60 protein-coding genes and 1 riboswitch (1 of these 61 cut by a window edge) are annotated in these 84895 nt (G+C 67.0%); of the genes, 26 read left to right on the top strand and 34 right to left on the bottom strand.

Annotation, left to right across the window (positions count from 1 at the left end; translation table 11 throughout):
• Positions 1-106: 106 nt before the first annotated feature.
• Entirely contained in the window at positions 107-2461 is a 2355-nt protein-coding gene (locus WDB66_RS08725; protein WP_339398162.1) for a S9 family peptidase, read from the top strand.
• 34 nt (positions 2462-2495) lie between these two features.
• On the opposite strand, the gene WDB66_RS08720 is transcribed toward WDB66_RS08725, so the two are convergent.
• Genes WDB66_RS08720 through WDB66_RS08710 form a run of 3 tightly spaced genes read right to left on the bottom strand, consistent with a single transcriptional unit; the run spans position 2496 to position 3776 of the window.
• Positions 2496-2855 carry a J domain-containing protein gene (locus WDB66_RS08720; RefSeq protein ID WP_339398161.1) on the bottom strand — a complete coding sequence of 120 codons (360 nt, stop codon included), beginning with the start codon at positions 2853-2855 and terminating at the stop codon, positions 2496-2498.
• Positions 2852-3181 (bottom strand): c-type cytochrome, encoded by a 330-nt coding sequence (locus WDB66_RS08715; RefSeq protein ID WP_339398160.1) that lies wholly within the window; start codon positions 3179-3181, stop codon positions 2852-2854. Before WDB66_RS08715 ends, WDB66_RS08720 begins: the two co-directional genes overlap by 4 nt.
• Positions 3182-3191: 10 nt before the next feature.
• Entirely contained in the window at positions 3192-3776 is a 585-nt protein-coding gene (locus WDB66_RS08710) for a GNAT family N-acetyltransferase (RefSeq protein WP_339398159.1), read from the bottom strand.
• 109 nt (positions 3777-3885) lie between these two features.
• Between WDB66_RS08710 and WDB66_RS08705 the strand changes: the two genes are divergently transcribed.
• On the top strand, positions 3886-4314 hold the full coding sequence (locus WDB66_RS08705) for a pyrimidine dimer DNA glycosylase/endonuclease V (RefSeq protein WP_339398158.1): 429 nt from the start codon (positions 3886-3888) through the stop codon (positions 4312-4314).
• A gap of 17 nt (positions 4315-4331) precedes the next feature.
• Here the strand turns inward: WDB66_RS08705 and rraA are convergent, their stop codons facing one another.
• From rraA to WDB66_RS08670, 7 genes are all read right to left on the bottom strand, one after another.
• A complete protein-coding gene (rraA, locus tag WDB66_RS08700) occupies positions 4332-4829 on the bottom strand; it encodes a ribonuclease E activity regulator RraA (protein ID WP_339398157.1) in 498 nt (165 codons plus the stop codon).
• 92 nt (positions 4830-4921) lie between these two features.
• Positions 4922-5620, bottom strand: a complete 699-nt coding sequence (rpe, locus tag WDB66_RS08695; RefSeq protein WP_339398156.1) for a ribulose-phosphate 3-epimerase — start codon at positions 5618-5620, stop codon at positions 4922-4924.
• A 13-nt stretch (positions 5621-5633) separates the two neighbouring features.
• Complete coding sequence (locus tag WDB66_RS08690; protein ID WP_339398155.1) at positions 5634-6602, bottom strand: aldo/keto reductase; 969 nt, start codon at positions 6600-6602, stop codon at positions 5634-5636.
• An 88-nt stretch (positions 6603-6690) separates the two neighbouring features.
• The gene (gene pepQ, locus WDB66_RS08685) at positions 6691-8001 is read right to left on the bottom strand and encodes a Xaa-Pro dipeptidase (protein ID WP_339398154.1); all 1311 of its coding nucleotides are present in this window, start codon (positions 7999-8001) and stop codon (positions 6691-6693) included.
• A 164-nt stretch (positions 8002-8165) separates the two neighbouring features.
• Complete coding sequence (locus WDB66_RS08680; RefSeq protein ID WP_339398153.1) at positions 8166-8519, bottom strand: PilZ domain-containing protein; 354 nt, start codon at positions 8517-8519, stop codon at positions 8166-8168.
• Between the two features lie 10 nt (positions 8520-8529).
• A complete protein-coding gene (locus WDB66_RS08675) occupies positions 8530-11157 on the bottom strand; it encodes a DUF1631 domain-containing protein (protein WP_339398152.1) in 2628 nt (875 codons plus the stop codon).
• Between the two features lie 188 nt (positions 11158-11345).
• Positions 11346-13145, bottom strand: a complete 1800-nt coding sequence (locus tag WDB66_RS08670) for a TonB-dependent receptor domain-containing protein (RefSeq protein WP_339398151.1) — start codon at positions 13143-13145, stop codon at positions 11346-11348.
• A 135-nt stretch (positions 13146-13280) separates the two neighbouring features.
• Positions 13281-13469: riboswitch (cobalamin riboswitch) on the bottom strand.
• 134 nt (positions 13470-13603) lie between these two features.
• Here WDB66_RS08670 and WDB66_RS08665 point away from each other — a divergent pair.
• The 3 genes from WDB66_RS08665 to WDB66_RS08655 all read left to right on the top strand — a co-directional run bounded on the left by WDB66_RS08665 (position 13604) and on the right by WDB66_RS08655 (position 20281).
• Positions 13604-15151, top strand: coding sequence for a class I adenylate-forming enzyme family protein (locus tag WDB66_RS08665; RefSeq protein WP_339398150.1), 1548 nt, complete (start codon positions 13604-13606; stop codon positions 15149-15151).
• Positions 15148-16806 carry an isovaleryl-CoA dehydrogenase gene (locus WDB66_RS08660; RefSeq protein WP_339398149.1) on the top strand — a complete coding sequence of 553 codons (1659 nt, stop codon included), beginning with the start codon at positions 15148-15150 and terminating at the stop codon, positions 16804-16806. Before WDB66_RS08665 ends, WDB66_RS08660 begins: the two co-directional genes overlap by 4 nt.
• A 199-nt stretch (positions 16807-17005) precedes the next feature.
• A complete protein-coding gene (locus WDB66_RS08655; protein WP_339398148.1) occupies positions 17006-20281 on the top strand; it encodes a S41 family peptidase in 3276 nt (1091 codons plus the stop codon).
• A 147-nt stretch (positions 20282-20428) separates the two neighbouring features.
• Here WDB66_RS08655 and hemW read toward each other — a convergent pair whose 3' ends face one another.
• Positions 20429-21580 (bottom strand): radical SAM family heme chaperone HemW, encoded by a 1152-nt coding sequence (gene hemW / locus WDB66_RS08650; protein ID WP_339398147.1) that lies wholly within the window; start codon positions 21578-21580, stop codon positions 20429-20431.
• A 209-nt stretch (positions 21581-21789) separates the two neighbouring features.
• Between hemW and aceE the strand changes: the two genes are divergently transcribed.
• From aceE to WDB66_RS08600, 10 genes are all read left to right on the top strand, one after another.
• Complete coding sequence (gene aceE / locus WDB66_RS08645; protein ID WP_339398146.1) at positions 21790-24504, top strand: pyruvate dehydrogenase (acetyl-transferring), homodimeric type; 2715 nt, start codon at positions 21790-21792, stop codon at positions 24502-24504.
• Between the two features lie 125 nt (positions 24505-24629).
• Entirely contained in the window at positions 24630-25370 is a 741-nt protein-coding gene (locus WDB66_RS08640; RefSeq protein ID WP_339398145.1) for a methyltransferase domain-containing protein, read from the top strand.
• A 173-nt stretch (positions 25371-25543) separates the two neighbouring features.
• Complete coding sequence (locus WDB66_RS08635) at positions 25544-26155, top strand: superoxide dismutase family protein (RefSeq protein ID WP_339398144.1); 612 nt, start codon at positions 25544-25546, stop codon at positions 26153-26155.
• A 110-nt stretch (positions 26156-26265) separates the two neighbouring features.
• Positions 26266-29076, top strand: a complete 2811-nt coding sequence (gene glnE / locus WDB66_RS08630) for a bifunctional [glutamate--ammonia ligase]-adenylyl-L-tyrosine phosphorylase/[glutamate--ammonia-ligase] adenylyltransferase (RefSeq protein WP_339398143.1) — start codon at positions 26266-26268, stop codon at positions 29074-29076.
• Entirely contained in the window at positions 29076-30005 is a 930-nt protein-coding gene (locus tag WDB66_RS08625; protein ID WP_339398142.1) for an NAD-dependent epimerase/dehydratase family protein, read from the top strand. The genes glnE and WDB66_RS08625 overlap by 1 nt, the downstream gene beginning before the upstream one ends.
• A gap of 61 nt (positions 30006-30066) precedes the next feature.
• On the top strand, positions 30067-32196 hold the full coding sequence (locus WDB66_RS08620; protein WP_339398141.1) for an Ig-like domain-containing protein: 2130 nt from the start codon (positions 30067-30069) through the stop codon (positions 32194-32196).
• A 28-nt stretch (positions 32197-32224) separates the two neighbouring features.
• A complete protein-coding gene (locus WDB66_RS08615; RefSeq protein ID WP_339398140.1) occupies positions 32225-34138 on the top strand; it encodes a DUF1302 domain-containing protein in 1914 nt (637 codons plus the stop codon).
• A gap of 19 nt (positions 34139-34157) precedes the next feature.
• Positions 34158-35519, top strand: coding sequence for a DUF1329 domain-containing protein (locus WDB66_RS08610; protein ID WP_339398139.1), 1362 nt, complete (start codon positions 34158-34160; stop codon positions 35517-35519).
• 174 nt (positions 35520-35693) lie between these two features.
• Positions 35694-36821: a WD40/YVTN/BNR-like repeat-containing protein gene (locus WDB66_RS08605; RefSeq protein ID WP_339398138.1), complete on the top strand. Its 1128-nt coding sequence runs from the start codon at positions 35694-35696 to the stop codon at positions 36819-36821.
• Between the two features lie 15 nt (positions 36822-36836).
• Positions 36837-39332 carry an efflux RND transporter permease subunit gene (locus tag WDB66_RS08600; RefSeq protein WP_339398137.1) on the top strand — a complete coding sequence of 832 codons (2496 nt, stop codon included), beginning with the start codon at positions 36837-36839 and terminating at the stop codon, positions 39330-39332.
• A gap of 177 nt (positions 39333-39509) precedes the next feature.
• On the opposite strand, the gene WDB66_RS08595 is transcribed toward WDB66_RS08600, so the two are convergent.
• From WDB66_RS08595 to WDB66_RS08575, 5 genes are all read right to left on the bottom strand, one after another.
• Entirely contained in the window at positions 39510-40397 is an 888-nt protein-coding gene (locus WDB66_RS08595) for a DMT family transporter (protein WP_339398136.1), read from the bottom strand.
• 196 nt (positions 40398-40593) lie between these two features.
• The gene (locus tag WDB66_RS08590; protein ID WP_339398135.1) at positions 40594-41490 is read right to left on the bottom strand and encodes a phosphoribosylaminoimidazolesuccinocarboxamide synthase; all 897 of its coding nucleotides are present in this window, start codon (positions 41488-41490) and stop codon (positions 40594-40596) included.
• Between the two features lie 31 nt (positions 41491-41521).
• Entirely contained in the window at positions 41522-42118 is a 597-nt protein-coding gene (gene rdgB, locus WDB66_RS08585; RefSeq protein WP_339398134.1) for an RdgB/HAM1 family non-canonical purine NTP pyrophosphatase, read from the bottom strand.
• On the bottom strand, positions 42115-42849 hold the full coding sequence (rph, locus tag WDB66_RS08580) for a ribonuclease PH (RefSeq protein ID WP_339398133.1): 735 nt from the start codon (positions 42847-42849) through the stop codon (positions 42115-42117). The genes rdgB and rph overlap by 4 nt, the downstream gene beginning before the upstream one ends.
• Positions 42850-42906: 57 nt before the next feature.
• The gene (locus WDB66_RS08575; protein ID WP_339398132.1) at positions 42907-43464 is read right to left on the bottom strand and encodes a DUF2799 domain-containing protein; all 558 of its coding nucleotides are present in this window, start codon (positions 43462-43464) and stop codon (positions 42907-42909) included.
• 148 nt (positions 43465-43612) lie between these two features.
• Here WDB66_RS08575 and WDB66_RS08570 point away from each other — a divergent pair, with 148 nt between their 5' ends.
• Positions 43613-44479 (top strand): YicC/YloC family endoribonuclease, encoded by an 867-nt coding sequence (locus WDB66_RS08570; RefSeq protein ID WP_339398131.1) that lies wholly within the window; start codon positions 43613-43615, stop codon positions 44477-44479.
• Positions 44480-44529: 50 nt separating this feature from the next.
• On the opposite strand, the gene WDB66_RS08565 is transcribed toward WDB66_RS08570, so the two are convergent.
• The 8 genes from WDB66_RS08565 to WDB66_RS08530 form a co-directional block, all read right to left on the bottom strand.
• Complete coding sequence (locus WDB66_RS08565) at positions 44530-45924, bottom strand: DUF3999 family protein (protein WP_339398130.1); 1395 nt, start codon at positions 45922-45924, stop codon at positions 44530-44532.
• Positions 45921-48788: a DUF2339 domain-containing protein gene (locus tag WDB66_RS08560; protein WP_339398129.1), complete on the bottom strand. Its 2868-nt coding sequence runs from the start codon at positions 48786-48788 to the stop codon at positions 45921-45923. The genes WDB66_RS08565 and WDB66_RS08560 overlap by 4 nt, the downstream gene beginning before the upstream one ends.
• 112 nt (positions 48789-48900) lie before the next feature.
• Complete coding sequence (locus WDB66_RS08555) at positions 48901-49164, bottom strand: DksA/TraR family C4-type zinc finger protein (protein WP_339398128.1); 264 nt, start codon at positions 49162-49164, stop codon at positions 48901-48903.
• A 73-nt stretch (positions 49165-49237) separates the two neighbouring features.
• Positions 49238-50872 carry a sulfite reductase subunit alpha gene (locus WDB66_RS08550; RefSeq protein ID WP_339398127.1) on the bottom strand — a complete coding sequence of 545 codons (1635 nt, stop codon included), beginning with the start codon at positions 50870-50872 and terminating at the stop codon, positions 49238-49240.
• Complete coding sequence (locus WDB66_RS08545; RefSeq protein WP_339398126.1) at positions 50869-52104, bottom strand: FAD:protein FMN transferase; 1236 nt, start codon at positions 52102-52104, stop codon at positions 50869-50871. Before WDB66_RS08545 ends, WDB66_RS08550 begins: the two co-directional genes overlap by 4 nt.
• Positions 52105-52131: 27 nt before the next feature.
• Positions 52132-53004: a DUF4198 domain-containing protein gene (locus tag WDB66_RS08540; RefSeq protein ID WP_339398171.1), complete on the bottom strand. Its 873-nt coding sequence runs from the start codon at positions 53002-53004 to the stop codon at positions 52132-52134.
• 40 nt (positions 53005-53044) lie between these two features.
• Entirely contained in the window at positions 53045-53566 is a 522-nt protein-coding gene (locus tag WDB66_RS08535; protein WP_339398125.1) for a DUF2271 domain-containing protein, read from the bottom strand.
• A 40-nt stretch (positions 53567-53606) separates the two neighbouring features.
• A complete protein-coding gene (locus WDB66_RS08530) occupies positions 53607-54248 on the bottom strand; it encodes a PepSY-associated TM helix domain-containing protein (protein WP_339398124.1) in 642 nt (213 codons plus the stop codon).
• 493 nt (positions 54249-54741) lie between these two features.
• On the opposite strand from WDB66_RS08530, the gene WDB66_RS08525 reads away from it, so the two are divergent.
• Positions 54742-57102, top strand: a complete 2361-nt coding sequence (locus tag WDB66_RS08525; RefSeq protein WP_339398123.1) for a TonB-dependent receptor domain-containing protein — start codon at positions 54742-54744, stop codon at positions 57100-57102.
• Positions 57103-57635: 533 nt separating this feature from the next.
• Here the strand turns inward: WDB66_RS08525 and WDB66_RS08520 are convergent.
• A complete protein-coding gene (locus WDB66_RS08520) occupies positions 57636-60398 on the bottom strand; it encodes a DUF349 domain-containing protein (protein ID WP_339398122.1) in 2763 nt (920 codons plus the stop codon).
• A 204-nt stretch (positions 60399-60602) separates the two neighbouring features.
• On the opposite strand from WDB66_RS08520, the gene WDB66_RS08515 reads away from it, so the two are divergent.
• Entirely contained in the window at positions 60603-61613 is a 1011-nt protein-coding gene (locus WDB66_RS08515) for a DUF2333 family protein (protein WP_339398121.1), read from the top strand.
• A gap of 93 nt (positions 61614-61706) precedes the next feature.
• Here the strand turns inward: WDB66_RS08515 and ppa are convergent, their stop codons facing one another.
• From ppa to WDB66_RS08500, 3 genes are all read right to left on the bottom strand, one after another.
• Positions 61707-62264, bottom strand: coding sequence for an inorganic diphosphatase (gene ppa / locus WDB66_RS08510; protein ID WP_339398120.1), 558 nt, complete (start codon positions 62262-62264; stop codon positions 61707-61709).
• 215 nt (positions 62265-62479) lie between these two features.
• Positions 62480-64510 (bottom strand): sodium-translocating pyrophosphatase, encoded by a 2031-nt coding sequence (locus WDB66_RS08505; RefSeq protein ID WP_339398119.1) that lies wholly within the window; start codon positions 64508-64510, stop codon positions 62480-62482.
• A gap of 181 nt (positions 64511-64691) precedes the next feature.
• The gene (locus WDB66_RS08500; protein ID WP_339398118.1) at positions 64692-65579 is read right to left on the bottom strand and encodes a CE1 family esterase; all 888 of its coding nucleotides are present in this window, start codon (positions 65577-65579) and stop codon (positions 64692-64694) included.
• 214 nt (positions 65580-65793) lie between these two features.
• Between WDB66_RS08500 and WDB66_RS08495 the strand changes: the two genes are divergently transcribed.
• From WDB66_RS08495 to WDB66_RS08465, 7 genes are all read left to right on the top strand, one after another.
• Complete coding sequence (locus tag WDB66_RS08495) at positions 65794-66186, top strand: MAPEG family protein (RefSeq protein WP_339398117.1); 393 nt, start codon at positions 65794-65796, stop codon at positions 66184-66186.
• A gap of 91 nt (positions 66187-66277) precedes the next feature.
• Positions 66278-66952, top strand: a complete 675-nt coding sequence (locus WDB66_RS08490) for a hypothetical protein (protein ID WP_339398116.1) — start codon at positions 66278-66280, stop codon at positions 66950-66952.
• A gap of 168 nt (positions 66953-67120) precedes the next feature.
• A complete protein-coding gene (gene putA, locus WDB66_RS08485; protein ID WP_489670843.1) occupies positions 67121-70309 on the top strand; it encodes a bifunctional proline dehydrogenase/L-glutamate gamma-semialdehyde dehydrogenase PutA in 3189 nt (1062 codons plus the stop codon).
• Positions 70310-70642: 333 nt separating this feature from the next.
• A complete protein-coding gene (locus tag WDB66_RS08480; RefSeq protein WP_339398115.1) occupies positions 70643-71275 on the top strand; it encodes a thymidine kinase in 633 nt (210 codons plus the stop codon).
• Between the two features lie 70 nt (positions 71276-71345).
• Positions 71346-73025 carry an AAA family ATPase gene (locus tag WDB66_RS08475; RefSeq protein ID WP_339398114.1) on the top strand — a complete coding sequence of 560 codons (1680 nt, stop codon included), beginning with the start codon at positions 71346-71348 and terminating at the stop codon, positions 73023-73025.
• A gap of 81 nt (positions 73026-73106) precedes the next feature.
• Positions 73107-73928, top strand: coding sequence for a general secretion pathway protein GspB (locus WDB66_RS08470; protein WP_339398113.1), 822 nt, complete (start codon positions 73107-73109; stop codon positions 73926-73928).
• 51 nt (positions 73929-73979) lie between these two features.
• Positions 73980-74663 carry a rhomboid family intramembrane serine protease gene (locus WDB66_RS08465; protein ID WP_339398112.1) on the top strand — a complete coding sequence of 228 codons (684 nt, stop codon included), beginning with the start codon at positions 73980-73982 and terminating at the stop codon, positions 74661-74663.
• Between the two features lie 2 nt (positions 74664-74665).
• Here WDB66_RS08465 and WDB66_RS08460 read toward each other — a convergent pair whose 3' ends face one another.
• The 4 genes from WDB66_RS08460 to icd form a co-directional block, all read right to left on the bottom strand.
• On the bottom strand, positions 74666-76663 hold the full coding sequence (locus WDB66_RS08460; RefSeq protein WP_339398111.1) for an ATP-binding protein: 1998 nt from the start codon (positions 76661-76663) through the stop codon (positions 74666-74668).
• A gap of 140 nt (positions 76664-76803) precedes the next feature.
• Positions 76804-77976, bottom strand: a complete 1173-nt coding sequence (locus WDB66_RS08455; protein ID WP_339398110.1) for a vWA domain-containing protein — start codon at positions 77974-77976, stop codon at positions 76804-76806.
• Positions 77977-77986: 10 nt separating this feature from the next.
• Positions 77987-78832: an AAA family ATPase gene (locus WDB66_RS08450; protein ID WP_339398109.1), complete on the bottom strand. Its 846-nt coding sequence runs from the start codon at positions 78830-78832 to the stop codon at positions 77987-77989.
• Positions 78833-78967: 135 nt separating this feature from the next.
• Positions 78968-80296: an isocitrate dehydrogenase (NADP(+)) gene (icd, locus tag WDB66_RS08445; protein WP_339398108.1), complete on the bottom strand. Its 1329-nt coding sequence runs from the start codon at positions 80294-80296 to the stop codon at positions 78968-78970.
• A 195-nt stretch (positions 80297-80491) separates the two neighbouring features.
• Here icd and WDB66_RS08440 point away from each other — a divergent pair, with 195 nt between their 5' ends.
• Positions 80492-83917, top strand: coding sequence for an SNF2-related protein (locus WDB66_RS08440; RefSeq protein WP_339398107.1), 3426 nt, complete (start codon positions 80492-80494; stop codon positions 83915-83917).
• Positions 83918-83950: 33 nt separating this feature from the next.
• Here the strand turns inward: WDB66_RS08440 and WDB66_RS08435 are convergent, their stop codons facing one another.
• Both WDB66_RS08435 and WDB66_RS08430 read right to left on the bottom strand, forming a co-directional pair.
• Positions 83951-84808, bottom strand: a complete 858-nt coding sequence (locus tag WDB66_RS08435) for a DUF4824 family protein (protein WP_339398105.1) — start codon at positions 84806-84808, stop codon at positions 83951-83953.
• Positions 84805-84895, bottom strand: partial view of a DUF2157 domain-containing protein gene (locus tag WDB66_RS08430; RefSeq protein ID WP_339398104.1) — the 3' end only. The gene runs 977 nt beyond the window's last position; only the last 91 of its 1068 coding nucleotides appear in the window; the start codon falls outside the window, past its right edge; its stop codon occupies positions 84805-84807. Before WDB66_RS08430 ends, WDB66_RS08435 begins: the two co-directional genes overlap by 4 nt.

Here is an 84895-nt window from a genome sequence, read left to right as displayed (position 1 = left end):
GAAACATGGATCAGATGGCAATCTGGTGAGGTTTGCGGGGCACTTTTCTGCGATCTCATGAAATATGCGGGCTAAACTTGGTGTTTTTCCTGAAGGAAATACCGCCTTGTTACGACTGAATTTCCTGGCGCCATTGGCGCTGTTTTTGCCGATGGCCGCACTCGCCGCGCAGCCGTTGACACTGGAACAGATCATGGCCGATCCGGACTGGATCGGGGCGCCGGTCGAATCGCCGTTCTGGGCGCTGGATGGTGGCAGCGTGATCCACGCGCAGAAGCGCGAAGTCAGCCCCTTGCGTGATCTGTACATCACCACGCTGGCCGATGGCGTCACGCGCAAGTTGGAGGACAGCGAGCTGGCCACGCTGGATGCGCGCGCGCCGGTCTACGACCGCGAACGCAGCCGCGCGCTGTTCGTGCGCAATGGCGATCTTTTTCTGCGCGATCTGCGCAATGGCGCGCTGGTGCAGTTGAGCCATGGCGGTGATGCGGTGGGCGCACCGCAGTTTTCCGCCGATGGTGCCAGCGCGCAGTTCCGTCGTGGCAGCGACTGGTTCTCGGTGGATCCGGCATCGCGGCTGGTGTCCCAGGTCGCAGTGCTGAAGGCGGAAAAGGATCCCGCCGCCGAGCCCAAGGCCGATGCGTTGCGCGAGCTGCAACTGGAACTGTTCACCACGCTGGCGCAACAGAAGGCCGACAGGGACAGCCAGCGCGAACGCGATCTGGAACTGCGCAGCCTCGATGCCAGCCGTGCGCCGGCGCCGCTGTATCTGGGCGATGACGTGATCGTGTCGAACTCGGCGCTGAGCCCGGACGGGCGCTGGCTGCTGGCGGTCACGCAACAGAAGAAGCACGAGCGCGGTCAGGGCGGAAAGATGCCGCTGTACGTCACCGAATCCGGCTATGAGGAAGTGGAAGACGTGCGCACCCGCGTCGGGCGCAATCCGCCTGGCGGCCACGCGCTGGTGCTGATCGATCTGGCCAGCCGCAGCCAGACCGCGCTGCCGTTCGACCCGCTGCCCGGCATCGATGCCGATCCGCTGGCCGAACTGCGCAAGGCCGCCGGCAAGGACGCGCTTTCCGGTCAGCGTCTGGTGCGCATCGACGCGATCCGCTTCGCCGCCGACGGTTCGCGTGCGGCGGTGATGCTGCGCGCCACCGACAACAAGGACCGCTGGATCGCCTCGGTCGAGGCCGGCAAGACTGCGCTGAAACCGCTGCATCGCCTGACCGATCCGGGCTGGATCAACTGGAACTTCAACGATTTCGGCTGGCTGCCGGACAACCGCACGCTGTGGCTGCTGTCCGAGGAAAGCGGCCATTCGCATCTGTACACCGTCGCCGCGAACGGCAAAGCCAGGGCGCTGACGAAGGGCGCATGGGAAGCCTCCGAGCCGCAGCTTTCCGCCGATGGCAGCCGTTTCTACTTCCTCTGCAACCGCGCCTGGCCGGGTGATTACGAGGTCTGCGCCAAGGACATCGGCGGCAAGGGCCAGGTGCGCGAGATCACCGCGCTGGATGGCGTCGAAGGCTTCGAGCTTTCGCCTGACGGGCACCAGCTGCTGGTGCGCTGGTCAGGCAGTTATATGCCGACGCAGCTGGCCGTGGTGCCTGCCAATGGCGGCCAGGCGCGTGTGCTGACCGACACCCGCAGTGAGGCCTTCAAGGCAATCGAGTGGCTGCCGCCGCGCTTCGAGCAGGTGCCGTCCTCGCAGGTGGACGCGCCGCTGTGGTCCAAGCTCTATCGTCCGCAGACGCTGGAGCCGGGCAAGAAATATCCGATCGTGCTGTTCGTGCACGGCGCCGGCTACACCCAGAACACGCATGCGCGCCATCCGTACTATTTCCGCGAACAGATGTTCCACAACCTGCTGGTGCAGCAGGGCTATCTGGTGCTGGACATCGACTTCCGCGCTTCCGAAGGCTACGGCCGCGACTGGCGCACCGCGATCTACCGCCATATGGGCGAACCGGAGTTGCAGGATCTGATCGACGGTGTGAACTGGCTGGTCGAACAGCATCAGGGTGATGCGGAAAACGTCGGCCTGTACGGCGGCTCCTATGGCGGCTTCATGACCTTGATGGCGATGTTCAAGGCACCGGACACCTTCCACGCCGGCGCCGCGCTGCGCCCGGTCACGGACTGGACCCAGTACAACCACGGCTACACCGCCAACATCCTCAACACTCCGGACATCGAAGCCGAAGCGTATCGGCGCAGCTCGCCGATCTTTTTCGCCGAGGGGCTGCAAGGCGACCTGCTGATCGCGCACGGCATGATGGACGACAACGTCTTCTACCAGGACTCGGTGCGCCTGGCGCAACGCCTGATCGAGCTGAAAAAGGAAGACTGGGAACTGGCCAGCTACCCGCTGGAACGGCACGGCTATGTGTACGCCGATGCCTGGCTGGACCAGTACCGGCGGATCTTCAAACTGTTTGAGCGGCGGTTGAAGAACTGAACGACTGCTGCTTCAGTGCGCGCCGCAACGGGTTTCATCCGCCGTAGCGGCGCGCATCCAAGATGGTGTCGTAGGCAGAGTTGATGGCGCGGGCGCGCTCTTCGGCCAGTTCGCGGATTTCCTGCGCGGCGCCGGCGACGCGGTCCGGGTGGTATTTGGACATCAGCCGGCGGTAGGCGGCGTCGACGGCTTCGTTGCTGGCGTTGCGCGGCACGTCCAGCACCACATAGGCCTCGTCCAGCGCCGAGCGTCCGCGCGAGCGGCGCAGCCAGCCGGCGTCGAAGGCGTGGCCGATCAGTGCGCCGATCAGCAGCCCGATCGGGTGGCGCAGCAGTACGAAGCCGAGCAGGCCGCCGAGGATTTTTCCGTAGTAACGCTTGCCGATGAAATTCATGGTGCGTCGGCCTCGTCCTGCACGATCGCCGGCCAGGTCTGGCGCGCGTACCAGCGCGACAACGCTTCGATGTCGCGCCGGTTCAGTACGCCGATGACGCTGTTCATCACATCGCCCTCGCGCCGGCCTTCGCGGTACTGGGTCAGCGCCCAGACCAGATAGGCCTCGTTCTGGCCGCCGATATGCGGTGCGGCCGGCATCCGGCTGCGGCCATCGCTGCCGTGGCAGGCCACGCACAGGCCGATCTTGGCCGGTGCCGCTTCGGCGGCGGGAGCCGGTTCCGGTGTGGCGGCGGCAAGCAGAGTGGTGAGCAGGAACGCGAGCATGGCGGCGATTCTATATCCGATGCCCGGAGCGCGGCGCGGCAAGCGGCGCGGCGCAGAGTGAATACAGCAGCGCGCTGACCGGCCCTTCGCGCAGCTGGATGCGTCCTTCCACCTGGCCTTCGAAACGGGCACCAAGTTTTTCCGCGACGCGGCGGCTGGCGTGGTTGCCGGGCGCGACCGCGATCTCGACCCGCGCAAGATCACATTCGCGCAGACCGAAACCGGCCACGCAGGCGGCTGCGGCACTGGCGATACCCTCGCCGTGGAAGGCGCTGCCGATCCAGTAGCCGAGGTTGGCGCTGCATTTCAGGCGGTTGAGCTGGTTCAGGCCAGCGCCGCCGAGCAGACTGCCGCTGGCGGAATTGAACACGCCGAAGGAAAACCCGCTGCGGGTGCGCCAGTCTTGCGCGCCCTGCGCAATGAAGGCGCGGGCTTCGTCCAGCGCATAGCCGGAGTGCGCCCATGGCAGCCACGGCGACAGGTGTTCCAGCGAAGCCTGCACCAGTGCATGCAGCGCCGGCGCATCATCCGGCTGGTACGGGCGCAGCAGCAGGGTGCGTGAGTGCGGCGCGGTGATGGTGGTGGTCAGTTCCATGAGCGTTGCAGCATGCCGGATATGCGCGTGCCGTGCAGTGTCGTCGCGAATGGTGCGCGACCACGTGCGGCTGGCAGAATGCTGCGTTATCCAGGCTGGAAGATTCACGATGCGCGTGTGGTCCCTGCATCCCCGTTATCTCGATCCGCCCGGGCTGGTCGCGCTGTGGCGCGAGACGCTGCTGGCGCGCAAGGTGCTGCACGGGCTCACGCGCGGTTATCGGCATCATCCGCAGTTGCGCAGGTTTCAGGCCCAGCCCGATCCGGCTGCGGCGATTGATGTCTATCTGGCCGCAGTGCATGCCGAGGCGACGGCGCGCGGCTATCGTTTTGACGCGAGCAAGTTCGATCCGGAGGCGCGCAGCGCCACGATCGCGGTGAGCTGCGGCCAGCTCGATTACGAATGGCAGCATCTGCGCGCCAAGCTCGCCGTGCGCAGCCCGCAGGTGCTGGCGCGTTGGGAAGAAGTGACCCAGCCGGAATGCCATCCGCTGTTCGTGCCCGAGCCCGGGCCGGTGGCGGAGTGGGAGAAAGTCTAGGGCTGGATCCGGCCGGCTCAGGCCACTTCGTGCAGCGCGGTGTCGCTGACGATCACGCCATCGGCGTCGGCGTACAGCCACTGGCCCGGTTGCACCGTGATGCCGGCGATTTCCAGCGTGACATCGCGGTGGCCGTCGCCGAGTTTCTCGGTCTTGCGTGGGCAGCGGCCGAGCGCCTTGACCCCCAGATCCAGTTGCGCAATCGCCGCGCTGTCGCGGATCGCGCCATGGATGACGATGCCTTCCCAGCCGTTTTCGACCGCCTTGGCGGCGAGTAGATCGCCGAGCATCGCGCGTGCCAGCGAGCCGCCGCCATCCACCAGCAGCACGCGGCCGTGACCGGCTTCGGCCACGGCTTCGCGCACCCGCGAGTTGTCTTCGAAGGCTTTGATCGTGGTGACCAGGCCGTGGAAGGCGCGGCGTCCGCCCAGATCCAGCCAGGGCAGGGTGATGACGTGGATCGCGTTCTCATGCGCGTCGCACAGATCGGTGGTGGCCAGCGGCGTGGTGTTCATCGGCGGCTCTGGAGTTGGCGTGGATTTCAGGGTTTGCTCCCTCTCCCCCGCCAGCGAGGGAGAGGGAATGTAAAGAAGCAGGTAAAAAAAGATCAGGTGAAATAGCCGTACGCGCGGTTGCGGGCGCGTGTGATTTCCTCGCGCATCGCCGCGATCGTGGCGGAGTAGTCGTCGGCGCCGAAGATCGCCGAGCCGGCGACGAAGGTGTCGGCGCCGGCCAGTGCGATTTCGCCGATGTTGTCGATCTTGACGCCGCCGTCCACCTGCAGATGGATGTCGCGGCCACTGCGGTCGATGCGTTCGCGGATCTGGCGCAGTTTTTCCAGCGCCGAAGGAATGAAGGTCTGGCCGCCGAATCCGGGATTCACCGACATCACCAGCACCAGGTCGATGTCGTCCAGCACCCAGTCCAGCACTTCCAGCGGCGTGGCCGGGTTCAGCACGATGCCCGGCTGGCAGCCCTGTGTGCGGATCAGCTGGATGGTGCGGTGCACGTGCGCGCTGGCTTCGGGGTGGAAGCTGATGGTGTTGGCGCCGGCCTTGGCGAATTCGGGCACCAGCGCATCGACCGGCTGCACCATCAGATGCACGTCGATGGGCGCGGTGATGCCGTGCTTGCGCAGTGCCTGGCAGACCATCGGGCCGATGGTCAGGTTGGGCACATAGTGGTTGTCCATCACGTCGAAGTGGACCCAGTCGGCGCCGGCGGCGAGCACGGCTTCCACTTCCTCGCCGAGGCGGGCGAAGTCGGCCGAGAGGATGGATGGGGCGATGATCGAGCGGGTGGTCATGCGAACTCCGGTGTCAGGCAGAAGGCGGGGTGCTGGCTGCATCCAGGGCGGCCAGATCGTCGGCATCCAGACCCAGATCGGCGGCGCCGGCCAGTTCTTCCAGTTGTGCGGTGCTGGTGGCGCTGGCAATCGGTGCGGTGATGCCCGGCTGGGCCATGATCCAGGCCAGTGCCACCTGCGCCGGGCGGGCGAGGTGACGTGCGGCGATGTCATCCAGAGCCGCCAGCACCGCAGCGCCCTGTGGATTGGCGAGATGCTGGCGCACCGCGTCGCCGCGCGCGCTGTCGCGGGCATCGTCCGGGTGGCGGTATTTGCCGCTGAGGAAGCCGGACGCCAGGCCGTGGTAGGCGATCACGCCCAGTTCCTCGCGCTGGCAGATGCCGCGCAATTCACCCTCAAAACCGGCGCGCGCCATCAGGTTGTACTGCGGTTGCAGCACCTGATAGGCGGGCAGGCCGTAGACCTGCGCCACCTCGATGCTTTCCATCAGCTGCGCCGGGCTGTGGTTGGAACAGCCGATGGCGCGCACCTTGCCCTGTTCGAGCAGGTGCTGGAAGGCGCGCAGCGTTTCCTCCGGCGGCGTGCGCTTGTCGAACCAGTGCGACTGGTACAGATCGATGCAGTCCACGCCGAGGCGGCGCAGCGAATCCTCGACCGAGCGCAGGATGTGTTCGCGCCGCAGGCAGATGTGGCCCAGCCCCATGTCGGAGCCGACCTTGGTGGCGATCAGCACATCGTTGTGGTGGCCGCGCTGGCGGATCCAGTCGCCGATGATGCTTTCCGATTCGCCGCCCTGGTGGCCCGGTGCCCAGCGCGAATAGACATCGGCGCTGTCGATCAGGCCGTTGCCCAGCGCCGCGTAGGCATCGAGTACGGCGAAGGATTCGCGCCGCGCGCAGGTCCAGCCGAACACGTTGCCGCCCAGCACCAGTGGGCCGATGTGAAGGCCGGTCTTGCCCAGCGGACGGAGGTTCTGGCTCATGGCAGGCTCAGGCTCGAAGCGGCGCTGCGGACCGCATTGTGCCCATGATCGCGCAGATGCGGTCCAAGGTCATGCCGCTGCCTGTGCCTCAGACCGCGGCGAAGGCGTCGCGGGTGAGGTTTTCCGGGGCATCGGCGGTGCAGGCCACATCGTCCTCGATCCGCACCCCTCCGAACTGCGAGAGGTATTCGACCGCGTCCCAGTCCACTGCGCCGGCGTGCGGCCCGGCGCGCAGCTCGCGCAGCAGCAGGTCGATGAAGTACAGGCCCGGCTCGATCGTCACCACCATGCCTGGCGCCAGGGTGCGGGTCAGGCGCAGGAAGGGATGGCCGTCCGGGCGCGCGATCATGCCGCCTTCGTCCGAGGCTGCGAAGCCGGCCACATCGTGCACCTGGAGGCCGAGCAGGTGGCCGATGCCGTGAGGGAAGAACACCGCGCTGATGCCGCTTTCCAGCTGTGATTCCGGCGTCATGCGCACCAGCCCGAGTTGTTGCAGCACATCGGCCAGGCGCAGGTGCGCATCGACGTGGATATCGCGGTAGTCGCGGCCGTCGCGGACCTGCTCGACCAGCGCCAGCTGCGCCGCTTCGACTCCGTCGATCAGGGCCTGGAAGCGCGCATCGCCATTGCCCCAGGTGCGGGTGATGTCGCTGGAATAACCGTTGCAGCGTGCCCCGGCATCGATCAGGAACGAGCGCGACTGCGCCGGCGCTTCGATGTCCTGGTACTGGTAATGCAGCACCGCCGCGTGTTCGTTCAGCGCCACGATGTTGCCGTAGGGCACGTTGACATCGTTCTGGCCGGTGGCGCCCAGATAGGCGCGGTTGATCGCGTATTCGGATGCACCTTCGCGGAAGGCGGCGGCGGCGGCCAGGTGCCCGCGCGCGGCGATGCGTGAGGCCTCGCGCAGGCAGTGCAGTTCGTAACCGGTCTTGAAGGCGCGGTGGTAGTGCAGGTAGTCCAGCAGCTTCTGTGGATTATCCGGGGTGTAGCCGTCCAGCGCCGCATCGGCCTCGCCGATGATCGCGATGCGGCCTTGTTTGGGCAGGAAGGCGCTGGCCTGCTTCGGTTCGCGGATCACGTGGATGTCGAAATGTTCGACCCAGAAGCCGTCCGGCGCGCTCGGCGCGACATGCCAGTAATCGGCCGGCTGGTGGTAGACCAGCACCGGGCGGCGACCCGGCGTCAGCACGATCCAGCCGTGGCTGTGCTGCGGCAGCGGTACCCACTGCAGGAAATGCGGATTGATCGCGAACGGGTAATCGCGGTCGTCCAGGAAGTGGTACTTCGGCACGCCGGCCGCGATCAGCAAATGATCGTGGCCGCTGCGCGCCAGCGCAGTTTCCACGCGCTGCTGGAGGGTGGAAAGATGCTGGGCGTAGAGTGCGCCGATGTCCATGGACGATCCTGGAATCAATGACGGAAACCGTCATTGTGCCGCAGCCGGCGTGGCTGCGGGTTGCTGCTGTGCGCGGTCCGGCGCTGTGCGCTGCGGTTCGCTTCCGCTCACCGGCAGGCTATGCCGGGCTGGTGGCCTGGGCGGGAAACATCATGCCGCGTACCTCAGACGTACTGGCCGCCGGGCAGATCGATCCAGACGCGCAGCACCGCCAGATCGTCGGGCGAGATGTCGATGAAGCGGAAGCCGACCCAGAACTGGCCCGGGGAGCTGGCCGGTTCGGACCAGAGCTGGTGTGCGCCGATGCTGATGTCGCGGCGGTTGCCACCGGCATCGGTCAGCGTGAAACGCAGCTGGAACAGCGCGTCGTCGGCCAGATGACGCGTCGTGAACAGCATCATGCCGGTTTCGGAGATGTTGCCGATCAGCCCGATCGGCGTTTCCAGCATGGTGTCGATGACATCGATGCGCTCGGCCACCTGCTTGCGCTTGGCGCGGCGGTATTCCTCGTTGCTCATGCGCGCGTCCTCATTTGGCTGTGGCCGCCTGCGGCGCTTGGGCGCCCTGCCCGGCGAACGAGCGCAGGGTGCGGATGATCGCGCTCCAGGCGCGGTCCACGATCGAGCCGCGCTCCGGTTCCACCAGCTTGACGTTGCCACGCTCCAGTTCGCGTGCCAGCCAGGACAGGGTGTAGTCGCCGGCCCGCTGGCCGCGATGGTTGACGAACAGGCAGTGGTCGGTGACGGTGCTGTACCAGGACATGCGGCGACGCGCCCTGTCGCCCTGCTGGTTGATGGTGAAATCGAACCAGGTGCCGTACGGCATACGCTTGACACGGTCGTGCCAGGTTTTTTCCTCCGGACTCAGCGGCGCAGTCTTGGGAATCGTCTTGACCTCGGCCTGGCGGCCACCCTGGGCGTCCTGGCCGAAGCGGGCGCGGCTGCGCAGCTTGATTGCCAGTTCCGTGCGCGAGGCCGGGTCGGCGTCGGCTTCGTTCTCGCTGGCGCTGGTCGCGGCCGCCAGCATCCGTGCCGACACCTCGCTGGCATCCTCGCTGGCATGGCCGACCTGGGTGAGCGAGGATTCGATCTCCTCGCGCATGCGGCTGGCCTCGGTCGGCTCGATCACCGGCTGACCAGAGGCATGACGCTGCATCGTGGCGTCGACCAGGCGCTTGACCAGCGCTATCTGCTGCTGGAACGCGGGCGAGGATTCACCGCCGCGCAGCAGTGCCAGCGCCAGCACGTCGGTCCAGACCTGCTCCAGCAGGGTGCGCAGGAAGCGCGGCACGTCCTTGCCCTCAAGCACGCCGTCGATGGCTTCTTCGGCCTGGAGACGGGCGATTTCCAGCTTCTCGCGGCCACGTGCGGCCTCGACATGACGGCGCTCGCTGACTTCGGCTTTGCGCTGCTGGGTGGACAGGTGGCTGGTCAGATCCGACATCAGATCGCTGAACAGCGCGTTGTCGCCGGAATACTCCTGCGTCGCGCGCTGCACCAGATGCGACATCTTCTGGATCAGGTTGCGGTCGACCTCGTCGTCGCTGCTCAGATAGGCGCTGGTCTCGGCGATGGCGTTGAGCATCTGCCGCGCCGGATGGTGGTGATCGGTGAAGAAGCCTTCGTCCTGCAGCGCCACGCGCAACAACGGTACCTGCAGGTGGCCCAGCAGCGAACCGGCTGGGCTTTGCGGGCTGACCTCCTGGCCGATGTGGTCGAACAGCATGCCGACCAGATCGACGGTGTCGCCCTGGGTGTCGCTGAGTGTCGGCGCGGGGCCATCCTGGGCGGTGCGTGCCAACTGGTTCAGCAGATGGGTCTTGACCTGGGCGAACGGCAACGGAGCGGCCGGTGCGGTATCACCGGCCAGCTCCTGCTGGATCTGGCTCAGACACTGCTGCACCAGATCCGGGCTGGCGACCTGCTGCGGTGCACTGGCGGCGCCGCCGAGCGGCGATTTGAGCTTGCCCAGCAGGCTGCGGCGCCCGGCCAGCAGGCGGCGCAGGGTATCGAACAGTTCCGCGTCCGGCGCGGCCTGCTGCGCCGGGCCGGACGGGATCAGGTTGTTCCATGGCACGGTGTCCGGTGCGTCCGGCGTAGCATGGGGTGGCAGATTCGGCGCGGCACCGGTGCCGATGCTGCCCGGGGGTGGGAACATGCCCTTGCGCGCTGCGCCTGCCGGCACGGCGCCCATGCCAGCGCCAGAACCTGGCGGGGTGCGCGGCATTGCGTCGGGGCCGGGGCCGGGCAGCGGCGCCGATGGTGCAGATGGCGGGAAAAGATGCGCAGGCGAGGCCGGCATCCGTGCTGCGGGCGTTGCGGCCATGCCGGGCGGCGGGGTCGGGAAGGCACGGCCGCCGCGCGCCGGCATGCTGTTCATGTCCGGCAGGCCGGCCGGAAGTTCGCCGCCGGCATCGGTGTCGGCGGGTGGTGCTGATGGCGCGGGCGCGGAAGGCTGCTGGGCACGCTTGCGCGCGGCGGCCTGCTTGCTGCGCGGCGGCACATAGGTCAGGTTCGGCAGCACCTGTTCACGGATCAGGTAGTTGTTCAATGCCTCGTAGAACGGGGTCAGATGCTGCATCACGCTGCGGTCGAACTGGCGGTAGATCTGGCCGCACTGTTCGGCGTCCAGATCGAAACCGGCGACCACGCTGCGCAGCATCTGACACAGCCGGTGCGGGCCGACTGGCAGGTGTTCGGCATCGAAGGCCGGGCGCCCGGCGACCACGCCCATGCGCTGACCGAGCAGGAACAGCGACAGGCTGTTGCGGATTTCGCCACGGGTGGCAATCTCGCGCAGCGCCACGGTTTCGTCCATGGTGCTGGTGTCCACCAGCGACAGCTCCGAGAACTGCGGCCGGGTCTGGTCTTCGACCTTGGGCGGCGGCGGATCGGATAGCGTCGCCAGCGCGGTTTCCACCTGCGCCAGGAATTGCGGCGTGACCTGGGAGCGGCGTTCGTGGATGCGTTTCTGGGCTTCCAGCAGCGCGCGCTGCACCTCGTTGCTGCGCGCCTGCTCGGCGCTGCGGAACAGTTGCTGCTCAAGCTCGTTGAGCATCTGTTCCAGGCTGCGCGCGAATTCGTCGGAGAAGAAACCGAATATGCCTTCCAGCAACGCCTTCTGGCGGCGGGAGAAATCGCGCTCGGCGATTTTCACCCGCGCCAGCGGCGCGCTTGATTTCGAAAATGATGCGGGCCCCTGCATGCTGGCCGCTCCCCCTGCTCAGGTTGTCCTGTGGATTCTATGACACGGATCACAGATCAACCAGCACGGCGATTCTCACTGAAATTCACCCAAACCTTTGCATTTCATCCGCTTGCGTGATGTGGGGACGGTCTGCGGGTTCAGCGCGCCTGCCAGCGCAGGCCCAGCAGCACGGTCAGGCCGGGCGTGTTGTAGGCATCGACCAGGGTGTAATCGCGGTCCAGCAGGTTGTCGATGCGACCATCGAGACGGAAGCCGCCGCCCAATGGCCATTGGCCGTGCAGCGCCAACAGGCCGTAGCCGGGCAGGCGGGTGCCGAAGTCCGGGCGCTGCGAGGCGGCGTGGCCTTCGATGCCAACCCGCGCGCCGCTGGTGAATATCCGTTCCAGCGACAGGTTGGCCTTGCGCGGCGGACGCCGCAGCAGACGCGCGCCACTGTCGCGGTCGAGCGGATCTTGCCAGGTGGCGTTGGCGCCGATATGCCAATAACCCAGTTGCCGGTCCCATTCGATTTCAACGCCGTCGATGCGGGCGCGGGCGATGTTCAGGGCCTGCGCATTTTCGCCGGCGAAATCGATCAGCCCGTCGATATCGTTGCGGAAGGCGCGCAGGCTGAAGCGCCCGGCAGCTGGCAGATGCCAGTGCAGGCCCAGTTCGGCGCTGTCCGAATGTTCGGCATGCAGCGCCGGATTGCCGGCGTACCAGCCGCCCCAGCCGGGCGAATACAGTTCATTCATTGTCGGTGCGCGGAAGCCCTGACCCCAACTCGCGGTGAAGCGCAGCGTGCGGCCCAGCTCCCAGCCCCAGGCGGCGCCGAAGCTGGATTCGCTGCCGTAGGCGCTGTTGTCGTCGTAGCGTCCAGACAGATCCAACGCATGCGCCCCGGCGCGGCGCTGCCACGCGACGAAGGCCGAGGCGGTGTGGCGCGACTGGGCATAGACATCGCTGCCGGTGAGGCTGTCGTGCTGGCGTCCGCGTTCGTGCAGCCAGGACAGACCCAGTGTCAGCGCGTCGTTGTGGCTGGGGGCCAGATGGTGTTGCCAGTCGGCCTGTTCGCGCTGCGAGTGGTAGCGGGTGAAACTGTCCGGCGTATCGAGCCGGTCGCGGCTGCCGCCCAGGGTCACGCGGTGCTGCCAGTCCGGGCCGAGCGCGCCCTCCAGTGCCAGCGCCAGTACCTGCTGGCGGGTGTTGGATTCACCCTGATCGAACTGGATATCGTTGTCGTTGTGCAGCAGCGTGGCCTGCAATTCCTGATCGCCCAGGCTGTGTCGGGCGTTGGCCGAAACGCTGCGCAGGGTGGCGCCGTCGCGGTCCGGATCAAAACTCCAGTTCGCCGGTGTGGTGGCGTTGGTGCCACGGCTGTCGAGCCAGGCCGCGTGCAGGCCGAAGCCGCCGTTGCCGCGCTGCCTGCCGGTGCCGGCCTCCACGCCATAGGTATCGTGATTGCCGGCATGAAGGGCCCACTGCGTGCCGATGTTGCGCCGGGTGAAAATCTGGATCACGCCGCCGAGCGCATCCGCGCCCCAGAGCGCGGCGCGCGGGCCGCGCACCACTTCGATGCGTTCGATCTGCGCCAGCGGCAATTGCTCCCAGGCGTAGGCGCCGGTGCCCAGCGCCGAAATCCGCACGCCATCGATCAGCACCAGCGCGTGGTTGGCGTTGGTGCCGCGCAGGAATACCGCCGCTTGCTGGCCGATCCCGGCGCCACGCACCACGTCCAGGCCGGGCAGCTGGCGCAGCAGGCCGAGCACATCGAAACCGCCGGCGGCCTCGATCGCGTCGCGGTCCAGCACGCTGACCGCAGCCAGCACATCCGATTGCGCCTGCGACTGGCGCGTGGCGGTGACAACGACGGGTTCGCCGGTGGTCACCGGCTGGGCCAACAGCGGCAAAGCCGCGAACGAAGTGGCGGCAAACAGGCAGGAACGCAGCAGGGTCATCGCGGGACACTCCGGGGCAGGTGGGGCACAACGCTGCGACAGCCCGCGGACAACGCACACGGCCGCGCACGCGCCGGCCCTGCACGTTCGCCCGCGTCGCCCACCGCAACGCCAAGGTCACCGGCGCGCGATTGCGACGCACCGGTGCTTCAGGCCGGTCTCCGGGCTGGCAGGGTGGAATCGGGGAGTCCCGGCGCGTCCGCCTTCCCGGCCACAAGGCCAGTGGTTGTTCGAAGCGAACATGGACACGCCACCTGCTTACCGTTGCGGGGGCAGCGCCGGATTCGCACCGGCTTCCCGAGCACCTGAAGCGGGGCGCAGTCTAGCAGGCCGCCTGCGCTCAGGCCGCGACTTTCCGCACGCGCGGCCGGCATTTTCTTTCTCCATGCGCACTAGTATTGAGCGGCGAAACCCCGGGCGCACCTGGCTGCGATCCGGCACCGTGAGGGAGAGGAAAGATGCGATTGACACTGGGCACGCTGCTGGAGAGCAGCGCACGCCGCTATCCGGACAAGCCCGCACTGCGCGCGGCCGGGATGGAACTGGATTACACGCAACTGCTCGCCGCCGCCCGCCGCGCCGCGCAGGTGCTGGCCGATGCCGGCATCGGGCGCGGTGACCGGGTGGCGCTGATGTGCTTCAACACGCCGGGTTTCGTGATCGCCGCGTTCGGCGCCTGGCGTCTGGGTGCGACCGTGGTGCCGCTGAACCACAAGCTGGCCGCGCCGGAAGTGGACTATGTGCTGCGCCATTGCAAGGCCGATCTGGTGATCTGCGACGGCACCCTGGCGGCACTGGTCGGGCAGGTCGCCACGGTGCCGCTGTGGACCACCGACAGCACGGTCGACGGCCTGCCGGATTTCGATGCGCGCGTCGTCGCCGCTGATGAGTTCGACGCGGATCTGGCGCAGGAGGACGATCTGGCCGAAGTGCTCTACACCTCCGGCACCACCGGCAAGCCCAAGGGCTGCATGCACGATCATCGCGGGTTGAGTCTGGTGGCGGCCTATTCCAGCGCCGTGGTGCCGATGCGGCACGATGACCGCAGCCTGATCGCGATGCCGATCTGGCACGCTTCGCCGCTCAACAACTGGCTGCTCGGCGGCCTGTTCATCGGCGCCACGCTGGTGCTGTTGCGCGAATACCAGCCGCGCGCCTTCCTGCAGACCATCCAGGACGAACGCATCACGCTGTATTTCGGTGCGCCGGTCTCGTTCCTGGCGCCGCTGCAACTGGTCGAGGATTTTTCCGCATTCGACCTGACCTCGATCCGCGCCTTCATCTACGGCGCCGGCCCGATCGGGGAGCAGACCGCGCGCATGCTGCAGAGCGCCTACCGCTGCGATGATTTCTTCCAGGTCTACGGCATGACCGAGACCGGCCCCAGCGGCACCATCCTGTATCCCAAAGAACAGATCGAACGCGCCGGTTCCTGCGGCCGCAGCACGTTGCCGGGCATTGACCGGCGCGTTGTCAAGGCCGATGGCAGCGAAGCCGCTCCGGGCGAGGTCGGCGAAGTCTGGTTCCGCGCGGTGACGATGATGCGTGGCTATCTGGATGACCCTGACGCCACCGCTGCCGCGTTCGAGGGGCAGTGGTACAAGACCGGCGATCTGGTGCGGCTGGACGAGGCCGGGTACGCCACCATCGTGGACCGCATCAGCGACCTGATCATCACCGGCGGCGAGAACGTCCATTCCAAGGAAGTGGAAGACGTGCTGATGACGCACCCGGCGATGGCCGATGTCGCCGTGGTCGGCCAGGCGCATGCCGAATGGGGCGAAACCATCATCGCCTTCGCCACGCTGAAGCCCGGCACCACGCTCGATATCGATGCCCTGCGCGACTGGGCCGGCAGCCGGCTGGCGCGCTACAAGCTGCCGCGCGTGCTGCATCTGCGCGACGCCCTGCCTCGCACGCCCAGCGGCAAGGTCATGAAACACGTGCTGCGCCAGCAACTGGGCGCCACGCCCGCCGCCACACCCGATACCCAGGAATCGCCATGAGCCTCGCCGACCGTTTCCAGACCCATACCGTTGAAAACCAGCCGCTGCCGCTGGCCGATTACGACGCCTTCGCCACCGATCCGGCGCTGTGCGAAGCGCTGGAGCGCGAAGGTGGCGGCTGGGCGCGTGAACAGGTTGCCGCGTTCGGCAAGATCGCCGGTGGCGAGCTGCTGCGGCTGGGCTTTGAAGCGAACGAGCACAAACCGCAGTTCAAGCCCTTCGACCGCTATGGCCACCGCATCGACGAAGTGCAGTTCCACCTCAGCTACCACCGCATCATGCAGCTGGGCGTGGAGCACGGTGTGCCGAATTTCTTCTGGCGCCATGCCGATACTCCCGGCGCCAATGTCGCGCGCGCCGCGCTGGCCTATCTGCACATGCAGCCCGAACAGGGCAACAACTGCCCGCTGACGATGACCTACGCCTGCGTGCCATCGTTGCGTGCGCAGCCGGAACTGGCGCGCGAATGGCTGCCGCGCATCATCGCGCCGCATTACGACGGCCGCTTCGTGCCGGCCGCGCAGAAGGCCGGCAACACCATCGGCATGGGCATGACCGAGAAGCAGGGCGGTTCGGACGTGCGTTCCAACAGCACCCGCGCCACGCCGGTGGCCTCGCCCGGCCCCGGTCAGGCCTATGAACTGGTCGGCCACAAATTCTTCTTCTCCGCGCCGATGTGCGATGCCTTCCTGGTGCTGGCGCAGGCGGCGGGCGGGATTTCCTGCTTCCTGTTGCCGCGTTTTTTGCCGGACGGCCAGCTCAACGCGATTCGCATCCAGCGCCTGAAGGACAAGCTCGGCGACTGGGGCAATGCCAGCTCGGAGGTCGAATTCACCGGTGCGGTCGCATGGCTGGTGGGCGAGGAGGGGCGCGGCGTGGCCACGATCCTGGAAATGGTCGCGCTGACCCGGCAGGACTGCCTGATCGGCTCGGCCGGCATCATGCGCCAGGCGCTGGTGCAGGCCATCCACCACGCCCGTGGCCGGCGTGCGTTTGGCAAACTGCTGATCGACCAGCCGCTGATGAAGAACGTGCTGGCCGATCTGGCGCTGGAATCCGAAGCCGCGATGGCGCTGTCGCTGCGCGTGGCGCGCGCAATCGATGCCAGCGCACGCGACCCGATGGAAGCCGCGTTCGCCCGCATCGGCACCGCCATCGGCAAATACCAAGTCTGCAAACGCTGCCCGCCGATGGTCAACGAGGCGCAGGAATGTCTCGGCGGCGCCGGCTATATCGAAGAATCCATCCTCGCCCGGCTGTACCGCCAGGCACCGTTGAATTCGATCTGGGAAGGCAGCGGCAACATCCAGTGCCTGGACGTGCTGCGCGCGCTGCGGCGCGAACCGGAAACCCGCGATGCACTGGCCGCCGAACTGCGCAGCGTCGCCGGTGAAAATGCACGGCTGGACGCCGAGGCGGTGTGGATCGGACAGGCGCTGGACGATGTCGCCACGCTGGAAGCGCGTTCACGCCTGGTCACCGAACGCATCGCGCTGGCCTTGCAGGCGGTGCAACTGATCCGCACCGCACACCGCGACAGCGCCGACCTGTTCATCGCCACCCGCCTGGACGGTCAGCACGGCCAGCACTTCGGCACCCTGCCGCCGGGAGCTGCGCTGGGTTCAATGATCGAACGGGCGTTCCCACAACGGTAGGCGCTGGCGGGTGGTGCCAGGGCGTGAACGGGCTTGGACCGATCCACCTGGCTGTCCGTGACACTTGCGCCACCCGCTGCGCACTGGTGATGGCGTCAGTCCGGGCCCGGTGGCGTTGGCTAGGCACCAACCAATGGCAGTGGCCCGGCGCACGGGCTCGGGCATACTTGCCGATTCCTTTGTCTGTCGGGGTTTTGTGATGAGGTCATCCCTGTTCGCCGTATTGTGCGGCCTGGTGTTCAGCAGCTGCGTGTTGGCACAAGGGCCCAACAGGATCCTGCGCTTTCCGGATATCGAGGCCGGGCGCATCACCTTCGTGCATGCCGGCGACATCTACATCGTCAGCGCCGAAGGCGGCACCGCGTTTCGTCTGACTTCGCACGAAGGCCAGGAGCTGTATCCGAAGTTCTCGCTCGATGGCAGCCAGATCGCGTTTTCGGCCGAATACAACGGCACCCGTCAGGTCTACGTGATGCCGTCCAGCGGCGGCACCCCGCGCCAGCTCACCTGGTACAACGATGTCGGCCCGATGCCGCCACGCGGCGGTACCGACAACCGCGTGCTGGACTGGACCCCGGACGGCCAGCACGTGGTGGTGCGGATGAACCGTCTGCCGTATGACGAGCGCGCCGGTCAGCCGTATCTGGTGCCAGTGGCCGGTGGCATGGAAACTCCGATGGTGGTGCCGGAAACCGGCGGCGGCATGCTGAGCCCGGATGGCGGCAAGTTCGTGTATACCCCGATCGACCGCGAATTCCGCAGCTGGAAGCGCTATCGCGGCGGCCGCGCCCAGGACGTGTGGATCTACGATCTGGCCGCCAACAGCTCGCTGCAGCTGACCGCCGATCGCGCCACCAACCACCAGCCGATGTGGGTAGGCGACACGGTGTATTTCGTCTCCGACCGCAACGACACCAAGCTCAATCTGTACGCGATTCCGCCCACTGGCGGCGAGCCGCGCAAGCTTACCGATTTCCGCGATTTCGATGTGCTCTGGCCCAGCGCCGGCTCCAACGCGATCGTGTTCGAGAAGGGCGGTGCGATCTGGCATTTCGATCCGGCCACGGGCCAATCTCGGCAGGTGCCGATCCGGATCAGTGGCGATGCGCCGGAGACGCTGCCGCGCTTCGTCAAGGCCGGGGATTTCGTCGAATCCTTCGGTATTTCCCCGGGCGGCGAGCGTGCGCTGTTCGGTGCGCGCGGCGAGATCTTCACGGTGCCGGCAAAGGAAGGCGAGCCGCGCAACATCAGCAATACGCCGGATGCGCGCGAGCACAGCGTGAGCTGGTCGCCGGACGGCAAGTGGATCGCCTACCTGTCCGATGAAACCGGCGAATACGAGATCCACGTGCGTTCGCAGGATGGCAAGGGCGCCGCGCGCCGCGTCACCAGCGACGGTGACATCTGGCGTTTTGCTCCGGTGTGGTCGCCGGATTCACGCTGGCTGGCGTATTCGGACAAGAAGCAGCGGCTGCGCATCGTGGACGTGGGCAGCGGCGCCACGCGTGATGTGGATACCGCCACGCATGCCGATTTCAGTGACTACGTGTTCGCTCCGGACAGCCGCTGGCTGGTCTATCCCAAGCAGCACGCCAACGGCAACAGCGCGCTGTGGCTGTATGCGCTGGACAGCGGTGCCACGCGCCAGCTGACCGGTGCCGAAAGCAGTGCCATGAGCCCGGCGTTTGATCCACAGGGGCGTTATCTGTATTTCCTGTCCAACCGCGATTACAACCTGGGCTTCTCGGCTTACGAGTTCAATTGGCTGTACCGCGACGCGACCCGCATCTACGCCGCCACGCTGGAGGCTTCCGGCCCGGCGCTGTACCGTCCGGCGGTGGACGAAGTCGGCCAGGAGCGTGAAAACGGCAATGGCAACGGCAAGGGCAAGAACGACGGCGGCGAAAAGAGCGCGCCGCAGCGCCTGAATATCGATCTGCCCGGTTTCGACCAGCGCACCGTCGCGCTCAACGCCCCGGCCGGCAATTACCAGCAGCTCTCGGCCAATGCCGATGGCGTGTTCTTCATCAGCATGACCGGCTCGGGCCGTGGCAGCGCCGGACAGCAGTTGCAGTTCCTGTCGCTGAAGGCCGATGGCAAGCCGGAAACCGTGGCCGACGCCCGCAGCTATATGCTCTCGGCCGATGGCAAGAAGCTGCTGGTGCGCAATGGCAACCAGTTCTCGATCGTCGACGCCAAGCCCGAGGCCGATCTGGCCAAGGGCCGGCTGGCGCTGGACCGGATGGAGCTGCGCATCGAGCCGCTGCGCGAGTGGCAGCAGATGTACGTGGACGCCTGGCGCATCCTGCGCGACTGGTTCTACGACCCGGGCCTGCACGGCCAGGACTGGGATGCGATCCGCGCCCAGTATCAGCCGCTGGTGGAGCAGGTGCGCAGCCGCGCCGATCTGGATTACGTGTTCCAGGAACTGGTCGGCGAACTCAATGCCGGCCATGTCTATGTCGAATCCGGCGACCAGACCCGCGCCGAGCGCAAGCCCGGTGGCCTGCTCGGTGCCGAACTGGTGGCCGATGCTTCCGGCTACGCGAAGATCGCGCGCATCTTCCCCGGCGAGAACTGGCAGGCGCGCACCCGCTCGCCGCTGACCGAACCCGGCGTCAACGTGCGTGAAGGCGAATACCTGCTGGCGATCGACAACCTCTCCACGCGCGATGTGGCCAACGTCTACCAGCTGCTGGAGAACAAGGCCGACCGTCTCGTGACGCTGCGGGTCAACCGCCTGCCGCAGGAATCGGGCGCGCGCGACGTGGTGGTGCGCACCATTTCCAGCGAGCAGGAACTGCGTTATCTGGACTGGGTGCAGAGCCGGCGCCGCATGGTCGAACAGCTCTCCGGTGGCCGTATCGGCTACATCCACGTGCCCAATACCGCTGTGGAAGGCAGCCGCGAGCTGTTCAAGGGCATGGTCGCCTACAACGACAAGGAAGCGCTGATCATCGACGACCGCTACAACGGCGGCGGCTTCATCCCCGATCGTCTGGTTGAACTGCTGACCCGCACCCCGCTGAACTACTGGAAGCAGCGCGGACTGGAACCCAACGCCACCCCGTTCCTGCATCACAACGGACCCAAGGCGATGCTGATCAATGGCCTGGCCAGCTCCGGCGGCGATGCGCTGCCGTACTACTTCCGCAAGTTCGGCCTCGGCAAGCTGATCGGCACCCGCACCTGGGGCGGCCTGATCGGCATTTCCGGCAATCCGCGCCTGATGGACAACGGCGCGGTGATCGCCGCCACCTTCAGCTTCATGGACACCGACGGCAACTGGGCGGTGGAAGACGAAGGCGTGGTGCCGGACATCGAAGTGATCGACCGGCCTGAACTGCTTGCCGCCGGACGTGACCCGAGCATCGAGCGCGCGGTGCAGGAACTGCTGGCCGAACTGGAACGCAACCCGGTCAAGCGCATGAGCGCACCGCCGGCGCCGACGCGCTTCCCGAAGGTGCCGTACTGAGGCTTGTGGTGTGAGTGGCCTTTCCCGCGATCCGGATTGTTGGGTCGCGGGAACGGTCATCGTGGCGCAGACCGCACCCACCTGAATGCCCGCGCCGGCTGCATCCCTCCGCAGCCGGCCACGCGGCCCGTCCGGACTGGCTTGGGATCAGTCCAAAAACACGCCCATCACATCGTTGAGAAAGCGCCGGCCCAGTGCGGTCGGTGCCACATGGTCGGCCTGCACCGCGAGCAGGCCCTTGGCGACAAGTTCGTCCAGTTTTCCTGCGATGAGGTCGCGCGAAAGGCCGGTACGGGCTTCGAAATCGCCCAGTGAAAACCCGGCGTGCAGGCGCAGCGCGTTGAGCATGTAGTCGAACGGGCGCTGCGAAAGCGTCAGATGTTCATCGCCGCCGATCCGCGCCGGGCCGTGTGCGGCGTCCATATAGGCCTGCGGATGCTTGAGCTTCCAGCGCCGCAGGATCGCCTCTTGCGCCGGCAGTGTGATCTTGCCGTGTGCGCCGGCGCCGATGCCCAGATAATCGCCAAAACGCCAGTAATTGAGGTTGTGCTGGCATTGGAAGCCGTCGCGCGCGTAGGCCGAGACTTCGTAATGCTGGTAGCCGTGCGCGGCCAGCGCCGCTTGACAGCCTTCCTGCATGTCCCAGGCATCGTCGTCTTCCGGCAGCCCGGCCGGGGGGCGCGCCGCGAACACGGTGTTGGGTTCCAATGTGAGCTGGTAGTGCGAGATGTGCGCCGGCGCCAGCGCGATGGCCTGCTCCAGATCGTGCAGTGCCATCGCCGTGTCCTGCTGCGGCAGCGCGTACATCAGATCCAGATTGATGTTGGAAAAGCCCGCGTCCTGCGCCAGCTGCACCGCGCGCCGCGCCTGCGCGCTGTCGTGGATGCGGCCCAGCCGTTGCAGGCAGCCATCGTCGAAGCTCTGGATGCCGAAGCTGAGCCGGTTCACGCCGGCCCGGGCATAGGCGTCGAAGCGGTCGTGTTCGACCGTGCCGGGATTGGTTTCCAGCGTCACTTCCAGCCCCGGGCGCAAACGCAGACGCGCGGCAGCGCCCTCAAGGAAGGCGGCGATGCTGTCGGCCGAGAACAGGCTCGGGGTGCCGCCACCGAAGAAGATGCTGGTCACCGGCCGGCCCCAGACCAGCGGCAGATCCTGATCCAGATCGGCCAGCAGCGCGGCGACGTATTCGCGCTGCGGCAGCTCGCCCTTCTGTCCGTGCGAATTGAAATCGCAGTATGGACATTTGCGCACGCACCAGGGGATGTGGACGTAGAGCGCCAGCGGCGGCAGGCTGAGCATGGAAGCGGGACACGGCAGCAAACAGGATGCGTAGTGTGACGCAGGCAAGGGTGTTCAAGCAGGTTGTGCGCCGGTCACGCGCTACCGGCCGGCACTGCTAAACTTGCCGGCACGCGTTTTTGCCATGCTGCTGCTGCCTGCAACCGGAGCCGGACCTGGCGCATCCCCACACAAAGACATAACAGGCCACAGGCCGCCTGGGAGGATCGATGAACCCGCTCAATGACATGCCCGATCACGACGCGGCAGAAACCCGCGAATGGCTCGAATCGCTGCAGGCGGTGATCCAGCGCGAGGGCACCGATCGTGCCCATTACCTGCTTGAACACCTGGTCGCGCAGACCCGCCGCGCCGGCGGTTTTCTGCCATTCGCGCCGACCACCGAATACATCAACACCATCCCGCCGCAGATGGAAGCCAAGAGCCCCGGTGATGCGGCGATGGAATGGCGCATCCGCTCGCTGATCCGCTGGAATGCGATGGCGATGGTGGTGCGCGCCAACCGCAAGCCCGGCGATCTGGGCGGCCACATCGCCAGCTTCGCCTCCAGTGCTACGCTGTACGACGTGGGCTTCAACCATTTCTGGCGCGCGCCCAGTGATGGACACCCCGGTGACATCGTCTGCATCCAGGGCCATTCCAGCCCCGGCATCTATGCGCGTTCGTTCCTCGAAGGACGGCTCACCGAAGCCCAGCTGGACGGCTTCCGCATGGAAGTGGACGGGCAGGGCATCGCTTCCTATCCGCACCCGTGGCTGATGCCGGACTACTGGCAGGTGCCGACGGTGTCGATGGGTCTTGGCCCGATCGCCGCGATCTACCAGGCGCGCAACAGCCGCTATCTGGAAAACCGCGGCCTGCTGCCGACCACCGACCGCAAGATCTGGTGCTTTCTGGGCGACGGGGAAACCGACGAACCCGAAAGCCTGGGCGCGATCTCGGTGGCCGGGCGCGAAGGTCTGGACAACCTGGTGTTCGTCATCAACTGCAACCTGCAACGCCTGGACGGCCCGGTGCGCGGCAACGGCAAGATCATCCAGGAGCTGGAAGGGCAGTTCCGCGGTGCCGGCTGGAACGTCATCAAGCTGATCTGGGGCAGCTACTGGGATCCGCTGCTGGCGCGCGACACCAACGGTGTGCTGCGCAAGCTGATGATGGAAACCGTCGACGGCGAATATCAGAACTGCAAGGCCTTCGGCGGCGCTTACACGCGCGAGCATTTCTTCGGCAAATACCCGGAAACGGCCGCGATGGTGGCCAGCCTCTCGGATGAGGACATCTGGCGCCTGAATCGTGGCGGGCACGATCCGCACAAGGTCTACGCCGCCTATCACCAGGCGATGATCAGCAACGGCAAGCCGACGGTGATCCTGGCCAAGACGGTCAAGGGCTACGGCATGGGTTCGGCCGGCGAATCGCTGAATCCCACCCACCAGACCAAGAAGCTCGACGACGACGCGGTGCGCGCCTTCCGCGACCGTTTCAATATCCCGATCAGCGACCAGCAGCTCAAGGAAGCCGAGCAGGTGCCGTTCTACCACCCCGGCGAGGACTCGCCGGAAGTGCAGTACATGAAGGCCCGCCGCGCCGAGCTGGGCGGCTTCCTGCCGCAGCGCCGGCGCAAGAGCACGCAAACCCTGGAAGTGCCGCCGTTGCAGGCTTTCGAGCGCCTGCTCAAGTCCACCGGCGAGCGCGAGATCAGCACCACGATGGCCTTCGTGCAGGGCCTGAACATCATCCTGCGCGACAAGCAGATCGGCCCGCGCGCGGTGCCGATCGTGGCCGACGAGGCCCGCACCTTCGGCATGGAAGGCCTGTTCCGCCAGATCGGCATCTATGCGCCGGCCGGGCAGAAGTACAAGCCGGTCGATGCCGATCAGCTGATGTACTACCGCGAGGACCAGACCGGGCAGGTGCTGCAGGAAGGCATCACCGAGGCCGGCGCGTTCGCCTCGTGGATGGCCTGTGCCACCAGCTACAGCAACAACGATCTGCCGCTGCTGCCGTTCTTCATCTTCTACTCGATGTTCGGTTTCCAGCGCGTTGGCGACGCCGCCTGGCAGGCCGCCGACATGCGCGCGCGCGGCTTCCTGCTCGGTGCCACCGCCGGGCGCACCACGCTCAATGGCGAAGGTCTGCAGCACGAGGACGGCCATTCGCACCTGCTGGCCGGCGCCATTCCCAACTGCCGCGCCTACGACCCGACTTTCGGCTACGAAGTCACCGTGATCGTGCAGCACGGCATGCAAAGAATGATGGCCGAGCAGGTGGACGAGTATTACTACCTGACCCTGATGAACGAGAACTACCCGCACCCGGAAATGCCGGAAGGCGCGGCCGAGGGCATCGTCAAGGGCATGTACCTGCTGAGCGAATCCGGCGCCAAACGCGCGCCGGCCAAGGGCAAGGCCAAGACCGCTGCGGCACCGCATGTGCAGCTGCTGGGTTCGGGCACGATCCTGCGCGAGGCCATCGCCGCGGCCGAGCTGCTGGAAAAGGAATTCGGTGTGCATGCCGACATCTGGAGCTGCCCGAGCTTCACCGAGCTGCGCCGCGACGGTTTCGAGGCCGAACGCTGGAACCGGATGAATCCGGAAGCCAAGACCCCGCGCGTGCCGTATGTCACCCAGCTGCTGGCCGACCGCCCCGGTCCGGTGATCGCCGCCACCGATTACGTGCGCGTGTTCGCCGACCAGATCCGTGCTTTCGTGCCGGGCCACTACACGGTGCTGGGCACCGACGGTTTTGGGCGCTCGGATACCCGCGCCAACCTGCGCCGCCATTTCGAGGTGGACCGCTTCCACATCGCGCACGCGGCGATTGCGGCACTGGCCCAGCAGGGCGAGATGAACGCCAAGGACGTGGCGCGTGCGATCAAGGTCTTCGGCATTGATCCGGAACGTCAGGATCCGGCGCTGGCCTGAGCCGGCACTTGTCCGGTCCACGTCGGGGTTCCCGGCCGCGATGGAATATCGCGGCCGGATCGTCGGCGCCATCGGAGGCGCGATGTGATCGCCCGGTCTGATCCTGCAACGCGGCGCCGGTGGCGGTGAAGCTGTTGTCGCGCCTGCGTGCCGGGTGGGCACAACTGGCGCCGGGCGAATTCGCCATCGGCGCGGCGTGCTGCCCGTTCTGCGGGCCGTCGCTGTTCGTGCGTTTGAATCACACTGAATCCGGCTTGCGCTGTGTGCGTTGCGCGGCCAGCAGCGTGCACCTGTCCATCGGCCTGGCCGTGGCCCAGACGCTGCCGGATCTGTCGGAACGGGATGTCTGCGAGCTTTCCGCCGCCGGGCCATACGTCGCGCATCTGCGTCGTCGTGCCCGTAGCGCGGCGTTCTCCGAATACCATCCCGAGGTGGCGCCCGGCACGACGTGGCAAGGCGTGCGCTGCGAGGACGTGCAGGCGCTGACCTGGCCGGATGCCGGCTTCGATCTGGTGACCCATACCGAAGTGTTCGAGCATGTGCCCGACGATGCGCGCGGCTTTGCCGAACTGCGCCGCGTGCTGCGTCCGGGCGGCCGGATGCTGTTCACCGTGCCGCTGTCGGATGCCGAACACACGGTGGAGCGTGCGCGGCTGGTCGGCGGAAAGATCGAACACCTGCTGCCGCCGGAATATCACGTCGATCCGTTCAAGGGCGATGCGCCGGTGCTGGTGTTCCGCGACTACGGGCGCGACATCGTGCAGCGCCTGCAACAGGCGGGATTCGACGAAGTGCGGATCATGCGGCCGGCGTTTGCGCTGGATTGGGCGCCGCTGCGGCATGTCGTCAGCGCGCGTGCGGCCTGAGCGGAACCGCATCCGCGCCGGCTGCGGAAAACTGCTGCGGGTGTAGGCTTGTGCTGTTGTCTGCCGGCGGTGGCGACACGCGACGCGATCCTGATGCCTTCGGGGGCAATACTCCGGGTGGCGTGGCGGCGGTACGATCCGCTGGTTGCATCCATTCCCGACTGGAGACTGTCATGAAACCGACCCTGCTTGCCGCCGCCCTTGCCCTGCCGCTGATGTTGGGCGCCTGTGGTCCTGCGTCCGAACCCGCGCCACCGCCGCCGCCGCCGGCACCTGAAGCACCGCCGCCGCCTCCACCGCCGCCCGTGGCAGCACAGCCGGCCGTGGTGGAATCCAGCGCCACCGCCGTGCTGGCCCCGACCGAAGGCAATGCCGCCAACGGCACTCTGACACTGACACCCGAGGCCGATGGAGTGCGCATCAGCGGCATGCTGGAAGGCGTGCCTTCCGGCGGCACGCATGGCTTCCATATCCATGAAACCGGTGATTGCAGCGCGCCGGATGCCTCCAGCGCCGGCCCGCATTTCAATCCAACCGAAGCGCCGCACGGCCATCCGGGCCACGGCGAGCATCACGCCGGCGACATGCCGAACCTGGTGGCCGACGACGAAGGCAGGATTGCCGTCGATCAGCTGGTGCCCGGCGTCAGCCTCGGTGGTGACGCCGGCCATGACGTGATCGGCCGTGCCGTGGTGCTGCATGCCAATGCCGACGACTATGCCTCGCAGCCGGCCGGCGATTCCGGCCCGCGCATCGCCTGCGGCGTGATCCACCTGCTGGATTGATCGTTGCCGCCCGATCATCCCCGCCGCCGTGGGGATGATCGGGATGCTGCGGTTGCAGCCATCGCATCGCCGCGCGCAGCCGATGGCGTGCTTCTGCCAGAATCGCCGGCATGGATCTGCCCGCACCCCTGAACGAGTTGCTGCATGCCCGGCTGGAGCAGCTGGCGGCGCTGGCACCCGAGGCTGTGGCTGCCGCGCCGGCCGCACCGCTGCATCGTCTGCTGATCGCCAGCGACTACGCCTTCGAACAACTTTGCCGAGAACCCGGCCGCATCGCGACGCTTGAGCGGCGCGGCACCGGCCTCCAATTGCCGCCGGAAGACCAGGCCGGCTGGCCGGCACGGCTGCGGCGCTACCGGCACGATGAAAGCCTGCGGCTGGCCTACCGCGATGTGAACGGCATCGACACCCTGGAAGACACCCTCGCGGGTACTTCGCAACTGGCCGAGCGTTGTCTGGCCGGTGCGCTGGAAGCGGTGCAGGGCGCGCTCGAAGCCCAGCATGGCGTGCCACGCAATGGCGCCGGTGTGGCGCAGCGCATGGTGGTGTTCGGGCTCGGCAAACTGGGTGGCGCCGAGCTGAACTTTTCCTCCGATATCGATCTGGTGTTCGCCTATCCCGAGGCCGGCCAGTGCGATGGCGCGCGGGCGCTGGACAATGGCGATTTCTTCCAGCGTCTGGGCCAGCGCCTGATCCAGTTGCTGGCCGATGTCGATGCGCAGGGCATGGTCTACCGCGTGGACATGCGGCTGCGCCCGTTCGGCCAGGTCGGGCGGCTGGCGTTGTCGTTCGCGGCGATGGAACAGTATTTCCAGCGCGAAGGCCGCGACTGGGAGCGCTATGCCTGGATCAAGGCGCGCCCGGTGGCCGGCGATCTGGCCCAGGGCGAGCGTTTCCTGACGGTGCTGCGGCCCTTCATCTATCGCCGCTATCTGGACTTCGGTGCATTCGAAGGCCTGCGCGAGATGAAGGGCATGATCGAGGCCGAAGTGCAGCGCCGCGCGCTGGATGCGCACCTGAAGCTGGGCCGGGGCGGCATCCGCGAGATCGAATTCATCGTGCAGTTGCAGCAGCTGATCCGTGGCGGGCGCGAACCGGCGCTGCGTGCGCGTGGGCTGATTCCGGCGCTGGCGCGGCTGCGCGACGCCGGCCATGTCCCGGACCGCAGTGCCGAACTGCTGCTGTCCGCCTACCGTTTCCTGCGGCGGCTGGAAAACCGGGTGCAGATGCTGCGCGAGGAACAGACCCACAGCCTGCCGGAAAACGCACTGGACCGCGCCCGTCTCGCCTTCGGCATGGGTTTTCCTGACTGGTCCGCACTGGAGCAGGCGCTGGCGCAGCATCGTGAACATGTGGCGAACGAGTTTTCGCGCGTGTTCCAGGCGCGCCAGACGCAGGCTGCCACGCGTGCTTCACCGCTGCGCGAAACACTGGCCGAAGTCTGGCGCGATCCCTCCGATGCACGCGCCGGAGAACGCCTGGCCGAGGCTGGATTTTCCGCCGCGACAACCTTGTTGCAGCAGCTGCAACAGTTCCGCGAGCAACCGGCGCTGGCCACGGTGTCGGCGCGCGCGCGGGCGCGGGTGGATCGGGTATTGCCGGCGCTGCTGGCCGCCGCCGCTGAAAGCCGCGCGCCGGATCAGGCGGCGCGGCATGGTCTGGCGCTGGTGCAGGCGGTGTTGCGCCGTTCCAGCTATCTGGCGCTGCTGGATGAACAGCCGGCGGCGCTGGCGCGATTGGTGGAAGTGATGGCCGGCAGCCGCTGGATGGCCGAACGCCTGTGCGCGCATCCGCTGCTGCTCGACGACCTGCTCGATGGCCGCGCCGATGCACAGCCGCCCACCCGCGCCGAAGTCGGTCAGGCGCTGGCGCAGGTGCTGGCGCATCTGCCGTCCGATGATCCGGAGGCACGCATCCATGCGCTCAATGAATTCCGCCAGAGCTTCGCGTTCCGGGTGGCGCGCGCCAGCCTGATCGACCAGCAGCCGGCCGAGGAAAGTGCACGCCAGCTGGCGTTCGTGGCCGAAGCGGTGATCGGTGCGGTATTGCCAATGGCGATTGAGGATCTGGCCGCGCAGCACGGCCGTCTGCCGCGTGGTGGTCTGGCGGTGATCGCCTACGGCAGTTTCGGCGGCAAGGAGCTGGGCTTCGGTTCGGATCTGGATCTGGTGTTTCTCTACGACGGCGCCGACTCTTCGCCTGAAACCGACGGCACGCGGCCGCTGGAAGCGGTGCGCTACTACACCCGGCTGGTGCAGAAACTGATCGCGATGCTGGCGATGCCGACCGCGGCCGGGCGCCTGTACGAGGTCGACCTGCGGTTGCGTCCGGACGGCGCCAAGGGCTTGCTGGTGTCGAGTCTGGAAAGTTTCTCCGCCTACCAGCGTGATCGTGCCTGGACCTGGGAACAGCAGGCGCTGGTGCGGGCCCGCGCCGTGGCCGGCGATGAACAGGTGGCACAGGCCTTCGCGCAGGTGCGTGCGCAGGTGCTGGGCATGACGCGCGAACCGGCGCAACTGGCCGCCGATGTGGTCGCGATGCGGCAGCGCATGCGCAGCGAACTGGACCGCTCCACACCGGGCATGTTCGACCTGAAACAGGGCGAGGGCGGTCTGGTGGATCTGGAATTCCTGCTGCAAGGCGGCGTGCTGCTGCATGCCGCGCACGCGCAGCAGGTGCTGGCCACCACCCGCACGCCGGAGTTGATCGCTGCGCTGACCGACTGCGGTTTTTTCGATCAGGTCCGTGCCGGCCAATTGCAGTGTGCCCACCAAGTGCTGTTGCAACGCGCGCTGGCCTGCACCCTGGATGGCAGGGCGCGGCAGGTGCCCGAGGATGCGGCGCTGGCCCAGGCCCGCGCGACGGTGCGCAGTGCATGGCGGGACTGCCTGCGGCATGACCGCGATGCGGAGGGCGGCTGATGCGCGTGCTGGTATTCGGGGCCAGTGGCCAGATCGGGCATTTCCTGCTGCCGCTGCTGTGCGAAGCGCAGGTCGAGGTCGAAGCGGTCACGCGCCAGGCCCGCGCGCCGATGCCCGGCGTCGGCTGGACCCGGATGGACCTGTATGGCAGCGGTGATGTGGCGCAGGCGCCGGACGTGGTGTTCAGTGTCGGGCCGCTGGACGGCCTGCTGGCCTGGCTGTCACGGACCCGGCACCGGCCCGGGCGCGTGATCGCCTTCAGTTCCACCAGCGCCGATACCAAGCAGGACTCGCCGGACCGGGCCGAACGGGCGCTGGCCGCGCAGTTGCGCCGCAGCGAGGAAGCACTGGTCACGCACTGCGATGCGCGCGGCATCGGCTGGACGATCCTGCGCCCGACCCTGGTCTGGGGCTGCGGCATGGATCAGAACCTGAGCCGGATCGCGGCACTGGCGCGGCGCTGGCGGGTGCTGCCGTTGCCGCGTGATGCACACGGCCTGCGCCAGCCGGTGCACGCGCAGGATCTGGCGATCTGCGCGTGGCGCGCGGCCGGCACCGATCAAAGCCTGGGACGGCGCTACGACCTGCCTGGAGGCGAGCAGGTTTCCTATACCGAAATGGTGCATCGCACCGTGGGCTGTCTGGAACCGCGCGGCTATCTGCTCCGGCTCCCGGCCTGGTTGTTCCGGAGCACCGCGCTGGCGGTGTCGCGGCTTGGCGTGATGTCCGGCCTGACCACTGGAATGCTGGAAAGACTGCGACAGGACCTGGTTTTCTCCGGGGCCGAGGCGGAACGTGACCTGGACTGGTCGCCACGCCCGTTCCAGCCGCAGGCGATGCACTTCCAGCCGCCAGTTACCGACATGACTGCTGCGATGCAGCACGGAACGGACGCTTCCACCATACGCCGCAGCATTGCTAAGCGATAAAAGCGCTCCCTATGATAGCCGAGCGTTGCGCTCACTCCGGTTGCCGAAGGAATACATGACCATGCAGTCCAGGATCACTCTCACCTTGGCGCTGTCCACGCTGCTGCTTGCAGCCTGTGGCGGCTCCAGCAACAGCGACCGCGCCGTACCCACGGCACCGTCGAACAACAACGATGGATCGCCGGTCACCGGCGTGCTGACAGCACGGTTCGATCCGACCAATTCAGTGGTGCCGTTGCCCAACAACCTGCTGTTGTCGGGCACCACCGATCTGACCTTGAACCCGCCGGTCGCCGATCCGAACAACTACGCCGATCCGACCGTGGCGATCAGCACGCTGGACGGCTGGAGCACGACCGGGCCGATGTCGACCAGCTTCAATGCGCCGCCGGATGCCAGCTCGATCGTTCCGGGGCAGAGCGTGCGCATCTTCGAAGTCTCGCTGACCGGCCCGGGTGGGGGCACGACCAGTATCAACCGCGAACTGGCCGGCGGCACCGAATTCGTCACCGCGCTGGCGCCCAATGATGCCAGTGGCAAGACCCTGGCGATCATCCCGACCCGCCCGCTGCAGCAGCTGACCTCGTACCTGGTGGTGCTGACCGACGGCATCCGCGATGCGCGCGGCAATGACGCCACCGCCGATCAGGCCTACCACCTGTCCAAGCGTCCTTCGCCACTGTGCGTGAATGGCACCAGCACCGAGCCGCTGCTGCCGGCCGCCACCGCCTGTGCGCTGGAGCCGCTGCGCCAGCTGACCAATTCGCATCTGGCCGTGGCCGGTGCCGCCGGCATCGACCGTGATTCGGTCGTGCTCAGCTGGGTCTTCACCACGCAGAGCATCACCCCGGTGATGCAGGCGGTGCGCTCGGTCACCCAGCCCGGCGCCGCGCGCCTGGTCAACAGCGGCCAGACCATCGCGGTGGCCGGCCTGCCGCCGATTGCCGATATCCACATCGGCACGCTGACCGTTCCGTACTACCTGACCGCGCCCAGCGCGGAAAACCCGACCGGCCCGCTGACCGGTTTCTGGAAGGCCGCGCCGGGTGCCTACGTGCCGCCGTTCGACGCCGCCGGACTGGACCCGCGTTCGACCAACCTGACCTTTGCCAATCCGTTCCCGGTGAAGACCAGCGACGTGACGATTCCGGTGCTGGCGACGATCCCGAATGCCGCTTCGGGCCAAACCAAACCTGCTACCGGCTGGCCGGTGGTGATCTTCCAGCATGGCATCACCGGCAACCGTAGCCATGCGCTGGCGGTGTCGGCGACGCTGGCTGCGCAGGGTTTCGCGGTGGTCGCGATCGATCTGCCGCTGCATGGCCTGCCGCCGGACAACGCGCTGGCGATCGGCAATACCCCGTTGGGCGCGATCGCGTCCGAGCGCACCTTCAATGTCGACTACACCAACAATGAAACCGGCGCGCCCGGCCCGGATGGTGTACCGGACAGCTCCGGTGCGCACTTCATCAACCTCAGTTCGCTGCTGACCTCGCGCGACAATCTGCGCCAGGCAGTGGCCGATCTGTTCGTGTTGAGCGCCACGATCCCGTCGCTGGATATCGATGGCAACGGCGTGGGTGATTTCGATTCCTCGCGCATCCAGTTTGTCGGCCTGTCGCTGGGTGCGATGGCCGGTACCCCGTTCCTGGCGCTGGAGCCGACCGTCAATGTCGGCCTGCTGTCGGCACCCGGTGGCGGCATCGCGCGCCTGCTGGATGGCTCGCCCACGTTTGGTCCGCGCATCCGCGCCGGTCTGGCCGCGTCCGGGGTCCAGGCCGGTACGCCGACCTATGACAGCTTCATGGGCGCAACCCAGCAGGTGATCGATTCGATCGATCCGGTCAACTACGGATTCATCACCGCGCAGAACGCGATCCTGCTGCACGAAGTGGTGGGCGGCGGTGACAGCCCGTCTGATCAGGTGGTGCCCAATGCCGTGGCCGGTGCGCCGCTGTCCGGTACCGAACCGCTGATCCGTGCGATGGGCCTGGCGCCGATCACCGGGACCACGCAGTCGGCCAACGGCATCCGTGGCGTGACCCGCTTCACCGCCGGTGAACATGCCTCGCTGATCAACCCGACGGCGCCGGCTGTCACCGCCGAAATGCAGGGTCAGATGGCCAGCCTGCTGCTGACCACCGGCACCGTGGTGCAGGTCAACGACACCTCCGTCATTCGCGCCGAGTAAGCCAGGAGCACTAACGATGATTGCGAACATGAAAACCTTCCGCGCCGCGCGCGCCCCGTTGGCGCTGGCCGTGGCTGGCGTGATCGCGGCGACGGTGTCCAGCCCTGTACTGGCGTTCGATTTCTCGCGCGGAGAATTGTACGGCTCGCTCGACACCACGGTTTCCTTCGGCGCCTCCTGGCGTGCGCAGGATCCGGCCGACGATCTGCTGGCCAAGGCCTATCTGAACCCGGCGATCGTGGCGCAGATCAGCGCGCTCACCGCCGAAGGCCGCTATATGGAGGCGCAGCAACTGCAACTGGCCGCGCCCGGCCGTTTCTCCGGCAACCGTGACGATGGCAACGTCAAGTACGACAAGGGCGACGTGATCTCCAACGCCTTCAAGATCACCTCGGAGCTGTCGCTGAACTGGCGCAACTCCGGTGCGTTCGCGCGTGCCACCTATTTCTACGACTTCGAGAACGCCGACCGCAACGATCTGAGCAGCGATGCCAAGGACCTGATCGGCAAGCGTTTCCGTCTGCTGGATTCGTTCGTGTTCCACAACTTCAGCTACGGCGAGTCCGGTACCGGCGCCGTGCGTCTGGGCCGCCAGGTGGTGAGCTGGGGCGAGAGCACCTTCATCCAGAACGGCATCAACGTCATCAACCCGTTCGACCTGTCCGCGCTGCGCGTGGCCGGTGCCGAGCTGAAGGAAGCCTTCCTGCCGGTGGATTCGCTCTGGGCCTCGTTCTCGCTGACCGAAAACCTGTCGCTGGAAGCGCTGTACCTGTTCGAGTTCGAGGAAGTGGAAATCGACGCCTCCGGCACGTACTTCTCGGCCAACGATTTCGCCGCGCCCGGCGGCAACTACGTGATGCTGAACTTCGGCACGGTGCCGCAGCCGGTCAACAATCCCGATCTGTTCTATGACGTGTGCTACGCCGGCCCGGCCGGTTATGCCGCCAGCGATACCGGCCTGCCGCCAGCGCTGGTGGGTGCCGGCTGTTCGGCCGCGTTCCCGCGCAGCCCCAACAACAACGCCAAGGACAGCGGCCAGTACGGCCTGGCGCTGCGCTACTACGCCGACTTCTGGAACGGTGTGGAATTCGGCCTGTACTACCTGAAGTACCACAGCCGCATTCCGGTGATCTCCGGCATCGCGGTCACCAATACCTCGCCCAGTTCCGGCAGCTACTTCCTGGAATATCCGGAAGACATCGACCTGATCGGCCTGTCCTGGAACACCTCGCTGCCGGGCGGCATCGCCTTCCAGGGCGAGATCAGCTACCGCGACAACATGCCGCTTCAGATCGACGACGTGGAACTGCTGTTCGCCGGCCTGTCGCCGCTCAATGCGGTGCTGCCGCAGCCGGCGCTGCATTTCTCCAGTCAGCTGGGCAACTACGGCCCGGGTGAATACGTGCAGGGTTGGGACCGCCACGAAGTCAGCCAGATCCAGTCCACCTTCACCAAGATGATCGGCCCTGGCAATTTCCTGGGTGCCGACCAGATCGCGCTGGTGGGCGAAATCGGCGCCACCAAGGTCTGGGACCTGCCCGATCCCTCGGTGCTGCGCTATGAGGGTGAAGGCACCGACACCGGTGGCGGCTACGCGATCGATTCGGGCTACCTGCGCAATCCGTCGACCCAGGCCGGTGGTTTCGCCACTTCGTTCAGCTGGGGCTACCGCGTCGCGGCACGTGCCGAATACGCCGGCGCGCTCGGCGGCTCGATCAATCTGGCTCCGCGCATCGCGTTCAACCATGACGTGAACGGCACCACCCCCGGACCCGGCGGCAATTTCCTGGAGGGCCGCAAGTCCGGTACCTTGGGTGTGGAAGCCAACTACATGAACCGCTGGTCGCTGGACCTGAGCTACACGATCTTCACCGGTGGCAAGCCTTTCAACCAGATCCACGACCGCGATTTCTACTCGCTCGTGGCCAAGTACTCGTTCTGACGCAGTCAAGGAGCACTACATGATTTCCCGCAACCAAACGACCTTGGCTGTACTGATCGGACTGGCCCTGGGGGCCGGCCCGGCGATGGCAGCCGTCAGCGCCGAACAGGCCGCCCGGCTCGGCAAGGAGCTGACCGCGGTGGGCGCCACCGCCGCCGGCAACGCCGAAGGTACGATCCCGGCCTGGGAAGGCGGCATCACCACGCCGCCGTCCGGCTACAGCCAGGGCATGTTCCATCCGGATCCGTTCGCATCCGATGCGGTCAAGTTCGCCATCACGCCGGACAACTACCGCGAGCACGCCGACAAGCTGACCGAAGGCCAGAAGGCGATGTTCGCGCGTTATCCGACCTTCCGGATGGACATCTACCCGACCCGCCGCTCGGCTTCGTTCCCGCAGCGCACCTACGAATACACGATCAAGAACGCCACCACGGCGCGCCTGACCGATGACCAGGACGGTGTGCTCGATGCCGCCGAGGGCATCCCGTTCCCGATTCCGCAGAACGGTGCCGAGGTCATCTGGAACCACAAGATGAAGTACAAGGGCGTCAGCGCGGCGCGCTGGACCAATCTTGCACCGGTGACCGCCAACGGCCAGTACAACCTGGTGAAGATCCGCGAGGAGTTCATGGGCCTGTACTACAAGCCCGGCAACACCATCGACGACATCAACAACATCCTGCTGTACTTCTACCAGTCGGTGGAAGCGCCGGCGCGTCTGGCCGGCCAGGTGCTGCTGGTGCACGAAAGCCTCAACCAGTCGGTGCAGCCGCGCAAGGCGTGGGTCTACAACCCCGGCCAGCGTCGCGTGCGACTGGCGCCGAACGTGGCCTATGACAACCCAGGCACCGCGGCCGATGGCCTGCGCACTTCGGACATGACCGACATGTTCAACGGCTCGCACGACCGCTACGACTTCAAGCTGGTGGGCAAGCAGGAAATGTACGTGCCGTACAACTCCTACAAGGCGCACAGCGACAAGTCGCGTGTGTCGGACATGATCAAGCCCGGCCATATCGATCCGGACTATCTGCGCTATGAGCTGCACCGCGTCTGGGTGGTCGAGGCCACGCTCAAGCCGGGCAAGCGTCATATCAATCCGCGCCGCACCTTCTATGTCGACGAGGACAGCTGGCAGATCCTGATCATGGACCACTACAACGCCCAGGGCGAGGTCTGGCGTTATTCCGAGGCGCCGTCGATCAACTACTACGAGGTGCCGGTGTTCTGGACCACGATGGAGAACCACCACGATCTCCAGTCCGGCCGCTATCTGGCCACGGGCGTGGACAACCAGGACACGCCGCCGGACTACTCGTACCAGTCCTCGCTGGAAAACTACACCCCGCAGGCCCTGCGTACCCGCGGCGTACGTTGATCCTGGCAGGCAGGTGATTTCCCGTCAGCCGCGACCGCAAGGCGCGGCTGACGGTCTTTCCAGCAACATGAAATCGTCGCCGCGTGATGCTTGCCCGATCCATGCAAGGCGCGGCAACATGCGATGAAACGCACCGATACTGTGGTGCGGCGATATCCAAGGGGAGGACGATCCATGCATTCCAATGCGATTGTGCGTCGCAAGGCCGCCGTGTTTTTCCTGGCCGCCGCCACCGCGTTGCCGGCGCTGGCGCAGCAGGCACCGGCGCCGGATGCATCGGTGCAGTACAGCGAAGTGCTGCCGCTGGTGCCCCGGCAGAGCCTGATTCTGGGCCTGACCGAAGCGGCCTCGCGCGCGGTCGCCGTGGGCGAGCGCGGCCATGTGCTGGTATCGGAAAGCCGCAGCGACTGGCGCCAGGTGGAGCAGGTGCCCACCCGCGCCACATTGACTGCGGTCGATGCGGTCGGCGATTCCGTCTGGGCGGTCGGTCACGACGGCACCATCATCGCCAGCCGTGATGGCGGCCTGAGCTGGACCCTGCAACGCAGCGATGTGCTGGACACCAGCCCGGATGCGGTGTTCGACCCGCACCAGGGCGTGCCGCTGCTGGACGTGCTGATGCTCGATGCGCAGCGCGGTTTCGCGATAGGCGCCTATGCGCTGCTGCTGCGCACCGACGATGGCGGAGCCAACTGGCGGTTCGTGTCGACCGAGGGCGTGCTGGCGGAAGATGATGCCGGCGAATCCGCCTTCGATGACGAGGACATCGGTGACGACGACAGCTGGACCCTGTCGGACGAAGACCTGATGCTGGATGAAGAATCCGAACCACATTTCAATGCCATCACCCGCACCGGCTCCGGAGCACTGGTGATCGTCGGCGAGCGTGGCGCGGCCTACCGCTCGCGCGACGGCGGCAGCAGCTGGGAGCGCCTGCAACTGCCTTACGGCGGTTCGATGTTCGGCGTGATCGGTTACGAAGGTGACCACGTCGTCACCTTCGGCATGCGCGGCAATATCTATGAAAGCCGCGATCTGGGCGACAGCTGGGACCAGATCGATGCCGATACCGATCTGAGCCTGATGGGCGGCGCCGGCTGGGGCGATGGTGGATTCGCGCTGGTCGGCGCCAACGGCATCGTGGTCACGCGCAGCGCCAGCGATGCGCCGCCGAAGGTGCAGATCCATACCAATGCCAACCAGGAAACACCGGTGCTGGCCGGCGTCATCGTGCGCCCGAACCGCAGTCTGGTGGTGTCCGGTGACAAGGGCGTCGACCAGTTCACGCCACGCAACCAGTAAACAGGGGAAACAATCATGGCGCATGGCGGCAATGTCGAAGCCGGACCCATCACACGGGCCTTGGAAAAGCTGATTTTTGGAGCCCGTCCGGTGGTGCTGGTGCTGTTCGCGGCGATCACCGTGATCGCGCTGGTGCTGGCTAGCCAGCTGCGGGTGGATGCCGGCTTCAAGAAGCAGATTCCACTCGAACACGAGTACATGCAGACCTTCCTCGATTACGAGGCGGATTTCGGCGGTGCCAACCGCGTGCTGGTGGCGCTGATGGCGCGCGACGGGGAAATGTTCGAGCCGGGCTTCTTCACCGCGCTGGAAGGCCTGACCTCCGACGTGATGGCGATCGAGGCCACCGACAACGCGCGGGTGCGTTCGCTGTTCACCCCGAATGTGCGCTTCGTGGAAGTGGTCGAGGACGGTTTTGCCGGCGGCAACGTGATTCCGTCCGAATTTTCCGCCAGCCATGCCAGCGAAGAGGATTTTGAAACCATCCGCGGCAACATCGTCAAGGCCGGCATTGTCGGCCGGCTGGTGGCCAAGGACTGGTCCGGGGCGATGATCTGGGCCGATCTGGTGCCCGAAACCGATACCAACAAGCTCGATTACCAGGCCATCGCCGACCAGTTCGAGGCACTGCGCGGTACCTATGAGGCGCAAGGCTACGATGTGCACATCATCGGTTTTGCCAAGATGGTGGGCGACATCAGTGACGGCGCGCGCTCGGTGATCGTGTTCTTCTTCCTGACCATCGCCTTCACCTGGCTGCTGCTGTTCCTGTATTCGACCTCGGCCAAGCTCGCCAGCCTGACCGTGTTCGCCTCGCTGGTCGCCGTGGTCTGGATGCTGGGCGCGCTGCGCCTGATGGGCTTCGGCATCGATCCGATGAACATGCTGACCCCGTTCCTGATCTTCGCGATTGCGGTCAGCCACGGCGAGCAGATGATCAACCGCTTCCGCGGCGAACTGTTCTTCGGCGGGCTGGAAGACGGCACCGTGGATGAACTGCGCGCGCGCAAGGGCGTGGACCCGCTGACCGCCGCGAAGCTGTCGTTCCGGATGCTGCTGGTGCCCGGCTCGGTGGCACTGATCGCCGGCTGCATCGGCTTTGCCACGATCCTGATGATCCCGATCCGGATCATCTTCGAGCTGGCGATCACCGCCACCGTCGGCGTGGCGCTGACGATCCTGACCAACCTCGTGCTGCTGCCGGTGCTGCTGTCCTACACCCGGCTGCGCAACATGGAACGCAAGCGCGAATACCGCCTGCGCCAGTTGACCCGCTTTGACCGCATCTGGGCCGCGCTGACCCGCTTCAGCAAGCCGTTGCCAGCCGCGATCCTGATCCTGATCGGCTTCACCACCTGGTGGTTCGCCGAACAGCACGGCGACAAGGTGATGATCGGCGATGCGCAGGAAGGCGTGGCCGAGCTGCGCCCGGAAGCGCGCTACAACCAGGACGCGCGCGCCATCACCGAGAAATTCGCGCTCGGCGTGGACATCCTCAACGTCATCGCCGAGGCGCGCCCGGATGCCTGCACGCTCAGCTATCCGACGATGGAGCTGATCGACCGTTTCGCCTGGCATCTGGCCAATGTGCCGGGCGTGCAGCAGGTCATCACGCTGCCGATGGCGGCCAAGATCGTCAACGCCGGCTGGAATGACGGCGCGATCAAATGGCGCGTGCTGCCGCGTGATGCCGACTCGCTGCGTCTGGCCACGCAGGGTTTTGAAACCGATTCGGGCCTGTTGAACGCGGACTGCTCGGCGATGCCGATCACCGCATTCCTGGCTGACCACCGGGCCGAGACCATCGACCGGGTGATCGACGCGGTGAAGCAGTTCCGCGAGGAAAACAATGCCTGGCATGAAGGCGTGAACCTGCGCGAGCAACTGGCCGAACAGGCCCGCGAGGCCGAAATGAACGGCGAGGACCTGCAGTCCGACGCCGTCAACCTGCGCCTTGCCACCGGCAACATCGGCGTGGCCGCAGCCACCAACGACACCGTGCGCGCGGTGGAATCGCGCATGCTGCTGTTTCTGTACGGCGCGGTGTTCCTGATGTGCCTGATCAGCTTCCGCAACCCGCTGGCGGCGCTGTGCATCGTGTTGCCGCTGGTGCTGGTGACCGAGCTGGGCCACTCGCTGATGGTGGAGCTGGACATCGGCATGAAGGTCAACACCCTGACCGTGGTGGCGCTGGGTGTCGGCATCGGCGTGGACTACGCGATCTACATCTTCGCCCGCATGCGTGAATCGCTGCGCGCCGGCAAGACCGTTTCCGAGTCCTACTTCATCGCCTTGAAAACCACCGGCATCGCGATCTTCTACACCGCACTGACACTGGCCGTCGGCGTGGCGATGTGGATCTTCTCGGATCTGAAGTTCCAGGCCGATATGGGCGTGATGCTGACCTTCATGTTCGTGGTGAACATGATCGCCGCCATCATCTTCCTGCCGGCCCTGTGCCGCTGGCTGCTGCGCCCGGGAGAAAAGGACACCTTCAAGCCGCAGCTGTGAGTGGTTGAATGTGAATGCAGCACGCGACACGGCAGCTTCGGCTGCCGTGTCGCGTCCCGGCCGCCCGCAATCGTCAAGCGCGAAACATGAGGTCCCGCCGCGCTACGGCGTTCATGCATTGACCGCGACCGTATGCGGCATTGATTGCCGCAGTGGTGGCATCGGGCCGGATGGCACTCAAATCTCCGCCGGCTCCGGCAATTTCCGTGCGCGTGTCCTGGCGCGCAGTGCGATGAAGAACACGCCGCCCAGCACCATCGCGCCGCCGATGTAGAGGCGTGGGCCGGGGCGGTCGCCCCAGAAGGCGATGCCCAGCGCCACCGCGAACACCGGGGTCAGCAGTAGATAGGGCGTCAGCGTGGAAACCGGATGGCGCTGCACCAGCCAGTAGAACAGGCTGTGGCCCAGCACCGAGGCCGCCAGCGCGGCCCAGGCCACGCCCAGCCATGCCATCGGCGACGCCTGCGTGATCGCCAGCCAATGGTTCTGTTCGGACAGCAAGCTCCAGGCCAGCAACGGCCCCACCGCGATCAGCGCCACCCAGCCCTGCATGCCGATCGGGTGCATCCCGGTCAGGCCACGCATCGTCACCGTGCCCACGGCCAGTGAAAACGCCGACAGCAGCATCAGCATCAGCGCGAATGGAGCATCCAGCACGATTGGATCAAAGCCCAGCACCAGCACCCCGGCAAAGCTGACGCTGACCCCGGTCCAGGTGCGCCAGCCGATCTTCTCGCGCAGAAACAGCACCGCCAGCACCGTGGTCATCGGGATGTAGCTTTGCAGCACGATCGCCGGCGAGGCCAGGTTGCCGGCTTCCTTCAGTGCCCAGAAATTCAGCCCGAAATGCAGCGCGCCATTGCACAGCGCCACCACCGCCAATCGCGGCCATTGCGCACATGTGGGCCAGCGCATCCACGGCAACAACAGCAGGATCAGCGGCAGCAGGCGCAAGGCGGCAAACAACAGCGGCGGCAGTTCGCGCAGCGAGATCGCCGAGGTCAGGAAGTTGATTGCCCAGACCACGCAGATGGTCAGGATCAACAGCAGGTGGAGGCGGGGCATGGGTGTGGATTCCTGCCACTCCGCCACGGGCGTGGACGGAGCCGGGGTTGTCGTTGTGTGGCCATCCGGGAGGGCGACGGGTATGCAGCAGCGAAAGGATGGATTCCGCTGGTGATGAAAGGCCGGTAGTGATCGCGCCGATGTCCTTTCCGCCTGCCGTTCGGGGGCGGAACGGGTGGTGAAGTATCGGAACCGGTCAGCCTGGCACGTCGGCGGTCAGGCGCCGCAACGCCTCGGCATAACGCTCCACGGTGCCGGCGATCACCGCGACCGGCAGGGTCGGGCCGGGGGCGGTCTTGTTCCAGTCCAGCGTTTCCAGATAGTCGCGCACGAACTGCTTGTCGTAGCTGGGCGGGCTGCTGCCGACGCGGTATTCGTCGGCCGGCCAGAAGCGCGAGGAATCCGGCGTCAGCATTTCGTCCATGACGTGCAGGCGGTTGTCCTCGTCCAGTCCGAATTCCAGCTTGGTGTCGGCGATCAGGATGCCGCGCTGCGCAGCGTATTCGGCGGCGTAGCGGTAGATTGCCAGCGTCGCGGCGCGCACCTGTTCGGCCAGGTCGGCACCGACCAGTTCAATCATCCGGTCGAACGAAATGTTCTCGTCGTGATCGCCGATCGCGGCCTTGGTGGACGGGGTGAAGATCGCTTCGGGCAATTGTTCGGCCTGGCGCAGACCGGCTGGCAGCGAGATGCCGCAGACCGTACCGTTGGCCTGGTAATTCTTCCAGCCCGAGCCGATCAGGTAGCCGCGCGCGATGGCTTCCACCGGCAGCGGCGTCAGGCGCTTCACCACGACGCTGCGCTGCACATAGGGCGTCGGGTCCACGCCGCGCGGCAGCACCTGTTCCACCGGGGTGCCGAGCAGGTGGTTGGGAATCAGGTGGGCGGTGCGCGCGAACCAGAAGTTGGACATCCGGGTCAGCATCTCGCCCTTGCCCGGCACCGGGTCCGGCAGGATCACGTCGAACGCGGAAATGCGGTCGGTGGCGACCATCAGCAGGCTGTTGCCGGGCAGGCCGTAGATGTCGCGCACCTTGCCCTGATGCAGCAGCGGCAGGCCGGGCAGGTGCGAGGTGTGCAGCGTGGTGGACACGGCGGATTCCGGAAGGGCAGGGCGCGATAGTTTAGAGCGGATGTCGCGCCAGCATTATGAGCAATTGCCGTATGGCCTGGCCGCGATGACTGACGGCGGCCTTTTCCTCGCGCGAAAGTTCGGCCGCGCTGCAACCGCTGGCGTCATCGAAGAACACCGGGTCGTAGCCGAAACCGTCCTCGCCGCGCGGCTCGTGCAGGATGCGGCCGTGCCAGCGGCCTTCGCACAATAGCGGGGCCGGGTCGGCGGGATGGCGCAGCAGCGCCAGCGTGCAATGGAAGTGGGCCTGGCGGTGGTCTTCGGGAATCTGTTCCAGCGCGTCGAGCAGTTTCAGGATGTTGGCCTGGGCATCGCCATCGCTGCCGGCGTAGCGTGCCGAAAACAGGCCCGGCGCGCCGCCGAGTGCATCCACGCAGAGGCCGGAATCATCGGCCAGCGCCGGCATTCCGCCCAGCTGCGAGGCGTGGCGCGCTTTCAGCAAGGCGTTTTCGGCAAAGCTCAGGCCGGTTTCCTCGATGTCGGGAATGCCGAGCGCGGCCTGCGGCACGACCTGGATGCCATGCCCGCCGAGCAGTTGCTGGAACTCGGCCAGCTTGCCGGTGTTGTGGCTGGCCAGGATCAGTTTCATGGCTGCAATGCCAGTGCCGCGGCCTGTGCCGCGAACAATTCTTCGGCGCCCTTGCTGGCCAGGTTCAGCAGCAGGTCCAGTTCGTCACGGCGGAAGGCGTGGCCTTCGGCGGTGCCCTGCAATTCGATGAAGCCGCCGCCGTCGTTCATCACCACGTTCATGTCGGTATCGCAGTCCGAATCCTCGGCATAGTCCAGATCCAGCACCGGCACGCCGCGATAGACACCGACCGATACCGCCGCGACCGAACCGATCACCGGCGACGCGGCGATCTCGCGCCGCTGCACCAGCCAGTTCACCGCATCGCGCAGTGCCACGTAGGCGCCGGTGATCGCGGCGGTGCGGGTGCCGCCATCGGCCTGCAGCACATCGCAATCCAGCGTGATGGTGCGTTCGCCGAGCGCGCGGCGATCGACACAGGCGCGCAGCGACCGGCCGATCAGGCGCTGGATTTCCAGCGTGCGGCCGCCCTGTTTGCCACGCGCCGCCTCGCGGTCGCTGCGGGTATGCGTGGCGCGCGGCAACATGCCGTACTCGGCGGTCACCCAGCCTTCGCCCTTGCCGCGCAGGAAACCGGGAACCCGGTTCTCGACACTGGCCGTGCACAGCACCTGGGTGTCGCCGAAGCAGACCAGCACCGAACCTTCGGCGTGGCGGGTGTAGTGGCGCTGGATCAGCACCGGGCGCAGCTCGTCGGCGCGCCGGCCGCTGGGACGGGAAATCTCGCTCATGAAGCAGTCCTGCCTGAAAAGCCGGTCATGGTACTCCGCCCGGCGCGTCGGGCAGAGCTACCAGGCGTTGTCATAGCCGAGCCGGCGGGCGCGTTCCAGCAGCGCATCGCGGTCGCGTTCGCGCCGGTTGCGGTCGTTGCTGACGTAGCGCAGCCGCTGTTCGGCGATTTCGCGCGCGGTCTTGCCGGTGTTTTCGTCGTCGATTTCGGCGCGCAGTTCGTCGAGCTCCTTCTTCAGTCGCTCCAGCTCCTGCTCCACGCCGTACACATCGCGGCCGTGGTGGTAGGCCGGCATGAACGCGGCTTCGGTATCGCGCGGGCACTGGTGCTGGTAGGTCTCGCCCTTGCGCCCCATCGAGAAGGCGCGGGCCGGTACGCAGAATTGCCGCAGTCCGGTGGCATGGCCGGCATGGTAGGCGCGCGCATCCACGCCGAAACCGTGCTTGGCACAGGCCTTGTCGTGGTGCGAGAGGCGTTCGGCGCTGTATCCGTAGCGGCCGTCTTCCAGGCCGATCCGATGCCAGTCGCCGCGCGCGCAATCGGTTTCGCTGAGCGTGGCACAGCCGGCCAATGCCAGCAAAAGCGCCATGCCGGCAAGGTTCCTGATGGATGTCATGCAGGGCATCTCCGTTAAAACCCGGGCCTATCCGGGCATCTTCGGAATAGTGCCAGAGCGCCTGCCGCGATGGCATCGGCCTGCGGATGCGGCGGCCGGTGCGTGGCGGCGGTAAGCTGCGCGGTCTTTCCTTTCGACTGGAACCGTGATGATCCGCAGCATGACCGCCTTCGCCTCGGCCGAGCGCGCCACCGCCTGGGGCACGCTCAGCGCCGAAATGCGTGCCGTGAACCACCGCTACCTGGAGTTTTCGCTGCGCGCGCCCGACGATCTGCGCGGACTGGAGCCGGTGATCCGCGAGCGCGTGGCCGGCAAGGTCCAGCGTGGCAAGGTGGAAATGTCGCTGCGGCTCAAATCCGCCGCGTCTGATTCCTCGCGCGAACTGGTGCTCAATGCCGAACTGCTCGAGCGCCTGGCGCAGGTCGCGGCACAGCAGGCTGGCCGTTTCCCCAATCTGCAAGTCAACTTCACCGAACTGCTGGCCTGGCCCGGCGTGGTGGAACAGGACACCCCCGATCCGGCTGGTTTGCAGGCCGAAACCCTGGCGCTGATCGACACCACGATCGGCGAATTCTGCGCCGCGCGCGAGCGCGAGGGCGCCAAGCTGGCCGCGGTGTTGCGTGAAAAGCTGGATGGCATCGAAACCGCCTGCGCGCAGGTGCGCCAGTGGCTGCCGGAGATCCGCGCCGGCCTGCGCACCCGGCTGGAAACCCGCTTCGCCGAACTGGCCCCGACGCTGGAGCCGGGCCGGCTGGAGCAGGAATTCGTGCTGTGGCTGCAGAAGCTGGACGTGGACGAGGAGCTGGACCGTCTCGCCACCCACATCGCCGAAGCGCGGCGCGTGCTCGGCCTGCGCGAAGCGGTCGGCCGCCGCCTGGATTTCCTGATGCAGGAATTCAACCGCGAGGCCAACACCCTGGGCTCCAAATCTGTCGACGCGCGCACCAGCCAGATCGCGGTGGAGCTGAAGGTGCTGATCGAACAGATGCGCGAGCAGGTGCAGAATTTGGAATGAGGCCCGGCGCGGCGTGAAACCGGGCACGCGCGCAGCGGACCCGGTGATGCTCAGGCGCCGGACTGGCGCAGCAGTTTCAGCACCATCGCCACCACGGTGAAGGCGCCGGCCAGCAGCAGACCCCACAGCAGCCATTGCCACGCCGTGGGTGAACCGTCGGCATCAGGGCGCGGTGCCAGCGCGGCGCTGCCGGCCAGTTCCGCACCGCGTCCCAATTCGGCCTCGGGCGGCATCCAACCGTCATCACCGCGACTGCTGCGCAACTGCGCCAGCACCGCATGCAGCGGCACGTGGCTGCGTTGCGCGCGGGCGCTACCGGCAGCCAGGCGGAACGGCGGCTCGCCCTGGGTCAGCAACGCGAACTGGTCGGGGCGGTAAAGCAGGGTCAGCTGCGGCGCACGCGCCTGCACAGGTTCGGTGCGGACGCGCCACTGGCGGTCGCGTATCAAGCCGGTATCGAAGGCGGCAGAGTCGATCGATCCGGCGCCGGTACCGACGCGGAAGGCATTGCCGCGGGCACGCTCGCGCCATGGCAGATCCGCGCGCGGCCGGCTTTCGATGATGACGCTGGCGGCGGCATTGCGATCAGCCAATGTCACGGCGACCTGTTCCACCGGGAACGGACCGTCGCTGTGGTAGACATGGCCGTGGCCGCGCGCCTCGGGTTCGCCGTCCAGTGCGATCTGGTGATGCGGCACGTCCGGGGTGTCGATCGCGCGTCCGCGGACCGCCAGCACCTTCGCGATGGGCAATTCGGCCTGGCGGTCGGTGCGCAGCAGGCGCAGGTACGGCAGGTGGGTGGGCGCGAATTCGATCCGGCTGCGTTCCAGCTTCAGCCCGCCCTCGTTCAGCGATACCAGCGCCTGCTGCGCCACCAGCCGGGTCCAGTTGGACAGGTCGCGGCTGCCGAACACGTCCACGCGGGCATTCAGCGGTGGGCTGCCCGCTTCAAATTCCACCAGCAGCGCGCGCACCGGGGTCTGCATCGCGGACAGGTCCAGCAGCAGGTCCGGGCCGGCCGCGCCGAGTTCCACACCAGTGTCGATGCGTTCCAGCCGGCCATCGTTGCGCTCAGCCACGATCAGGCGCAGACGCTCACCGGTGTTGCGCGCGCCCACACGCGGGATGTGGAACAGCGGTGCCTCCAGCGGCGGCGGTGGCGCGGCCAGGCGTCCGGCATGGTCGAGCACGCCTTCCAGCGGTGCCAGCGGCACCGCCTCGCCGGCGGCGTTGAACACCACCAGATCCGACAGGTCATCGCGCCACAGCCGGGAGTAGACCTCCGGCGCCAGCTTGAAACGCATCATGTCCTGCTCCGCGTCCACCGCCAGCGGCCATTGCCACGCGAAGTCGTCGGGCGTCGGCGGCGGGTGACGCAGCTCCTGCGCCATCGATGGCGCGCCGGACACGGTCAGCAGCAGGATCAGCAGCAGGGATCGGATCATGGGGTGTCCTTTGCCGGTTCGTGCCGTGGCGGCGTCGGTGCAATGCGTCCGACCAGCACCAGCAGCCCGCCGACGGCGATGAACGAAACAATGCCGGCCAGATTGCCGACGTATTGCCGGTCCACCAGCACCAGCTTGGCCAGCACCAGGCCCATGCCCAGCGCCCCGGCCAGCCACAGGTTCCAGTGTTGGCGGCGTGAGCCCGATACCCAGGCAATCACGCCGGCGATGCTCCACAGCACCGTCAGCGTCGCCTGCGCGGTGCCGTTGTCCAGGATCTTCGGGCTCCACGGCACGCCGCTGTAATGGTGCACGGCGCGCAGCCCGGCCAGGCTCAGGAACACGAAGCCGGCGATCGCCAGCGGCAGCGGTGCGCCATCCGGCGAGCGCCGCCACAGCCAGCGCCCGGCCACGATCAGACCGATCAGCTGCGCCAGTTCGAGCGGATTGAACAGCGGCACGAACGGCAGCGGTGCGGCATCGCCATCCAGTTGCAGGGACATGAGCCAGGCCAGCACCAGCACGATGCCGGCCGGCACGAACCAGCGCGCTGCATAGCGCGGGAATTGCGCCTGCAACGGGAATGTACCCAGCGCCGGCGCCCGTGCGGTCAGCAGCAGCAACGCGATCAGCGGCGCCAGACAGGCCAGCAGCACCCAGCTGCTGCCCAGCGCTGCGATCTCGTTCGCCCAGCGGCCCAGCGCCAGTCCGTAGACCAGCGCCAGCGTGGAAAGAAACGCCACATGCGCGAACGACAGACCGCGTTGCAACGGTGTGCGCAGCGATGCCAGGCCGAGCAGTGCCGCCGCGATCCAGACCAGCCAGGCGCCTGCCAGTGGAGCTTGCAATGCCGATGCATCGAAGCCTTCGATCAGCAGTGCCAGCGGAATCCCGACCAGTAGCGTCAGCAGCACGTTCCAGCCCGGTCGCGGCCAGTCCAGGCCACGCCGCAGGCCGGCCATCAGCAGCATCGTCAGCGCCGAAAAACCGACCCAGGCCCAGGGCTCCCCGACCGGGAAGCGCGACAGCGAAAACGCCGCCACGTGCTGCTCGATCTCGCGCAGCCCCAGCCACCACCACCACAGCGTGCCGAGGATGAAACCCGGCCATACCCACAGCCGCCGCTTGCCGGCGCGCTCGTACAACAGGCTGATCGCGAACGTCGATGCCGCCAGCAATGCCACGCCCAGCGCATGGCCGTTGAGCAGCGGCCATTCACCGGCGCTGGCGTGCCAGCCGCCATCGATCGCATCGAGGAAATACGCACCTGCCGCCAGCACCTGCAACGCGATCCCGGCCACTTGCGGAAGCAGACGGCGTTGGCGCAGCCCCAGCCAGACCAGTGCCGCGCCTTCCAGCGCCCAGGTGACGCAGGTCCAACGCGCCGAAAATGCCAGCGGCACCGCGAGCGTGGCAAAACCCACCGCCAGCGTCGCGAACGACTGCCCCAGCAGCACCGCGCCGCGCTTGCGGATCAGCCAGAACGCCAGCCCGGCGTACAGCAAGGCCACCGCCAGCGCGCACCAGGCCAGCGTCATCGGCTCGTGGTGCAGCATCGCGGCCAGCAGCGGGAACGCCAGCAGTGGCGTGCCGAACACCAGCGTGCCATCGACGAAACCACGCTGCCGCCCCGGCGCACGCAGTGCGTGCAGCACCGCGATCGCCACGTAGAACAGGAAGAACAGCAGCAGGAACGGCGCCACCGTGGACAGGTGTTCGGGCCGGTAATACTGCACCCCCCAGGCCAGCCCGATGGCGAAGGTGAAGGCGAAGCCGATCAGGTTCAGCGCACGCCACTGGCGCAGCCAGGCGATGACGAACACCGCCGCATTCAGCACCGCATAGAACGAAAACAGCGCGACATGGCTGCCTTCTCCGGTACTCAGCAGCACCGGCGCCAGATAGCCACCGAGGAAGCCCAGCACTGCCAGCGCCATCGCGTGCTGCAGCACCGCCAGCGCCGCCGCGCCGGCCACCAGCACCAGCACCAGCGCGAAGGCGATGCCGGAGGGCAGCAGCGCGTACAGACGATAGGCTGCGAACACCGTCAGCAGCAGGATGCCGATGCCGCCGCCCTGCATGCTCAACCCGAACGCCGGACGCAGGAGGCGGTTGCGCCAGCCCCAGACCACGGCGGCAAGACCGCCGGCTGCCACCAGCGCCAGACGCGCCGCCAGCGGCACCTGCACCCAGCCGGCATCAACCGAATATTTCAGCGCCGCCGCCACGCCGAACAGCAGCACCAGCACACCGATCTTGACCGGCACATTGCCGCTGAACAGCCAGTCCCGGCCGCGTGCCAGCAGGCGTGCGAACGGCGGCGGATCGTCTTCCACCGCCCCGGTCGGCCATTGGCGCGGACCCTGGGCGGAGATTGGAGATGGAATGCGTGTTGCAGCGGTTGCCGGCGCATGGGCGACGCGCCCCCCTGATCCAGCCGACGCTGACGCTGCTGTGGCTGCCGGCGCACGCGCGGCCAGCGCTGCCGCTGCCGGAGGTTCGGCCGGGACGTGGGGAGCGTGCGGGGAACGTTGCGCGGCATCGGCTGCGGATGCGCCGGTCGCCGGCGTGGCAACGGCACGGGCCGCTTCAACCCGAGCGCCGGCCACTGCGTTGTCGGAGGCGGAAGGGTTCTGCGCCGGTGGTTTCGTCGTCTGCCCGGCGGCCATTGCTGCGGCGGCCGCGCGCCCCATATCCAGCGCTGCGGCCTGGCGTTCGAGTGCGGCGATGCGTTGCCGCAGTTGCCCGATCCGCGCGCCCTGCCAGCCCAGCAGCGCGCCGGCCACAAGACCCAGCATCACTTCATGGATACCGCCCAATATGGCGCCGAAGAACGCGCCCACCATCGCCAGCAACCCGTGCATCGATCACCTTGTCCAGCGTATCGGCCCGGCGGGCCATCGCCTGCAAGTATGACCGGCGCGGGCATCGCGCTGCATCCGCGCACTGCATCCGGCGATTCTTTGAACCAGACTCTCAGCGCAGCTGGCTGTCCTTGCTGCCACGCCGGTTGTAGCCGCTGAAACTGTCGGCCTTGTCCAGCTCGCTCTGGCAGGCGATGCAGCGGCGCACGCCGGGGATCGCGTCGCGCCGGGCCTGCGGGATCGGTTCGTCGCAGTCCTCGCATTCGGCCAGGCCGGGGCCCTGCGGCAGGCGGCTGCGGGCGCGCAGCACGGCATCTTCGACCGTGCTGTCGATCTGGTCCTGCACCGCGCCTTCTTTTGCCCATCCGGTTGCCATGCCGATGAGGATGGGTCGGGCATGGCGGCAATTCAAGCCGCCGAGATCCTGCCCGGATCAGCGCATCAGCGCATCAGTACACGTCGCGGCGGTAGTGACCGGTTTCGGCCAGGTGCTGCATCCGGGCATCGCCCAGGATCGAGCGCAGTGCCGCGTCCACGCCGCCGGCCATGCCTTCCAGACTGCCGCAGACGTGGATGCAGGCACCGGCCTCAATCCAGTCTTGCAGGCGTTCGGCCTGCTGCTGCAGCAGATGCTGCACATACACCCGCTGCGCGCCATCGCGCGAGAAGGCCAGATCCAGATGGCTCAGATGACCTGCCGCAAGCGCGGCTTCCAGCTCCACGCCGTGGAAGAAATCGCAGCTGCGCTGGCGCTCGCCGAACAGCAGCCAGTTGGCATGTCGCCCGGCCGCGATGCGTTCACGCAGCAGTGCGCGCAGCGCGGCCAGACCGGTGCCGTTGCCGATCAGGATCAGCGGCACATCGTCATCCGGAGCGTGGAAGTTGGGATTGCTGCGCAGCCGCAGAGCAATGGTTTTCCCGGGTGCGGCATGTCGTGTCAGCCAGCCGGCGGCCAGCCCGAGACTGCCATCGGGACGATGCCCCTGCCGCACCAGCAATTCGAGCGAGCCATCGGCCGGAATCGAGGCGATCGAATAATCCCGGGCGCGCAGCTGCACCACGGTGTCGGCCACCTGCTGTGCGTCCATGCCGGCGATATGCGCGGGCTCGGGCAGCTCGCAGCGGGCGACGTGGTCGATCAAGGATGAGCCGGCACCGGCCACGTCCACCTGCTGTTGCGGATCCAGCCCGGTGGCGCGGAACCATGCGCTCAGGGTTTCCGGAGCGTGTTGCGGCAGCACTTCGGCGATGTCGCCGGCGCGCCATGCCGGCAGCGGGTCGTCGGCCGGCTGCAATTGCAGCTGGAATACCGGCTCGCCCTGACTGCCCGGATTCAGTTCCTGCCGCTGCATCAGGCGCCAGTCCTGCCACGGTGCGGCGTCGAACTGTGGAAGTTCCAGCGCCTTGCCGCCCAGCTGCGCCAGCGCATCACGCCAGCGTTCCAGCGCGGCGGTGTCGGCGTTGTCGACTTCGATGGACGGAAACATCGGCGTCGCGCCCTGGGCCTGCAACCAGGCATCCAGTTGCCGGCCGAACGCGCAGAACTGCGTGTAGTGGCGGTCGCCCAGCGCCAGCAGACCGTAGTGCAGGCCGGGCAGTGGCGCCTTGCCGGCCAGCGTGCGCCGCACGAAACCGGCCAGCGCATCCGGCGCATCGCCCTCGCCGGTGGTGCTGGCGATGAACAGTGCGCGCGGCACCGTCGCCAGTGCTTCAACATCCAGCGCCGTCAGCGGCTTCGCGCAGGCCGGAACGCCGGCCCGTTGCAGTACCAGCGCTGTCTGTTCGGCCAGCTGCTGGGCGAACCCGGTCTGGCTGGCGTGGAATACCGGCAGCGGCCCGTCAGCACGCAGCGGCGTACCGGCTTCGGCCCGTTTGCGGGCGGCACGGCGCCGAGCGCCGAAACCCCAGGCCGCGAAGAACAGCACACTGGCCGCCAGCGCCCAGCCGATGCGCTGCGGGTCCGTGCTCCAGCGCCATTCGCCGGGGCTGAAGCGCACGGAGATCACGCCGATCACCAGCAGCGCCAGCAGGCTGGCCGCCTGCCCGAACCAGGCCCGGTCGGGTTTCGCGGAATGCCGGCTCATCGGGCGCGGTACCGTTCGAACGCCGGTGTGGCCAGGCGCCGGTAGCCGTCGCTTTCGCGCAGCGTGAACACCGCCGCCAGCCCGTGTTCCAGCGCGAAGGCCATGCCGGCCTCCGGGCCGAGCACCATCAGCGCGGCGGCGCGTGCATCGGCGGCCATCGCGCTGCCACCGTCCGCGCTGTTCATGATCACGGTCACCGCGGCCAGGGCGTGGCTCACCGGTTCACCGGTGCGCGGGTCCAGGGTGTGGGAATAGCGCCGGCCCTCGTGCATGAAGGCGACGCGGTAATCGCCGGAGGTGCCGAGCGCGGCATCGACCAGTTCGACGATGATGTCGAAATCGCTGTTCGCAGACGTGTCGGGGCGTTCCACCGCCACGCGCCACGGGCGGCCGTCGGGTTTGCGCCCCGCCGCGCGTATTTCTCCGCCCAGTTCGACCAGAAACGCCTCGACTCCGGCTTCATGCAGTAGCGCGGCGATGGCATCCACGGCGTAACCGGGCGCGAGCGAATTCACATCCAGCTGCAGGCCGCCGGGTTGCAGCGCGCGCCGCTGCGGCACGTCCAGTTGCAGCCGCGCGGCACCACTCCGGGCCTGTGCGGCGGCGATGTCTTCATCCGATGGCGGCGTGCTGCGCGATTCGCCCTGCGGACCGAAGCCCCAGGCATCCACGAGCGGGCCGATGGTCGGATCGTAGGCGCCCCGGGTGTGTGCGGACAGTGCGAGCGCGTGTTCGAGCACGGTGAAAAGGTCGGCCGGCAACGTCTGCCAGCTGCCCGCCGGGGCGTGATTGAAGCGGCTCAGGTCCGATCCGGGCTCCCAGGCGCTCATCTGCGCGATCAGCTCATCCAGGCGCTGCTCGATGCACGCGCGCAGCTCCGCCTTGCGCGAGGCAGGTGTAATGGCCGTCACCTGCCAGGTCGTGCCCATGGATGGGCCGTGCAGGCGCAAGGGTTCGGGCGTGGTGCAGGCGGCGAGCAGCAGGCCGATGCAGAGGCAGATGATGAAAATCAGGCTCCCTCTCCCCCACGCGGGAAGGAGAGGGTTGGGGTGAGGGGGCTTTTCAGGTGAGTGGGAATAGCGACGCGCGTTTGCGGTGCTCTTCCCCTCATCCCGACCTGCCCCGGCCCATCGGCCTTCATGCCGATGGACGTTCACAGGCCCGCAGCGTCGCTGCTTGAAAGCCCTGCTTGCCCCCGCGCCTGCGGGGGAGGGAGAGTCGAAAAAACCCATTCCCCACTCCTCATCCCGTTCACCGCCTTACTGCGGCAGCACTTCCAGCGTGGCCACGTAGCTGGCGCGGCGCGCCGTGGCCGGTGCGGTGGCCTTGTCGTCGCGCAGTGAGGCTTCCAGCCAGTACATGCCCGGCGCAGGCCAGGTCACACTGAATCCGCCTTCGGCATCGGTCTTGACGATGATCTCGTCCTGGCTGTCGCGGTAGCGGGTCGCGCCGGGCACGATTTCCACGTCCACGCCGCTGGCCGCTTCGCCGTCGATCAGCAGGCGGAAGTTGGCCGTTTCGCCGGCGAAAAGATCGTTGGGGTGCGTCACCGGCACCAGTTCCAGACCCTTGCCGGTGGGCTTCAAGGCGCCGGTGCTCGGGGCGCCGTTGGTGACGAAGGTTTCGATGCGGCCGCTGCCTTGGGTGATTTGCAGGTTTTTCGCGTCCTTGGGCACCTTGGTCTTCAGGTCTTCGGCCGTGGCGTTGCGCAGGAAGCCACCGGCTGCCGGGCTGCCCGGACCTGAAGCAGGTGCTCCTGCGGCCTTGGCTTTTTCTGCGGCCGCCAGGCTTTCAGCGGTGTCCCAGCGCGCCGACAGGCTGGCGTTGACGCTGGCGATGCGGTAGGTGCCGGTCTGGGCCAGTTCCACATCGAACACGCTGCGGTACTTGCCGGTGTGCGGGTTCTGCGCGGCCACGGCGCTGCCGTCGGGCGCGGTGATGACCAGCGATTCGAGCCGCATCGGGAAGTGGTCGGGGTAGTAGAGGTTGTTGGAAATCGCGCCATCCACGCTGACCCACGGCGCATTGCCGGAGACGACGGTGGCCGAGGGCACCAGCCAGGCTTTGTGCGCCTGTGCCGCGAACGGCAATGCGAGGGCGAGTGCCAGTGCGGCGGAAACGGGGCGGAGCAGGGAAGTTCTCATCGGTCGGGTTCTCCTGGAAGGGAAGGGGTCAGGGCGTGATGTCGAAGGTGATCCGGCCCAGTTCGCTGGTGCCTTGAACACTGGATTGCGCGGCTTCTGTCGGCGGCCAGGCCAGCGGCAGTTTCAGCAGCTCGCGGCCACCGACTTCGCGTGCGGCTTCGACCACGAGGTTGTAGCTGCCGGCCTCCAGCGACTTCAGCGGTTCGCTGGTCGAGGAAAACACCAGGCGGTGCCTGCCGACCGGACGCGTGGCGCCGGTGACGCCGTCCACCGGCAGGTCCAGCGCACGGCCGCTGCGGCGCCACCACTGGCGCAGATCCGGCAGCCATTTGGTTCCGCTTTCACCGCGCTGGTCGGGCTTGTCCTGCTGGTACCAGACCGACAGGTTGGCGGCCACGCTGGCATCGGCGCGCTCGATCCAGATCGCCACGTAGGGGCGGTGGTACTCGGCCACATCCAGCTTCGGGATCTCCACCTGCACGGACAGTTCGGCGGCGTTCAGCGCAAACGCGGAAGGAAGCAGCAACAGGGGCAGGAGCAGGCGTTTCATCAAGGCTCTCTCAAAGTCTGTGGAAGGGTGGAAAAGCGGATCAGTGGATCAGCAGCAGCGCGATCAGCAGCGGCACCAGAAAACCAAGCCCGACCATCGGCCAGGTCAGGCCGCGCTGGCGCGCGTGCAGTTGCAGCAGGAACAGACCGGTGATCGAGAACACCAGGCAGGCCAGCGCGAAGATGTCGATGAACCAGCTCCAGGCCGGGCCGGTGTTGCGGCCTTTGTGCAGGTCGTTGAAATAGGCGATCCAGCCGCGATCGGTGCCTTCGTATTCGATCTGGCCGGAGGCCAGATCCACCGACAGCCACGCGTCGCCACCGGGCCGTGGCAGCGACAGGTAAATCTCGTCCGGCGACCACTCGGCCTCGCGCGTGCCGACGCGCAGGCCCAATTCGTCGCGCAGCAAGGCGCGCAGCGCCAGTGGCAGCGCGCCGACCGGTTCGGCTTCTTCAGCCAGCGCGGCGAGGTCTGCACGCAAGGTCTCCGGCAGTTGCCCCTGGTGGGTGGTGGTGCGCGGTGACGCCGGAATCTGGCTGGCGTGGTTCAGCGTGATGCCGGTGATGGCAAATGCCAGCAGACCGATCAGGCACAGCGCCGAGCTGATCCAGTGCCATTGATGCAGCGTGCGCAGCCAGAAGGCGCGGCGCTGCGGTGCAGCGTGCGAAGTCAGCGCGGACATCAGGCGACCGCTGCCGCAGCAGAGTGCAGGAGGGTTTCAACGCGCGCCGTGCTGCGACGCACAAGGACTGGCCGCCGTACATGGCGGCGGTTTCCGGGCGCGTGGGCGGATGTTGCGGTCGGGTCTGGAAACAGCCGGGCGCAGGGGGCGACGTGCTGTTCCGGGCCGGCCGGAGCAGTGCTGCAGGTGAGGTGGAAACTCGCTGGCACGGCGTCCGGAGACGGGGCGGAAAGGCTCACGTCGGTACTGCTAATGAAAACTATTATCAATTGTATGGAAGTCCCGCGCTGGCCGGCAAGCATCCGGCGCAACGCGGGTCACGGGGATGATGGCGGCCGGGAAAAGCTAACAAAGGGTATTGCGAATGTAAATGGTTCGCAATACGATTCTGCACTGCGACATCGACCCCATGCCCCGGAACCGCCCGCCATCGCACGGCGCGGCCGCAGCGTCGCCGGGGTCATGCCGGACCTTCCCCCTTTCAGGATCCACCATGCTCCAGCACACCGATGCTTCTTCCCGCAGCCGCAACCGCGCGCCTGCGCGTTCCCCGATCGCCCTTGCCCTCGCTCTGGCGCTGACCTTCCCGGCGGCGGCCGAAACCCTGCTCGATGCCGATGCGCAGTTGCTGGAACCGGTCGTCGTCACCGCCGCCGGCTTCGAGCAGAAGATCGTCGATGCGCCGGCCAGCATCAGCGTGGTGACGCGCGCGGAACTGGAAAAGCGCCCCTACATGACCCTGATCGACGCGGTGCGCGATCTGGAAGGCATAGATGTCGGTGAAACCTCCGACAAGACCGGGCAGAAGACCATCAGCATGCGCGGCATGGGCCCGGACTACACCCTGATCCTGATCGACGGCCGTCGCCAGAACAACCACGGCGACATCTATCCGAACAACTTCGGTGGCAACCAGTTCAACCACATCCCGCCGCTGGACATGATCGAGCGGATCGAAGTGATCCGTGGTCCGGCGTCCACGCTGTACGGCGCCGACGCGCTGGGCGGCGTGATCAACATCATCACGCGCAAGGTCTCCACGCGCTGGACCGGTTCGGTCACGCTTGGCCACAACATCCAGGAAAACAGCGACTTCGGTTCGGACAGCAGCATCGATTTCGCGCTCAGCGGCCCGTTGGTGCCGGATCTGCTCGGCCTGACGGTGCGCGGTGCACGCTATGAGCGCGATGCGTCCACGCCCGAATACGAAATCATCCACGCACCCGATGGCACGCAGTTCGAGCGCTCGCTCGGCTTCGGCGGCGGCGGCCGCACCGTGGACAACACCAACAAGGAAATGGGCATCACGCTGAGCTGGACGCCGACCGACTCACAAAGCGTGCTACTGGACTACGACACCTCCGAGCATGTCTACGACAACACCCCGTATATCAACAATCTGGGCACCGAGGCCTATCCACTGGGCACCGTCGATGGCATCGCCGGGCTGTGGCGCTCGGCGCCGCGCGCCGGGTACGCAGCCGATCAGGAGTTCACCCGTGACCAGTGGGCCATCACCCACCACGGTGATTGGGAGTTCGGTCGCAGCTTCATTTCGTTGTCGCATGTGGAAACCGACAACCATGGCCGCACCCTGCCGCTGACCGTGGCCGAGCGCCTGGTCCATCAGCAGATGTTCCGCGGCACCGGCGACTACGCCGGCATGAGCGAGGACGAACGCCGCCAACTGATGATCGACACCTTCCTGCCGCGGCCCAAGCGCAGCCTGCAATCCAGCCAGTACACGCTGGATGCCAAGATCGACATGGCGGTGGGCGACAACCACCACGTCGTGTTCGGCGGCCAGATGATCGATGGCGAACTGGACGACGGCGTGTTCGGCATGGAGCAGGGAAATGACGGCGCCGGCGTGGTGCAGGACCATGAAATGTGGTCGGTCTTCGTCGAGGACAACTGGACCCCGGGCGATGCGCTGACCATCACCGGCGGCGTGCGCTACGACGACCACAACATGTTCGGCGGCCAGGTCAGTCCGCGCCTGTATGCGGTCTACAACGTCAATCCGGACTGGGCGTTGAAGGGTGGCGTCAGTACCGGCTACAAGACGCCCAAGACCACGGATCTGTACGACGGTGTCACCGGCTTCGGTGGCCAGGGCACCTCGCCGTTCATCGGCAATCCTGAACTGGAACCGGAAACCAGCGTCAACAGCGAGATCGCGCTGTACTGGACCTCGCCCAACGCTGGCCACAATTTCAACATCACCGTCTTCAACAATGATTTCAAGGACAAGATCGCGCGTGGTGAAACCAATCTGAGCTGTGCCCAGACCGGCGGCGTGCGGCCCTGCGCCAACCTGGGTGACTACGAGTTGCTGGGCTACGGCACCTACGCGCAGAACATCAACATCGACGAAGCCCGCGTGCGTGGTGCCGAGCTGGCCGGCCGCTACGAGTTCAACGATGCGTTCTCGCTGCGTGCCAACTACACCTACACCGACAGCGAACAGCTCAGCGGCGCGCAGAAGGGCCTGCCGCTGACCAACAGCGCCGAGCACATGTTCAATACCACGCTGGAATGGCTGGCGACCGAGAAGTTCAGCCTGCAACTGATCGGCGAGGCCCGCTCCGAGCGCTACCGTGATGTGGATGTGGACGGCAATCCGCGCTACTACAAGGATTACACCGTGTTCCACCTGGGCGGGCAGTACCGCTTCACCGACAACATCTCGTTCGCGGCCCGCATCAACAACCTGCTGGACGAGGATTTCACCAGCTTCCAGACGGTGTGGAACCAGGACCCGAACGGTGAGTACACGCCCAGTTATCTGGACGACTACAACAACAAGGACAAGTCGCGGAACCTGTGGCTGAGCCTGAATCTGCGCTTCTGACCGACGCACGGTTCCGGCCGTGGCGGGTGCTGATGTCTGCGGCCGGAATCCGTGTTGCAACGAAGCGCGCGGATTACGTGTTGTTGCCTGTCGGGTGACAGGCGGCCACGGCGACGAATGCCATGCATGACGCGAAAGCGGGACGGAGTGATCCGGCCCGCTTTTGCATTTCAGGCATCGGACATTTGAGCAGGGTGTCAGCCCGGCCACGGAACATGTGGGGAGCGCGTCATTCCGGCGGCTTTCAACAGCGAAGCGGGTCAAGCCGGGTTTTCAACAGTCGGGAGGCTGGTAGGCCAGCGCTTCGGGAAGTTATTGAAAGACTGGATCCCGGCGTGCGCTGGGATGACATGGTGGGGTTTGATTGGTTCTTGCTGGATCGCAGAAAAGGGCCAGGCGGGCTGGGCTTCGGGCGGAGCAGGTGCCTGACTGGACGGAGTGGGTGAGCACTCCGTGCTGGTCGAGCAAGCGCCAATGGTGACCGGTGAAAAGGTGACCGGCGAAGCGCCGCTTTTCGCAGCGCCCGCGCACGTTCAGTCCTGTGATTCGATGCCGCGCGCCTTGAGCACCGCATCCCAGCGCGTTGCCAGTTCGCTGCGCTGCTGTGCCGGGACGCCGACCAGTGCGATGTATTCCAGCAACAGCGCACGCAATTCATCGCGTTCGCCACCAGCGGCGCCGGAGAGATGGTCGGACAGGCGCTGGATCTGGATGCGGCGGCGCAATTCGCGTGCCGGTTCGGGCGATTCGATATCGGTTGCAAGTTCCGCCAGCACGGTCAGTTCGTCGGCGCGTTCGGCCGGAGTGGAAGTGGCGGCGGCCAGTGGCAGGTTGCCTTCCAGCGCACTGTGCAGACGCGGTTCCAGCGCCATCTTCGCATCGCCCGGCAGGGCAAGGCTACGGAGCTGTTCGGCCAGTGCATGGCGGGCCGGATCGGACGCATCCAGTGGCATTGTTTCCAGCTGGTCGCACAACCGGCCGGCCTGCGCGATCGTGGCCCATTCGGCCCGACGCTCGGCCGCGGCCAGCTGCGCGCGGGCCTCCTGCACCTTGGCCACGGCACGGTCGAAAGCGCGTTCGTCCAGACCGCCGCGTGTTGCGGTGCGGGGTGGACGTGCATCACGGCGCTCATGGCGCGGGTTGCGGCCATCACGTCCGCCACGCCGGTCTTCACGTGGCGTGTCGGCTTCGCCGGCGTCCGGCAGCGGCGTTTCGGCCAGCTCGCGCCAGCGCGTTTGCAATGCGGCCAGGCGTGATTCGGCCTGCGCGATCTGTTCGGGCGCGGACAGCTGCGCCAGTTCGTCGAGGATGGCGCGGGCCTGCTGTTCGCGCTCGTTCCGGGCCTGATCGTGCTCGCGTTGGCGTGCATCGGCCTGCGAGAAGAACGGATCGACCAGTTCGCGCAGTTCGGCCCAGAGCGCGTCCTCGGCCTTGCGTCCGGCGCGCGGCAGGGTTTTCCACGCGGCCTGGGCCTGACGCGCCAAAGACAGGCCGGCGGCCAGGTCGGCGTGCATCAGGTCGCGGCGCAGATTGGCCAGCAGCTTGCGCTTGCCGGCTTCGGCTTCGGTTTCCAGTGCGGTGATGGCGGCATCTGCGCGCGCCAGCGCTTCACGCAGGCGCCGGCCCAGTTCGCGCCGTGCGCCCGGTTCCAGCTCATCGCTCTGGCGCAGGGTGTCGATGATCTGGCGGCGGGTGCCGATCCATTCACGGATGCCGGCGTCGGCACCGGGCTCGGTTTCAAGGCGCTGGAGGAAGGCTTCGATTTCCTCGCGCCGTTCGCCGCGCAATTCACGCCGCTTCTCGAAGTAGGGCCGGGCCGGCTTCAGCACGCGGTGGCAGGCGCCACGGAAGCGGCGCGTCAGCGGGTGCTCGGGTGCGTCGGCTGCGCGGGCTTCGGTATCGGACAGCTGTTGCCATTCGGCCTGCAACTCCTTGATCCGGGCGGCCACCGCGTCCGGGTGCAGGCCGCTGCCGGCTAAGGCTTCGACTTCTTCGATCAGGCGCACGCGGGCCTTGTTGTTGGACCAGTGCTGCCACTTGCCCAGCGTATCCAGCTCGCGCGCGGCTTCACCTAAGCGGCGCGCAATGGCACGCGGAAAATGTTCGCGCAACTGTTTGCGGTCGGCGTCCAGCGCATGTTGCAGTTCACGCGCCTGTGCGACCTGGCCGGCGGCGACGGCGGCTTCCAGCGCCTTGATGCGCTCGGGCAGGGATTGAAGCGTGGCGGTGCGTTGCTGCTCGGCCTGTTCCAGGCGCTTGCGTACATCGCCGGCCAGGCTCTGGAAGCGGCTGCGCTGGGTTTCTTCTTCTTCCAGCAGCGGTTCGATCTGGCGTACGCGGGTGTTCCAGCGTCTTTCGATATCGGCCAGTTCGCGGGTGCCCAGGCGTGCGGCGCGGGCGTCCAGTTCGGCCAGCAACGCGGCGATGGCGGGATCGGCGGTGCGTACCGGCGCAGCGGGTTCGGGCGTGGCCGCAGTGGCGCTGGCGGCGGCTTCGTCGATTACAGCTTCCGGCTCCGTTGGCGGGCCGGCCAGCGCGGTATCCAGCGCGGTGAAATAGCCCTGCACGCGGCGCTCCATCGCTTCGTCCAGACGCGGCGCCAAGCCTGCCCATTCCTTCCCGAGCGCTTCGCGACGGACGGCGGCGTCCTCGGCGGCGGTGCGGCGCAAGGTGTCCAGTTCGTCGCAGATCGCCATGGCGCGTTCGCGCGTGGTCTCGATGTCGCCGGCGGCAAGGCGGATCGCGAAGGCGCGTTCGCGTGCGGTGCGGGCCAGCACCTTGTCGGTGCGGCGGGCACGTTCGGCGACGCGGTCCAGCGCGGCCAGGTCGTCGATGCGGTCCAGCAACCACAGCCGCAGCGCCGGGTCCGGATCCTTGACGCAGCGTTCCAGCAGCAGGCCGGGGCGCGCGGCGCGTTCCAGGCCGAGCTGGCGCAGTGCGGTTTCCGGCGCCTGTTGCGCGATCGTGGCGAGGATGTCGGCGTCTTCCTCCACCGTCAGCACGCGCTCGCGCTCCAGCAGCGGTACCGCCGGATCGAGCAGGCGCTGCAGATAGCGCTGGCGCGCGGCGGCACGGACGCTGGCGGCTTCGTCGTTGCGCATGCGGTCGCCCAACAGCGAAAGATCATCGATCCGGCGCAGGGCCGCCAGACGGACCTGTTCTTCGCTGTCGTTGCGGGCCAGGTCGGGCAGTTTCGCCAGCAGTTCGGGGTCGTTTTCAGCGGCAACAGCGGCAGCACGACGGGCGGGGTCACGATGTTCCCAGGAGGGTTTGCGCAGCAGGGAAAACAGGCTCACGGCGGATCGGCTCTGGCAGGTCTGGCCCGCAAGGCGGGCGAACGGGAACGGCGTTGTAGCACGAACACGATAGCGCCGGCGCCGCTTCGATGCAGCGCTGCGCTGAAGTGGATGGCCGCGATGGTGACGGCAGCCGCACCCGATCTGTCGGGCGCGGCGATATCCGGCGCGGTACGCTTATGGCCCCCGCGTTGGAGAACGACGATGAATCAGGCCATTCCCGTCCGTGGTGGCAAGCGCAGCCACCTTTTCATCCGCCTCGGCAGTGTGTTGCTGGCGCTGCTGGTGGTGATCGTGCTGGCGCTGATGTGGTGGTGGAACGACGAGCCGGCGCGCTTCGACGTGGCGGCCAGCGCGCGCGAGGCCGCGGCTGCACGCGGCCAGGCACAGGTCACCGGCACGGTCACCACACACAGCCTGATCCGGGTGTCGCGCAGCCTGCTGGACAAGCGTGGCGGCTACATTTCCAACGACAAGCTGCCGCCGGGCCTGTTCCTGGACAACATGCCGAACTGGGAATACGGCGCGCTGGTGCAGGTGCGCGATCTGGCCAAGGCCTTCCGCAACGACTTTTCCCGCTCCCAGACCCAGAGCGTCGAAGACCCGGATCTGGCCGAGGCCGACCCGCTGTTTTCCTCGCCCAACGACCGCTGGCTGCTGCCGTCCAGCGAAAGCCAGTACCGCAAGGGCATCGCCCATGTCGATGCGTATCTGGCGCGCTTGAGTGATCCGGCGGCCGCCAGCACCCAGTTCTATGCCCGCGCCGACAACCTCGCCGACTGGCTGGCGGTGGTGGAAAAGCGCCTTGGTTCCCTGTCGCAGCGGCTTTCGGCCAGCGCCGGCCAGGTGGTGCTGGATACCGACCCGGACAGTAGCGGCGAAGTCGGCCCGGACGGCCTGACCGTGGTGCGCACGCCGTGGACGCAGATCGACGACGTGTTCTACGAAGCGCGCGGCTCGACCTGGGCGCTGCTGCATTTCCTGAAGGCGGTGGAAGTGGATTTCGACCGCGTGCTGCGCGACAAGAACGCGCTGGTCAGCCTGCGCCAGGTGATCCGCGAACTGGAGGAAACCCAGGCCCCGCTCGGCAGCCCGATGGTGCTCAACGGCAGCCCGTTCGGCTTCTTCGCCAACCACTCGCTGGTGATGGCCAACTACATCTCGCGCGCGAACGCGGCGGTGATTGATTTGAGGCGGTTGCTGGAAAGGGGATGAAGCGGGACGACGGACGACGACACGGCCGGACATTGCCGGCTGTCGGAGCTGACCGGGCCAGCCGATGCCAAGCCAGCCCGTTCCTTGGTGAAATCAACCCACCGGCGGTTTTTCGTGCGCCGGGGCGTCGAGGTAGCGCTGCTGCGATTCGATGATTTCCTGGCGGGCGGCGGCGGCGTCGGCCCAGCCGGCAACGCGCACCCACTTGCCCTTTTCCAGATCCTTGTAGTGCTCGAAGAAGTGGCCGATGCGCTCCAGCCAGTGCGGCGAAACCTGGTCCAGATTCTCGATATGGGCATAGCCGGCGAAGATCTTGCCGATCGGCACCGCGAGGATCTTTTCATCGCTGCCGCTTTCATCGGTCATTTTCAGCATGCCGACCGGGCGGCAGCGCACCACCGAGCCGGGCACCAGCGGCAGCGGCAGGATCACCAGCACGTCGGCCGGATCGCCATCACCGCCGAGGGTGCGCGGGATGTAGCCGTAGTTGCAGGGGTAGCGCATCGGGGTGGACAGGATGCGGTCCACGAACATCGCGCCGGAGGCCTTGTCGACCTCGTACTTGACCGGCTCGGAATCCTTCTGGATTTCGATGATGACGTTGATTTCGTTCGGTACGTCGCGACCGGCATCGACCAGACCAAGGCCCATGTTTTGACTCCTTGAAGGGGGTGGCCGCCGCAGCGGCGGATCAGGGTGGCAAGGATACGGGAATGCGTGTTGCGGCGCATCAATCCGGGGTGTCGGGACATCCACCGACCAGCGCTGGATGTGATCGCTTCGACATCGCCGATCCGCTCGCCTGAAAAGACAACGCCCCGGGGAAACCGGGGCGTTGCGGGTTCAACATGGTGTGAAAACGCGGATTACAGGATCGGCACCAGCAGCAGCGCGACGATGTTGGTGACCTTGATCAGCGGGTTCACCGCCGGGCCGGCGGTGTCCTTGTACGGGTCGCCGACGGTATCGCCGGTGACCGCGGCCTTGTGCGCCTCGCTGCCCTTGCCACCGTGATGGCCTTCCTCGATGTACTTCTTGGCGTTGTCCCAGGCGCCGCCGCCGGTACACATCGAGATCGCCAGGAACAGGCCGGTCACGATCGTGCCCATCAGCAGGCCGCCGAGCGCGTCGGCCCCGAGCGTCAGGCCGACGATGATCGGAATCACCAGCGGCAGCAGCGACGGCACGATCATTTCCTTGATCGCCGAGCGGGTCAGCAGGTCGACCGCGCGGTCGTACTGCGGCTTGCCGCTGCCGTCCATGATGCCCTTGATCTCGCGGAACTGGCGGCGCACTTCCTCCACCACAGCACCGGCGGCGCGGCCCACGGCCTGCATCGCCAGTGCGCCGAACAGGTAGGGGATCATGCCGCCGATCAGCAGGCCGATCACCACATTCGGGTTGTCGATCGAGAAGTTCACCTGGGCGCCGGAAGCATCGAGCTTGTGCGCGTAATCGGCGAACAGCACCAGCGCGGCCAGCCCGGCCGAACCGATGGCGTAGCCCTTGGTGACCGCCTTGGTGGTGTTGCCGACGGCGTCGAGCGCGTCGGTGGTTTCGCGGATTTCCGGCGGCAGGCCGCTCATTTCCGCAATGCCGCCAGCGTTGTCGGTGATCGGGCCGTAGGCGTCCAGCGCCACGATCATGCCGGCCATCGACAGCATCGCGGTGGCGGCGACCGCCAGACCGTAGAGACCGGCCAGCCAGTAGCAGAACCAGATCGCCGCCGCGACCACGATCACCGGCGCCGCGGTCGACTTCATCGATACCGCCAGCCCGGCGATGACATTGGTGCCGTGGCCGGTTTCCGAAGCTTTGGCGACCTGCTGCACCGGCGCGTATTCGGTCGCGGTGTAGTACTCGGTGATCACCACCAGCAGCGCGGTCAGCACCAGCCCGACGATCGCGCACCAGAACAGCGGCATCGCATGTTCTGCGGCGAACATGTTGTGGGTGATGAACCAGAACGCGATCGCCGCCAGCACGCCGGAAACCCCCAGCCCGCGATACAGCGCATTCATGATCTTGCCGCCCGGGCGCGCCTTGACGAAGAAGGTGCCGATCACCGAGGCCACGATCGAGGCCGCGCCCAGCACCAGCGGATACACCACACCGGCCCAGCCGTAGGTGGTGAAGGCGATGCCGGCGACCAGCATCGAGGCGATGATCGTCACCGCATAGGTTTCGAACAGATCGGCCGCCATGCCGGCGCAGTCGCCGACGTTGTCGCCCACGTTGTCCGCGATCACCGCCGGGTTGCGCGGGTCGTCCTCGGGGATGCCGGCTTCGACCTTGCCGACCAGATCCGCGCCCACATCCGCACCCTTGGTGAAGATGCCGCCGCCCAGCCGCGCGAAGATCGAGATCAGCGAGGAGCCGAAGGCCAGGCCGATCATCGGTTGCAGTGCGTTGCCCACCGCCGCCGCATCGCGCCCGTCACCGAGTACCAGCATGAAGTAGCCGGCCACGCCCAGCAGGCCCAGGCCCACCACCAGCATGCCGGTGATCGCACCACCGCGGAAACTGACCGCCAGCGCCTGGTTCAGGCCGACGGTGGCGGCTTGGGTGGTGCGCACATTGGCCCGCACCGAGACAAACATGCCGATGAACCCGGCCACGCCCGACAGCATCGCACCAATCGCGAACCCGATGGCCGTGGCCCAGCCCAGCGCCGGCACGAAACCGATGATCAGGAACAGCACCACGCCGACCACGGAAATGGTCATGTACTGACGCCGCAGATAGGCACCGGCGCCTTCCTGCACGGCAGCGGCAATCTGCTGCATGCGCTCGTTGCCGGCCGCCTGGGCCAGGATCCAGCGCGTGGAGATCACGCCGTAGAGAATTGCCAGCACCGCACATCCCAGCGCCAGCCACAAGCCGTATTGCTCAAGCATTCCGAACCCCCACATGGTGAAAGAAACGTCCTGCGCGCCACCCACCTCGGCCTTGCGCAGGTCCGTTCGCGAGTATCGCGCCGCGCCTTCCCATCACCAAGGAGCGGCGCAGCATTCAGCCGCCAGACAGACATGCGCCGATGTCCGGCGCGCGTGGCAGCTGGGCAGTGGCGCTATGGAATCAGCCCGGCAGGCGCTGGAACCGGCATAGGAAATTCCAGGTGGCTGACAGCTGCGCAGGCAGGATCTCGTGGCCACCGGAAAACACCGTCAGTGCGGCATCAGCGCCCCAGCCGGCGGCCTGGAAGCGGGCATGATCGGCCTGCACGTGTGGCAACAGCGGATCACTGCTGCCCGCCCGCAGATTCACCGGAATCCGGCGCTGGGCCTGGGCCAGCAATGTGGAGCAGTCGGCGGGCGACGCGCAGGCGTGGGCCAGGAGCGCACCGGCACTGACCGCATAGGCGGCGAAATCGCGGATATCCGGAACGGTTTCGCGCTGACGCAAGGCCAGGTCGTGCAGCACATGTCCGCCAGCGGAAAATCCCCAGCCATGCACACGGCTGGTGTCGATGTCGTAATGCGCCGCGACGTCGGCCAGCACTGCCTGCATCACGGCGTAGTCGGTGCCCGGAACCCAGCCGCCGCCGCTGCCCGATGCCACGGGCGCGACCACGATGAATTTCCCGGCATTGGCAGTTGCGGCCCAGGCATCACGCACTGCCTGGGACGCCGTATTCGCCATGCCCGGACCCGCGCCGCCGTGCAGGGCCAGCAGTAATGGCACCGGCTCGGCGAAGGGATAACCGGGCGGCACATGCAGGTGGTAGCTGCGTGCGGTTCCGCCCACCACCACGGTGCGCGATACCGCCCCGGGGAAGACGCCGCCACTGCCGCCGGAAGGCTCCCGGTAGATCACGCCGCCGGCTTCGAATCCATCGACGAACAACGGCGGCACACCCTGACCGCAGACCCATTCCGGCAAGCGGCCGGTGCTGGCCGCATGGCAGGGAACAAGGGCGGACAACAGCAATGCCAGCATCGGGCCGGCGATATCTCGGGTACGCATGGCAGCACTTTTCCGCCCGCCCGGGCGCCGATGCAAGCCATGGAAGGGCGGACCCGGATCACCGGTATGATCCAGCCGATGACGCCCCATCCACCACCCCGCCTGCCGCCTTATGCCGTTGCGCTGATTGACTGAGCGAACACCCGTTTCTCGCACACCGCCGGCAATCTGCATGGGCGGTGCCGGCCCCGATTCCCGTCAAGGAGAGTTCCCGATGAGTCCCTGTGTTGCGCTGGTTGTTTTCGGAGTGGTGTGCCTGTTGCTGGCCACGATGGTCATCGTCGGCAGGATGCGCGGCAGGCATGGGATCCAGGCGCCGGCGGTCAGCGGGCATCCGATGTTCGAGCGCGCCTATCGGGTGCAGATGAATACGCTGGAACAGGCGGTGATGTTCCTGCCGGCGTTCTGGCTGGCGGTGCAGTTCGGGCGCGACGATCTGGCCTGTGTGCTGGGCGCGTTGTGGCTGCTGGGCCGGGTCGGGTATGCCGTGACCTATCTGCGCAATCCGGCCTCGCGCGCGCTGCCGTTCGTGCTGGCGATGGCGGCGTTTGGCGGGCTGTTGCTGCAGGCGGCCTGGGGCATCGGCTGGAGTCTGTGGCTGGGCTGAGTGTGGTGTGGCGGCGGTGGCGGGTTCAGGGGTGATTGGATCGAACCCGGCAAGACTGCCGGCTTTGCAACAGAAGCAACAGGAAACGCCGATGGCCGATTCGCCCTCCGTTGCACGTTTCATCCAGCCGCGCAGCACGCGCGGCGGCATCGCGCAGGCGGTCCTGGATGTCGTGGGCCAGGTGCCGGCGCCGCGTGCCGGTCGCCGTCCTGCATCACCGGAGGCGGTGCCGGGCATTGTGCGTCGTGCGACGCTGGAGGCTTCCGGCATCGCCGGCACTCTGGCGCTTGCGCCGGGGCCGCTGGGCTGGCTGACGATCGCGCCCGAACTGTATGCGGTGTGGCGTTTGCAGGTGCGGATGGTGGCCGATATCGCGGCTTTCCACGGGCGCCGGCCGACGCGTGAGGAAATGCTGTTCTGCCTGTTCCAGCACACTGCTGCAGGGGCTTTCCGCGAGTTGGTGATCCAGGTGGGCGAACGCTACGTGGTCAGGCGCACGCCGTTGTCGGCGATGTATGCGATCGCCAACAAGATCGCCCTGCGTGTCGCGCAGCGCGGCCTGACCCGGGTCGGCACGCGTTGGCTGCCGCTGGCCGGCGCGGTGGCGGTGGCGGGTTTCGTGCTGCTGGATACGCGCCGCGTCGCGGCCACGGCGCGGATGCTGTTCTCCAGCCCGGTGCGCTACGAGGATGCGGCCGAAGTCGAACTGCTCGAGCCGGTCGTGTCCAGGCCCCGCAAGCGCCGTCGCAAGGCGCCGGTCGACTGACCCGCACAGCCCCCACGCTGGCACCCGTGCAGCGCAGGGTGCTGCCGGGGCGTGCCGTGATTATGCCGATTTCCGCATCTGCGCCGATGGGAATCGGCCTATCCTTGCCGCGCCCCGATCCAGCCCTACAATGCTGCGGATTGGGCGATCCCTCGCCGGAGACCTGCCGTGAAACCCATCCTGAGCCCCGAACTTGCCTTGCCCGACACATCGCTGTCGGCCCTGACTGCGGCCTATGCCGCCGATGAAGACAGCCATCTGGCCGCGCTGTGGCAGCAGGCCCGCGTCGACGAGCGTTCGCAGGAGGAAATCCAGCGCACCGCCGAGGCACTGGTGGTGCGGGTGCGCGAGAAGGCGCAGGACCAGGGCGCGATCGAAGCCTTCATGCGCGAGTACGACCTGTCCAGCGAGGAGGGCGTGCTGCTGATGTGCGTGGCCGAGGCGCTGCTGCGTATTCCCGATCAGGAAACCGCTGATCGCCTGATCCGCGACAAGCTCGGCGATGCCGACTGGGAAGCGCATCTGGGCAAGAGCGATTCGGTGCTGGTGAATGCTTCCACCTGGGGGCTGATGCTGACCGGGCGGTTGGTCGGCCTGGGTGAAGACACGCGACGCAGCGTCGGCAATGCATTGCGCAAGCTGGTCGGCCGCGCGGGTGAGCCGGTGATCCGGCTGGCGGTGCGCCAGGCGATGCGCATCATGGGCCACCAGTTCGTCATGGGCCGCAGCATCGAGGAAGCGCTCAAGCGCGCGCGCAAGGGCGGCAACGCCGCCTACCGCCATTCCTACGACATGCTGGGCGAAGCGGCACTGACCCAGGCCGATGCCGACCGCTATTTCGAAGCCTACCGGCTGGCAATCGAGGCGATCGGGCGCAGCGGGCCGGGCGGCAGCTTCGCCGGTTCCGACGTGTTCGCCGCGCCCAGCATCTCGATCAAGCTCTCGGCCCTGCATCCGCGTTACGAACACGCCAAGCGTGAACGTGTGATGGCGGAACTGGCGCCGCGCGTGCTGCAACTGGCGCAGCAGGCCAAGGCCCAAGGCATGGGTTACACCATCGATGCCGAAGAGGCCGATCGGCTGGAACTGAGCCTGGAACTATTCGAGCAGGTTTACACCGATGCCTCGCTCGATGGCTGGGAAGGCCTCGGGCTCGCGGTGCAGGCATACCAGAAGCGTGCACCGCTGGCGCTGGAATGGCTGATCGAGCTGGCGCGACGCGTCGGCCGCCGCATTCCGGTGCGGCTGGTCAAGGGCGCGTACTGGGATTCGGAGATCAAGCGCGCGCAGGTTGATGGGCATCGCGGCTATCCGGTGTTCACGCGCAAGCCCAATACCGATGTCAGCTATCTGGCCTGCGCCCGCATCATGCTGTCGGCGACCAATGCGCTGTATCCGATGTTCGCCAGCCACAACGCCCAGACCATCGCCGCGATCCACGAGTTCGCGCGCTTGGCATTGGGTGCCAGTGGCGGTGGCGAGCGCACCCCGTACGAGTTCCAGCGCCTGCATGGCATGGGGCAGGAACTGCATGACGAGGTGATCGCGCCGAACGCGCTGAACACGCCGTGCCGGGTCTACGCGCCGGTCGGCAGTCATGAGGATCTGCTGCCGTATCTGGTGCGCCGCCTGCTGGAAAACGGCGCCAACTCCAGCTTCGTCAACCGCATCACCGATCCGGAAGTCGCGCCGGCCGAACTGGTGGCCGATCCGGTCGCCACCGTCGCCGGTTTCGATTTCAAACCCCACCCCCGCATCCCGCTGCCGGCCACCCTCTACGGCGAAGAAAGGAAAAACTCGATGGGCGTCAACCTTGCCAATGACGACGAACTGCGCCAGCTCGCCGAAGGCATCAATGCTTCACTGGGCGATTGGCAGGCAGGGCCGCTGGTGCCCGGCGCACAGTCCAGCGGTCCGACCCATGCCGTCACCCATCCGGCCGACCGGCGCGAACAGGTTGGCAGCTGGCAGGCCGCCGACGCGGCCACGGTCGAAAAGGCGCTGGCCAATGCCGTGGCCGCGCAGCCGGGCTGGGATGCCTTGCCGGCGACTTCGCGCGCCAAGGTGCTGGAACACGCCGCCGATCTGCTCGAAGCGCGCATGCCGCAGTTCCTCGCACTGTGCGTCAAGGAGGCCGGCAAGACCCTCCCCGATTCCGTGGCAGAAGTGCGCGAAGCGGTCGATTTCCTGCGCTACTACGCGCAGCAGGCGCGGGCGCGGCTGGCGCAGCCGGAAACCCTGCCCGGCCCGACCGGCGAATCCAACCAGCTGTTCCTGCATGGTCGCGGCGTGTTCGCCTGCATCAGTCCGTGGAACTTCCCGCTGGCGATCTTCACCGGGCAAATCGCCGCAGCATTGGCTGCCGGCAACAGCGTGATCGCCAAGCCGGCCGAGCAGACCAATCTGGTCGGCCACGCGATGACCCTCCTGCTGCACGAGGCCGGGGTGCCGGCCGATGTGTTGCAGTTCCTGCCCGGCGACGGCGCCACCGTGGGCGCGTCACTGACCGCCGATCCGCGTGTGGCCGGCGTGGCCTTCACCGGTTCGACCGAAACCGCGCGTGCGATCAACCGTGCGCTGGCCGCGCGCGATGCCGCGCTCGCGGTGCTGATCGCCGAAACCGGCGGCCAGAACGCCTTGATCGCCGACTCCTCGGCCCTGCCCGAGCAGCTGGTCAAGGATGCAGTGCAGGGTGCGTTCGGCTCGGCCGGCCAGCGTTGTTCGGCGACCCGCATCCTGTTCGTGCAGCGCGACATCGCCGACAAGGTGATCCGCATGCTGGCCGGTGCGATGGCCGAGCTGAAGGTCGGTGATCCGGGCCTGCTGTCCACCGACGTCGGCCCGGTGATCGATGCCGATGCGCTGAAGGTGCTGGAAGCCCACGCTGCGCGCATGGAGCAGGAAGCCACCCCGATCGCGCGCGTGGAACTGGGCGAGGATGCCGCGCACGGCACCTTCTTCGCACCGCGCGCCTACGAGATCGACAGCCTCGCGCGCCTGCAACGCGAAGTGTTCGGCCCGGTGCTGCACGTGATCCGTTACGACGGCGAAAAGCTGGATCAGGTCATCGACGCGATCAACGCCACCGGTTACGGCCTGACCCTGGGCATCCACAGCCGCATCGATGAAACCGTCGAGAAGATTTCCAGCCGCATCCGCGCCGGCAACTGCTACGTCAACCGCAACATGATCGGTGCGGTGGTCGGGGTGCAGCCCTTCGGTGGCGAAGGCCTGTCCGGCACCGGTCCCAAGGCTGGCGGTCCGCACTACCTCACCCGCTTCTGCACCGAGCGCACACTGACGATCAACACTACGGCGGCCGGCGGCAACGCCTCGCTGCTGACGCTGGAAGACTGAGCGCGTCATCCGTGATGCCAAGCCGGACGCCAGCGCGTTCGGCATCTTGGATAGCAACGGCCCCGGAGTGATCCGGGGCCATTGCGTTGAGCATCATCTGGCGGACTGGTGATCATCCGGTTCCCGGACATGCGGACTGGGCGCATGCTGCTTTGAGCGTCAGCGTTCGTCCCGCATTTCGACGTGACGTGCGGCACCAGCGGGTGATTCCGATGCTGGCAGAGGATTGCGGTTTCGATGCCGTCCGAAATGCCGCCCGATCCGCTCCGTCGCCGCTCGCGTCGCGACGATCCGGCCCGGGTGCATTAGGATGCGCGCTCGCATGGGGATGTCATGGCCAAGCTCTACTTCTACTACTCGGCGATGAACGCCGGAAAGACCACCACGCTGCTGCAGAGCGCGCACAACTACCACGAGCGCGGGATGCGCACGCTGATCCTGACGCCGAAGCTGGACAACCGCTACGGCGAGGGTGTGGTGGCTTCGCGCATCGGCTTGTCGGCGCGCGGGCGCGTGTTCGAACGCGACGCGGACCTGCTCGCCATCGTGCGCGCCGACATCGACGCCAACGGTGCGCTGCATTGCGTGCTGGTGGATGAATCGCAATTCCTTTCGCGCCGCCAGGTCTGGGAGCTGTCGGAAGTGGTCGATCAGCTCGGGGTGCCGGTGCTGGCCTACGGTCTGCGCACTGATTTCCGCGGCGAGCTGTTCGAAGGCAGCCAGTATCTGCTGGCGTGGGCCGATTCGCTGAGCGAGATCAAGACCATCTGCCACACCGGGCGCAAGGCCACGATGGTGGTGCGGGTGGATGAGCACGGCCGCGCGATCACCGACGGCCCGCAGGTGGAGATCGGCGGCAACGAGCGCTACGTCTCGGTTTCGCGGCCCGAATACAAGAAGATCGTCAGCGGCGAAGGCCGGATCGAACTGCAACAGCCGCAGCTGCCGCTGGCGTCGGGCGAATGATGCGCCGCGCCGTGTTCCGCTGCGCGTTTTAACCGATTCCTAACGCAGCCCCGCAGGGCCGCTGGATACAGTGATACCGATTCCGCCAGCCATCGCGCTGGCGCGTTCGTCCTTGTGGAACAACATGTACCTGGATTTCTACGGCCTGCGCGAAGCGCCTTTCTCGATCACGCCCGATCCGCGCTTCGTATTCCTGAGTGATCGTCATCGCGACGCGCTGGCGCACCTGCTCTATGGCATCGGCCAGGGCGGCGGCGGCGGCTTTGTGCAGCTCACCGGCGAGGTCGGCACCGGCAAGACCACGCTGTGCCGGCTGCTGCTGGAGCAGTTGCCGGAGAACGTGCGCGTGGCGCTGGTGCTGAACCCGAGGCTGACGCCGCTGGAGCTTTTGCAGAGCATCGCCGAGGAGCTGAAGATCGATATCAGCGGGCACGGCGACTCGCTCAAGCACCTGGTCGATGCGCTCAATGCCTATCTGATCGAAGCCTATGCGCAGGGCCTGCGCGTGGTGCTGATCGTGGACGAGGCGCAGAGCCTGTCGTTCGAGGCGCTGGAACAGATCCGGCTGCTGACCAATCTGGAAACCCCGACCCAGAAGCTGCTGCAGATCATCCTGCTGGGCCAGCCGGAACTGCGCCAGATGGTGGCGCAGCCGGAACTGCGCCAGCTCGCACAGCGCATCACCGCGCGCTACCACCTGATGCCGCTGGATGCCGAGGAAACCGATGCCTATCTGCGTCATCGGCTGGCGGTGGCCGGCAGCACGCGATTCCCGTTTTCCAAGCTCGCGGTGCGGCGCCTGCACCAGCGCTCCGGCGGCGTGCCGCGCCTGATCAACACCATCGCCGACCGCAGCCTGATGGCCGGTTACGCCACCGGCCAGGCGCAGATCAGCGAGCGTCTGGTGGACCGCGCTGCCGCTGAAGTATTGCCGGCGCGGCTGCGTCCACGGCGCATGCCGCGCGTCACCTGGTTCGCACTGGCGCTGCTGTGCGTCATGCTGCTTACGATGTGGCTGTGGCCGCGGCAACCGTCATCCGAAGCGGTCGATGCGGCTCCGGTTCCGGCAGACTCGGGCGAGTCGCTGGCCGAGCCGACCGGCGAGCCCGCCGCGCTGCTGGAGGCCGAAGACCTGGCGCGCCTGGCGGCCAGTGGAGAAGCCTCGCAACACACCGCCTTCACCCGCCTGCTGGCCTTGTGGAAGTTGCGCGGCGCGCAGGCCGATGTGGGGACCGCGATGCGCTGCCCGGCCGTGGTCGCGCCCGGGGTCCATTGCCTGCGTGGCGGCGGCACGTTGGCGAAATTGCAGACCCTCGGGCGGCCGGTGGTGCTGCGCCTGTCGGGCGAGGCCGGTGATCTGTGGGCGGTGCTGCTGGGTGCCGACGCGCAGCGGGTGCGGCTGGGCGTGGGCGGCGACACCGTGGATGTGGCGCGTGGCGGCTTCGAGGATCTGTGGCTGGGCGAGTATTTCGCGTTGTGGCGGGCGCCGGTCTTTCTTTCCGGCGCCACGCTGAAGCGCGGTGACAGCGGTCCCGGTGTGGAATGGCTGCGCGAGCGGCTGGTCGCTTCCGGTCATGCCAACCTCGACATGGGCGGCCCGGCGGTTTTCGACGCCCAGGTCGAAGCCGGGGTGCGTGCGCTGCAGAGCGCCAGCGGATTGGTGCCCGATGGCATTGTTGGGCCGGAAACCGCGCAGGTGCTGGCCGGCACCGAGCGCGACGGCCCGCGTCTGCGGCGCAGGCTGAGCTGAGGTGGCACCGATGTCCTGCCCAATCACATTGCCGCTGCCGATGACACGGCCGCCTGTTCGCCGCGCCGGAGGCAACGCGCCATGTCGCTGATCCTGGAAGCGCTGAAAAAATCCGAAGCCGAACGCCGGCTCGGACATCTGCCCGATCTGATGACGCCTGCAAGCGATACGGTCAGCGGTGCGGGCCGCGCCTGGCTGCCCGGTTTCCTGCTGGGTCTGGCGATGGCGCTGCTGTTGGTGGCCGGTCTGGCGGGTTGGTGGTGGTGGGCCACCCGAGACAATGTTGCCAGCGAAATGCCGATTGCCGAGACGGTGGGTGCGGCTGCTGATGCGCCGGCACCGGCTGTTGATAGTGACCGCCATGCACCCAGGCAGGACATTGCGGAATCGGCCCGTTCGCCCGCATCCGCGCCCCGGCCTGCGCCGTCCGCAGCCGTGACGCCGGCGCAGGTCATCACGCAGGTGCCGACGCGCGAGGACCCGGAATTTGCCGGCAATGAGCGGGAATCAATGCCGATGCCGGCCGGTTCCATCCCGTTGCCGCCTCCAGCGCCGACTCCGGCTGCTCCACGCCCGGTAGCGACGGCCCCGGCGCAGACTCCAACACAGATTCCGGCCGCGCCAGCACCTTCCACCGCCGCACCTGCACCAGTCCCGGCCGAGCCGCTGGAAGCGGTGCCGCTGCTGTCGATGCTGATGCCGGCACAGCGCGAAGGCTTGCCGCCGTTGCGCCTGAGCATGCATGTCTACGATGCCGATCCGGCCGGGCGCTTTGTGCTGATCGACGGGCGCCGCTACCGCCAGGGCGATGCGATCGAGGAAGGGCTGGTGGTTGATGTGATCCGTCCCGATGGTGCGCTGGTTGCGCGCGGAAGCCTGCGCTTCCTGGTGCCGCGACCATGAGTTGCCACACCGCCACCGACGCGCGGCCAAGATCGCGGTGGTGCGGCTGAGATGTTCGTGCACGTGCCCTCGCGGCGTCGGCCGCCGCCGCCCTGGGCGACGCCGTTGCTGGTGTTGGCCTGCATGGTGGTATGGGTATGGCTGGCGACCGGTGATGCCGGCGAGCGGGGGCATTTCCTGCAACGCTGGGGCACGGTGCCGGAAACCCTGCTGGCCGGGGAGGTGGAGTGGCGCAGCCTGCTTGATGGCCGCGTGCTGACGCTGTTTTCGGCGATCTTCGTGCATGCCGACTGGCTGCATCTGGTCGGCAACCTGTTGTTCCTGATGATCTTCGGGATTCCGTCCGAGCGGGCGCTCGGGCCGTGGCGGCTGGTGTTGCTGTTCCTGCTGTGCGGCGGGCTGGCGAATTTGGCGGCGGCGATCTCGTTGCAGAACACACATGCGGCGGTGATCGTCGGCGCCAGTGGCGCGATTTCCGGCGTGATTGGCGCCTATCTGGCGCTGTTCCCGCGCGCCCATCTGGGCTTTGTCGTGCCGCTCGGGCTGTTCCTGGAGTTCGTGCGCACGCCGGCCTCGTTGCTGATCGCAATCTGGGCCTTGCTGCAACTGGGGTTCACCTTCATCGGGCCGGCCTTCGGTGCGGTCGCGTGGTGGGCGCACCTGACCGGTTTCGTGCTGGGCGTGCTGATGGCGCTGCTGTGGCGCCCGGCGGTGGCGCGACGGCTGCGAAGCTGATTTCAGCCCTTTGCGGTTGCCGCCGGTGGTGATTGCGTGTCGCGCGGGAAGCGGATGACGACTTCGCGGTGGCTGTCCTGATCGCTGCGCTCGGTGCTGATGCGGCCGCCGTTGTCCTGCACCGTGTGCTGGATCCAGGACAGCGCCAGGCGCAGCGTAACATCGCCGATCTCGTGCCCCATCGCGATGTCCTGCCAGTCCGGCAGCCGCGCGATGCCGGCGCTCATGCCCAGCCGCAGCTGTCCATCGTGTTCTTCGTGCAGATCGAGGATGAAGCGGGTACGCGGCGGGTTGGAGTACAGCAGGATGTCGAGCAGCTCGCGCAGCGCCACGGTGCAGCGGGTGCGCTCCAGTTGTGTCGGGGCGCTGGTCAGGCTGCTGCGGAACTCCAGGTGCTGGTCGAAATGCAGTGCGCGCGGCGTGGCCTGATCCACGATGTCGCGCAGCATCGGCACCAGATCGACGGCTTCGTGCAGCGCTGCCGTGCTGGCGTCACGGTCCTCCTGGCTGGCGCTTTCCAGCATCTGTTCGGTCACCCACAGCAGGTCGGCGGCATGTTGCGCGATGGCGGCATTGGTGCGGCGCCGTGCTTCGGGGTTCTCGTCCACCAAGGTGCGTTCGGCCAGGGTGCGCATTTCCAGCAGCGGGCCGCGCAGGTCTTCGCTGGCCAGGCGCAGGAAGCGCCGCTGCCGCATCGCGAAGGCCTCGGCCCGCTGCCGTTCGCGTTGCGCCTGCTCCACGCTGTGGGCCAGGGCCTGGTTGTGCTCGTGCAGTTGCGCCGCCATCGCCTGTCGCAGCCGGTTGCGGCGCCACAGCATCAGCGCCAGCCCGAGCGAGGTCAGCAACAGGGCGGCCAGCAACAGCAGTCCGCGCCGCTGTTGTACCAGTGCCGCGCTGCTGCGGACCTCCTGGCCTTGAAGGCGGTGGATTTCTCGTTGCTGGCGGGCGAATTCATAACCGGCCGACAGCATGCCGGCGCGGGCCAGGTCGGTGCGTTGGCGCAACGAGGATTGAAGCTCTCGCGCCTGGCGCAGCTGCTCCAGTGCGGCGGCGGGATCGCCCTTGAGTTCGTACAGCTCCGACAGCGACTCCAACAGCGTGGCGCGCCAGTGCGGGCTCTCCTGTGCCGCGTTGGTGACCACGGCGCGTTGCAGCGCGTGCTCGGCCTGGTCCAGCAGGGTGGTGCGCGTGTGCGGGTCCAGGTCCCCGCTGCGCGCATGCTGCATCAGCACCTCGGCATGGGCAGCGCGCGCGATGGCTTCGGCCCGTGCCGAGCCTGCGCTGATCGCAAGGCGTTCGGCCAGACCGATCTGTTCCATGGCGGCCTCGTGCCGCTGCCGGCGTGCCAGCAACTGCGCCAGGCTGCTGCGGGTCAGGCTTTCCATCGCCGGTGCGGGGGCGCGGGCAAAGGCCTCCAACGCGCGGTTCGATGCGGCCTCGGCGCCGTCCAGATCGCCTTCGGCATCGGCCAGTTCCGCCAGGCGCTGATGGATCACGCCGACACCGCTTTCAATTCCGTGGGCCTGCTTCAGCACCAGTGCGCGCTCGTAGTGGCGCCGGGCGCCGGCGACATCGCCCAGATGGCCGAGTGAACCGCCGAGGTTCAGCGTGACAGCGGTGATGCCGGCTGGATAATTGATCGATTCGTACAGCGCCAGCGCATGGTGTTGCACTTCGATCGCTTCGCCGTAGGCGCCGACGAAGTTCAGCGCGATCCCGAGCGTGCCCAGCACCCGCGCGCGGCGCCGCGCATCGGTGCTGTCATCCATGCCCTGGGCCAGTGTTTGCAGCGTGGCGATCGCTTCGTGGAAATGGCCGGCCTCGATCTGGCGTCGGGCGCTGGCCAGTTCGGGGCTGATCGGATACGCATCATCGGTGATGACGCTGCCTGGCGGCGTCTCCTGTGGTGGCTGCGGGACTGCCAGCAGCGCCGCCGGCACGGCAAGCGTGATGGCCAGCAGCGCGCAACACGACATCCTGCAATGCGGGGCTGTCTCCATGTGACAGACATCCTTGGTGGCTGGCGGCGGCGCTCCGCACCGTGCCGCCACAGGCAGCGGCCCTGCGTCCTGGGGCCGCAGCTGCAAGCTTTGCATGTTTGCGCTGTGGCGGGGAAGTCGCCGGCATAAGGCGAGCGCGCTTACATCAGTGCCCGCATTGCCTGGTTGAGCCCGTCCGGGGTCAGCGGGTACATGCGATCTTCGACCAGTTCGCGCACCAGCTGGGTGGAGGCGGTGTAGCGCCACTGCGCCGGCGGGTTCGGATTGATCCAGACCAGCTGGCGGAAGTGTTCGCGGATGCGTCCGAACCAGACCGCACCCGGTTCCTCGTTCCAGTGCTCGACGCTGCCGCCGGTGTGGGTGATCTCGTACGGCCCCATCGCCGCATCGCCAACGAACACCACTTTGTAATCCGGGTTGTAGCGGCGCAGCAGTTCGGTCACGGCCAGGCGCGAGCTGCTGCGGCGCTGGTTGTCGCTCCAGACGTGGTCGTAGATGAAGTTGTGGAAGTAGAAATGCTGCAAGCGCTTGAACTCGGATTTGGCCGCACCGAACAGCGCCTCGCAGGCGGCGACGTGATCGTCCATCGAGCCGCCGATATCCAGAAACAGCAGCACCTTCACCGCGTTGTGCCGTTCCGGGCGCAGCTTCACATCCAGCAGGCCGCCCTCGCGCGCGGTGGCGGCGATGGTGGCGGGCAGGTCCAGCTCCATCTGCGCACCTTCGCGCGCGAAACGCCGCAACCGGCGCAAGGCGGTCTTGAAATTGCGCGGCGACAGTTCCGCATCGCCATCCAGATTGCGGTACTCGCGCCTTTCCCACACCTTGGCCGCCATGCGCCCGCCGCCGCGCGGCCCGAGCCGGATGCCGCCGGGGTGAAAACCACCCGAGCCGAACGGGCTGGTGCCGCCGGTACCGATCCAGCGGTTGCCGCCGGCATGGCGCTCCTTCTGTTCGGCCAGGCGCTCGCGGAAGCGGCGCATCAGTTCCTCCAACCCGCCGAGTTGCTCGATCTTCGCCTTGTCCTCGTCGCTGAACCGGCGCTCGAATTCGCGCCGCAGCCAGTCTTCCGGAATCCGCGCGAAATCCTCGTCCGGCAGCGTCGAAACGCCGTCCCAGAAGCGACCGAAGGCCCGGTCGAAACGGTCGAAATGACGTTCGTCCTTGACCAGCACCGCGCGTGCCAGCGCGTGGAACTGCTCGATATCGGCGAAGGCCAGATCAGCCTCCAGCGCGGCCAGCAGATCCAGCCATTCGCGCAAGGTGACCGGCAGCTTTTCCTCGCGCAGCGCATCGAACAGGTTCAGCAGCATCGCAGCGGACTCAGCGTGCCTGCCGCCGGTGCATGAACGCCAAGCGCTCAAGCAGCTGCACATCCTGTTCGTTCTTGATCAGCGCGCCGTACAGCGGCGGGATCGCCTTGGCCGGGTCGGCGTTGTGCAGTGCTTCGGCGGGAATGCGGTCGGACAGCAGCAGCTTGAGCCAGTCGATCAGCTCGGAGGTGGAGGGTTTCTTCTTCAGGCCGGGCAGCTCGCGCAGCTGGAAGAACACGTCCAGCGCGCGCTGCACCAGGGTGTTTTCGATGCCGGGGTAATGCACCGCGATGATGCGTTCCAGCGTGGCGCGGTCCGGGAAGGCGATGTAGTGGAAGAAGCAGCGGCGCAGGAAGGCGTCCGGCAGCTCCTTCTCGTTGTTGGAGGTGATGACGATGATCGGGCGGTGCGTGGCGCGGATGGTGTCGCCGGTCTCGTGGACGTGGAACTCCATCCGGTCCAGTTCCTGCAGCAGATCGTTCGGGAACTCGATGTCGGCCTTGTCGATTTCATCGATCAAAAGCACCGCGCGCTGCTCGCTCTCGAACGCTTCCCAGACCTTGCCGCGCCGGAGGTAGTGGCGCACGTCCTGCACCCGTGGATCGCCCAGCTGCGAATCGCGCAGGCGGCTGACCGCATCGTATTCGTACAGCCCCTGCTGCGCCTTGGTGGTGGATTTGACATGCCAGGCGAACAGCGGCGCACCCAGCGAACGCGCCATCTCCTCGGCCAACAGGGTCTTGCCGGTGCCCGGCTCGCCCTTGATCAGCAGCGGGCGCTGCAAGGTGATGGCGGCGTTGACGGCCAGCATCAGGTCGTCGGTGGCGATGTAGCGTTCGGTGCTTTGGAATTTCATCGGAGCAGGTGCGCAGAAGTGGGGAGGCAAGGGTACCGTGGCGGTGGCTGTCCAGGTCTCCACGAAAAAGGCACCGCCTCACGACGGTGCCTTCTTGCGTTTGCCCATGCCGCTGACGGCGCAGGCGGTGGCGGATCACATGGCCTTGATCAGCTCATCGGCGAATTCCGAGCACTTCACTTCCTTGGCGCCTTCCATCAGGCGGGCGAAGTCGTAGGTGACGGTCTTGTTGCCGATGGCCACGTCCATCGCTTCGATGATGGCGTCGGCGGCTTCGTTCCAGCCCATGTAGCGCAGCATCATTTCACCGGACAGGATCACCGAGCCGGGGTTGACCTTGTCCTGGCCGGCGTACTTGGGCGCGGTGCCGTGGGTGGCTTCGAACACAGCGTGGCCGGTGACGTAGTTGATGTTGGCACCCGGCGCGATGCCGATGCCGCCGACCTGCGCGGCCAGCGCATCGGAGAGGTAGTCGCCGTTGAGGTTGAGTGTGGCGGAAACGTCGTACTCGGCCGGACGCAGCAGGATCTGCTGGAGGAAGGCATCGGCGATGGCGTCCTTGATGATCAGGCCGGCGCCGGGCTTGCCGTCCGGGATGATGTGCCAGGGACCGCCATCCAGTTCCACCGCGCCGAAGTGCTCGCGCGCCACCTTGTAGCCCCAGTCGGCGAAGGCGCCTTCGGTGAACTTCATGATGTTGCCCTTGTGCACCAGGGTCACCGACTTGCGCTTGTTGGCGATGGCGTACTCGATGGCGCTGCGCACCAAGCGCTCGGTGCCCAGGAAGGAGACCGGCTTGATGCCGATGCCGACCTGCACCGGAAGCTCGCGTGCCGGGGCGCCGACGGTTTCCAGCGCGGCCTGCCAGCCGGCGTTCTTTTCGGCCGAACCGAAGCGGATCTTGCCGTAGGCCTGCGGGAATTCGCGTTCGAGGAAGTCCAGCACCTTCTGTGCGTCGGCGCTGCCGGCGGACCATTCGATGCCGGCGTAGATGTCTTCACAGTTCTCGCGGAAGATCACCATGTCCACCAGTTCCGGGCGCTTGACCGGGCTGGGCACGCCCTTGAACCAGCGCACCGGGCGCAGGCAGACGTAAAGGTCGAGCATCTGCCGCAGCGCGACGTTGAGCGAGCGGATGCCGCCGCCGATCGGCGTGGTCAGCGGGCCCTTGATGCTGACCAGATAGTCGCGGCAGGCCTGTACGGTGGCATCCGGCAGCCAGGTGCCGAACTGGTTGTTGGCCTTTTCGCCGGCGAAGATTTCCATCCAGTGGATCTTGCGCTTGCCGCCGTAGGCCTTCTCGACCGCGGCGTCGAGCACGCGCACGCTGGCGCGCCAGATGTCCGGGCCGGTGCCGTCGCCTTCGATGAAGGGGATGATCGGGTTGTCCGGCACGTTCAGGGTGCCGTTGCTGATGGTGATCTTTTCGCCGCCGGCGGGCGGGGTCAGGACGGGGTCGGCCATGGATTCCTCCAGAAGTGCCGCGACCGGCTGCCGGTCGCTCGGTGGGGTGAACAGTCGCGTATTGTCCTAGGTTTCGGGGCGCAGCGCCAAACCGGTGAAAGCCGTGGCGACAATCCCGCGCCGGGCAGGGCTGGCCGTGGGCGAACGCTTCCCGCACAATTCCCCGTTGGTCTTGGCATTGGCGGGAGTTGTCTGGTGGATCTGGAGCAGGTGCGCGAATACCTGGCGGGCATCGACTGGACCCGCCAGTTCGACCCGGCCACGCTGCGGCGAGCCAATGGCTACCTGAAGGACAACCACCTGGAAAGCCTGCGCTACGAGCCCGAGCGGCGTGGCGGCGGGCGTTTGCGGGCGCTGGTGCGCGGCAGCGGCGAGGCGATCTACGAGCCGTGGATCCAGTTCCGCCCCGACGGCAAGAAAGACGTGGTGGTGTCCGGTTCCTGCGATTGCCCGGTCAACGGCCCCTGCAAGCACCAGGCGCTGGTGCTGCTGTACGTGCAGATGTTCCCGCCCTCCACCTGGCCGAAGGATGTGCCGCCACCAGCACCGGCGCCGATGCCGCCGACCTCGCCGGTGGAGCATCTGGATGCGCTGCCGGCCTGGCTGCGCACCGCGATGGAAGGGCAGGCCGGCCAGGTGCCGCAACGCTCCTCGCAGGACTGGGACCGGTGGTTGTCGCAGCTTTCGCGCGTGGCCGCAGGCGAGGCCAGCGACACCCGCGCCGACGCCGAGCGCAGCTTCGGCCTGATCCTGCGGCAGTTGGATGATCACCTGGCGGTACAGCCGGCCTTTCTTCGGCCCGGGCGCGGCCGCAATGCCGGACTGGTGGATCCGCAGCCATTGCGGCTGGAAGACGGCGGCCCGGTGCCGGAACCGGAAGGCGGCTGGAACGGGGAGGATCTGGTGGCGCTGGCGACCTTGCTGGAAGCCGCCGGGCCGGGCAGCCGGCGCAATGATCCGGTGTTGCTGGAGTCGGCCCATGCCGAGGCCGCGCTGGCGGATCTGATGACGCGCCACCCGCTGTACTGGGAGCGGGGCAGCGTGCCGCTGGAGATCGGCCCGGATGTGCCGCTGCAACTGGAATGGCACGATCGCCCGGATGGCAGCCAGCAGCTGGCGGTGGGCATGGAAGATGCCGCCGACACCCTGCTGCTGCGCGCGCACGGCATGTGGTACGTGCAGCCGGAAGCGCGTCGCGTCGGCCGCGTGAGCGGGGATGCGCAGTTGCTGGAACTGGTCGACAGCGCCCCGAACCTGCAACCGGAAGACGTCGCCGAACTCCAGCAGCGCCTGGCCGGGGTGAAGGGTCTGCCACTGGCGATGCCGCGTCCGCGCCGGCTGCGTGAGCTCAGGACCACGCCGGTGCCGGTGCTGGTGATGGGCGTGGCCCACATCGATCTGCACGCGCGCAATCCGCAGCGCATGCCGCTGCGGCTGGGCTGCGCGCAGTTGCATTTCGATTACCAGTCGCATCGCGTCGCGCCGTATTCGGGCGATGCGCGGGTGCGCGTCGGGCAGGGCGAGGAGGTGGTCGAGATTGTTCGCGATGTCGCGGCCGAGCAGCGTGCCGAGGCGGCGCTGACGCAAGCCGGCCTGGTCGATGCCACGCTGTGGGGCTACGACATGGCGCTGCGGCACGAACAATTCTCTTTGAACCAGTACCTGCTGCAACCGGACCGCCGCCGCCAGCCGCTGGCACCCGACGCCTGGGCCGAGACGCTGGATGAACTGGCCGGAGCCGGTTTCCGGATCGAATACAGCCGCGAATTCCCTCGTGATGACGTGGTGGAAATCGATGACTGGCATGCCGAACTGGACGAGTTCGGCAATGCCTGGTTCGATGTTTCGCTCGGCATCGACGTGGAAGGCGAACGCATCGATCTGCTGCCGATCCTGCGCCGGGTACTGGCCGATCCGGCCTTCCCGATGGCGCCGCTGCCGGACGAGGCCGAGGACGCTGGCTGGAAAGTGCGGCTGGATGAAAACCGCAGTGTGCGCCTGCCGATGAAACGCCTGCGCGCGATGCTTGAACCGCTGCTGGAATGGTTGCAGGAAAGCGATGACGGCCTGCGCCTGCACCGCACCCAGGCCGAGGCCCTGCGTCGCGTGGGCGAGGATGCCGGCCTGCCGTGGCGCGGCGGCGAACGCCTGCGTGCACGGCTGGAGGAGCTGCGCGCCAACCGGGCACCGGTGCAGGCGCCGGAAGGTTTTCGCGCCGAACTGCGTCCCTACCAGCGCGACGGACTGGCGTGGCTGAACTTTCTGTCCGATGCTGGGCTGGGCGGCGTGCTGGCCGATGACATGGGCCTGGGCAAGACGGTGCAGGTGCTGGCCCATCTGGTGTCGGAAAAGGCACGCGGAAAGCTGGATGAGCCGGCCCTGGTGGTGGCGCCCACCAGTCTGGTCGGCAATTGGCGCGACGAGGCCAAACGCTTCGCGCCGGACCTGGAGGTGCTGGTGCTGCATGGCGCCGACCGCGCCGCGCACTACGATTCGATCAGTGATGCCGACCTGGTCATCACCACCTACCCGTTGCTGCCGCGCGACCGTGACGATCTGTGCCGGCAGCGTTTCTCGCTGCTGATCATGGACGAGGCGCAGGCGATCAAGAACGCCCGCAGCCAGGCCGCGCAGGTGGTGCGCGAAATTCCCGCACAGCGGCGTCTGGCGATGACCGGCACGCCGCTGGAAAACCATCTGGGCGAGCTGTGGGCGCAATTCGATGCGGTCGAACCGGGCCTGCTCGGCAGCGAATCCAGCTTCACCCGCAACTACCGCACCCCAATTGAAAAGCACGGCGACACCGAGCGGCAGGAGCGCCTCAGCCGGCGCGTGGGCGCGCTGCTGCTGCGCCGCCGCAAGGAGGATGTGCTGACCGAACTGCCGCCCAAGACCGAGATCGTGCATTCGCTGGAACTGCTCGGCGCGCAGCGCCAGTTGTACGAAACCCTGCGTCTGGCGCAACACGAACGGGTGCGCGAATCGATCCAGCAACGTGGCCTCGGGCAATCGGGCATCGTCGTCATCGATGCACTGCTGAAGCTGCGCCAGGCCTGTTGCGATCCGCGTCTGGTCAAGCTGGAGAGTGCGCGCAAGGTCAAGGACTCGGCCAAGCTCGATGCCCTGCTGGAGCTGATTGACGGCCTGCGCGAAGAAGGCCGGCGGATGCTGGTGTTTTCCCAGTTCACCCAGATGCTGGCGCTGATCGTGCAGGCGCTGGACAAGCGCAAGATCAAATATCTGAGCCTGACCGGCGACACGCCTTCCACTGCCCGTGCCGATCTGGTGCGCGAGTTCCAGGACGGCGACGTGCCGGTGTTCCTGATCAGCCTGAAGGCCGGCGGCGTCGGCCTCAACCTGACCGCCGCCGACGCGGTGATCCATTACGACCCGTGGTGGAACCCGGCAGTGGAATCACAGGCCACCGACCGCGCCCACCGCATGGGCCAGGACAAGCCGGTGTTCGTCTACAAGCTGATCTGCGCCGGCACTGTCGAGGAAAAGATCCAGGCGATGCAGGAACGCAAGGCGGAACTGGCGCGCGCCGTGCTCGAAGGCGGCAGTACCGCCGCGCTGCGCTTCGACGAAGCCGATCTGGCTGAACTGTTCGCACCACTCTGACGGGGCTCGCGGCAGAGCGCGCCCGAAACGCGGTCAACGCGGATCGACGGCTTCCACCCAAGGCTGGTGGCGTCGCCCGTGCACCAGTTCCACCTGGTAGCGACGATCCGGCTCGACGGCCGGATGCGTGGCGTGCGTGCCGATCACCGGATGGAAGCGCGCCGGCACATGGATGCGGTCGATATCGATGCTGCGGATGATGCCGCTGTAGAACGGTGGTGCCGATTCCGGCTCGCGCATCACGGTCACCGCGACCACGCCGCTTGCGATCAGATATCGGCGAGGGTCCGGGTAGCGGATGCGCAGCGACTTGGGATCGGTGCCGGCATCGATGACGAACAGGCGGCTGCGCGTGTCGCGTTCGTCCAGCCAGTTGTGCTGCGCGGCCCGGAGGCGCTGGGCCAGCTCTTCGCGATAGGGACCACCGGCTGCGCCCGGCCCGCTTTCAAGCGCCTGATAGCTGTGCTGTGCACGCTCGAGTGCGGCCGCATGTGCCGCTCCATCGAATTCAAGCACCAGCCATGCCTGCCGTTGTGCCGTCTGGTGGCGCCACAGCTGCCAATCCGTGGGCGGAACATCGCCGAGGTCGAAACCCAGTTCGCGCAGACGGGCCGCATCCAGCCAGCGGGCTTGGCGCTGGTAGGGCAGGGCGTGGCTGCCGCCGCTGCTCTGATGCGCGGCGACGCGCCAGTTCAACTGCAGGGCCAGCGCGCTCTTTTCCCGCTCCAGCCCCCACTGGTAGGGCACGTGCAGTTCGCGTTCGGTCAGCCGCAGCCGGCTGTCTTCGGCGCTGCGGTTCCAGCCAACGCCGGCCAGGATGAGAGCATTCACCGCCAGGATCAGCGCGGCGCCGAGCCACAGCAGTCGGCGGGCTGCCGTCGACAGTTTCATGTGCGCTCCTCCCGGCTCTGGCCTGCGGCCCGACGCAAACGCCCGAACACGAACAGCAACAGCACCGCCGTCAGCGCCAGCAGCGCG

The sequence above is a fragment of the Denitratimonas organivorans genome (genome assembly GCF_037478135.1).
Lineage (GTDB): Bacteria > Pseudomonadota > Gammaproteobacteria > Xanthomonadales > Xanthomonadaceae > Denitratimonas.
This window is presented reverse-complemented; position numbering and strand designations above follow the sequence as displayed.

Coding starts and splice junctions, on each gene's coding strand:
- WDB66_RS08720 (WP_339398161.1), bottom strand. CDS start 2,855: ATGAATTTCATCGGCAAGCGTTACTACGGAAAAATCCTCGGCGGCCTG.
- WDB66_RS08715 (WP_339398160.1), bottom strand. CDS start 3,181: ATGCTCGCGTTCCTGCTCACCACTCTGCTTGCCGCCGCCACACCGGAA.
- WDB66_RS08710 (WP_339398159.1), bottom strand. CDS start 3,776: ATGGAACTGACCACCACCATCACCGCGCCGCACTCACGCACCCTGCTG.
- WDB66_RS08705 (WP_339398158.1), top strand. CDS start 3,886: ATGCGCGTGTGGTCCCTGCATCCCCGTTATCTCGATCCGCCCGGGCTG.
- rraA (WP_339398157.1), bottom strand. CDS start 4,829: ATGAACACCACGCCGCTGGCCACCACCGATCTGTGCGACGCGCATGAG.
- rpe (WP_339398156.1), bottom strand. CDS start 5,620: ATGACCACCCGCTCGATCATCGCCCCATCCATCCTCTCGGCCGACTTC.
- WDB66_RS08690 (WP_339398155.1), bottom strand. CDS start 6,602: ATGAGCCAGAACCTCCGTCCGCTGGGCAAGACCGGCCTTCACATCGGC.
- pepQ (WP_339398154.1), bottom strand. CDS start 8,001: ATGGACATCGGCGCACTCTACGCCCAGCATCTTTCCACCCTCCAGCAG.
- WDB66_RS08680 (WP_339398153.1), bottom strand. CDS start 8,519: ATGAGCAACGAGGAATACCGCCGCGCCAAGCGCAAGCAGGTGGCCGAG.
- WDB66_RS08670 (WP_339398151.1), bottom strand. CDS start 13,145: ATGACCCTGCTGCGTTCCTGCCTGTTTGCCGCCACTTCGTTCGCGGCT.
- WDB66_RS08665 (WP_339398150.1), top strand. CDS start 13,604: ATGCGATTGACACTGGGCACGCTGCTGGAGAGCAGCGCACGCCGCTAT.
- WDB66_RS08660 (WP_339398149.1), top strand. CDS start 15,148: ATGAGCCTCGCCGACCGTTTCCAGACCCATACCGTTGAAAACCAGCCG.
- WDB66_RS08655 (WP_339398148.1), top strand. CDS start 17,006: ATGAGGTCATCCCTGTTCGCCGTATTGTGCGGCCTGGTGTTCAGCAGC.
- hemW (WP_339398147.1), bottom strand. CDS start 21,580: ATGCTCAGCCTGCCGCCGCTGGCGCTCTACGTCCACATCCCCTGGTGC.
- aceE (WP_339398146.1), top strand. CDS start 21,790: ATGAACCCGCTCAATGACATGCCCGATCACGACGCGGCAGAAACCCGC.
- WDB66_RS08635 (WP_339398144.1), top strand. CDS start 25,544: ATGAAACCGACCCTGCTTGCCGCCGCCCTTGCCCTGCCGCTGATGTTG.
- glnE (WP_339398143.1), top strand. CDS start 26,266: ATGGATCTGCCCGCACCCCTGAACGAGTTGCTGCATGCCCGGCTGGAG.
- WDB66_RS08625 (WP_339398142.1), top strand. CDS start 29,076: ATGCGCGTGCTGGTATTCGGGGCCAGTGGCCAGATCGGGCATTTCCTG.
- WDB66_RS08620 (WP_339398141.1), top strand. CDS start 30,067: ATGCAGTCCAGGATCACTCTCACCTTGGCGCTGTCCACGCTGCTGCTT.
- WDB66_RS08615 (WP_339398140.1), top strand. CDS start 32,225: ATGAAAACCTTCCGCGCCGCGCGCGCCCCGTTGGCGCTGGCCGTGGCT.
- WDB66_RS08610 (WP_339398139.1), top strand. CDS start 34,158: ATGATTTCCCGCAACCAAACGACCTTGGCTGTACTGATCGGACTGGCC.
- WDB66_RS08605 (WP_339398138.1), top strand. CDS start 35,694: ATGCATTCCAATGCGATTGTGCGTCGCAAGGCCGCCGTGTTTTTCCTG.
- WDB66_RS08600 (WP_339398137.1), top strand. CDS start 36,837: ATGGCGCATGGCGGCAATGTCGAAGCCGGACCCATCACACGGGCCTTG.
- WDB66_RS08595 (WP_339398136.1), bottom strand. CDS start 40,397: ATGCCCCGCCTCCACCTGCTGTTGATCCTGACCATCTGCGTGGTCTGG.
- rdgB (WP_339398134.1), bottom strand. CDS start 42,118: ATGAAACTGATCCTGGCCAGCCACAACACCGGCAAGCTGGCCGAGTTC.
- rph (WP_339398133.1), bottom strand. CDS start 42,849: ATGAGCGAGATTTCCCGTCCCAGCGGCCGGCGCGCCGACGAGCTGCGC.
- WDB66_RS08575 (WP_339398132.1), bottom strand. CDS start 43,464: ATGACATCCATCAGGAACCTTGCCGGCATGGCGCTTTTGCTGGCATTG.
- WDB66_RS08570 (WP_339398131.1), top strand. CDS start 43,613: ATGATCCGCAGCATGACCGCCTTCGCCTCGGCCGAGCGCGCCACCGCC.
- WDB66_RS08565 (WP_339398130.1), bottom strand. CDS start 45,924: ATGATCCGATCCCTGCTGCTGATCCTGCTGCTGACCGTGTCCGGCGCG.
- WDB66_RS08560 (WP_339398129.1), bottom strand. CDS start 48,788: ATGCACGGGTTGCTGGCGATGGTGGGCGCGTTCTTCGGCGCCATATTG.
- WDB66_RS08555 (WP_339398128.1), bottom strand. CDS start 49,164: ATGGCAACCGGATGGGCAAAAGAAGGCGCGGTGCAGGACCAGATCGAC.
- WDB66_RS08550 (WP_339398127.1), bottom strand. CDS start 50,872: ATGAGCCGGCATTCCGCGAAACCCGACCGGGCCTGGTTCGGGCAGGCG.
- WDB66_RS08545 (WP_339398126.1), bottom strand. CDS start 52,104: ATGGGTTTTTTCGACTCTCCCTCCCCCGCAGGCGCGGGGGCAAGCAGG.
- WDB66_RS08535 (WP_339398125.1), bottom strand. CDS start 53,566: ATGAAACGCCTGCTCCTGCCCCTGTTGCTGCTTCCTTCCGCGTTTGCG.
- WDB66_RS08530 (WP_339398124.1), bottom strand. CDS start 54,248: ATGTCCGCGCTGACTTCGCACGCTGCACCGCAGCGCCGCGCCTTCTGG.
- WDB66_RS08525 (WP_339398123.1), top strand. CDS start 54,742: ATGCTCCAGCACACCGATGCTTCTTCCCGCAGCCGCAACCGCGCGCCT.
- WDB66_RS08515 (WP_339398121.1), top strand. CDS start 60,603: ATGAATCAGGCCATTCCCGTCCGTGGTGGCAAGCGCAGCCACCTTTTC.
- ppa (WP_339398120.1), bottom strand. CDS start 62,264: ATGGGCCTTGGTCTGGTCGATGCCGGTCGCGACGTACCGAACGAAATC.
- WDB66_RS08505 (WP_339398119.1), bottom strand. CDS start 64,510: ATGCTTGAGCAATACGGCTTGTGGCTGGCGCTGGGATGTGCGGTGCTG.
- WDB66_RS08500 (WP_339398118.1), bottom strand. CDS start 65,579: ATGCGTACCCGAGATATCGCCGGCCCGATGCTGGCATTGCTGTTGTCC.
- WDB66_RS08495 (WP_339398117.1), top strand. CDS start 65,794: ATGAGTCCCTGTGTTGCGCTGGTTGTTTTCGGAGTGGTGTGCCTGTTG.
- WDB66_RS08490 (WP_339398116.1), top strand. CDS start 66,278: ATGGCCGATTCGCCCTCCGTTGCACGTTTCATCCAGCCGCGCAGCACG.
- WDB66_RS08480 (WP_339398115.1), top strand. CDS start 70,643: ATGGCCAAGCTCTACTTCTACTACTCGGCGATGAACGCCGGAAAGACC.
- WDB66_RS08470 (WP_339398113.1), top strand. CDS start 73,107: ATGTCGCTGATCCTGGAAGCGCTGAAAAAATCCGAAGCCGAACGCCGG.
- WDB66_RS08465 (WP_339398112.1), top strand. CDS start 73,980: ATGTTCGTGCACGTGCCCTCGCGGCGTCGGCCGCCGCCGCCCTGGGCG.
- WDB66_RS08460 (WP_339398111.1), bottom strand. CDS start 76,663: ATGGAGACAGCCCCGCATTGCAGGATGTCGTGTTGCGCGCTGCTGGCC.
- WDB66_RS08455 (WP_339398110.1), bottom strand. CDS start 77,976: ATGCTGCTGAACCTGTTCGATGCGCTGCGCGAGGAAAAGCTGCCGGTC.
- WDB66_RS08450 (WP_339398109.1), bottom strand. CDS start 78,832: ATGAAATTCCAAAGCACCGAACGCTACATCGCCACCGACGACCTGATG.
- icd (WP_339398108.1), bottom strand. CDS start 80,296: ATGGCCGACCCCGTCCTGACCCCGCCCGCCGGCGGCGAAAAGATCACC.
- WDB66_RS08435 (WP_339398105.1), bottom strand. CDS start 84,808: ATGAAACTGTCGACGGCAGCCCGCCGACTGCTGTGGCTCGGCGCCGCG.